This is a genomic window from Pseudomonas sp. P97.38, assembly GCF_001269745.1.
Lineage (GTDB): Bacteria > Pseudomonadota > Gammaproteobacteria > Pseudomonadales > Pseudomonadaceae > Aquipseudomonas > Aquipseudomonas chlororaphis_E.
Map to the genome: position 1 here is coordinate 226,837 of NZ_LHVJ01000028.1, position 115,343 is coordinate 342,179.

Genomic DNA, 115,343 nt, shown 5'->3' on the forward strand with positions numbered 1-115,343 from the left:
CGGCAACCTCGCCGTCATCGGCCCGGACGGTAAGCAACGCGGGTTCATCCGCGCGCCGTTGAATAATCAGAAGCTGGTGGCGCAGTTGCCGGAGATGCTCAAGCGTAAATAGCCCCACCAATCCCCTGTGGGAGCGAGCTTGCTCGCGATGAATTCAACACAATTCCCGTGGCGAGGGAGCTTGCTCCCGCTCGACTGCGCAGCAGTCGCAAAACCAGAGAACTCGGTTTACCTGAAGAAACACCGGGGCCTGCTACGCAGGCCAGCGAGAGCAAGCTCCCTCGCCACAAAGGTTTCATCCGACTGAAGTGAACGGCATCAGGCGTTCGACGCCAGGCCTTTCATCAAATATCGCCTTGCACGAAACATATGGAAATACGTATATTCGATTTTCCATATGTTACGAGTGCGCGACATGATCACGCCCCTCGATGTCTTCAAGAGCCTGGCCGACGAGACTCGCGTCCGCGCCATCCTGCTGATTGCCGAACAAGGCGAGCTCTGCGTTTGCGAGTTGATGTGCGCACTCGACGACAGCCAGCCAAAGATCAGCCGACACCTTGCCCTACTGCGCAGCAACGGCTTGCTGCTTGATCGCCGTCAGGGCCAATGGGTCTATTACCGTCTTAATCCGGCGCTTCCCGATTGGGTGCGTGACATCCTGCAACGGACTTCGAAGGCCAATATCGACTGGCTCAAGGACAACACCTCCCGCCTACAGCATATGAACGGACGTCCCGTGCGCGAAACAGCCTGCTGCCCAGCCCTTATCGAGTGATTCACCCTTTCTGCTCTGGCGTTGCGCCTTAGCCTCTGACGACCGCCGAAAGCGGCAGGAGTACCCCATGCGAATCCTGTTCATGTGCACCGCCAATAGCTGCCGGAGCGTGCTGAGCGAAGGGTTGTTCAACCACATGGCACCCGAGGGAATAAGCGCGATCAGTTCGGGAAGCGTCCCTAGTGGGCGCCTCAATCCACGCGCAGTCAGCACCTTGCAGAACCTCGGCATCGACACCTCAAGGCTCTACAGCAAGGGCTCTGAAAGCTTCGCCGATAACCCGCCAGACATAGTGATCACGGTATGTGATAAGGCCAGGGGCGAGCCTTGCCCTGTCTACTTCGGACCGGCGATCAAGAGTCACTGGGGCCTGGCTGATCCATCGGATGTGCAAGGCAGTGATGAGGAGGTGCAAGCGGCATTCGACGCGACGGTCGCGAAAATCCGCCAGCGCTTTGCGGCGTTCTTTGCTCTCGACCTCAGCACCCTTGGCAAGACAGAACTGAAACAGGCGTTGGACGCCGTGGGAGCGCTGTGATGACCGAATTCACCCGCGACACCGCTAATGAGTTCCCGAATCTCGATCTGTCACTGCTTGACGTCCCGACCCCGGAGAAACTGTCGGAACGAGCAGTGCCACCCCATAAACCGCGCATCCTTTTACTGTATGGGTCGACCCGTGAACGTTCCTTCAGCCAGTTACTGACACGAGAGGCTGCGCGCCTTCTGGAACTCATGGGCGCTGAGACGGTTGTCTTCGATCCTTCCGGGTTGCCGTTGCCAGACGACGCACCGGTTGACCACCCCAAGGTGCAGGAGCTCCGTGACCTGGTGATGTGGTCGGAGGGGCAGGTTTGGTGCTCGCCAGAACGTCACGGCTCCATGTCTGCCGTATTCAAGGCACAGATCGACTGGATCCCCCTCGCACTCGGGGCGGTTCGTCCCTCGCAGGGCAAGACCCTGGCAGTGATGCAGGTCTGTGGCGGATCTCAATCGTTCAACACGGTGAACCAGCTTCGCGTGCTGGGTCGTTGGATGCGCATGGTCACGATCCCCAATCAATCATCGGTGCCGAAAGCCTTTCTCGAGTTCGATGAAGCAGGGCGCATGAAACCCTCGCCCTACTACGACCGCGTTGTGGATGTGATGGAGGAGCTGATGAAGTTCACGCTGCTCGTGCGAGGCCGCGAACATTACTTGGTGGATCGTTACTCCGAGCGCAAAGAAAGCGCCGAAGCGCTCTCCAAGCGCGTGAACCAACGGTCTATTTAGGCGATTCGGTTTGCCATGTAATTGGCACTAGCGGGACACAGACTGCGGAAAATCTGAAGAAACACAGGGGCCTGCTAAGCAGGCCAGCGGGAGCAAGCTCCCTCGCCACAATTCGTATTTCAGTAAATAAATTTGTCCCTATTTCTCCTGACCAGGGCGACGATTTGCTCGGCTGGCACGCGTTCAAGCAGGGACTGGATAATGAGACGGCCCACCAAACCCTATGGCTAATTTGCCAGATGCGATGAAATCTGGAAGTCGCATTTCGGGTCATCGAAGTTTGTACTTATCATTTTTTCGATTTGGATGATTTGGTCCTGGGTGAGGTTGTATACGAACAGCTCGTCCTCGGGCCTGCTCCAATGCATGATCGCTCTCAGCTCTTCAGTGTGACCAAGTGGAATCGGGAGTACAAACTTCAAATCTTCAGTGATTTTGTCATAGGCGCAAATCTCAAAAATCATGGTTCTATCTTCCGTTTCGGATTGGCTGGTTTGGTTTGAGCTCCTGTGACCGGATCGTATTCGCCAAGGTGGTTTCCTCTTTTATCGTAGGTTTCCAATGCGCCATGTTGGTAGTCCCACTCCAAAATTTTTCCGTCCGACAATTTCCAGCGTTTTCGCAACGCACCACCTTTCATTCGGGTTTTACCCTTCGCATAGGTTGCATCGGGATATGCCGAGAGTGACTTCGGCGCCGGATGGTAATCATGGTGGGAAGTGCTCACCACTACATAAACCGGTCGAACCCCCGACTCCACCGGAAACACCAAAATAAAATCCCGATACTCCGGCGGATAAATCGGATCAACAATGATGCTGTCGGCCATCGGCGTCGGCGGATAGATCCAGACCGCAGGCGCCTGAGGCGCCGCTTCCAAAGCTGGGATACCCAACGTGTCAGCCGGATCAATAGCCGGCGTCCAGATCAACTCGACACCGTCGCCCAGATCAGCAACATACTGATCGGCCCGAGGAGCGAGGTGAACCACATCCACCATTTCCCAATCACGATTCTGCCCGGTGTAATAACCGTACCCTTTGAGGCTACCGTCTGCCTGCTGCTCGATTTGCAAGCGCATACGGCTGCGGGCCTGCTTGAGGTTGCGCAGTTGCTCTTCGGAATAAAGCGAGCTATCGCCCAGGCTGGAAGGCCAGAGCAGGGCGACCAGGCCGGTCAACAGGCCGGCTATGACGGTGCTGCCGGCCGCTGCCTTGGCCGTTCCAAGCGCTGTGCCGCCGAGGGCGAACCCGCCCACCGAGACGGGCATTGCACCAGCGGCAATCCGCTTGAGGGGAACAGCCCCCGATGCGTCAGCCTGCCGGCCACCGAGCCAAACCAACTCGCCGTACTGCTTGACCAGGTCTGCCGGCACGTAGCCGTTGGGGTTGCTGTAATCAGTGATGCCGTCAGGCAGCTTGCAGCTCTTGGCGAACACGCTTCCAACCACGGGTCGTAGCTTTTTCTCTACCGTGGCCCAGCGTTCCTTCTCATAGGCAGCCTGCCGGGCAAGCATGGCTTCATGAGCCAATTGCCCGGCTTCGCGCTCGGCCAGTTCGCTGGGAGTCATGTCCCGATAGGTGACGTGATGGCCGTCGCCGCCGGGCGGGTTTTGAACCTGGGGGATATTTTTTTTGCGTGTCACGGAGGGGGAAGTCTCGTCCAGTCAAGGCAAGACGGACGCTAACGCAGGGGCGGAGGGTTGGGCTGTAGGCCCCTTCTACATCGGTTGCGCCGTTTTCCTAGGGCTTCGTGGGAAAAACACTGAGTGCGTGACGTTGTTGGCGAGCGGCTTTGGATTTATTGCCCCCTTCAATAACATTCACGTGGATGCTTGCTCCTGCTTCTCCACCTTCTGAGAGTCAAGCCAGGCTGACCACCGCACCTCCAAGCCACATATCCTTGCGCCTTTGCCTACAACCGCACCAGAATCCGCCGGCTTTTCAGCCCTGCCCTCGAGCTCTATCGTTTCCATAACACTGGCCGAGCCGGTATCGATGACACTCGGGCATGCTAGCTCCCCGGGAAAGTCATAGGCCCGACCGCATCAAGCTTTCGGCAGCTAGCTTTGGTGGCTCATGTTCACCGGTACACACCGTCTACATACTCAAATCATGGAACGTATCCAATCAATCTCGCGCGGATAGACTGGTGTTGTACCGATCACGGTATGACTCGGGACGAGCTCGCCCGTGAGATCGATATAGCACCTGCCAGCTTTGAAAAAGTGATGGCCGGCGAGGCGGGGCTGACCTTCAACCAGTTGCGTAAGCTGGCGGCCTTTTTCGGGCGAGGCACCTTATTTTTCATGGAGCCAGGGCCGGTCAACGAAGCAAAGGTGCACTCGCCGCAGTTCCGCACCTTGAGCAATCAGAAACCGGAGCTTTCGCATCGCCTCGTCTCCCTCAGAATATCGGTTGACTAGTCAGCCAGATAGATCGTGTTGAGTTTTGGGGCTGCTTCGCACCCCAACGGGGATAAATCCCCTCGCCACAGAGAGAATGCCCACCTCTCCTTGCCCCCCACAAAGAGCCATTTACGGTCAAACCTTTTGGCCATTTCGATCCCCTTTTGGCCGCTCCTGCCGTTCTCTCCAACAGCGCATCCCGCAAGACTGTCAGTTACCGGAACAGCCTTGCGGAGAACAATAAATGCTGACGATCTATTCCGACGATCACCACCTGCATCACGGCCGCTGTGAGTTGATGGATGGGCAGCTGATGCCCTGTTTCGAGATGCCTTCGCGGGCCGATCATGTGCTGGAGCGGGTCAAGGCGCGGGCGTTGGGCCCGGTCGAGGCGCCACGGGATTTTGGTCTCGGGCCGATCCAGCGTATCCACAGCGCGGCGTACCTGGCGTTTTTCAAAGGAGCCTGGGAGCGCTGGGCCGCGTTCAATCGCGAGGGAGATCTGTTGCCCTATACCTGGCCGGCGCGGACGTTGCGCACGGTCATGCCAACCAGCCTGCACGGCCAGCTCGGCTATTACAGTTTCGATGGCGGCGCGCCGATCACTGCCGGCACCTGGCAGGCGGCCTACAGCGCCGCCCAGGTGGCCCTGACCGCCCAGGCCGACATCCAGGCCGGCGCCCGCAGTGCGTTTGCGTTGTGCCGCCCGCCGGGGCATCACGCCGCCGGTGACTTGATGGGCGGTTATTGCTACCTCAACAACGCCGCCATCGCCGCCCAGGCTTTTCTCGACCAGGGTCATCGCAAGGTCGCCATCCTCGATGTGGATTACCACCACGGCAATGGCACCCAGTCGATTTTCTACGGGCGCAGCGACGTGTTGTTCGCCTCGATCCACGGCCATCCAGAGGCGGAGTTTCCGTTTTTCCTGGGTTACGCCGACGAGCACGGCGAGGGCGACGGTGAAGGTTTTAACTTCAACTATCCTTTGCCGGCCGGCTCGGGCTGGGACACCTGGAGCGCGGCGCTGGAGCAGGCCTGTGGCGAAATCCGTGGCTACGACGCCGATGTGATTGTCGTGTCCCTGGGTGTGGACACGTTCAAGGACGACCCGATCTCCCAATTCAAGCTCGACAGCCCGGATTACCTGGCGATGGGCAAACGCATCGCCGCACTCGGCAAGCCGACCCTGTTCGTGATGGAAGGCGGGTACGCGGTGGCAGAAATCGGCATCAACGCCGTGAACGTCCTTGAAGGTTTCCAAAGCGCCCAATGAGGAAGAAAAGCATGAGCAGACTCAAGCGTTTGATGGTTCCAGCCCTGTGTGCTGCGCTGTTCGGCGGCGCGGTACATGCCGAAGAGCGGACCCTGCGGGTCTACAACTGGTTCGACTACATCACGCCCAAGGCGCTGGAGGATTTCAAGGCGCAGAACAGCCAGGTCAAGCTGGTCTATGACATCTTCGACACCAACGAGGCCCTGGAAGCCAAGCTGCTGACCGGTAACTCGGGCTACGACGTGGTGGTGCCGTCCAATGTGTTCCTGGCCAAGCAGATCGAAGCCGGGGTGTTCCAGCCCCTGGACCGCAGCAAGCTGCCGAACTGGAATCACCTCGATCCCAAGCTGATGAAGCTGATCGAAGCCAACGACCCGGGCAACCAATTCGCCGTGCCCTACATGTACGGCACCATTCTGATCGGCTTCAACCCGGACAAGGTCAAGGCCGCCCTGGGTGACAGCGCGCCGGTGAACAGTTGGGACCTGATCTTCAAGGAAGAGAACATCAGCAAGCTCAAGCAGTGTGGCGTGGCGCTGCTCGATTCGCCATCGGAAATCCTGCCCCTGGCCTTGCAGCACCTGGGACTGGACCCCAACAGCAAGAAGCCGGCGGACTACGCCAAGGCCGAAGCGCTGTTGATGAAGATCCGTCCGTACATCACCTATTTCCACTCGTCCAAGTACATGGCCGACATCGCCAACGGCGACATCTGCGTGGCGGTCGGTTACTCCGGCAGCTTCTCCCAGGCGGCCAACCGGGCCAAGGATGCCAAGAACGGCGTTGTCGTGGACATGCGCTTGCCCAAGGAAGGCGCGCCGATCTGGTTCGACATGCTCGCCATCCCCAAGGGAGCGAAGAACCCGGAAGATGCCTACACCTTCATCAACTATCTGCTGCAACCGCAGGTGATCGCCCCGATCAGCGACTTTGTCGGCTACCCGAACCCGAACAAGGACGCCACGGAAAAGGTCGACCCGGCGATCCGCCAGAACCCCAACCTGTACCCGACCGAAGCGGCCATGGCCACGCTGTACACCTTGCAACCCTTGCCACGGGACGCCGAACGGGCGCGCACGCGGGCTTGGACGAGGATCAAGTCGGGTCAATAGCGCAGTGAGGTCGTCCCTGACCTGAGGGTGTGAAAGCCTTGGCATACCCGCAATTGCAGTGTGGGAGCGGGCTTGCTCGCGATGGCGGTGAGTCAGGCACCGCCGTGCTGAATGAGCTGGCGTCTTCGCGGGCAAGCCCGCTCCCACAGGGTCGGTGGGGTTTGTAGTCCTGGATACACCCGCTCCCACAGGGTCGGTGGGGTTTGTAGTCTTGGGTACACCCGTGACTCCAGTGTGGGAGCGAGCTTGCTCGCGATGGCGATCCCCCAGCCACCTCCCCCAAAAGCCCCATACATAGTTACCGCCGCCCCTGTTTTTCGCGCCGCTAGCATGGCAATCCCGAAGCGCTCGGCTTCGCCATTCCATACGTCGCGAGACAGGGAGACTCAGATGACACCCACAGCCACCCCCACGATACCCAAGGCCGATGCCAATCCCAAGGATGCGATCCTGAATCAGTTGCTCGCCGGGCCCACGTATCCGGAGGTCGCGTCGATTCTTCTGCGCGATGGCCTCAGGAAGCTCTACCCCACGCTGAACCTCGATCCGCACAATACCGTGGTGGGCGAGCCGGCCTGGGACATTGTCGATGACCAAATCGTGCGACAGTCCACGCGCTACGAAACCCTCAGCGAAATACTCGCCGGCCTGGTGAATGAAAAAGACGATTCGATACTGCTGATCGAAGGCCTGCACTTCCTGACCCAGCTGCCACTCACCTCCCCCGATGTGCATTTACCGGTGCGAATCGACCAGATCGGGCGCCTGCTCAATGAGCTGATGCCGGCCATGCTGACAGCCTGCCAGGAACAGCAACTGGCGTATTGGAACGACTCTCTCGGTGGGTCCGGTCCCCGCTGGCACCTACTCTCCAGTGCGCTGCGCCAGGCCTGGAACGTCGGGCGCATCAAGGGCTGGACCGCGACCGAGTGCGACATGGCTCGACGATTGTTCGCCTACCCCGACCGCAAGAACCGCAAAGAGCACGACCCTTACGATTGCCACGCCTATTTGATCGACATCGATAATGTCGACGGCCCCAGCACGAAGCGCCTGAGTGACAGTTCGATCGTGCTGATCGGCACCCTCGACAAGAAGGAGGTCATCCTCAAGTACTCGATCGCCGGCGGTTACCAGAAATTCGATTCACAGCAGGCCCTGGGGCAATCCCTCGCCGCCCATTTCGATCCGGCCACCTATCGCAAGATCAAATGGCGTCTGTATGAGCCTGAGGGCAATATTTTCGATCACAAGGCCTGCGGGATGATTGCCGAACAGATCGAGATCATCGGGTCTTTCCCACAGACATGGGAAACCTACGAGCCTCCTGCCAGTGTTGAAGAAGGCGAAGAAGATCTGCTCGTGGCCTGGTTCCAGAAACAGATGCCTCATTGGTTAATGGATGCCTCGCCGTCCGATCAGATCCTGTTTGCCCAGCACATGAAAAACCTGTCGATCCTGAACCAGGTGCATGCTGGCAAGACCTACCTGGACGGCATCGCGCCGCTCAAGGACTTCACGCTGAACCTGCTGAAAAAGCAGATGGTCGCGGACCATGCCGACGCCTCGAAGCTTGATTTGGAGGACATCGAGATCGAGGTGCGCAGCCCGGTGATCTGGGGGAGCTTCGCGGTACCCGGCCAGATCGAGACCACGCGCTTGAGCCTCGTCGAGCTGGCCCTGCAAAACCTGATCTCCCTCCCCGTCGGCGACAAGACCGTCAAGCTGCGGGACGACACGCCAACGCCCGGATGGCTGACCGTCGAGTACGTCGAGAACCTCATCACCCAGGTCGATATCGGTCGCGTCTACCCCGAGTTGATCAAGCGGATGCTGCTCGACGACCCGGCTGAATCGAGCCGCCGCGAACAGTTGTACACCGCTCAGTTGCGCATCCAGCTGCCGATGCTGGCGCTCGAATGCAAGATCCGCGGCCAGGGTCACCTCGACGACACCGGCTACCGCTACGTCGCCGCGCTGATGGAGCCTGCGCCAGCTGATCGCAAGGTGGACGGCAAAACCATCGTCCTGCGCCCACTGGCTTTCGTGCCAGAACTGCAACTGGGCGACGCGCAAGACGTGGTGAGCAACATGTTCATCATCGGCCCCGAGAACTCCAGCGCCGGGCCCTGCCTGCTGTATCGGCCCATGCTGGAACCGCAACTGAGCCAGTATCCGTCTTTCAGCAACCTGCTGTACGCCATCCGACAAGACCCAACGTTACGCCAATCGATACTGGCCTGGTTGCCCGATGGCGTGCGCGACGATTACGGCCGATTCGTTTTTCCGGATGTCTTGCCCTCCCCTTGGGGTATCGTGGCATTCGTCGCCGACCCGTTGAGCGCCTTGGCCAACAGCGGTCCCGTCAGCTTGACCGACAAGACCCTGGGGACGAATTTCCTGCCGCTGTTGTTCAAGGCCAATGCCATGGCCCTGGTTGACCTGGCCGATCGTCAATCGGTGTCCAACCGGGAAAACCGTTGGGAGACCTTCAAGCGCGCGGGCTGGTTGTTGTTCAACCTCGCCCTGCCCTACCTGGGCACCGCCGTCGGCACCGCCGGCTGGCTCTGGCAGATCCTGGACGACATCGACAAGCTCACCCAGGGCAAGGATGCGGCCGACCGGCCGGCCAAGTGGGAGGCGTTCACCGACCTGCTGTTGAACATCGCGCTGGCGATCATCACCCATGCCGTCGACCGCGCCAGGGCGGCCAGAAACACTCACCGCGAGTCAATCTCGCAAGAAGTGCGCGAACTGGAAAGTCTGCCTAAGCCGCCTCATAAGCTGGTGATCGAACAACTCGCGCCGCTTGCCAGCGCTTCGCTGCCCACCGAGCACTTCGAGGCCATCCGCTCCAGCGGCGCGTTGATGGGCATCTCGAAGGACAGCACACGGCAGCTCGACAGCTTCAGCATCGACGAACCGGCAAACCCCGGCTCATTCCAAAGCGACGGTGCCCTCAAGGGTCTCTACGAACAGGATGGGATCTGGCGTGCGAAAATGGCCGGCAAATGGTTCAAGGTGCAGGTCGAAGGCGAGCTGGTGTCTATCGTCGACGCCCAGGACCCTGCGCGCGAAGGCCCCCCGCTGATCAGCGATGCCCACGGCAAATGGCACATCGATACACGCTTGCGCGTGCGTGGCAGCGGCTCCAGGGGCATCCGGCAGAAAGTCATCGCCGATGCGCAGCGGCGCCGGATCGACCTGCTGGCTTCGCTGAACCAATTCGAAGCCAAGAAACCGCAGAACCAGAAACTGTTGACCATGTACGCCGTGGAAATGGACGCGGCGTCGGGCACCGCCAGGGAGGTCAAGCGCGACACCTACATCGCAACGTTGAAGGCCCAGCGGGAAAACTACGAACAAGCGCTGAAAACCCTGATGGAATGGCCGCTGTTCCAGTCCCGGCCCGACTACCCCCGCACACGGCTCGGCTACCTGAATGCGCAGATCAACTTCACCTTCGCCGAGATGGAGGCGCTGGGGGAACGGTTCGTCCCGGCCCTGGGCAAGGCCAAAAGCATGGTCACCTCCGGGGTCAGGGTGTTGGAGCAACAACACATCGACGCGGCCGAAAGCATGATCAGCGTCGGCGACGATATGATCGAGCGCCTGGACTACATGGAGACGCGGTTCATCGAACTGAAGAGCGTCGGCTATGAAGGCTTCGAGTTCATCCGCCGGCACCGCAAGAAAATGCCGCTCTATACCAGCGCCGACCTGCGCCTGATCAAGCTGGATATGTTCCGCCACCTGTGCCTGACACTCGACAGCGTCGGATCGATGCCCGAAGGCTGGGAAGCGATCAACCATATCGTTGATAACGCCACGGTCGCGTTCCAGAGCCTGCGCGATGCCATCGACGAACGCAGCGTGATTCGCCTCGATGAACGCATCGACGCGTTCGGCAGCCTGGCCGAGCAGTTCGTCGCCATCGACGAACACCTGCACTACCTGGGCAACGAGTACAGGGGCAACGTGCGGCCGCTCCAACTGGCCCGTCTGCGCAAGGGGATTGCCACGCTGGAACAAACCACGATGCAGCACTTGGCGGCGGCCCTCGATGAGCGCCGGGATAGGCGCAACGCCGGTTCTCCGTACGAGCAACGCCCCCGACCGAGGAAAAAATTCATCCGGGCGCGCTTCTGGGGTCTGGTCAGCGGTGAGCCGCGCTTGTCCCGGTTGATGGAGGAAACCGATTGGGTCGATGTGAAGAACCCGTTCTCGGGGGAGATCATCGTCACGTTCCACCGCAAGGAAACCGGCGAGTGGATCCCCCATGTCAAACCCGACGCGACGCCGCCCGCGGTTCCGTCCCTGGACGTCAGCGTCACCAAGGGCCAGGACCTGATCAACGGCCTGGCGGCGTTCAAGGCGCAGATGCAAGACGCGGTCACGCAGCCCGACAAGACGCCCGCCGGGATCGGGATGATCCTCAATGCCCACGCCAGCAGGATGGAGAAAGTCAGCGCGGCCATCCAGAAGGCCCTCGACCAGGCCCAAGGCGTGGCTTCGAACGAAACGTTCGAGCTGCCAGAAGCACAACGGCGCTCGGCGCAAGCCTTGCGCACGCAGCTTGAGCGCGAAGCCAGCGCGTTGTACGTCCTGGGTTTCGACACTGTGTTGAATGTCATCAAGCAGCGCCCGCCGACCATGAGCAGCATCGTGTGGCTTAAAAGCCGGAACCAGATCTCCATCACCAAACAGAAGAGCCGACAACGCATCAAGAACCCGCCCTACGGCTACCTCGACCGGTACGAGATCAAGGACGTGAAAAGCGGCAAGACGCTCTGGTTCGCCGACTTCCGCTATTCGACCAACTGGGTGCCTGCCTATGCGTTCCTTTCGGCGCGCTTGAAAACCATTGAGCAAGCCAGCCAGCAGGCCGTTGCCACCGACGCCGGCCAAGCCCTCAGCCAGCGCCAGTTGATCGACCGTTACCGCAGCGAAATTGCCGTGGACCAGGCCAAGGAGGTGTTCTTCCAAAAAACCCGGTCATGAGCCGTAGTGCCGTTCACTTCAGGTTTATCAGGGCTCGTGGCGAGGGAGCTTGCTCCCGCTGGAGCGCGCAGCGGTCCCAAGCTTTGGGGCTGCTACGCAGCCCAGCGGGAGCAAGCTCCCTCGCCACGGGGCGGTGGTGTTTTTGAGTTAACGGTATTACGAACATGAACCGAGGCCTCAGGGCTTCCAGGCTTGCGCCAGGCTCGCCAATGCGGTCGCGATGGCCGCCGGCGGGACCGCGGCGAAGCCCAGCACCAGCCCGCCGTGGATGGGCGCGGTGGTGCTGGGCAGCCAATAGCTGCTCAGGCCATTGACTTCGACCCCCGCCGCCGTCGCCTGGGCGATCAGCTCGCGCTCACGGGCCAGGCTCTCCACCGGCACCGTGACATGCAGCCCGGCGACGACGGTTGGCAGGGTGCCGACCCCCGGGATGCCTTTGGGCCAACCGGCCAGCAGCGCGTCACGCCGGGCCAGCGCGGCCCGGCGCATCCGCCTGATGTGACGCTGGAAATGCCCGGCCGCCATGAACTCGGCCATCACCGCCTGGGTGCTGACTTCGGAGTGACGCACATCCACGGCCCGACGCCGGGCGAAGGCATCGACCAAACCCGCAGGTAGCACCAGATAACCGAGGCGCAGGGCCGGGAACGCCACTTTGCCGAACGTCCCGACATAGAGCACGCGCCCCTGGCGATCCAGGGCCGCCAACGGCGCCAGCGGCGCGCCGCTGTAGCGGTACTCGCCGTCATAGTCGTCCTCGACGATCCAGCCGTCGTTGCGTTCGGCCCAAGCCAACAGCTCCAGGCGCCGTGCAAGGCTCATGACGACCCCGGTCGGGTATTGATGGGACGGCGTCACATAGGCCAGCCGGCAATGGCTCAACGCACTGAGCGCGGTGCAATCCAGGCCATCGCCATCCACCGCTACGCCCCTTACATCGGCACCGGCCACGGAGAACGCATGCCCAGCCGCGCGATAGCCCGGATTTTCCACCGCCACGACGTCGCCAGGGTCAACCAGCAACTGTGCACAAAGGCTGATGCCCTGCTGTGCACCGCTGGTGATCACAATTTGTTCAGCGGTGCACGACAAGCCGCGAGAGCTGCGCAGGTAAGCCGCGATCAGGCCACGCAAGCGCGCATCGCCCTGGGAGTCGCCGTAGCACAGCTGTTGCAGGTCGGGCTTGCGCCAGAAAGCCGCATTCAGCTTGGCCCAGACGTCGAACGGGAACAGGTCGAACGCCGGAACACCCACCCGAAACGCCCGAGGCGGACCGCTGGGAGGTTGGGCCAAATAGTGCTTTTCGACCCGTCCCAAGGCACCGCTGTGGATAACTTTACTGGATGAAAGCACAGGTAAATCCAACCAATCTGTGGATAACTCCTTGGATAAGCCTGTTGACAACCCTGTGGATATTTTTGTGGATATGTTTTTCGGCGCGGGCTCCTTCGCGAGCAAGCTCGCTCCTGCGCAGGCACGCGTTCCATTGTGGGAGCGAGCTTGCTCGCGAAGCGGCCACCCCGATCCTGGCGAGGACAACTGCGCCACATAGGTACCGTCCCCCACCCGCCCCTCGATGAAGCCCTCGGCGTACAACTGATCGTAGGCCCGTACCACGCTGTTGCGGGAAATCGACAAGGCCGCCGCCAGGTCGCGGCTGGCCGGCAGGCGCGTGCCGCTGGCCAGGCGTCCGTCCAGCACCCGCGCCCGCAACGCCTGGTAGAGCTGGCGGCTGAGCCCCTGGCGGCGATCCAGCTCAATGCCGGCCGGATTGAACGACAGCGGCGGTACGGCGTGGCTCATGACAACCCTCGCAATGGACCTATCGAATTGGTCTCAAGTGGCTCTTACAACAGACCATTAGCCTGCCTACGATGCACGTATTCGCCAAGGAAAAACATCATGTACAACCCCAAAGCCTTTGCCGTCGATGACCTGCCCCAATTGCACAGGATGATGAGCGAGTGTCGCCTGGCCTTGCTGGTCACCCATGGCGAACAGGGCTTGCAGGCCAGCCACCTGCCGTTGCTGCTGGACCCGCAGGAAGGGCCCAACGGCAGCCTCTACGGGCACATGGCCCGGGCCAACCCGCAATGGCGCGACCTCGAAGCCGGCGCCGAAGCGCTGGTGATATTCGCCGGGGCCGATGCCTACGTCAGCCCGGCGTTCTACCCAGGCAAACACGAGCACGGCAAGGTCGTGCCCACCTGGAACTACCAGGCCGTGCACGCTTATGGCCGTGCCGAGGTGTTCAGCGACGCACCGCGACTGCGCAAGCTGGTCAGCGACCTCACCGACCACCATGAATCGGGGCGCGCGCAACCGTGGCGCCTCGACGACGCACCGGCCGAGTACATCGACAGCATGCTCAAGGCCATCGTCGGCTTCGCCCTGCCCCTCCAGCGCCTGGAAGGCAAGCGCAAGCTCAGCCAGAACCGCAGCCCAGCGGATGCCGCCGGGGTACGCCAGGGGCTCGCCGCCAGCCCTGATCCACAGGACCAGAATGTCGCCCGCCTGATGTCCGTCTTTTCGCCCAAGGAGTGAACATGAGCCTCATCCAGATCCGCCCCGTGACCGCTGACGACCACGCCGCCTGGCTGCCGCTGTGGCAGGCCTACCTGACGTTCTACAACACACAGCTGCCGGAAGCGGTCAGCCACAGCACCTGGCAACGCCTGCTCGATGAGCGCGAGCCAACCCACGGGGCCCTGGCCTGGCGCGGCGACACCGCCATCGGCCTGGTGCACTTCATTTATCACCGCTCGAACTGGAGCATCGAAAATTCCTGCTACCTGCAAGACCTGCTGGTAACCCAACAGAGCCGTGGCACCGGCGTCGGTCGGCAGTTGATCGAGTTCGTCTACACCACCGCCAAGGCCGATGGCTGCTGCAAGGTGCACTGGCTGACCCATGAAACCAACGCCACTGCGATCCAGCTCTACGAGCGCATCGCCGAACGCCCCGGTTTCATCCAATTTCGCAAAGCCTTGTAAGGAGCGCCGCATGTTGACTTCACTGGCCGACTGGAAAGGCGCCCCGACGCCGTCCACCCAACGCATCGAAGGGCGTTTCATCCGCCTGGAAAAACTCGACCCGGCGCGCCATGCCGACGGTTTGTGGCAAGCGCTCGAAGGCCCGGGCGCCGACCCCAAGCTCTGGGACTACCTGCCCTACGGTCCCTTTTCCGAGCGCCAAGCGTTCGATGCCTGGCTGAACAATCATGCCGCCCACCTCGACCCGTACTTCTTCACGGTGATCGACCGCGCCAACGACCAGGTGCAAGGCATCCTCAGCCTGATGTCCATCGTTGCGGCCCAGGGCCGCATCGAGATCGGCCATGTAACGTTCGGCGCCTCGATGCAGCGATCGCCTAAGAGCACCGAAGCGGTCTACCTGCTGGCCAGGGAAGCCTTCGCCCTGGGTTATCGGCGTCTGGAATGGAAATGCAACAACGCCAACGCTCGCTCCCGGTATGCGGCCGAACGGCTGGGGTTCACGTTTGAAGGGGTGTTCCGTCAGCACATGGTGGTCAAGGGACAGAACCGCGACACCGCGTGGTACTCCATGCTGGATTCGGAATGGCCGGCGATCGGTGCGGCGTTCGAGCAATGGCTCAGCGACGAGAATCAGCGCGAAGGCGGCCAGGTGCGCAGCCTGGCGCAATGTCGCTCGGCGTGATGAGTGAACGAGGATCGCCACCGCGCCTCGGTTCGCGGTGGCGATCGATCAAGGACGATCAGGACTCAGGCGGCTTCCTCGTGGCCAGGAACGGCTTGAGCACCTCGGGCGTCACCCCGCTTCGGGCGTACGGCCAGGCCCATTGCGGTATGGTCCCGTGGGCACTCACATAACTGGCGAAATCCAGCCGGTTGTGCCCCACGCCCCCTCCTGAAAAATCGAAATTGTAGAGGAAGTACTGGGCTTGCCGTTCGGTCATGGCGTAGGCCCCCAGGATCAATCGGTGCGCCCGGCCCTCATCATTGACCAGACTGTCGATCAAGGCACCGGTGAGCGCCGACTCGCTGTCGAGCGAACCTGGCCGTCCCAGCGCGAAACGGATGTTGTCGTCGCTGAACTGCGGCCCGATCAAGTCATGCCAGATAGCCCTGGCGCCATCACGGGTAATCCCGCGCATCGAGCGAATGGAGACCCACAGGTTCGGCCGGTTGAACAGGATCGACACCCGGCTGTTGGACAGCGGCTGCCCTGGCATCGCGAACAACCTGGCGACCGCCGACAGGTCACTGTCCTTGAAGTACCGCACCTCCTGGAGAAAGCCGAAAAAGTCCAGCAAGGCCTGCCGATGCGTGAACAGGCTGTGCAGGTTCCAATCATCGAACGGCCGCATCCAGTTGATATCGATGGCACCGTACCTCGTCAGCTCGTCATAGTGACCACTGGCGTAATCGCCGATCAGCTGAAGGCGCGTGTTGGAAATGCTCGGGGTGCGTATCCATTGTGAAAGCAGGCTCACGGGGAACAGACCGCCCAGGTTGGAGGCGATCACCGGGGACTTGAGAAGAATATTTGCCCGCGCCTGCAACACAGGAAATCGCTCGAGCGCCACGGTGAGCAGGTCGACCAGATCGTCGGCGCGGTCGTAGTAAATGTGTTGCTCCAGCAGGTCCGCGTCGTCATCCATGAGGTGGCCGGTCTCTTGCTCGTAGCGCCGCTTGGCCCTCTTCAAGTCTTCGCTATCCACCAGGTAGGCACCGTTGAGCGCCTCTTCGAGTTGCGTCTCGTTGAGGTGACCATGCAGCGCCTCGTCATAGCGCACATAGGCCAGGCTGTTACGAGGGTGATGATCGGTCAGTTCGCGAGCCTTGATCCCGTATTCGAGCATGATGTGCACCACGTCCTGGGAGAACATCAGGTACTCATTGTTGAGCAGTTCGACAATCGCCGCGCGCTCGATGGGCGGCAGTAGTGTGTCCTCGAAGAAGGTCCGCAGGGCCTGATCGGTTTGCGTGTAGTACGGAACGCTGCTCAGTATCGGGCGACCCGGCGCCCGCGGGGACAGGTAGCTGCCGATGTGTCGCAGCACCTCCGGCGGCAGGTCGGCGTTCCAGGCGTTGTTCAATGTTCGACGCGCCACGTCGTCGGCATACAGCTTGAGAAACTTCACCAGCGGTTGAAACAGGTTATGCGGGTTAACCGTGCCGTAGACAATCTGGCTCACATCGAAGACCGCGGCCTTGCCCATCAGATGTTCCAGTGAACGGGCATTGTCAGCGAGCGCTTGCTGCAGGCCGGTGGGCGGCGCTACCAGGTACTGGCCCATTTCCGGGTGGCGTTCGATGTAGGCGGCGGTTTCATTGCGCAGGCGCTGCATCGAGAAGGTTTGTGGCGACTGGCCCTCGTTCAACCCCCGGGCAACGGCATTGAAGAAGCAGTTGCCGTCCGGATCGAAGGTGACGTCGGTGTCGCCCGCCAATCGTAGCGAGTAGTGGTTTTCACCGGTGCGGATCAGCACGACGTCCGTGTCGGACCGCAGCGGATGCGTGCCGGTCGGATAGCCGCTTTCAACCTGGCCTGGGGTAAAGCGAATCGACCAATCCCGTTGCCCTGGTCGTTGATCGATGATCAACAGGCTGCGATTTTGTGGCCAGCTTGGAAGGCGGGTGATGAGTGACGGGACCAGGTCCATGATCTCCACGTCCCAGGCGTTGGGCGTGCGGATCAGGTCGGCCACGGCGCGAAGCGTTGACGAGGAGGGGTTGGGGTTCGACGGGCCCGGTTGGGGCGTGCCTGCCGGCGACCGTTTGCCTCCGCCCAGGCCAAAGCCGACGGCGTGCCACTCGCCATTGGGCGCGCGGGCCACTGTGCTTCTCATCACGCCACTGGCGCGGATGTTCGACCCTGATACCGGGTCGACGATGGTCGCCTCGATGGCCCCGAGCGGCGTATGGTCGTGCACCCGGAACACCACGCCGTCGGGCTGCTGCACATACACCCGGCGCGCGACGCTCCCCGTGGCGCTGTCGGTGATCGCCGGGCGATAGAAGCCCCGGGCATCGGCGGAAACCCCGCGCAGCACCGTGGTGTCCGCCACCGCATAGCGACGATAAAGCGCTGTTTCGAGGGGCAGGCCAAACGGCGCGCCAGCCTGGTTCTGACGGGCCGTAACTGCCAGGAACGAGGAGCCCCCTCGCACATTGAAGCTCACGCCACCCAAGCCCACTGTCTTACGGGTGTTGGCCACCGCATGGACAAACGCCAGCGTCGTAGTGTTGGTGGGCACGGCACCGGTCTTGAGCACCAGCAAGCCGGTCCTGACGGCACGGGTCAGCATCTGAAAACCGGGGATCAACAGCAGGCCGGCCAGGTCCATGACGATTTCAACCGCCATCATCACCACCCGCGCAGTGGTTTGCAGCCCGATGTCCCGGTTGCTGTTGGAGCGGTGGTCCGCATAGGCGCTTTGAAAATTGACGTGGGCGCGGTGAAAGTTCTCAAGCCAGTCACCGCTGATCAGCCAGCCACGGATCAGGGGGCGACCACGAAACTGCCCCAGGGCGCGCTTTATTTCCTCTTTATTGAGGGTGGAAATGCGCGAGCGGAAGTACGTGCGCCATACTTCTTGTTGCAGCAGCCCGGTAATGCCATCGCTCAGATCGGCAAACTCATGCAGGTCATTGCCCTCGGGGCTGTCTGGCAAATACACGCCCACGGTGCCCTTGATGTCAGGTCCGGCCTGGTCTGAAAAGATCAGCGCGCCGTCGATGCTCAGGGCATTGCGCGGCGTGTTGCCCTGCCCATCAACGCTGCCACCCAGGAGCAGCCCATGGACATGAACCCTGCGTCCACCCACCCAGGCCCGCTCGGCAACCGTGGGTGATTGCAGGACCGCCTCCAGCCAACTGGCCAGCAACTTTCGCGGATGGGCGGGCTTGGCGACCGGGTCGATCACCTTGGCCTTGAACACGGCGTCGCCCTGAAGCGATGCCTCATAGCCCTTGAACGCCAGGCTGGCCCGGTACGCCGCCTGCCAGGCCGCCTTGTAGCGTGGTTCATTCATGCGCTGGCGCAACAGGATTTCATAGTTGCCACCGGCGTCGATGCTCGTCGCCATGCTGGCCAGCTCGGGCCCGGTCACGGTGATCGAGAAGCCGCTGTCCGGGTGTCGGATGCGCTGGCCATGGCGGTCGATCAGGTAGACCGCCAGCACTTCGCGCATGGCGTTCGGGTATTGCGGCGCTCGCAGATTGTCGAGCATCAACTGAGTCAGACTGCTGGTGCGCGACTGCCTCGGGTTGGCCTTGTCGCCATAAGACAGCCTGACCTGCGTCCGGTCCGGGTCCACGTCGATGCGCGGGTGGAGGGTTTGCCGCAGGTACTGCTTGATCTTCTGCCGCGTGAATTGCACCAGCGTCGGCACATCGCTGCCCAAGGCGTAGACGGCGTCGAACACCTGGGTTTCGAGACAACGATAGTGGGCCTGCTCGGCCGGTGTCGCGCGCTTGTAGAAAGCGGGACGCTGCCTCTCTATCAAGGCTTCCTGGCGGGCCGCCAGTGGCCCGGCCAGCGACAACGATGGCAGGCCAAGGGCATCTTCGGTGAGCCGGGCAAAGTCACTCACCGCCACCGTGGCGTTCGCCGGCGCGTCCAAAACCTTTTCCAGCGCTGCGCCTTGCATCTGCAACAGGTCCGCGGCCGCCACCTCGAAAACGTGCCCGGTCAGTTCGGTGGAAATGTCCTGGATCCTGCGTTCCTGGCCGTCAAGAAAGGGACGTACGCGGCTGACCAGGTCCTGGAATGCCTCGAAGCGCTGAAGCCCTCGCTCCATGGAATACAGGAACAGCGATGGTCGGTCGGTAAACCTGATCACCATCGCCGCCGGCCACTTCTGCGGCTGCGCCGCGCCGTGGTCGAGCATGACCGCGTAGACATGAGGCACGGGGGCTCGCGACAAGCGGCTTCTGTCGGCCTGGGACGGGTGGGTGATGATGAGGTCCAGCAAACGGTCGTCATCGCTTTGCTGGATTCGCGCACTGTGGCTGGGCTGGGCGACAGGATCCCGATCGGCCTTGTACAGGTCGAACAGGTGCAGGAAACGTCGGCACAACAATTGCGCCAGGGCGGCTTGCGTGGTGGACGAGGCCGTCACGCCCAGGGACGCTTCCCAATTCTGGCGCTGGCGAAAGCGCGCCAGTTCGTCACGGAACTCACGTTTCACCTGCTCGTTCGTGGGCGGATGGGCGATATGGAACACCGTCTCCAGGGCCCGCAGCGTAGGCCCGTCCAGTGCGCCGGCAAAGAGGCTGTCGGCGTCCTTGAGGGAATCGGGGCGGGTGAAAAAACCGACGCCACCTTTGGCGAAGGCAGGTGCCGTGTCGGTCAGCAGGCTGTTGCGCAGTACCTGGGTGAAACGCTCTGATGACGTGAGGGTGCGCTCACCGCTCAGGCTCGTGGTGAAGCGGTTCACATAACAGTGATCCGGCTCCAGGTTCGCCAGCAACGAGGGGCGAAAGGTCTGTGGGGCAATCCTGGCCTTGAGCAAGCTGACCAGCAGGTTAGTGATGACCGTGTCGAAGGTGGGAACGGCGGCGAACAAACGGGCCAGCTGTATTTGGTGGGTGTCCAGCAGGTCCAACTGCCTGAGTTGCTCCCTTGCCTGGGCGTCGGTCGCGTCCGACCGGGGGCCAGGCGACGCACTGCCCGGCTCATCGTTGGGAAAAATCGACATCTGAAGGATCCGGTTCTGATTGAAGAGTCCGGACCCTATCGCGCTGTTCGAGCCGCCATGGCGTACATATGTATGGGGGGCGGCTGAACCGGGAGGCAAGCGTAAGCTGATATGACCTTTGCAAGGCCCCCTGTGGGTGCGGGCTTGCTCGCGAAGCGGCCGGCGCGGCCTGACAAAGGCTGCGCGTTATCGTTCTTCGCGAGCAAGCTCGCTCCCACAGAGAATGGGGGGCAAAAGCTCAGGCCAGCTCTTGCGCCAGCACCGCAATGTGCTCCGGGCCGATCCCGCAGCAGCCGCCCAGATGACTGGCCCCACGTTTCTGCCAGTCCGCCGCCCATTGCAGGTAGCCCGGCGGATCGAGGTCGTCGCGCAGCGGGTCCAGACCGTCATTGGCGGTGGCTTCTTTCGGTTGCGGCGGGAAGGCGTTGGCGTAGGCGCCGATGTGGATCGCCACCCCGAGGCGTTCGAAGGTCTCACGGGCGGCATCGATCGCCGCCCCGATCACTTCCGGCTGGCTGCAGTTGAACAGCAGCGCCTGGACACCCAGTTCGGCCGCGACCGCCGCGGCCTGCGCCACCGGCTCACCGGAACGCAGGCGCGGCACGTCGTCGGTGTCTTCGTCTTTCAAGGTAAACGACAGCCAGAACGGCTTGCCGTCCTTCGGCAGCCCGGCGTGGATCGCCCGCGCCTCGACCGTGGAACTCTGGGTCTCGGCCAGCCACAGGTCGACATGGGGCGCCAGGCCGGTGACCAGGGGCGTCAGCAGCTCGCTGGCGCGGGAGGCGTCGAACAGGTCGGGCCGATAGGAACCGAACAACGGTGGCAGCGAGCCGGCCACCCGCACCGCTTTGCCGGATGCCTGCACGGCCCGTTGCGCCAACGCCCCCGCCAACGCGGCCAACGCCTGGCCTTCGGCGGCAAAACGCGCCTCGCCGATGTGAAACGGCACCACCGCGTAGCTGTTGCTGGTGATCACGTTGGCGCCGCTGGCGATGTAGGCTGCGTGCACGGCCTCCACGGCCTCGGGTGCTTCGCTCAAGGCCAGCGCCGACCACTCCGGTTGGCGGAACGGCGCGCCCCGGCGTTGCAGTTCGCGGCCCATGCCGCCATCGAGAATGACTGTCGTTGCTGCGCCCATATGCGATTCACTCATAAGCTTATGAAAAATACTCACTACCGGAGTTGTTCTTATAACTATTTAATACGCAGCCATCGGCTGACGACAACTTATTTTTTACCCGGGACTGCACATGAAACTTCAACCTTTGTTGGCCCTGGGCCTGACCTTACTGGCTGCTTCGTCGCAGGTGTTCGCCGGCGCCACCCTGGACCGCATCGAACAGAAAAAAGAGCTGGTCGGCGTGTTGATGGAAAGCTATCCACCCTTCTCGTTCCTCAACGAACAGAACCAGCTCGACGGTTTCGACGTGGACGTCGCCAAGGCCGTGGCCGAGAAACTGGGCGTGAAGCTGCGCCTGGAGACACCGTCCTGGGACGTGATCGCGGCGGGGCACTGGAGCGGCCGGTATGACATCTGCATCTGCTCCATGACCCCGAGCAAGGCGCGCGCCGAAGTGTTCGACTTCCCGGTGCAGTACTACGCCTCGCCGGCGGTGATCGTGGTCAACGCCAAGGACGACAGCATCCATGGCGCCAAGGACCTGAGCGGCAAGAAAGTCGGCCTCACCAGCGCCTCCAGCTACGAAAGCTACCTGAACAAGAACCTGGTGATCGAAGGCGCCGAAGACACCCAGTTGAGCTATCCCTTCGACAACGTCCAGATCGCCCCGTACGACACCGACAACGTCGCGTTCCAGGACCTGGGCCTGGGTGCCGGCGTGCGCCTGGACGCGGTGCTGACCAACCTGGTGACCGCGCAGCCGCGCCTGACGCAGGACAAGCGCTTCAAACTGGCCGGCGAAGCGCTGTACGCCGAGCCGAACTCGGTGGCCATCGAAAAAGGCGATGCCCAGTGGGACGCCAAAGTGCGTGAAGTCTTCGCCCAGTTGAAACAGGACGGCACCTTGAGCAAACTCTCGCAGAAATGGATCGGCGCCGACATCACCCAATGACCTCTTTCCCGTCCCCTTCTCGGCCACCGCAACCGGTGGCCGAGTCGCGTCTGCAGAAAATCCTGGGTTTCCGCACCCGGTTGTACCTGACCTGGGCCACGATGCTGGTGCTGTTCGCAAGCTTCTTCCTGAGCTTCGACCTGAAGTTTTCCATCATCCTCGACAAGCTGCCAAACCTGCTGGGGCTGCACCTGGCCCCCAACGGTTTCCTGCAAGGGGCGGTGCTGACGCTGTTCCTGTGCCTGTGTTCGATCGTCGCCTCGTCGTTGCTCGGCTTCATCACCGCCCTGGCGCGCCTGTCCAGCAGTGCGGTGGCGTTCGGCATCGCCAGTTTCTATGCGTCGTTCTTTCGCGGCACGCCGTTGCTGATCCAGATCCTGCTGATTTACCTGGGCCTGCCACAACTGGGCGTGGTGCCCGGCGCCGTCACCGCCGGGATCATCGCCCTGTCGCTGAACTACGGCGCCTACCTGAGCGAAATCTTCCGCGCCGGCATCGTGGGCGTTCCCCACGGCCAGCGCGAAGCGTCCCTGGCGCTGGGCTTGAGCGAAACCGTGATGTTCTGGCGCGTCACCCTGCCCCAGGCCATGCGCACCATCATCCCGCCTACCACCAACCAGTTCATCTCCATGCTCAAGGACTCGTCGCTGATCTCGGTGATGGGTGTCTGGGAAGTGATGTTCCTGGCACAGTCCTACGGGCGCTCCAGCTACCGCTACATCGAAATGCTCACCACGGCGGCGATCATCTACTGGCTGATGTCCATCGCGCTGGAACTGATCCAGGCGCGAATGGAACGGCATTATGGGAAGGCGTATCTCAAGCGCGGTTGACGTTGCGCGGCGGGTCAAACCGATGGATCCGAGGATGTTGTAGGGCAAAGCTGCGGATGCTGGAGGCCAATGCGCAGATGCGTAGATGGCTTTGTGAGTGGCCTACAGATTTCATCCAAAGTGTCTTGCTCCTGACTCAGAGTTGGCTGGCATCACGCTTCGAGGCGCGTTTTTACAGTGTGGACTCTGTTCATGAGGGTTCACACCGATGCCTATCCAACCTTTGTACGCTCCCCACTGCCTTGCGCTGGCGATTGCCCTGGCGCTCGGCCACGCCGACGTTTCAATGGCTCAATCAACCGCCGAAGGCGTTGCGTCGCCAGCCTCCGAAACCGCCGCCCAGATGCAGGCCCGCCTCAAGGCCTTCGCCAATACGCCGCTCACCCAGCGCGACAAGATCACCCAAGATGTCACGCTGGAAAAAGGCGACGACAACGATCTGGTCATCGTGAGCGACGGCGGCAAACTCATCGGCCCGAGCGACGGTGGAGGCGGCATGAACGTCTTGCAACTGGATACCGGCGCGGGTGGCCTGCTGGACGAAGTCCGAAACTTCCAGGACTTGCATGCCAGACAGGGGCAGTGGACGAACACCGTGAGGTTCGACGGCAAAAGCCTGGTCGAGCCGAAAGCCAGCCTGATCAACACCGGGCATATGGGCGGCGAGGTACAGGTGCTGGGCAAGTTTGATAACTCAGGCACTGTGGAGGGGCCTGTGTTCGTGAAGGCCAAAGGCAGGTTCAGCGGCGCCGGAACGGTCGAATCGCTGAACGTAGCGGGTGAGCTGGTGGTCAGCCCGCAGAACGGCGCCCCAACGGTTACCAGGAACCTGGCGCTGTCGAAGAGCGCAACCCTGGTCTATGGCGTCAACCCCGAGGGTGGCAGCGCCACGATCAAGGTCGGTGGTGTCGCGACACTGGGCAACGCGACCCTGAAAGTCGTCACCGCACCGGGCGAATACGTGGGCAGCAGCCAGCATGTGGTGATCGATGCGAAGCAGGTCGTGGGGCAATTCGCAAAGGTAGACAGCGACCTGGCATTCATGACGGTGACGCCTGACTACTCTGCCGAAACCCAAGTCAGCCTGACCTATGCCCGCAACGACGTACCGGTCACGCAGGTGGTGACGACTGAAAACGGGCAAGCGTTTGTGCAGGCTATCGAGGACCTACAGCAGGTCAAGCCGACAGCACTCGGGCCTGTCGAAGTACCCAGCATTGCCCAGCCGGCGGTCCAGCCGGAAACAGCAGCTACAACGGCAGCCCCACTCGTCGAACCCCTGCAACCCATCGCTCAAGCCTCCATCGCCCCAGCACAGACAGACACCCCGGAGTCAAAACCCAACACCGCCATCAACGCCCTGCTCGGTACCAATCTGACGATCGCCGCCGACGCCATCGATCAGTTGGCGGGCTATGACGCGGCAGACTTGGGCAGCGCCACCCTGAGCAGCATCGCCCCCATCAGCACCGGGATGCTCGCGGCCATGGGCCAGAACACTCTGCAAGGCACCGATGGCAACGGCCAGGTCTGGATCCAGGCCATTGGCAACAGCGGCCGCATCGGCAAGCACCTGGATGACTACGCCCTGAAGCATTCGACTACAGGCGTGCTGTTGGGGACCGATTGGGCGATCAGCCCGACTTGGCGGCTGGGGATCGCCGGCGGCAAGAGCGAGACGCGGCTGGACGGTTATCGATTCGATGGCCGGCTCGACAGCTGGCACGTGGGCGCCTACGCCCTGCGTCAGGACGGGCCGCTGGCGCTGCGCCTGGGCGCGGTGTATGGCAGCCACGACGGCGGCACCAAGCGCCATGTTGACTTCAACGGTTTCAGCGATCGCCTCAAGGGGCGTTACGATGCCACGACGCAGCAGGTCTTTGGGCAAGTCGGCTACAACCTGGATGTCGGCCATTTCGATGTCGAGCCCTATGTCCAAGTGGGCTACCAGCGCTACCAACGCGATGACTTCAGAGAGAAAGGCGGTGACGCCGCGCTGCATTACGGGAGCCAGGCCCAAGACCATTACAACAGTGACCTAGGCCTGCACCTGGCTCGCCCCTTCGTGCTTGATCAGGGAGCGCGACTGACGCCCCGCCTGAGCGTCGGCTGGAAGCACACCTATGGCGACCTGCGCGGCCACTCCCGTCAACGCCTGGTCGGTGGCGGCAAGACCTACACCGTCGACGGCATCGAGTTGGACCGCGATAGCCTGCTTCTGGAAGCAGGGCTGGACCTGACGGTTTCACCACGTCATACATTGGGGCTCAGCTATAAAGGTGAAACCGGCCAGGACAACCGCAACGGTGCGGTGCACGGGCAATGGCGAATGATGTTCTGACTAGCTTGTGACAGCGCCGCAATCTTTGTAGGAGCGGGCTTGCTCGCGAAAGCGCCGGTACATCCGACATTTGTGGTGGCTGTCACACCGCCTTCGCGAGCAAGCTCGCTCCCACAGGGGACCGCGAAAAATCCAGGCAAAAAAAAGGGGAGCCCATGCCCCCCCGAGGTTAAAACGCTGGATCGAGGCTGTTAACTCAGCCTTCGATCTCGATCAGGATCTCGCCCGGATTGACCCGGTCGCCCTTGGCCACATGAATGGCGGTGACCTTGCCGGCGATGGCCGCCTGCACTTCGGTTTCCATCTTCATGGCTTCGGTGATCAGTACGGCTTGACCGGCCTTGACGACATCGCCCTCCTTGACCAGCACATCGACGATGTTGCCCGGCATGGTGGTGCTGACGTGGCCCGGCGCGGTGGCTTGATTGCGCTTGCTGCCGCCACCGCCGACAAACTCGTTGAGCGGTTCGAACACCACTTCTTCCGGCATGCCGTCGATGGACAGGTAGAAGTGGCGCTTGCCTTCGGCCTTCACGCCGACACCGGTGATGTCGACGCGGTAGGTTTCGCCGTGGACGTCGATGACAAACTCGGTTGGTACGCCTTCACCGCCGACCGAGCCCACGCTGCCGGCTTCAGGAATGGGCAGCAGGACCTCCGGCGTCAGGCTGCCGGCTTCGCGCTCTTCGAGGAACTTGCGGCCGATGTCCGGGAACATGGCGTAGGTCAGCACGTCTTCTTCGGACTTGGCCAACGCGCCGATCTCGCCCCGCAGCTTGGTCATTTCCGGCTTGAGCAGGTCGGCCGGGCGCACATCGATTACGTCTTCGCTGCCGATGGCCTGGCGACGCAACTTCTCGTTCACCGCCCCCGGCGCCTTGCCGTAGCCGCCCTGCAGGTACAGCTTCACTTCGTTGGTGATGGTCTTGTAGCGTTCACCGGCCAACACGTTGAAGAACGCCTGGGTACCGACGATCTGCGAGGTCGGGGTCACCAGCGGCGGGAAGCCAAGGTCTTCACGCACCCGCGGGATCTCTGCCAGCACTTCGTTCATGCGGTTCAGCGCGCCCTGCTCTTTCAACTGGTTGGCCAGGTTGGAAATCATCCCGCCCGGCACCTGGTTGACCTGCACGCGAGTGTCCACGGCGGTGAACTCGCTTTCGAACTGGTGGTACTTCTTGCGCACGGCGTAGAAGTACAGACCGATCTCCTGCAACAGCTCCAGGTCCAGGCCGGTGTCGAATTCGCTGCCCTTAAGGGCAGCGACCATCGATTCGGTGCCCGGATGGCTGGTGCCCCAGGCGAAGCTGGAGATCGCGGTGTCGATATGGTCGGCGCCGTTTTCCACCGCCTTGAGCTGGCACATCGCGGCCAGGCCGGCGGTGTCGTGGGAGTGGATGAACACCGGCAACGACTGCTCGTTCTTGAGCGCCTTGACCAGCTCGCCGGTGGCGAACGGGGTCAGCAGACCGGCCATGTCCTTGATCGCCACCGAGTCGCAACCCATGGCTTCCATTTGCTTGGCCTGGGCCACGAAGGCCTCGATGGTGTGCACCGGGCTGGTGGTGTAGGCGATGGTGCCCTGGGCGTGCTTGCCAGCGGCTTTCACCGCCTCGATGGCCACTCGCAGGTTACGCACGTCGTTCATCGCGTCGAAAATGCGGAACACATCGATGCCGTTGACGGCGGCCTTGGCGACGAACGCCTTGACCACATCATCGCTGTAATGGCGGTAGCCCAGCAGGTTCTGGCCGCGCAGCAGCATTTGCAGGCGGGTGTTGGGCAAGGCCGCGCGCAATTGGCGCAGGCGCTCCCACGGGTCTTCCTTGAGAAAGCGTACGCAGGCATCGAAGGTGGCACCGCCCCAGACTTCCAGCGACCAATAGCCGACTTTGTCGAGCTTGTCGCAGATCGGCAGCATGTCTTCAGTGCGCATGCGGGTGGCAAGCAGCGATTGGTGAGCGTCGCGCAGGATTGTGTCGGTAACGTGGATCTTCTTGGACATTGTCATGATTCCTTACAGGCCTGCGTGGGCGGCAATGGCGGCGGCGATGGCCAGGGCCAGCTCTTCGGGTTTGCGCTTGATCGAGTAGTTGGTCAGTTCAGGATGGCTTTCGACGAAGCTGGTATTGAACTGGCCGCTGCGGAATTCCGGATTGCGCAGGATCTCCTGGTAGTACGCCGCGGTGGTCTTGACCCCCTGCAGACGCATGTCATCCAGGGCCCGCAGGCCTCGGTCCATCGCCTCTTCCCAGGTCAATGCCCAGACCACCAGTTTCAGGCACATCGAATCGTAGAACGGCGGAATGGTGTAGCCGGTGTAGATCGCTGTGTCGGTGCGCACGCCGGGGCCGCCGGGGGCGTAGTAACGGGTGATCTTGCCGAAGCTGGGCAGGAAGTTGTTCTTCGGGTCCTCGGCGTTGATGCGAAACTGCAGCGCAAAGCCGCGGTGCTGGATGTCTTCCTGCTTGACCGACAGCGGCAACCCGGACGCGATGCGGATCTGCTCGCGCACGATGTCGATGCCGGTGATCTCTTCGGTGATGGTGTGTTCGACCTGCACCCGGGTGTTCATCTCCATGAAGTACACCTCGCCCTCGGCGAGCAGGAACTCCACGGTGCCGGCATTCTCGTAGCCCACGGCCTTGGCGGCGCGTACCGACAGGTCGCCGATATAGGCACGCTGCTCGGGGGTCAGTTGCGGGCTCGGGGCGATTTCGATCAGCTTCTGGTTGCGGCGCTGGATCGAGCAGTCACGCTCGAACAGGTGCACCACGTTGCCGAAGCTGTCACCGAGGATCTGCGCCTCGATGTGCTTGGGGTTGACGATGCACTTTTCCAGGAACACTTCCGCCGATCCGAACGCCTTGGTGGCTTCGGAGATCACCCGCGGGAACGCCTGTTCGAGTTCTTCGCGGCTGTTGCAACGACGGATACCGCGCCCGCCGCCACCGGACGTGGCCTTGAGCATCACCGGGTAACCGATGCGGTCTCCTTCGCTGAGCGCTTCCTCGATGCCCGACACGTTGCCTTCGGTGCCTGGCGTGACCGGCACACCGGCCTTGATCATGCTGCGGCGTGCTTCGGTCTTGTCGCCCATGCGGCGAATAACTTCCGCCGCCGGACCGATGAATTTGATTCCGCGTTCGGCGCAGATGTCTGCCAGTTCAGCGTTTTCCGAGAGAAAACCGTAGCCGGGGTGCAGCGCATCGCAGCCGGTTTCAACCGCCAGGTTCACCAACTTGCGCGGGTTGAGGTAACCGGCCAGCGGATCGGCGCCGATGCTGTGGGCCTCGTCCGCACGCTTGACGTGCAACGCATGGCGGTCTGCGTCGGAGTAGACCGCGACCGAGCGAATGCCCATCTCGGCGCAAGCGCGCACGATTCGGACGGCAATCTCACCACGGTTGGCGATCAGGATCTTTGTTATCAATTGGAGGTTCCCTTGAGCCGGTGATACCACGGCCTGGGTCCCAGGCCGACGCGTGACCAGATGTAACAATTGGTCGCAGCCCCACACTAGTCCCGGGCGTTGATTAACAAAAATGAATATTTATTGGGTCACGCATAAGCAAAGACTTATAGTTGCGCTATCTGCCTTGGCCCCGAGTGTTTAGAAAATGCGTAAGTCATTGATGCGTATGACATTGCGTCAGTTGCAGATTTTCAATGAGGTGTGCGACCTGAGGTCCTACAGCCGGGCTGCCGACGAAATGTCTCTCACACAACCGGCCGTCAGCCTACAGATTCGATCCCTGGAAGAGCTGATCGGCCAGCCGTTGTTCGAGTACGTCGGCAAAAAACTCTACATGACCGAAGCCGCCGAAGCCTTGCAACGCGCCAGCCGGGACATCTTCGGGCGCCTGGAAAACCTCGACATGCAGCTGTCGGACATGCAGGGTTCGCTGCAGGGCCAGTTGAAGCTGGCGGTGGAGTCCAGCGCCAAATACTTCGTGCCGCACCTGTTCGCCGCGTTCAAGCGCCAGCACCCGGAGGTCAACCTGAGCCTCACGGTGGTCAATCGCGGCCAGGTCATCCGGCGGCTTTCGGACAACCGCGACGACGTGGTGATCATGTCCATGGTGCCCCAGGACATGGGCCTGGAGTTCCTGCCGTTCCTCAACAACCCGATTGTCGCCGTCGCGCCCCCGGACCATCCGCTGTGCCACATGGGCCCGCTGCGCCTTCAGGACCTGGAGCCCTATACGCTGCTGCTGCGCGAGCCGGGCTCAGGCACGCGGCTGGCGTGCGAGGAATATTTCAAGGAAAAACGGGTGCATTTCACCCAGACGCTGGAGGTCGCTTCGGCCGAGGCTCAGCGCGAATGCGTGGTGGCCGGGCTGGGCGTGGCGCTGTTGACGCGCCACGCCGTGAGCCGGGAACTGTCGTCCGGCGCACTCGTCGAGCTGCCGGTGGAGGAACTGCCGCTGTACCGCAGTTGGTGCCTGGTGCAGGCCCGGGCTAAACGCCTGTCACCCGTGGCGCACGCCTTCCTGGCGTTCGTGCGCGGCGAACGCGCTCAGATCAGCGCCCTGGTTGAGCGTTTCGACGGGAAGCCGCCGGCGTTGCCTGCCAGTAATTGAATTCTGCGGCGTCAGGGAATTCGCTGATTTCAGCCAGGAGCTGGCGCTGTTCGTAGCGGTCTTCGATCGCACGACGAAACGCCATGCGGCGCTGGTCTTCTTGCTGACGACGGGTTTTGACGGCGCTGCGTTCTTCGTAGGACTGGGTCATATCGAGACTCCCAAGACGTATACGGGAGCTTTACGATGCAGGCACGGGATGACCGTTTGGCGGCGCGTGGATGACAGAACAATGAATTCGGAGCGACCACCGCCCTGTGGTGAGCACGCCTGCGCCTGGCCACAGAAGCTTCGGCCCTCAGAACTCAGTCATCCAGCGCCTTCACCGACTTGGGCGACAAACGCAGGCTGCGCAAACTGCGCTTCACGCTCTTGAGATGGTTGACCAGGCTCGGCCCGCGGGCCATGGCAACGCCCATCGCCAGCACGTCGATCACCACCAAGTGGGCGATACGCGAGGTCAACGGGGTGTAGATTTCGGTGTCTTCGTGCACGTCGATTGCCAGGTTCACCGTGGAGAGTTCCGCCAGGGGCGTCTGGCTCGGGCACAAGGTGATCAGCGAAGCGCCGCTCTCGCGCACCAGGTTGGCGGTGATCAGCAGGTCCTTGGAGCGTCCCGACTGCGAGATGCAGATAGCAACGTCGGTGGGTTTCAAGGTCACGGCCGACATCGCCTGCATGTGCGGATCGGAATAGGCCGCCGCCGTCAGCAGCAGCCGGAAAAATTTGTGCTGGGCATCGGCGGCTACCGCGCCTGACGCACCGAAGCCATAAAACTCCACGCGCTGGGCCTGGGACATCGCCGTGACGGCTTTCTGCAAGGCCACAGGGTCGAGCTTCTCGCGCACCTCCATCAAGGTGTGGAGGGTGGTGTCGAAGATTTTCAGGCTGTAGTCGGCGACCGAATCGTCTTCGTGGATCGCAAACTGGCCGAAGCTGGCACCGGCCGCGAGGCTTTGCGCCAGCTTCAGTTTCAGGTCCTGGAACCCCGAGCAGCCGATGGCCCGGCAGAAGCGCACGATGGTCGGTTCGCTGATGCCTACGCTGTGGGCAAGGTCTGCCATGGAGCTGTGCATGACGGCCGCAGGGTCGAGCAGCACGTGATCGGCGACCTTCAGCTCCGATTTGCGCAGCAGGTGGCGTGACTGGGCGATGTGTTGCAACAGGTTCAAAGGGCTGGACTCTTGTTATTGGCAGGTGCCGGGATGTAGCAAGCTTGTAGTTATACTACAAGAATTGGCTTTTTGCCTGCCCTAAACGTAACTGAATCACCGCGCTGCGCCTTGGTTTTAGCCGAAGATCCCCGATGTAGCCACCTGCGCGTGGCGCCGCGCGAGCGCTTGGCGGCGGTTCTGCCCGCCTCTGCGCTGCCGACCGTCGCTCACGCGATTAACGATCAACTGTCTAGTTGCAAGTTACTGTATTGGCCTGGAAGTTTACTGCGTCGATTAAAGCCTGAATAAATCAACTTACAAATGAAACAGCCTGGGTGATTTCTCATTCCTGGTCGGATGGTTATATTGAGCCCGCAGGAAGCCAATACATTCTCAAAGGAGTGACACCATGAACATTAAAACCAAAGATTGGACCGCACACATCAACCGCATGCCCGGCGACGCTTTCTTCCGCACCAACGGCACTGTCACCGTGCCCAACGCCGGCGTTATACCGAAGCTGGAACGCAGCCTGGTACAAGACAAGTCCTTCGATCTGCGCCTGGAGTTGAAACTTGAAACTTCTGACGGCATGCACTTGCAAGCCATTACCGACAAACCCGTCGAATATAAAGTCAGTGGCAACTCCAATGTAACCGGCGTCAGTATTTTCCACGAAGGCGAATTACTGCACCATATCGACAACGTTCTGATTACCGATTAAAAAACAGCGCTTCCTGACTTTCCACCGACTCAATAAGAGTCGGTGGAAAGTTCCCCGTACAATCAGTGCTGAGCCCTCAATAAGTCTCCAAGCCCTTGCGCCTCGATCGGCTGGCTGATCAGGTAGCCCTGCACCTCATCGCACCGCTCGTTCCTGAGAAACGCCAACTGGTCTTCCCGCTCCACACCCTCGGCCACTACCTTCAACGACAAGCCATGTGCCATGGCGATGATTGCTCGGGTGATCGCCGCATCTTCACTGCCCTCCCCCAACCCGCGAATGAAGGCCTGATCGATCTTCACGTAGTCCACGGGAATCCGCTTGAGGTAGCTCAAGGACGAATAGCCCGTGCCAAAGTCGTCGATCGCCAGCGTCACGCCCAGGTCGCGCAGTTGCTGGAACGTAGCGATGATATGTTCGACGCTGTCGAGCAATTGGCTCTCGGTCAGTTCCAGTTCCAGATACCGAGGCTCCAGCCCGGTTTCCTCCAGCACCTGCCGTACCAGGCTGACCAACTTGCCCTGGCGCAACTGATGCACCGACAGGTTGACCGATACCCTGATCGGCGCGAGCCCCTGGCGCTGCCATTCACACGCCTGCCAGCACGCCTGGCGCAACACGAACTCGCCAATCGGCCCGATCAGCCCGGTTTCCTCGGCCAGCCCGATGAAGTCGCCCGGCGGGACCCGCCCCATGGCCGGATGGTCCCAGCGCACCAACGCCTCCGCGGCATTCAGGCGGCCGGTGGCCAGGCACAATTTGGGTTGATAGAAGACCTTCAGTTGCTGCTCTTCAAGGGCCTTGCGCAGCTGGTTCTCCAACTGCAGGCGCTCCAGGGTGCTGGCCTGGAGGCTGTCGGTGTAGAACTGGAAGTTGTTGCCGCCCAAGTGCTTGGCATGTTGCATGGCCATGTTCGCCTGGCTGACCAGTGCGGAGACTTCCCGCGCATTGTCGGGCAGCAGGCTGATGCCAATGGACGCGCTGACCACCAGCTCATGGCCTTCGATGGTCAGCGGCAAGCGCAACTTGGCCGACAGCCGCGTGGCGACCCGCGCCAGGCTGGAGAGATTGCCATAGGCATCGAACAGCACGCCGAACTCATCGCCGGACAAGCGGGCAATGGTGTCGGCCTCGGGCAGCGCATTGATCAGACGCCGGGCCATTTTCTGCAGCAGTTGGTCGGCGATGTCGTGACCCAGGCTGTCGTTGAGCAGTTTGAAACGGTCCAGATCGATGTGCAGCAGCGCCAGGCTGCGCCGTCCACCCTGGCGTACCCGCTGATGCGCTTCCTGCAAGCGTTCGCGAAACAGTGAACGGTTCGCCAGTCCGGTCAATTCGTCGTAGTGGGTCAGGTAGCGCATCCGCTCTTCGGATTCGCGCCGCGCTGAAAGATCGGCAAAGAAGCCGACGATATGGCTGACATTGCCCCGGGCATCACGCACGACGTTCAACTGCAGCCACTGCGGATACAGCTCACCGTTGGCCCGCGCTTCCACCAGTTCGCCCTGCCAGGTGCCATGTTGCTTGAGCGACTGGCGGATGACCGGGTAGTGCCGGCGCGCGTCGCGACTGCATGGCAGATCCACCACATTGCGACCGAGTATGTCGTCGATGCTGAAGCCGGTCACCCGGGTGAAGGCCTGGTTCGCGGCCAGCAGCACGAAGCCCGGATCGAAAATCACGATGCCTTCGCTGGCGGCCTCGAACACCGTGGCCGCCAGTTGCCGCTGTTGCTCCTGCTCCTTGGTAGCGCTGATGTTTCGCCGCGTGCCGACCATGCGCAACACCCGACCGCCAGCGCTGCGCTCCACGGCCCGGCCACGGTCTTCGATCCAGACCCAGTGACCGTCGCCGTGGCGCACGCGGTACTCGATCTGGTAATCCTCGCTGCGGCCCTTGAGGTGCTCGACGAGGGCCCGCTTGAGGACCGGCAGGTCCTGGGGATGCAAGCGCGGGGTGAGATGGCTGAGCATTGCCGTGACGTACTCGGGCTCCAGGCCGAACAATTCCTTGAGCTGGGTGTGGTGGACTTCATCGGTTTGCAGGTTCCAGTCCCACAACCCCAGCTCACTGGCCTTGAGCGCGAGGGCCAGGCGCGCCTCGCTCTTGCTCAGGGCCTGGCTGGCCAGCTCCAGCTCGTGGCTGCGTTGCGCGACCCGTGCCTCCAGGCCAACCTGGGCGGCCCGCAATTTGTCTTCCGCCGTGCGCCGTTGCTCGACCTCGCGGGCCAGTGCCTCGTTGAGCTGCCCGCCGCGGGCTTGCGCCTGTTGCAAGTGCTCGATCAGCGCCTGGTTCTGGAACCGCCGCAGCAGGCCGTTCTGGATCAGCCGATTGACCTGCCAGGCCACGACACTCAGCGAGACCAGCACCACCAGTCCAAGCCAACCCCAGCCGTGCTGTTGCTCATCACCGCCCCAGAAGAGATAACCGATGGCCGGCAACAGGCAGGGCAAGGTAAATGACAGGTAGGCCGGGAGGCTCACCGCGTAGGCGACGCTGGCCGAGAGGGTGGCCGCGCCGATCAGGCCGAATACCCAGGCCTGCTGCTGGAAGCTGTCAGCCGGCACCAGCGCGATGCCAGCACCGGCCAGGGTCAGGCCGGTCATCGCCGAGCCCAGCAGGAACATGCGCAACCAGATCGGGTGGGCCTGGCGGCTGGGTATCGCCGAGTCGAACGCGGCGACCTGGATCACCCGCAACGCGACCAGCGACAGCAACCAGACCAGCCAGACGCTGACCAGGAAATAGCGCCGGGGCTCCCACAGCAGCGCGGCGCAGACCAGGCCATTGATCAACATGAACAGCGTAGGCAGCAGCGAGCCCTGGTACAGCAACCGTGTACGTTCTACCGCCATCTCCGTGGCGTACTGCTTGCGAATGACCCGCGGCTCCACACAAGGGCCCGCCAGATCGGAATTAAGGGTCATAGGCACTGTTCTTGTTCTTATTCAGAGGGCACGGAGAACCCGAAAACGAGCACCGAGCATACACAAGCCCGAGGCCATCCCACACTGCTCCAGCTCATAAAAATACGCAAAATACTCGCCTGTTCCTCACCCCGCGGCCTCTGCAAGCGAGCACTGACAACGGCTGCAGCCCATGACCAACCGGTCATCCTCAAACGATCTTTCATCGGCTCAGGCGAAGCGGAGTTTGCCCGGGGTGGCGCCGCACCCTAGAATGCCCTGATGCGCGATGATCTCTCCCTTCTGCTGAATTCCCTCAACGATGCCCAACGCCAGGCCGTAGCCGCCTCCGTGGGTCGTCAGTTGGTCCTGGCCGGTGCTGGCTCCGGTAAAACCCGAGTGCTGGTGCACCGTATCGCCTGGTTGATCCAGGTCGAAAACGCCTCGCCCCATTCGATCCTGTCGGTGACATTCACCAACAAGGCCGCGGCCGAGATGCGGCATCGCATCGAGCAGTTGATGGGCATCAACCCCGCCGGCATGTGGGTCGGCACCTTCCACGGCCTGGCGCACCGCTTGCTGCGGGCCCATTGGCAGGAAGCCGGCCTGAGCCAGACCTTCCAGATCCTCGACAGTGACGACCAGCAACGCCTGGTCAAACGCGTGATCCGCGAACTGGGCCTGGACGAGCAGCGCTGGCCGGCCCGCCAGGCGCAGTGGTTCATCAACGGCCAGAAGGACGAAGGCCTGCGCCCGCAACACATCCAGGCCAGCGGCGACCTGTTCCTGGCGACCATGCGCAGCATCTACGAAGCCTACGAGGCGGCCTGCCAGCGCGCCGGGGTCATCGACTTCTCCGAGTTGCTGCTGCGAGCGCTGGACCTGTGGCGTGATCATCCCGGCCTGCTGGAGCACTACCAGAAGCGTTTCCGCCATGTGCTGGTGGACGAGTTCCAGGACACCAACGCCGTGCAATACGCGTGGTTGCGCCTGCTCGCCAAGGGTGGCGACAGCCTGATGGTGGTGGGCGACGACGACCAGTCCATCTACGGCTGGCGCGGTGCCAAGATCGAGAACATCCACCAGTACTCGGCGGACTTCCCGGACGCCGAAGTCATCCGCCTGGAACAGAACTACCGCTCCACCGCCGGCATCCTCAAGGCCGCCAACGCCCTGATCGCCAATAACACCGGGCGCCTGGGCAAGGAACTGTGGACCGACGGCGGCGAAGGCGAGGCCATCAACCTCTATGCCGCCTTCAACGAACACGATGAAGCCCGCTATGTGGTGGAAACCATCGAGAGCGCCTTGAAAACCGGATTGGCGCGCAGCGACATCGCCATCCTGTACCGTTCCAACGCCCAGTCGCGGGTGTTGGAAGAGGCCTTGCTGCGCGAGCGGATCCCGTACCGCATCTATGGCGGCCAACGCTTCTTCGAACGCGCCGAAATCAAGAACGCCATGGCCTACCTGCGCCTGATCGAAGGCCGCGGCAACGACGCGGCCCTGGAGCGGGTGATCAACGTGCCGACGCGAGGCATTGGCGAGAAGACCGTCGAAGCGATTCGCGATCACGCACGCCGCAGCCATGTGTCCATGTGGGAAGCCATGCGCCATCTGGTGGCCAACAAGGGCGTCACTGGCCGCGCGGCCGGCGCGCTGAAGGCGTTCATGGACCTGATCGAAGACTTGGCCGCCAAGTGCGTGGAGATGCCGCTGCACCTGATGACCCAGACGGTGATCGAACAGTCCGGCCTGATCGCCTACCACGAAGCGGAAAAAGGCGAGAAAGGCCAGGCTCGGGTGGAAAACCTCGAGGAACTGGTCAGCGCGGCACGCAACTTCGAGAACACCGAGGAAGACGCGGAGCTATCGCCCCTGGCGGCGTTCCTCGGGCATGCGTCCCTGGAAGCCGGCGACACCCAGGCCGACGAGCACGAAGACAGCATCCAGTTGATGACCCTGCACAGCGCCAAGGGCCTGGAATTCCCCTACGTGTTCCTGGTGGGCATGGAGGAAGGCTTGTTTCCCCACAAGATGAGCCTGGAAGAACCCGGACGCCTGGAAGAGGAACGGCGTCTTGCCTACGTCGGCATCACCCGGGCCATGCAGAACCTGGTCATGACCTATGCCGAGACCCGACGCTTGTACGGCAGCGAGACCTACAACAAGGTGTCGCGCTTCGTACGTGAAGTGCCCAAGGGCCTGATCCAGGAAGTGCGCCTGTCCAACAGCGTCAGCCGGCCGTTCGGCGGCCAGTCGCAAGGCACCAGCAGCCTGTTCGGTGGCAGCGACATCCCGGAAACCGGCTTCAGCCTCGGCCAGGCCGTACGGCATTCGGTGTTCGGCGATGGGGTGATCCTCAACTTCGAAGGCGCCGGCGCCCAGGCCCGGGTGCAGGTGAACTTCAGCGAAGGCAGCAAATGGCTGATGCTGGGGTATGCCAAGCTCGAAGCGATCTGAACCGGCCACGAAGCGGGTCTGTTCCTGTAGGAGCGAGCAGGCTCGCTCCTACAGGAAGATTGCCTTCAGTTCTCCGACAGAACTTATGCATCTTTCCTACAGCCAAAAGCGAACAAGCCCTCTTGCGCGATTGAAGCTGAACCTCACCTGTCGCGCAAAAGCCCGAAACACTCTGCCGCTAGCCAGCACCACTTCACCTGTGCAACATGGCGCGTGTGCTATTCACAAATGGGAATGCCTTTATATGAAACGTTTTCTTAGCATCGCCATGGCGCTGTGCATTGGCCTGACGATGGCCATCGATGCCAACGCCGCCAAGCGCTTTGGCGGTGGTAAAAGCTCGGGGGCCGCTCCGACTCACCAAACCAGCCAGATGGCGCCTTCTTCGGCAGCCGGTTCCACGGCGGCCACCGCCGGTGCGGCCGGTGCCGCTGGCGCTGCCACCAAGGCCAGCGGCGCTTCGCGCTGGCTCGGCCCATTGGCCGGCATCGCCGCCGGTGGCCTGCTCGCCTCCATGTTCATGGGCGACGGCTTCCAGGGCATGCAGTTCTTCGACATCCTAATCATGGCGGTCATCGCTTTCCTGGTGTTCCGCTTCATCGCCGCCCGTCGTCGCAAGCAGCAGGAGCAGTTCGCTCCGGCCGGCGCGCCGATGCAGCGTGAAGTGTTCAACCAGCAACCCGCTGGTGGTTCGATCTTCGGTGGTTCGGCAGCGCCCGTGGCGGCCCGTCCGGTCATCAACGCCCCCGCCTGGTTCAACGAACAGCGTTTCGTCGAAGCCGCTCGCAACCACTTCCAGGCCTTGCAGGAGCACTGGGACGCGAACGAGATGGACAAGATCGCCGAGTTCGTGACCCCACAACTGCTGGAGTTCCTCAAGCGCGAGCGTGCCGAGTTGGGTGACGGCTTCCAGTCCACTCACATCGACAACCTGCACGTGCAGTTGGACGGCGTCGATGATCGTGCCGACAAGACCATCGCCACCCTGACCTTCAGCGGCGTGTCGAAAAACTCCCGCTTCGACCAAGGCGAAGCGTTCAGCGAAAGCTGGAACATGGAACGTGCCCAGGGCGATGACCAGCCTTGGCTGGTAGCCGGTATCCGCCAGAACAGTTGAACCTTGGCGCGTTTTGCATGTTGAAATAAAAGAACCCCGGCCCCGGCCGGGGTTTTCTATTTCGCGGTTGCATCTATAGCGAGCTACTGTATAAACCGCTCCATACAAAACCGCGCCATCGAGAAAGAGGATCCCCGGACGTGGAAGAAATCATCGAACAATTGCGTGAAGCCAACGAACCCGTGCCGGTTCCGCTGGAGTTGCCCGACGAAGACCTGCTGGTAGAGATCGAAGAGCAGCTGTTCATCGATATCCCGTTCGTCTTCAGGGAGTTTTTGCTGACCGTCAGCGATGTCGTCTACGGCAGCCTGGAGCCGGTCACCGTTACCGACCCACAGTCACACACCTACCTGCCGGAAGTGGCTGCCAACGCCTGGGACGCCGGCGTCGACCGCAGCCTGATTCCGATCTGCCAGGATGGCGACGATTACTACTGCGTCGAAGAAGACGGCACCGTGGTGCTGTGGCAAGCCGAAGAAGAACTGATCGCCGAGGAAACCTGGGAATCGGTCTGGCACTGGGCCCGGGACGTCTGGCTGGAAAGCTGATCGACGCTCGCCGCGGCCAATCAATGCCCGGACGACTCCTTGTGATTGTCGAGGGTTTCGAGCAAGGCCACCTGCATCCGTGTGTGCAGGCGCACGAACCAGCGCCAGAGCAACGCGGCCACGGCGATGGCCACCACGGCGATCAGAACCAGTAGCTTGTTGGTCGGCAAAATGCTGGCCGACAAGGCTGCCAATAGCAGGAAAATCATCAGCAACGAAAGAATCGGGATCACTTCGGCGATCACCCGACGCACGCGCTGGGTGTGACGGCCGGCCATCTCCGGCTTCACGCCCAGCTCAGCCAGCAGCATCGACAGCGCCTTGAGCTTGCGGTACGCGGCAATCAGGAACGGCAGCGACAACAGCAACGCCCCTCCCCAGATCAACGCTTTTTGCCAGCTTGGGTCACTGATCCAGGCTTGCAGGTAAGCCGACATGCCTTCGGCAAAATAACCACCCGAGACAAAGATCGCGATCACCAGCGCCAGATTGACGCCCACCTGCAGCAGAATCCGTCGGATCATCGAGGCCACCATCGCCCCCTCGCCTTGGGGCTGGATGCTGCGCAACCACTCACCGTACATCCCCAATACCCGCGTCAGACGTTTCGGCATGACGGTCGCCAACCTTACGGACAGCGGGTCGGCGGCTCGGATCAGGTAAGGCGTCATCAACGTGGTCAGGACCGAAACGGCGACCGCGACCGGATAGAGGAAATCGCTGGTGACCTGCAGGGTCATCCCCAACGAAGCGATGATGAAAGAAAATTCGCCGATCTGTGAAAGCCCCATCCCAACTCGCAACGAGGTACGCCCGTCGTTCCCGGCGATAAAGGCGCCGAGCCCGCAGGACAGCATCTTGCCCAGCACCACTGCGGCGGTGATCACGGCAATCGGCCAGGCGTACTGCAGCAATATGGCCGGATCGAGCATCAAGCCAATGGCCACAAAGAAAATCGCACTGAAGAGATCGCGCACCGGCTCTACCAGCCGCTCGATCTTCAGCAACTGCCGCGACTCGGCCATGATCGCGCCGATCAGGAAGGCCCCGAGCACCATGCTGTATTCCAGCTTCACCACTAGCAGGCAAAAGCCGAAACACAGGCCCAGCACGGTAATCAACAGCATCTCGTTGCTGTCGAACTTTGCCACATAGGCCAACAGCCTCGGCACCAGCAGGATGCCGATCACCAGCGCGACAATCATGAACAACGACAACTTGCCGACCGTGGAAAACACCTCGCCGGAGCTCACCGTGCCACTGACGGCAATACTCGAGAGCAAGGCAATGATGCCGATGCCCAGGATGTCCTCGACGATCAGCACACCGAAGATCAGTTGGGCGAAACGTTCATTCTTCATCTTCAGGTCGTTGAGGGCCTTGACGATGATGGTCGTCGAGGAAATGGCCAGGATCGCGCCCAGGAACAGCGAGTCCATGGTGCCCCAGTCAAACCAGCGCCCTATTTCGTAGCCGATCCAGATCATCAGCACGATTTCGAGGAATGCCGCGATGAACGCGGTAGCCCCGACCTTGAACAGCTTGCGCAGGCTGAACTCCAGGCCCAGGCAAAACATGAGGAAGATCACCCCCAGCTCGGCCAGGGTCTTGATCGTGTCTTCGTCGTGGATGAAGCCGAATGGCGGCGTGTGCGGGCCGATGATGAAACCGGCGACGATGTAGCCCAGCACCACCGGTTGCTTGAAACGGTGAAAGAGGACGGTCACCACCCCCGCTACCATCATGATGATCGCCAGATCCTGGATAAAGCTGATGGCATGCATGCGGCGGCTCCCTGTTCCCAATGACCCAACGCAGGGCTGGATAAGTCCGTTTCAGTTGTAGGAAATGCCCTCACATGGGCTTTTTGAAGGGTAACACCGCGACTTCCGACAAAAAGACGGTGCAATATAAGGAAACAGATCCATCGGCGCGTGACGGCAAACACAGACCCAGCGTCCCGATATCGGTGGTATGCAAAGTGTGTCGCCTGCAGCCCCCCCATGAGCGCCCGTAGAGGTGCCTTCCTACATCGCTGCCTTGAACCGTGAGTACGTTATGGAACCCGGAAACGCCCAACTGTCGATGACGGTGTTGATGACCCCCGATATGGCCAACTTCTCTGGCAATGTCCATGGCGGTACCCTGCTCAAATACCTCGACGAAGTCGCCTACGCCTGTGCCAGCCGCTACGCCGGGCGCTACGTGGTGACACTGTCGGTTGACCAGGTGATTTTCCGTGAGCCGATTCATGTCGGCGAGCTGGTGACCTTCCTCGCGTCGGTGAACTACACCGGCAACACGTCGATGGAAGTCGGTATCAAGGTCGTGACCGAGAACATTCGTGAACGCTCGGTGCGCCATACCAACAGCTGCTTCTTCACCATGGTCGCAGTGGACGATCTGCGCAAACCCGCTGCCGTTCCGCCACTGCAACCGCAGAACAGCGAGGAGAAGCGCCGCTTCGAACAGGCCAAGCAACGTCGCCAGATCCGCCAGGAACTGGAAAAACGTTATCAGGAGATCAAGGCCGACGGGCCGTAACGGCGCCGCAGAGAAGATGGGAGCGGGCCTGTCCGCTCCCACAAAGCACGCTCCAGCCAGGGGCGATCAGAGGCTGATCGGCACCGCCTCGAACCGCACACGCGGATGGGCGATGCGGTCCTGGGCGCGAACCAGCTCCAGCTCGTAACTGGCGCATGCCTGGGTTTCCAGCAGCACCTCATGAACAGCGGCGGCGGTGAATTCGAAGGCCGCCACCAGGCTGTCTCCCAACAGTATCCGCGCCAGGAACAGCCCCGACGTCAGGTCACCCACACCCACCGGTTGGCGCGGGAAGGCCAGCAGTGGACGACGCAAGTGCCAACTGCCATCGGCGGTCACCAGCAGCATTTCAAAACTGTCTTCAGGCTTGCCAGGGTAGGCCAGGTGCTTGACCAGCACCGCCTTCGGCCCACGGATCAGCAACGCCCGGGCCATGGCCAGACAATCGAGTAATGACTGCGCCTTGCGTCCCGAGAAACTGTCCAGCTCCAGTTGGTTCGGGCACATGAGGTCCGCCACGGCAGCGGCTTCTTCCAGCATAAACGCGCTCACCTCGGGCGCCACGATGCAGCCCTTCTCAGGATGCCCCATGACCGGATCGCACAGGTACAACGCCTTCGGGTTGGCTGCCTTGATCCGCGCGACACCGGTCAGAATCGCTCGCCCCTGGGCGGCGCTGCCCAGGTAGCCAGACAGCACCGCGTCGCATTGACCCAACTCACCGATGGCCGCGATCCCCTCCACCAGGGCCGGGATCTGCTGTGGTGCCAGCACCTCTCCGGCCCATTGGCCGTACTGGGTGTGATTGGAAAACTGTACGGTGTTGAGCGGCCAGACATTGACCCCGACCCGCTGCATCGGAAACACGGCGGCACTGTTGCCGGCGTGACCGAATACCACATGAGACTGGATGGCAAGCAGATGAGGTGTACGTTTCATGCGGGAAGTTTCCGTAAAACGATTGAAATTCAAGCCGCGCAGTATGCGACTAAACGCAGCCTGTACGACAGACCGGCGACACAGTTAAGCTGACGGCAACTTGTTGGAGCACTTCGTTCATGCTGACCCTTGGAAACATCTTCGTGCTGATGCTGCTGGCCACCGGCGGCGCCTGGCTGTGGCACAACCATGGTTTGCGTGAACGGGCGCTGGCAAGGGTCATCCAGCATTGCGCCCAGCTCAAGATCGAATTGCTCGACGGTAACGTGGCACTGAAGAAGATCGGGTTCGTGAAAGACGCCAACGGCCGACGGCGCTTGGCGCGCATCTACAACTTCGAATTCACTGTCACGGGCGAAACCCGCCACTCGGGCACCATTACCCAGTTCGGCGCCCACAGTGCGCACATCGAGCTGGCGCCCTACCCTATGCCATTCGAAGAAACCCCACCCACACCGATCGAACCGGTCCAGACCCGACCCAGGGCTGAAGTCATCGAACTGAGCCAGTGGCGACAGGAACACAACAAGTGGAAGCCCTGAAACAGCGCAGATTCAGAGGCACCGGCATGTCGCCAGACCGGCCTGCAACATAGCCACGTCTTGCGGCCTGTCAAAGATCAGCTCGACCCGTGAATCCTGTCGCCATTCGCTGGGTTGCCAGTGCGGTGTCGCCCCTTCCACCGCGTTGGCCGACCACCAACCGTCGGTGCCGTGGATCACCATCTTCGCCCGCTTCCAGGCGCAGCCTTGCAGCCACTGGATCACCGCCGCCGTATCGAACCGTTGGCTGGGGTGCCAGCGCCACCCGATGCTCCAGGCAGTCTCTTGCTGTTGGAACAGGCAAATCGGCAGCGAGGGGTCGCTCCAGACTGCCGGCAGCGCACCCACGCCATGGGGCAGCTTCAGATGAGCCACGGCCTCGCGCCCTCGAGCGGCCAGCCCCGGCAGTCGATCAAGGGGCAACGCCGCCTGTTGGGTCCAGTGCAGCGCGCGCCCAGGCAATTGCCCGGCCACACGTTCGCGATCAGCCTGCGTAAGGGTCTCGGACTTGTTCAGTACCAGTAATCCCGCATCCGCCAGGGTTTCCAGCTGGACGTCGGGCACTGGCCTGCCGTCCGCCAGCGCCCGAGCATCGAGCACCAACACGCAGGGTTGCACCGCCAGCACGCCGAGCCATGGCGCCTCGTTCAACTGCTGCATCAACTGCACGGGATGGCCCAGGCCCGAGGGCTCGATGAACAACCGGTCCGGTCGCGCCTTGCGCAGCAGTCGACCCAGGCCGATCTGGAACGGCACGCCGTTGACGCAACACAGGCAACCCCCGGCCACCTCGCCCAGTGCGATACCATCGGCAGCTTGGGTCAGCAGCGCGGCGTCCAGGCCGATCTGGCCGAACTCGTTGATCAGCACCGCCCAGCACTCGTTGGCCGGACGCTGGGCCAGCAAGTGCTGGATCAGGCTGGTCTTGCCGGCGCCCAAGGGGCCGGCGATGACATGGGTGGGAATGTGCTGCAACATAATCGACGGCTTTCGATGGAGGTGAAGATGCGGATGATGGGCGGGTTGTTGCTGGCGCTGGCGTCAAGCCAGGTGCTGGCCCAGGCTTGCGTGGTCCACAGCCAGGCGGAACGGCTGGACGTGAAAGTCTGCCAGCAGAACCGCAACATCCCAGCGAAGCTGTTCGCCGACGGCTTCTGCCAACCCAGCCTCGCCGGCCAGAAAGTCGACGTGCAGTACGTCGATCAATGCCCTGGCGGCGCGTTCGGCATTTGCAGCAACGCCCAAGTCGCCAATATGCCTTATCGCCAGGATATTCACTATTACGGCGTGGCCACCGATGCCGCGTACCTCAAGCCATTTTGCCAGGGGCAGAACCAGGGCACCTGGCTCGCCCCTTAAGCCAGCCAATCCAGCGTGAGGATCAGCCGGCGCTGCCCCGGGGCAAGCGCCGGCGAGCGATGGATCAGGCCCCGGCCTTCGTTGCCATGCCATTTCTCGCCCTTCAGCAAGCCCACGTCGCCGCTGCGAAACTGCTGGATGACGCGCGGATCGCCAGGCTCCGCCGCGGGCTCGGCAAGCCGTCGCCGATCCATTGCGCCTTCCTCAAGCCACTGGCTGCCAACGCCCGCATACGTGGTCAGCAATCGCACCGGCACGTGATCCACGTGAAAGCGCGGGCACATGGCCTTGTCCAATGTCCGCAGGCGCAGGCCGACACGCCGCGCGCCCAGCAAGCACGCAAACGCGCTGACCAGCCAGGCGACGTCAGCGATGAATCCTTCGTAGCCTTGCAGATCCATGAAGCCTGTGGCCAGGCCGGCCAGGTTCGGCGCGGTCTCATCGTCCGGTAATTCAAGCACCCGTGATTCGGCGAGAGATTGGTCCATCGACAGCACCATCGCCGCAAAATCGCTGATGTGCGCGGGAAGCTGGCGCTGCCACACCGCCAGGTTGGTGTCGTCGGCCAGGACCTGGGCCAGCGTCTGCGGGGTTTCGCCCTGCACCTGGCGCGTCACGACGCTGCGCAGAAGTGGCGCCGCCATCATGCTGCGACCTCGTCATGCCAGGTGCCGAACGGATCCGGCAACCGACGCCACGCCTCGACACCGAGGGCCATTTCCGCATCGGTCAGCAGACAGGCGTCCAGTTCGGCGGTCAGTCGGGCAAAGTCGAGGCCCTGGCCGATGAAGACCAGTTCCTGGCGACAATCGCCCGTGGCGGCGAGCCAATGGTTCATGATGGCCGCGGTGCTCTCCGGGTCCTGCGGCCACTGGTCCTTGGGGACGAAGCGCCACCAGCGTCCGGCAAATCCATGGCGCATCAAACCGCCCGCCTGGGACCAGCTACCCGCCTCCTCAGGTTTGCTGGCCAACCAGAAGAAGCCCTTCGAACGCAGGAGTTTGCCCTGGGTCCATGGCCGGTCGATGAAGTCGAAAAAGCGCTGGGGATGAAACGGCCGGCGCGCCCGGTAGGCTGTCGAGGCAATGCCGTACGCCTCCGTTTCCGGCACATGTTCGCCACGCATCTCCCGGAGCCAGCCGGGGGCCTGGGCGGCGCGCTCAAAGTCGAACAGGCCGGTGTCGAGGATTCGCCCCAAAGGCACCTGCCCCATCGACATGGGAATGACCTGCGCCTGGGCATTGAGGCGTTGCAGGATCGCCATCAGCTCTTCCCGCTCGTCACGACTGATCAGGTCGATCTTGCTGATCAGAATCACATCGGCAAACTCGACCTGCTCGATCAGCAGGTCGGTGATGGAGCGTTCGTCTTCCTCCCCCAGGGTTTCTCCCCGGGATGCGAGACTCTCGGCGGCTTGATAATCGAGCAGGAAATTCACCCCATCCACCACCGTCACCAGGGTGTCGAGCCGAGCAACATCGGCCAGGCTCCGACCTTGGTCATCACGGAAGGTGAAGGTTTCAGCCACCGGCAGCGGCTCGGAGATACCGGTGGATTCGATCAGCAGATAATCGAAACGCCCTTCCCTGGCGAGGCGGCCAACCTCCTCCAGCAAGTCTTCGCGAAGGGTGCAGCAAATGCAGCCGTTGCTCATTTCCACGAGTTTTTCCTCGGCGCGGTTAAGTGTCACATCGCGCTGGACTTCGCTGCCATCGATGTTGATCTCGCTCATATCGTTGACGATCACCGCGACTCGCAGATTATCTCGATTGCGCAGGACATGGTTGAGCAAGGTGCTTTTTCCGGCGCCGAGAAATCCGGAGAGCACAGTGACGGGAAGGCGATTGGGCATGGGGTCTATCCTCATCGGGCGACCGCTTGGGTCACGACGGACGCGCGCAACGGCCCGTCCTCGGACCTCGGCGAGTTTTAGGTATATTTATGTTATAGTATAACAATATCTTTCTGCCAACCCCGTTTTCCGAGAACGCGCCATGGCTAAACTTCTACAATTGCTCGTAGCGAGCTCACTGCTGCTATGGTCGCTGGGCACAGCCTCGGCACAAAGTCCGCTGTTGGCGACCTGCACACGCAGCGCAAATTTACTGGCGTGCGTAGACGGGCAAGGCAATGCCTACAGCGTCATGACGGCTGGGAAGACGGTCTATTTGCGCGGATTTGAAATGGCCAGTCGGCGCTACTGGGCGCAAACCAATGATCGGTATGGCCAGCTCACCTTCTTCACAGGCGTAGCCTCCAACGGCGAAAGCTGGGTGGGTTACAGCCGGCGCGTGGGATGGACAACGATCAACCGTTTCGCCAGTTCAGGCGGCAGCGCTGGCGCATTTATCTGCGGTCGCCTCAACGGCTGCCAGAACTCAATGCCTTGATGTTTCACGTGGAACGCAGGCACATGAAACTCCGTTCATGAACAAAGAGTGTTCGAATTTTATGTAATACTATAACATCAACTTCGAACACATCACGGACTTCGACCATGAATGCGTTAACACTGCCAGACGTGGCTGCGCAGGTTTCACGCGAAACCCTTCCCCTCGATTGGGTGGGAATGTGCGGCATCGCGACCCCGGTTTTGATCAACGGACAACGCCTGGGCGCAACCGCCGATGCAGGTGTCAGCCTGGATGACGGCACCGCTCGGGGCATTCACATGTCTCGCTTGTACGTGGCGCTGGAAAAGCTCGAAGACGCACCATTGGCTCCATCACTGATGCGCGAAATCCTCCAGCAGTTCCTCGACAGCCATGAGGGCCTGTCGCGTGCAGCCTCTTTGGGCATTCACACCGATGTGTTACTCAAGCGACCGGCATTGGTCAGTCCGCTGGCCGGTTGGAAAAGCTACCCGATAAGCATCGAAGCGCACTTGAAAAATGCAATGTTCCACGTGGAACTGCGCATTCAAATCCCATACTCCTCAACCTGCCCCTGCTCGGCCGCGCTCGCCCGGCAGTTGATCCAACAACAATTCGTTGACGATTTCGCCAACAAGCGACTGGAGCACGCAGAAGTTCTCGCCTGGCTGGGCTCGTCAAATGGCATCGTTGCGACCCCTCACAGCCAACGCAGCACAGCCACCCTGACCCTGCGCTTGAACACCGATTGCAACGACGTGCCGCTGCTGGCCGTGATCGACAACGCTGAGGCCGCCCTCGGTACGGCGGTGCAAACGGCGGTCAAGCGCGCCGACGAGCAAGCGTTCGCCCTTGCCAACGGTCAGAACCTGATGTTCTGCGAAGACGCCGCCCGAAGATTGAACGCGGCGTTGAGTCCATTACCCAGCATCGTTGCCGGCCAGGTGCAAGTCGTTCATGCCGAAAGCCTCCACGCCCACGATGCTGTCGCCCACAGCCGTTGGCCTCGGGAGGCACCATGATTCGTTGCCAGAATCTGCGCTGGGGTGCTCCCGGACAACCCCTCACTCCGCCGCTGGACATGGAGCGACCGGCTGGCAGCCTGACCGCGATCATCGGTGCCAATGGTTCGGGCAAAAGCAGCCTGTTAAAAGTCCTGGCCGGGCTGCAAAAGCCGCTGTCCGGAAAAGTTGTGCTGGAGGCTCCACGTCGCGGCGGCGTTTCGTTCCTGCCCCAGCAGCAACACCTTGATCGTCAGTTTCCCATCAACGTGCAGGAGTTGGTGGCTGCCGGCGCGTGGGGGAACCGACACACCCCACTCATTCGCAAGCAGTTGTTGCAGGACGCACTGGACAACTGGGCACTGACCGGGCTCGAACGCCGCCCGTTGATGGCGCTGTCCGGAGGTGAGTTGCAGCGCGCCCTGCTCGCTCGCCTGAGCCTGGCCGAAGCGCCGCTGCTGTTGCTTGATGAACCTCATGCTGCCCTTGATGAACAAGGTCAGGCCCTGCTTTGGAAACACATCCACGGCTGGCATGCCGAAGGTCGAACCGTGGTGGTGGTTTGTCATGATCTGGCTGCGGTTCGCCAACATATCCCCCATACGCTGCTGATTAAAAACACGGGTTGCGCGCTGGGCCGAAGCGTTGAACTGATTGCCCAACAACCCTGCGCGTGGGTGGCTTGATGCTCGCGGCCACTCATTTCTGGCAACCGTTCCAGGAGTTCCTCTTCATGCGGCGGGCCTTGCTGGGCGGCCTGGTGCTGGCGTGCAGCACCGCGCCGCTGGGCGTGTTCCTGATCCTGCGTCGCATGAGCCTGATCGGCGACGCCGTGGCCCACGGCATCCTGCCGGGGGCGGCGTTGGGCTTCTGGTTCGCCGGTCTCAGCCTGCCTGCCTTGACGATCGGCGGCCTCGGCGCGGGCTTGAGCATGGCCGGCCTCGCCGCTTGGATCACCCGGCGCACCGGCCTGCGGGAAGACGCCAGCCTTGCGGCGATTTATCCCATCTCACTGGCGGCCGGTGTGTTGATTCTCGGCATCGCCGGCAAGCGTCTGGATCTGCTCCATCTGCTATTCGGCTCGGCATTGGCGGTGGACGGTCCGACGCTTAACGGCATGCTCTGGGTCTCGGGGCTCAGCCTCCTGGTGCTGGCATCGATCTACCGCCCCCTGCTGCTCGATACCCTGGACCCATTATTCCTGCAAACCGTCAGTCGTCTTGGCCCGCTGGCCCATGGCGTGTTCCTGACCCTGGTGGTGTTGAACCTGGTGATCGGCTTCCAAGCCATTGGCGCACTGATGGTGGTCGGGCTGATGATGCTGCCGGCCGCCGCATCGCGATTCTGGAGCCGCCGCCTGCCAGTGCTGATGGCCGTGGCCGCGATCCTGGGCTGTCTATCGGTTTGGCTGGGCCTGCTGTTGTCCTTCCATTTTTCCCTGCCCAGCGGGCCATCCATCGTATTGGTGGCCGGCGTGCTGTACCTGCTGTCCGTGGTATTCGGTCCGGTGCACGGCCTTTTCCGCCGCCCACCCTTGCTCACATCCCAATGAGGTGTTTCCCGATGCGCGCTCTACTCGTGCTGTTCAGCCTGATGCTGTCCATGTCTTTATCCGCTGCCGAGAAACTCCAGGTGGTGACCAGCTTCAGCATTCTCGCCGACATGACCCAACAGATCGGCGGCGAACACGTGCACATCACCAACATGGTCGGGCCGGACGTCGATGCGCACATCTACGAACCCACGCCAGACGACGCCAAGGCGCTGCTGCGGGCGAAACTGATCATCAAGAATGGCTTGGGCTTCGAGCCGTGGCTGGATCGCCTGGTCACCAGCACCGAAACCACGGCGCCAGTGATCAGCGCCAGCCGTGGCGTGATCCCGCGCTCGCTGGATGAGGACGGTGAAACCGTTCCCGACCCACACGCCTGGCATAACCTGGCGAATGCCGAGCTGTACGTGGGCAACATCACCAAAGCACTGGAAGCCGCTGACCCAGCCAACCAGGCCGATTACCAACGCAACAGTCAGGCGTACCTGAAAAAGATCTACGCCCTGTTGGCCGAGGCCAAGGCCAAGCTCGGCGCATTACCGCCGGGCAATCGCAAGATCGTGACGTCCCACGACGCCTTTGGTTACCTGGGCCAGGCCTACGGTATCGAGTTCATGGCACCCCAGGGATTGTCCACCGAGCTTGAACCCTCGGCGGCCGAAGTCGCGGCGCTGATTACCCAGATCCGTCAGGCGAACGTCAAAGCGGTGTTCATGGAAAACATCAAGGATGCGCGCCTGCTCAAGCAGATCGCCGACGAAAGCGGCGCCCACATCGGCGGTACGCTGTACTCCGATGCGCTCGCCGCCAGTGGCCCGGCCAGCACCTTCACCGGTCTGTTCGAATACAACCTCAACACCTTATATGAAGCGTTGAGCAAACCCTGATCACGTTGCGTGAGGTTTGTGGGAGCTCTCTGCTCCCACAAGGCCATTCATCTCTGGCCCGGCTTTCAAGCCCGCGGCTTGACCGTCCCGCAGTCTTGCCCTAACCACACCGCACGGGTGTCGAGGCTGCCATTCTGCTGGATACCGGTGGCGTTGAAAGTGCCGCTGACCTTGGTCGTGAATTCCCGATCACTCTGGAACGTCGCAATACCATTGCCCTGCGCTTTCGGGCAACTGAAGCGGAATTTCCACTGATTGCCGGTTCGCTCGGTGATCTGCTGCTTGCAGCCCGACTGCGGGTCTTGCAGGGGAATATCATTGGTTTGCACCTGTGCCGGGGTCAGGCAGACGCGGATGCCCTTGCCACCCATGGTAATGCCCTGTTTTTCCAGCATCGCCCGCTGCTCCGGGGTCATCTGATTTTGCACCTGGCCCAGGATCAACTGCAGGTCCGGCAGATTCTGGTTATCGACTTTCATGTTGCTGGAGGTCAATTCCCATAATCCCGGCTGAAGCATTTGTGCCTGGGCCGCCACAGATACCGACAACCCCATCGCCATAGCCATAGCCACACCCAGCAGACGAACATTCATTGCGAAAACTCCAGAGGACAAGTGGCCGTTAGACGCCGCCCACAGGTTTCGGTTCAGGCACACATGGCTGAATTAAATAGCGACAATCGCCCTGGAACATGGTCTGTTAAGCATTGAAACCTCAGGAGCAAGGCTGCCCCATGGATTATTTCGGCCCGCATATCTTCGGTTACCTGATCGCGTTGCTGCATACCCTGGGCTCCATCGCCGCCGTCCATGCGGTGCTGACCGTACGCACTGCCCAAGGCTCGATCGCCTGGGCTCTTTCCCTGGTGTTCATTCCCTACCTGACGCTGATTCCTTATCTGGTCTTCGGCCGCAGCACCTTCGATGGCTACATCAAGGCCCGGCGGCAGGCCAACGAAGAAATGCGCAAGGCTGTCTCCGAGCTCAACTGGCGCCCATGGGTCGAAGAAGCCCTCGCCGCCCGCGCTTCGCAGGCCTACGCTTCTTTGCGGGCAATGCCCAAACTGGGGCGCACGCCGTGCCTGGCGAATAATCAGCTGCGGCTGCTGGTCAACGGGCAGGCTACATTCGAAGCGATCTTCCAGGCCATCGAAAGCGCACGCGAGGCGGTGCTGGTCCAGTTCTTCATCATTCACGACGACCGTCTCGGCCGACGCCTGCACGCGCTGCTTTTGAAGAAAGCCGCCGAAGGCGTGGCGGTGTACCTGCTCTATGATCGTATCGGCAGCCACTCCCTGCCTCACCAGTATGTTCAAGCGTTGCGCGATGGCGGTGTCCAGGTAAAAGCGTTCGCCACCCGCGGTGGTTGGCTCAACCGGTTCCAGGTCAACTTTCGAAACCACCGCAAGATTGTCGCGGTGGACGGCGTGCTGGGGTTCGTCGGCGGGCACAACGTGGGCGATGAATACATGGGCGAGCTGCCGCCGCTGGCGCCGTGGCGCGATACCCATGTCGAAGTGCGCGGACCGGTGGTGGCGAGCATGCAGGAATCGTTTGCCGAGGACTGGTTCTGGGCCGCTCGCTCATTGCCGCCGCTGATTTTACCGGACGCCTACCCGGACGACGGTGTGCTCTGCCAATTGCTCGCCAGCGGTCCGGCCGATGCCTATGAGACCTGCTCGCTGTTCTTCGTCGAGGCGATCCACGCGGCCAGTGAACGGGTGTGGATCACCACGCCCTACTTCATCCCTGACGAAGCGGTATTCGCCGCGTTACGCCTGGCAGTACTGCGCGGCGTCGACGTGCGCATCCTCCTGCCGTCGCGGCCAGATCACAAGGTGGTCTATGCCGCCTCCAGCCTGTATGCGTTTGAAGCCGTGCGCGCGGGGGTACGGGTGTTCCGCTACAGCCCAGGCTTCTTGCATCAGAAGGTGGTACTGATCGACCGGGAAATCAGCGCCATCGGCAGCGCGAACCTGGACAACCGTTCGTTCCGATTGAATTTCGAAGTCATGCTGCTGACCGTGGACATCCCGTTCGCCAGTGAAGTCGAGCAGATGCTTGAACGGGATTTCGCCCACGCCCAGGAAGTCGACAAACAGGAAAGCCGGGAGACCCACCGCCTCCAGAAAGTCGGCATGCGGATCGCCCGGCTTATTTCCCCGATCCTTTAAGGGGTGTAGAGGTCGTCGCGAGTCCAGGGCAGATCGTGGCTACCGTCTGCATGCGTTTTCACCGCAAGGATCTGGTGCAGGTTGATCCAGCCCTTGGCGAACGCGTAGGCGCAGCCGGCCAGGTACAGGCGCCAGATTCGCAACGCCTGCTCCGGCACTTCCTTTGCGGCCGCCGCCAGGTTGTCTTCCAGACGCTCGCTCCAGTGATCGAGGGTGCGCGCGTAATGCAGGCGCAGGCTCTCCACGTCGACGATCTCAAGCCCGGCTTCGCTGATGTGGGCAGCGATCATCGACAGGTGCGGCAACTCGCCATTGGGGAACACATACTTCTCGATGAATTCCCCGGCACCGCGTCCCACCGGACGCCCGTCGGTGTGCTTGGCCGTGATGCCATGGTTCATCACCAGCCCGCCCTCTCGCACAGCCCCAAACAATGTCTTGCAGTACTGCTCGAGGTTCGCGTGGCCGACATGCTCGAACATACCCACGCTGACCACTTTGTCGAAGCGGCCATCCTGGGGCAGGTCCCGGTAGTCCAGCAATTGCAGTTCTACCTGGTCTGAAAGGCCCTGCGCCTTGACCCGCTCTCGCGCCAGGTCCAGCTGCGCCTGACTGAGGGTAATGCCGAAGACCTTGGCCCCGAACTCCCGCGCCGCGTAACGCGCCAACCCACCCCAGCCGCAACCGACGTCCAGCAGGTAGTCGCCGGGTTGCAGCCGCAGCTTGCGGCACAAATGACGAAACTTGGCTTGCTGGGCCTGTTCGAGGGTTTCACTGCCGGTCTCGAAATAGGCGCAGGAATACGCCATGTCGCTGTCGAGCCATAACTGATAGAACGCGTTGGAAAGGTCATAGTGATAGGAAATCGCCTTGGCGTCGGTTTCCTTGTCGTGGGCCGAACGCACGGGATGGCTGTCGGCGTCCTCCTCCACCAGTGCCTGGCTCCACTCATCGCAGACCCGCACGACTTCGTGGATCGAGCCCTCAAGTTCCAGTTTGCCTTCGACGAACGCCGCACCCAGCGCATCCAGGCTGGGATGGGTTAACTGCCCGACCATCTGTGGGTCCTTGACCACGATCGTGACACTGGGGTCGGCGCCCAGTGTGAATTCATGGCCATCCCAGAGCCGCAGCCGAAGCGGCAAATGAAGATTCTGGAGGGCCGGTGGAAGTTGCGCGAGCATGAGATATCCCCCTGGTTTCAGAACATCTGAACTGAGGGTAGACCATGGTAGAAAAATAGCAGGCTATCGAATTTATAGCCTTTTTCTATTACTGCCCCATATTCACTCCCTGTAACGGGTACTCCCAGCGGTGGCGCGCCCTCTCAATACTAGACTGCAACGGCGCCGGACAGTTCGCCGAGGTCAGCCTTCGCTGATTTTCAGCAATGGCTCCTGGAACCGCAGCAGACGCCCGGCATTGCCCAGCACCAGCAGCGTGCTCAGGTTATGCAACAACGCAGCGATCATCGCCCCCGCCGCGCCGAGCCAACCGAATGCGGCAAAGGCGACGATGGCCAGGGTCCAGCCCAGGCCGATGATCACGTTGACCTGCAAGGTACGTCGACATTGGCGGCTGAGCCGCACGCACGTGCCGAGGCGGCGCAGGTCGCTGCCGATCAGCACGATGTCCGATGACGCGAGGGCAATGTCCGCGCCACCGGCCCCCATCGCTACGCCGACCACACCGGCCTTGAGCGCCAGGGAATCGTTGATACCATCGCCCACCACCATCGGGCGGAAGCCATGGTCGATTTCGGTCATGACCCGGTTGAGCTTGTCTTCCGGCAACGCCTGGGCTTGCACCTCGCGGATGCCGACATCCTGTGCCAAGGCGTTGGCCACGCTGTGCCGATCACCGGTCAGCAGCAACTGACGGCCCAAGCCCAGCTCGCGCAACTCCGCCAGGGCCATCCGGGCTTCCGGTTTGACGCTGTCGGCCAACAACAGCCAGGCGAGAAACTTGCCGTCCAGGGCCAAGCCGGCGATCGGACCGTCGTGGACAGGAACCGCGCAGGTCTCGATCCCCAGCTGGGCGAACAACTCCGGCCGACCCAGCGCCGCTTCGCCCTGCCCGGTCATCGCGACCACACCGAGCCCCTGGCGCTCATGGACCTGCGTCAGGGGCAGGCAGTGTTCCGGTTCGACCAACCCGGCCAATGCGCGGCTGACCGGGTGGCTGCTGGCCGAACCCAAACTCGCCGCCAGCGGCAGCAACACATCGGCTGGGTCATCCTGGGTGCCTTCGATGGATTGCAAACGCAGGGCGCCGTACGTCAGGGTGCCGGTCTTGTCGACCACCAGCGAAGTGAGGTCGGCCAACTCTTCCAGAAAGGCCGAGCTGCGAATCAGGATCCCGTGACGCGCCGCCACGGCGATTCCTGCGATGGCCGTCGCCGGCGCCGACAGCACCAACGCGCAAGGGCAAGCCGCTACCAGCACCGCGAGCATGGCCTGGGCGTCATGGGTCACGAACCAGGTCACCGCCGCCAGCAGCAACACCAACACCAGATAGCGAGCGGCGTAGCGCTCCAGCAAACGGGTGATGGGCGGTTTCGAACGCTCGGCGTTCTGCATCAGGGCGATGACCTTGCCGAGCGTTGACTCATCACCGGTGCGGGTCACTTCCAGGCGCAGCAAACCATCCAAATTGATTGCGCCACCAAAAACCTCGGTGCCCACCCCCGCCTCCAGCGGCACCGATTCGCCGGTGATCGGCGCCGTGTCGAGGCTCGCCTGGCCGGACAGCACACGACCGTCCGCAGGCACCCGGTCACCGGCACGCACCTCCACCACATCACCGGGGCGCAACGTGCCGTTGTCGACTTCGACGATCGAGCCGTCGGCCAGCACTCTGCGGCCCAGACTGCGGGTGAGCTGGCCGAGGGCATGGATCGCCTCCTGGGAGCCGATGACGCTGCGCTCTTCCAGCACGTGGCCGAAGATCATGATGATGGGCAACAACGCCGCCGTCAGCAGATCGCCTGTAGCCCAGGCCCCGAGCATCGCCAAGGCGATCAACTGGTCGGTGATCCCGTGCAAGCTCGGATAGCGCAAGCTGTACCAGGCCGAACGCATGACCGGAACCGCCACCAGCAGCGAGGCGGCACCCAACAGCAATTGGCTGACCCCTGTTTGCTCTGGCAACCAGCCGCGCCATACCAAACCCAAGGCGAGCAGCCCGAGCGCAAGCATCGCCAGGGTCAGTTGGCGTGCGGCGGTGCGCTGTTCCGCCGAAGACAACATCGGCAGCGCGTTGACTTGAGCAGTCATTGTTCAGCTCCCTGGATGATCAGGCGGGAATCGTCTTTCGGATCGACCGTGGTCACGGAACCGGCCTGGCGAAGGATCGCCGGCACACGCTCACGATAAAGGCGCAGTAGGATCTGCGGATCAGTGCCCTGAGTTTTTGCCAGGCCCAGTACCGTGGCCGTATCGGCCGACGCCTTGGCGAGCCGTTCGCTGGCTTGGGCGTGGGCGACCTGGAGTGCGCGATCAGCGTCCTGGCGGGCCGTCTGGGTAAGCTTTTCCGCGTCGGTGCGGGCGTTGGCCACGGCTTTGTCAGCCTGCTGGCTGGCAGTCAATACCGCGTTGAAGGCACTCACCGCCGGGCCCGGCAGGCTCGATTGCACATCCACCCGTGCCACTTCGATACCCAGGCCCTGCCCTGTCGCCGCCAAGTCGGCCAGGCGCCGGTTGATGCCCTGGACCAGATCGCCACGCAGCCGTTCACGACGCTCGGCGGCCTGGCTGTCATTGCCCATCAGTTCCGGCCTCGCCACCAGAATCGTGTCCAGGTCCCGCGCTGCCGTCAGGGCCACGGCACTGCGGGTCGCCAGTCGATCGAGCGCCGGCAGCACGTGTTCGCCTTGAAGCACAAAGGCGTAGGGGTCGGTGACTTTGTAGAACACCCGCACATCCAGTTGCACCACCCCGGCATCTCCGGTTAACAAATAACCAGAACCGGCCAGCGCATCACTGATCGGCGTGGCGAAGCTGGCCACCCGGTCGGCCTGCAAAGCAGCGTCCGATCGCAGCAGGTTTTCTACCCGTCGCTCCAGTACCCGATCCGCCGCGGGCAACAGAATCACTTGTTCCACGGGACTGGGCCACGCCAATAGCAGCCCGGCATTCTGGATTCGATCCAAGGCCCCGAAGTGCAACACCACGGCGCGGTTCTGTGGATCGATCTGCCGCACATTGGAGCAAGCCCAGGCCAGCGCGGCCAGTACCGTCACCGCGTAAAGCCCGAGAAACGCCAGGCGACCGGCCTGCGCCCATGGGCTGGCCAGCGGATTTGTTCCACGTGGAACCACACTCATGGTTGTGTTCCACCCTTGGCGTCCAGCGCCGGCGGACCGTCAACCAGCACCCGAAACGGCGCCGCATCGGTGCGCAAAATCAACTTGGTAGCGGGGCTGACCACGGTGCCCAGGGTGTCCAATGAGCGCAGCAGGTTGTAGAGCTGCGGTGAGCCGGCGTAAGCCTTGCCATAGATTTCGGCGGCTTCCACTCGGGATTGCGCCTCGATCTCGGCCGCTTTCACCGTGGCATCGGCCTGCATGACCCGCGCATCCCGCTCGGCGGCAGAACGGATTTGCGCCGCTTCGCGCTTGCCGATGGCGGTGCGTTCGGTGGCAATGGTTTCGCGCTCGGCACGCATGCGATCCACCGTCGCGGTCAGTGTCACCGAAGGCAAGGTCAGGCGCTCGACACCGACCTGCAACACGCGCACGCCGTAGGTGGTGAGCAACTGTTGATCAATTTGCTGGCGCAGCTGCGCCTCGAAATCGGCGATGTGCACTTGGCTGGCATCGGTGTTGACCAGGTTCGCCAGGTCGAAGCTGGCGGCGGTGGTTTCGAGGGCCGAACCGACAAACGTGCGGATCTGCCGCGCGGCTTCGTCCGGCTGGTTCTGCACTGCCCGCATGAAACGTTGCACGTTGTCCGGGTCACCCTGGACCTGCCACGCCACGTACGCCTGGACAATGATCCGCAGGCCATCGCGCGTACCGACATCCTGCAAGCCGCTGGACGTGGTGCGCAGACGCAAGTCCACCGGAATAGCCGCTTCGAACGGCGCCGGCCACCGCCACCCCAACCCTGGCTGCAGCAGGACTCGCGCCGGGTTGCCGAAACGAGTGATTACGGTGGCTTCTCCCGAACGAACTTGCACCAGGCTCGCGGCGGCGACCGCGAACGCGACCAGCAGCGCCGCCCAGCCCATGCGCCGCCAAGGAAACGGCCCAGCTTCCTGGGGCTCACCGTGATGGTGGTGATGATGCCCATGGTGGTGGCCGGCATGAGCGTGAGCGTGGCCGGCGTGGTCGTGGCGACCGTGTGAAGAGGACTGGCTCAATGGGCAGCTCCTGGCAGGACAGGGTTACGCGGCGACGCGGGGTCTGCCGGCAGCGTGAAAGTACGCAGGTCGAGGGTGGGCGCGTTGCCGCCGCCCCCCAGGCGATGATCGAGAATCAGCAGCTTGGCGTTGCCCAGGCCTTGGCTGAGTTGGCTCAGGTAGCGCTCCAGCACAAAGGCGCGCCCGGCGGAGGCATAGGCTTGGCGGTCAGCGTTAAAGCGCAGATCGGCGGCCTGGGCAGCCGCGTGGGTTTCCCGGGCTCCGGCCTGGGCCTGGTCGCGGGCAACACTGGCTTGCAGTTGTGCCTGGTTGGTCTGCTCCGCCGCCGCCCCTCGTTCGCGCGAAATCAGCGCCTGGGCACCTATCTGCGCCGCTTGCACACCGTGGTAGGCGTTGGCCGCTCCGGCCGGTGGATGAATTGCTTCTACCACCGTCGCCAGGATTTCCACCCCGCTGTCCAGCGCCTGCAAATCCGCCTGGACCGCGCGACCAATCTCGTCGGCCAGGCTGACGCGATCAGCGCCCAACAAGCCATCCAGCGTGCGCGAGGCGAACTCATGCACCAGAACACGGCTGGCGGTGCTGCGGATCAGCGTGGGAGTGTCGGCGCTGTTGTAGGTGGCCGCCAACGCGGCGGCGTCGCTCAGGCCAATGCGGTAGACGAAGCGCACGTCCATGTTGACGATCTGGAAGCTCTCCTGATCCGCCCGCCGACTGGCGATGACCTGGGACTTGTCGTTGACATGGCTGGCGTCCCACAACCGGTTGGCAACCGCCGACGCCGGCCCCTCGGCCGGTTCGACGTCCGCGGCCGCCGCAGTGTCGGCGGCACTGCTCGCCAACTCGTGCACGACCCCATTCTCGACAGCCAGCACCCTGCCCCACGGCCAGGGCAGCCCTGCGTGCAAGCCCGGGCCGAAGACCTCCACAGGCTTACCGAAGCGCTCATAGATTCCGCGCGCTTGCAGCGGCACTTCATGCACGCCCGTCAGCAACCAGCCCACCAAGGCCACCAAGGCCAACACCGGCAGGAAAGCGCGACGCATGTAGCTGAACGCCCAGATCTGACGCAGGTCGATGCCGAAGCGGTTGTGCAGTTCGTGCTGCAACGCCTGCAAGGGTTGCGGCGGCCAGCGCAGCAGATCGGCAATGACACTACGGCCCAACAGGGTCGGCTCCACCGCATCCCGACGGGGGCTGAACAGCGACAACACGGCACGCAGCAGCAACTCCAGCGCCACAAGCCCCGGCAGCACACCCATCAACACCGCCAGGCGCGCAGGCCAGACCGATGTTTCGCCGGCGAACAACAGGCACAACGCGCCAAGGACCAGCACGATGATCGGCACCCGCACCAGTTGCGCAAGCGGCTGCGCTTCCGGCCACTCCACGGCAGGTTGCTGGGCCAATTGGCGCTCGAACACCAGCAACCCGAATGCCAGCAGCAACGACAGCGCCGCGCCAACACTGGCCGACGTCCCAAGGGCGGCAGCGGGCAACGTCAGGTTCCAGACGTGCGCCAGGCTCGACAGCACCAGCGTTGCCCAGCCGGCCAGCCACAACGCCGGTGCGCCGATGTGCGCGAGCAGGCCGGCCCAGCGCGCGCCGAGCCGTTCGAGCAATCGCTCATACCACCCACCCGGCTCATCCACCGGCGGTTGCGGCGAAGCCGGGTTATCCCGCGGCGGCGCTAACGCCTTGCCGCGCCATTGCGCGATCCACCCGGCCGATTGCACACCGGCCAGCAGCACCAGCACGCTTGCGCCCTGGCTCACCAGCAGGGCCGGCCACAGCGACAGCGGCGAGAACAACCCGATAAAAAACGCCAGCACCCCGGCCAGGCCTGCCGCCCCACCCAGCATCAGGACCATTCGCCTCATGCGACGCCCATGCACTGTCGCACGCTGAAAGCGCGGCCATTCGGCCACCTGGCCTCCCTCGACATCAAGATCGACTTGCATACCACCCCAGCGCTTGTGGCGATCAAAACCCGGGCTTGTGGACAGAAGCCACCGCCGCTTCGTTATATCTCGTTACCTTATAACGATTACTGTGAAATTTCCGTTTTGAATTCTTCATGCCGCAAGCCATGCCAGCCCCTTGACTTAAGCCTTGACCGTAATCCGTGGAAACGCTCATATTACGAGCATAATTTTTTATCAGGCCAAGTGGGAGAAGCGCGATGAGCAATTACGACGTAGTCATTCTGGGCGGCGGCCCTGGCGGGTACAACGCGGCGATCCGGGCTGGACAGTTGGGCTTGCGGGCCGCCTGCGTCGAAGGCCGCGCGACCCTGGGCGGCACCTGCCTGAACGTCGGTTGCATGCCTTCCAAAGCCTTGCTTCACGCCTCCGAATTGTACGAGGCGGCGACGGGATCGGCGTTCGCCAACCTGGGGATCGAGGTGCGCCCTACCCTCAATCTGGCGCAAATGATGAAACAAAAAGACGAAAGCGTGGCGGGCCTGACCAAAGGCATCGAGTTCCTGTTTCGCAAGAACAAGGTCGACTGGATCAAGGGCTGGGGCCACATCGACGGACCCGGCAAGGTCACCGTCACCGCCGAAGACGGCAGCAAGACCGAACTCAGCGCCAAGGACATCGTCATCGCCACGGGCTCCGAACCGATGCCGCTGCCCGGCGTGACCATTGATAATCAACGTATCCTCGACTCCACCGGCGCGCTGTCGCTGGATGAAGTGCCGCGCCACCTGGTGGTGATCGGCGCGGGCGTCATCGGCCTCGAACTGGGGTCGGTCTGGCGGCGGTTGGGCGCCCAAGTGACCGTGGTCGAATACCTCGATCGCATCTGCCCGGGCGTGGACGCAGAAGCCGGCAAGACCTTGCAACGGGCCCTGGCCAAGCAGGGCATTGCATTCATGTTGAGCAGCAAAGTCACCGGCGCCATCCCCTCGGCCAGCGGCGTGCAAGTGCAGGTTGAGCCCGCCGCCGGCGGCGAGGCCCAGAACCTGGACGCCGATTACGTGCTGGTTGCCATCGGTCGTCGGCCGTATACCCAGGGGTTAGGGCTGGCCAACGTCGGGCTGGAACCTGACTCGCGCGGCATGCTTGCCAACCGGCATCACCGTACCGAAGCACCCGGGGTCTGGGTGATCGGCGATGTGACGTCCGGACCGATGCTGGCCCACAAGGCCGAAGACGAAGCCATGGCCTGCATCGAACAGATCGCCGGCAAGGCCGCCGAGGTCAACTACGCGCTGATCCCCAGCGTCATCTACACCCGTCCGGAACTGGCCAGCGTCGGCCAGACCGAGGAGCAGCTCAAGGCCGAAGGCCGCGCCTACAAGGTCGGGAAGTTTCCGTTCACGGCCAATAGCCGGGCGAAAATCAATCACGAAACCGAAGGGTTCGCCAAGGTCCTGGCCGACGAGCGCACCGATGAGATCCTCGGCGTACACCTGGTGGGCCCAAGTGTCAGTGAAATGATCGGCGAATACTGCGTGGCGATGGAGTTCAGTGCCTCGGCCGAGGACATCGCCCTCACCTGCCATCCACACCCCACGCGCTCCGAGGCATTGCGCCAGGCGGCCATGAATGTCGAGGGGATGGCGACCCAGATGTAACCCCTCCCCTGCCGCATTGCTTTTTTGTGGGAACGAGCTTGCTCGCGAAGAACGGTAACGCGACCTGTCCATAGACCGCGATGTCCGCTTCGCGAGCAAGCTCGTCCCACAAGGGAGGGGATGACTCAGGCTGGCCGGGCTTTGCGCCGACGCCGACTGACCAGCCCCAGCACCGCTGCCGCCACCAGCACCAGAGCGCCCACCAGCAGCCAATGTTTATACGGTCGCAGTACCGAGCGGATCGGGTCCAGCGCCTGGGTAACATAGCGCTTGTTGGCGTTGTGGAATTCCGGCTCCGGGCATTGGTAGCCGAAATTTGCGGCCCACTCCACGTACGGTCCTTCCTTCACGTACCGCTGGTACAACGCGCTCTGCTCTTCGAGGCTGGAGTTGTAGCCGACCGCCTTGCACAACACGGCCGCAAATGCCTGGCTGGTGTGGGGCAGGTGATCCGCCGCCTGGCTCGCCAACGCCGTGGCGACAAAGCGATAGTGGTAACGCACGTCCGGTTGCGCGGCGCTGGCCTGTTGGCGTTGCACCTCACCTTCGGCCACCAGGGGTCCGACCTTCAACTCCACCGGCTCCAGGGCATAGCTGCCACCGAGGCTGGCGTAGTCCGGCGCCATCTCATACCCCAGCAGTTCCATGCCCCATTGGCGCGCGATCCGGGACGCATGGTAGTAAGCCTCGGCCTGCCGGGTGGGCCACCATCTGGATTCCGCGTCCTGGCGCGCCTGCCCGTAGGCCCGTGCCTTGTCCTGCAGATCGGCATTGTCGAAATAGGCCGGCGCTTCGTCGTAGCGCCCTTCGCGCAACAAACGTCGTCCCAGCAGGTTGCGCAGGCTCGCGGCGACCGGCAACGGCACGTAGTTGTCGCGATCCTGTTGGCTCAATGCCGGCGGCGCCGGCACTTGCGTGTCGACGTACTGCTTGAGTTCCTCCACCGTCAGTACCCGCTCGGCGACTGCGGCGGCGTCGTACCAGTAATTGCTCTGGCCCCGGTAGAGCTGATCGAAAGCTTGCAGGTAATCCCCGCGCTGCAAGGCGAGGATCGCGCTTTCACCGTCGACCCGGCACTTGGGCTGCACCGTCTCGTAGTCCCAATCCGGCGTACGCCGGTTGCCCCACGACTCGTCTTTCGGGAACGCTTGGGCCGCTTTGGCATAGGCCGCCGCCGCGGCGACTTTATCGCCATCGCGCAACGCCAGCTTAGCCCGCACCCACCAGGCCAATCCGGTGTCGGCGGCTTTATCCACAAAGGCCTTGGCGCTGGCGTAATCGCCGTGCTGGTAACTCACCGCCGCCAAGCGATCGGCATCCTCAAGATTGTCCCGGGCGTTGGCTTGCAACAGTTTGACCAGCCGTTTCTCGCCCGAGGGCTCTTCGCCGTCCCACCAACCAATGCGGCTGAGCAAGTAGGCGGCCGCCAGGCGCTGCACCGCGCGGGATTTAAGCAACCCCGTCAATGGCTCATCCGGCTGCACGTAGAGATCGCCGGCCAACTGCAACAAGGAGCTGTAGCCGACCGGAGATCCTTGCGCGGACTGGCTCGCATACAGCCCGATGGCACTGTCCCAGTCGCCCGCGGTGTAGGCCACCCTGGCCTCTTCGCCCAGGCTGGCGATGCCCAATTCCAACGGGTCGCTGAAGCCGGCCACGCTCATCTCCCGGGCCTGGCGGAACGCCGCGCGGGCCTGCTCCTGCAACGCCGTCGGCTCGCCACTGCCCGCCTCGGTGCTCATGGCGAACAAGGCGCGTCCCAGGGAATACGCCGCCCAGGTGCTGCGCAACGGGCGCTGATCGGCCGGCAACGCCAGTAACTGCTGGAAGGCTTCGGCAGCGCGCTGGTGCTCGCCAGCGCTGAAGGCCGCCGCGCCAATGGCGTACAACCGCAACTCGGGCGGCAGGTTCGCGGCCTCGGTGGCAATCTGCTCGACATCGTTGAGGGCCCGCAGACGCTCGACCACCGCTTGTTGCGGGGGCGTCAGGCCCATCCGTTCGGCCTGATTGCGCTGTTCAACATAGGACGACACGTCGTCATAGCTGTAATCGGGGTTGCGAGTGGCCTCGGTGGCCGGCTTGAGCCCGGCAATCGCCTGGCCGAGGCGACTGACCTCGAAGCGAAAGCTGCCTTCAGGCAACTCAGCCAATGACTGGGCGCGGTTATCCAACAGGCGCATCGGGAACTCCGGCCCGCAAGCCAGCGCTTGGCCCAGCGGCAGGCTGAGGCTCAGGCACAGCAGGCGACGGGGCCACTTACGGGTCAACATTGAAGCCTCCTTGATCAATTTTCGTACAGCGCGCCCAGCCGATCGCGCGCTGGGCACCGGCGGCCAAGCGGCCTTCCCGAATGCGGGTGAAGGTAAGCAGTCCGGGAGTTTGTTGCAACGTGTAACCGGCCAAGGCATCGACGCCGTCACACCCGCCCACCGCCAACGTCAGGTGCTGGGGCCAGGGGCTGTCGAGATTGCCCTGGTTGACCAGCGCGATATCGTACAAACCGCCCCGCTCCGCCAGTTGCACGACCAGTCGGCTGGTCAGGGCATCGCCCCGGGCGACGGCCGCGAGCGTGGTCAGGCTCCAGGCCCGGCGATCGCCGGCCAGCGGCAGGCGGAACCAGATCAACCCGGCCAGGTGTTTCGGTGGGTCGTTGCGCAGGCTCGCCGCCAGCCCGGCCACTTGTTGTGGATCGGCCAACAGCTCGCGCCGCTCGCCCCCCAGATCGATCGGCACCTCGCTTTCCACCACGGGCGCACCGCTTTCCTGGGTCAGCAACGCCACACCGTAGGCCGGCAGGGCCAGGTAGAACGGGCGCGTGGTGACCGCGCTCCAGCGTTCAGCCCAACGCCGGGCCTGGTCCGGGTCGAACAGCCCTTTTCGCGGATCGCTCACCGCATGAACCTGCAGCACGCTGCTCTGCACCGTCGCCAATACCTCCGGCAACGCGGGGCTGTCGAGCCAGGCCGGCAGCGCGGTGATGCTCAGCCGCAGGCTGTCCGGCAAACGCTGCCGCAACTGGCGAAGGAATTGCCCGTAGACCGGCAAGCGCGCATTGCCCGCGTCGTGGTCGATCTCCACCCCCACGGGCGCTAGGCCTTGAGTCTGCCAGTCGTTGAGCACCTGCTGGATCTGCGCGATCACCTCGTCCTGGTCCAGGGATTTGAGCTGCCCATCCAGGCGAATCACCGCGATCAGCGGGCGCCCGTCCGCCTTCAGCAAGAGCGGATCGATCCGTGTCCGGTTCCAGCCGGCGCCAGGGAACGCTTGCAGCGCCAGCACCCGCAGGCTGGAGAAATCGGCATGGCTTTGCCGCAGCGCCGGCGCGTGTGCCGGGGTCCATTGGCGTTGCCAGATGTAGAGTTGCTGATCCAGGGGCGGGGCTGGCGGTCGTTCACAGCCGCCCATGAGCAGCATGGCGAAGGCCAGCGACAGCCGGAAAAGAACACCCATGAAACCTCACCACCCCAGCAAAAGGTCGGCAGATTAACGCCACCCGGCCCCGCGGCAAACCCGTTTCGCCAGGACCTATGGCAGCACGCCAGGCTTGCGCGCAATGATCACCTGACTCTTGGCCACCACCGCGTCCAGCGCTTGCTTGATCTGCGCGCCCCGAGGGGAATTGAGCACGGCCTGCCAGGTGTCGGCCCAGTGGTTGAGCAAGGGGTGGTCGGCGTTACTGAAATCGACCTTGGCCTCCCAGAACAACAGCATCCACAACGACCAGTAGAACCCGTACTGACTGTGGCTCAACACCTCCAGCCCGGCCTCGCTGACCATGGCCTTGAACTGCTCTTCGCTGATGATGCGAATGTGGTTGGGCTTCTGGAAGTACTCCGGCGCGGCGATGTCTTTCTGCAATTCTTCGGAGCTGGGGTGCGGCACGCTCAACAGGTACAGCGCACCGGGCTGGCCAACCCGCACCAGTTCGGCGAGAAACTGCGCCGGGTCGTCGACATGCTCGATGACCTCGGTGGAAACCACCCGGGTGGCCGTGGCGTCGGCGATGGGCAAAGGGTTGCAGTCGGTCACGTGGCACTCGATACCGCGCGCGGGGGTGTCGCCCAGGCGCTGGCGGGTGGCCTCGACCTTGGCGGCGTCGATGTCGGCGATGATGATCTTCGCCCCGCGCATCGCGCAGAAATGCACGTTGCCGCCATCGCCGCAGCCGACATCCAGCAACGTGTCTTGGGCGGTCACCGGGAAGCCGCTGAACAGTTCCCCCGTCTGCTGGTTGAACCAGCCGCTGAGCATCGCATCGTGCAGCCCGAGCATGTACGGGTCGACCTTGTCGGCCACGGGCGTTGCGGGCGCGGGGGTGCCCGTGGTGAGTTTCTTCAAAAGGCTCAGCATGACGGGGCTCCAGGAACAGGAAGGACGGTTCGGGCGGTGGACAGGCGTTCAACCAGGCGGACGCCGCGCTTGCGCATCGGCATTTCCACCAACCGGTAGTTGAGTTCGCTCAGCAGTCCGATCATCAGCAAGGCGCACGCCAGGGCCAGCCACGGATGGCTGGCCGGGTCCGGCGAGCCCAACGGGGCCAAGCGAAACCACAGCTCGCGCAACAGGAAGAACACCGGGATATGGATCAGGTAGATCCCATAGGAGCGGCTGCCCACCCAGGTCAGCGCGGTTTTCAGCCGGCTGCGCGGTAGCAGGTAATCCCGGTCGTAGGAGGCCACCCAGACCAGCACCCCACTGCACAGCGCAATGACCCCCAGCCGGTAGAACGACAAATTGAAGTGCTCGGTCGCGACCCAGGCCATCACGCCGCCCAGGCCCACGATCAGCAACACACCCAGGCCGGGCCAGCGCAACCCTTTGGGCTCCCAGCGCCAATAGCTCGGTTGCAGGCTCCAGATCGACAACAGCACGCCAAGGGCCAAGGCATCGGTACGGATCACCGACAGCCACAGCGCACGCCAGGTGAAGAACTGCACCACCACCACCGCCAGCAACACCCAGACCAGGTAACGGCGCGAGACGAACACCAGCAGCGGCAGGACCAGATAGAACTGCTCTTCCAGCGATAGGGTCCAGTACACGAAACTCGCCCCGTATTCGTAACGCATGAACGCGTCGGCGAAGCGCAGGTTGGCAAACTGCAGAAAACCAGCCAGGGTCGCTTGCAGGTTGGCCTGCACGCTGCCAAAGGCACCGGAACGGTTCAGGAAAAACGTCGCGAACAGAATCAGCAGCAGCCAGAGCCAGGCTGACGGCAACAGGCGAAAGGCCCGGCGAAGCCAGAAATCGCGGGTGGTGGTCCAGAATTGCCGGGGCCCATCGCAGCGGCGCAATTGGGGGATCAGGCTGCGCCCGATGACAAATCCGGATATCGCAAAGAACAGGTCCACCCCCCACCACAGCTGGAAACTGTCGGCCAGGGCCGCCAGGCGTGGCCAACCGCCGGGGAACGGCATGCCTTGCAGATGATGGAACAGCACGCCCATCACCGCGACGGCGCGCAGCAACTCGATGTCCATGATTCGCTTGCTGTTCATGTGGCACTCCCGGGCAAAAGATCAGGCTTGCGGGCGATGATGACCTGGCTCTTGGGCATGAAGCGGTCCAGCACCTGCTTGATCGCCAGGCCATCGGGTTGCGTCAGCAAGTCTTGCCAGACGCCGGCCCAACGCTCCATCAGCGGCGGGTACGGGGCCTGGATTCGGTCGCGCACGGCCCCCTCGAGGTGACGACCGGCCGCCTGTTCGCTGGCCCAGAAGAAAATCATGCCCATGACCCAGAAAAAACCGCTGGCCTGGCGGTGCTCGATCACCAGGCCTGCGTCTTCCACCAAGGCGGCAAAACGCTCGGCAGTGAACACCTGGACATGGTTGGGCGCCTGGAAATAGCTCGCCGGCGCGATACCTCGCTGCAAATGCTCGCCCACCGGGGCCGGTACGCTGAGCAGGTACTGCGCGCCCGGCCGGCCCATGCGCACCAACTCCGCCATGAACGGCTCCGGCTCGTCGATGTGCTCGAGCACTTCCATGCAGACGACCTTGTTCGCACACCCGTCGGCCAGGGGCAACGGCAAGCTGTTGCTGACCAGCCCCAGGAAGGGCGCAGTCGCTTGCGCCTCGACCTGCCGCGCCAACTCACGCACCTTGTCCTGCTCGCTGTCGGTGAAGATCACCGAAGCGCCCTGGCGCATCGCGAACAGCGTTGCCACGCCTTCGCCGCAGCCCACATCCAGCAAGGTGTCGCCGGCCCCGATGGCGAAACCCTTGAGCAATTCGCCGGTTTCAGGGCGAAACCAGCCATCGAGCATCGCGTCATAGAGGCCGGCATCACGGGGCGAAACGGCGGCAGCGGATGGCGGCGCAGGTTCGATCGACGGCCTGAGCCAGGCAAGCAGGCGCTGGATCATGGCTGCGGCGCGCTCCGACGACGCTGCCCGACCTGTTGGAAGAAAGCCGTCAGGCGCTGTTCGGCGTTGGCCTGGCTGCAGAACGTCTCCAGGCTGCGCACCGCGTGGGCCGACATCCGGCGATAGCGCTCGGGATCATTGCGAGCCACGTCATAGCTGGCGCGAAAGGCCGAGCACAGCGAGTCCCAATCGGTGACATAGCGCAGGGTCCGATAGGCCGCACGTGGATCGTGGGGCCAGGCGGTGAGTTCTTCGGTCGACTTCACCACGAAGGCATTGTCGTGATCGATGTAATCGGCCATCGCCGTGTTCAGCGGCGCGATCGCTGGACGACCGCAAGACATGAACTCCATCAAGGGCAGGCATTGCCCTTCCCCGTAGGAACTGTTGACCACATACCGGGTGGCTTCCACCAGCCGCTCGTAGTCCGCGTCCGCCAGGTAGCCGTGGATCAGCACGATGCGGCAGCGGTACGACTGGTTCTTGTAGACATGGTGCAGCATGTCGACAAGTGCCGCGGTGACATCGTGATGGGTCAGTTTGAGCACCAGGGTCGCGTCGGGCTCGTCGCGGAACGTGGTGCAGAACGCGCTGATCATGTCCTTCCAGTTCTTGCGCCCGTCGTAGGGGTTGAACACCGAGGTGTAGATCACCCCGTCCAGCAACAGCTCGCAATCCTGGGGCGGCCCGTCCAGCACCAACGGTGTGCCGGCCTGATGAGCCGGCGGACCATAGGGGCGCAGGTCGGTGGTTCGGCTGTCGATCAGCAAGCCCCGCAGTTGCAGGCGCATGTGATCGACCGTCGGTCGCTGGGCCAGCACCGCACCGCGGGCGGCGAAGCGGTCCCATACCGGCGCCGCGACAGCGACGATCGGATAATCGGCACCCATCACCTCGCGCACCGCGTTGACGGTGAAACTGGAATGGGTGATCGCCATGCCGGTCGCCCCCAGCACCACGCGCCAGTCGTGCCGGGGTTCACCCTGCCAGCTCTCGGTGGGGATGGTGCTGAATTCCCAGGCAAACACCGGCACCGTCGGGCAGGCATAGTGGGCCGCGGTGCGGTGGGGCGGTGAAAACGACAGGAACACGCAGTCTTCGCCGCGCGCCAGGCAATCGGCATACAGCGAGTCGACTTCCTCGTCCGGGCGGGTCACCTCGATCACCCGTCCCAGCCGCTCCAGCACCGGGCGGAACTCCTTGAGCACGAAGTAGTAGCTGTACTCGGGCTTGCCGAGGTTCTCCAGGATGTTGCTCTGGTTGGTTTCCGAATAAATGATGATCAGCATGACGCACTCCCCGCCTGCACCGCGAGCGGCAGGCTGGCGTCGTCATCGACCACCAGGAAATCCGCCAGGCGTTGTCGCACCGGGGCGAAGCCGCAATAGCGGCGCATCCGTTCGTTGGCGGCAGCGGCCATGGCCTGGTAGGCCTGTGGTTGACTCCGCGCCATGGCATGGCTCTGCTGGTAGGCAAGTTTCAACGAGCCCCAGTCGGGCCGATGGCGCAAGGTGCGATACAAGATGCGCGAGTCTTCCGGCCAGATGGTGGGTTCGCGGCTGGACTCGACCACAAAGGCCACCTCGGTGTCGATGTAGTCGCGCATCGCCGTGTGGTCCGGCGCAATGGCCGGACGCCCACAGGACATGAACTCCATCAGCGGCAGGCACAAGCCTTCGCAGCGCGATGCGTTGACGTAGAAGCTGGCCGCGCCGTACAGGCGGGCGAACTGCTCGTCTTCCAGGTAACCGTGCATCACGACCACGCGGCACTTGAACGGCGACAACTGAGACAGCAGCGTCAGCAACTCGACGTAGTAGGTCGACAGGTCGTTCTGGGTCATCTTCAGCACCAGCGTGGCGTCCTCGGCGTCGCGCAAGGCCCAGCAGAAAGCGGTGATCAGGTGGTGCCAGTTCTTGCGCCCGTCATCGGGGTTGAACACGCTGACATACACCACGCCGCTGACGTGGGTCTCCACCGTCTGGCTGGTGTCTGGCAACAACGCCTGGGGGTGTTCAGATACGGGGGGCGGCTCAGGCAGCGGCTCGACCACCACCGGCATGGGTGGCCCCCTCAGGATCCGGCTGACCGAAACACGGACCGGCACCGGCACAAGGTCACGGGCTGCCTCGCGATACCAGCAAAGCAGGTTGTGCTTGAGCCGCCATACCGGCCCTTGATCGGACTTCGTGGTGAAGACACGGAACACTTCGCGCAGGTAATGCCGGGAGATGAACGCACGGCGGCGCCACGTCAGGGGCGGTGGTTCAATCGCAGGTTCCACCACCGGCACCTCCACGGGCTCGGGCAGCGGCGCTTGGTCTTCGGTGAGCGGCGCGATCAAGCCATCGGCCGACAGCCCGAGGACATGACTGTCGATGATGCAGCCCTTGATCTGCAAGGTGGCGCCCGGGTTCACCGGCGTACTGGGGTACTGCTCGCGCACCGCCGCGAAACGCTCCCACAGCGGCGTCGGCAGGACCAGCACCGGAAAGTCCTCGCCCAAGGTCCGACGAATCGCCGCGGCCGTGTGGCTGGACAGGGTGATCACCCGACCATGACGCGCCAGCGTGCGGCTCCAGTCATGCCGAAGATCGTCATCCCAGTGTTCGGCCGGGATCGAATCGAACTCCCAGGCAACCACGCAGACCATCGGACACAGCAGGTCGACGGGGGTCTTGTGAGGGGGTGAAAACGAAAGAAACAGGCACTCCTGCCCGGCTTCCTGCAAGGCCCGATAAAGCGGATCGACCTCGGCCACCGACGCCACCACATGCACCGTACCCAGGCTTTCAAGCACGGGACGATAGGCCTTGAGCACGAAGTAATAACTGTACTCAGGGCGGCCCAGGCTCTGGCTGATGGAGTGGTCGTTTACGTCCGAGTAAAGAATGAAGTTCATGGCACCCCAAAAGGGAGGTCGCCCTCCTGGCCACCTCTTGTCATGACGGTCGAGCCAAAGAGCGAAGCGGTGCATGCCGCATTCGTCGTGACCCTCGCTACCCGTCTCGTTCTTATTTTAGTGATCCTCGCCCTGCCGTTCGATCTGCGAATCAGCACCGAAGAGGGTGTCGAGGGGCATTCTAAACACATCCGCCAAGGGTTCGTGAACCGCCCGACGCGAATAAACCCGCTATAAATATGAGAACTGACCGGTCACGGTTTGCGTTATTGAAATTGCCGCGAAATTGGCACAGATTGGCAACCAAACAACTACAACAAACGCTTCTCTTGGCCGATTGTTGAGGGATGTTTCCCCGATCTTACGGAGATTTCCTACTCGACCCAGCCAGGCACGAAGCATTCTTCAAAGGGGGTTGGTGCTTGAAAAAACGTCTGTTCGTCACGGGCCTCAGTGGTTTCGTAGGACGTCATATCAAATCACGTCTGGATGCTCCCGATTCGGCCTGGCACGTCATGCCCGCCGCCCGCTACGACCTGACCGACAGCAAGACCCTGGAAGCCCTCTGGCCCGAAATACCCGACGCGGTGATCCACCTGGCGGGGCAGACATTCGTCCCCGAAGCCTTCCGTGACCCGGCACGTACCCTGCAGATCAACCTGCTGGGCACGTTGAATCTTCTCCAGGCCCTCAAGGCCCGGGGGTTCAACGGAACGTTCCTGTACGTCAGCTCCGGTGACGTCTATGGCCAGGTCAGCGAGAGCCAGTTGCCCATCACCGAGTCGCAACCCGCCGCCCCGCGCAACCCTTATGCCGTGAGCAAACTGTCAGCCGAGCTGTTGAGCCTGCAATGGGGCATGAGCGAGGGCTGGCCGGTGCTGGTGGCCCGCCCGTTCAACCACATTGGCCCCGGCCAGAAGGACAGCTTCGTCATTGCCAGCGCCGCCCGCCAGATCAGCCGGATCAAGCAGGGCCTGCAACCGGCCCGGTTGCAAGTGGGCGACATCGACGTGACCCGCGACTTCCTCGACGTCGGCGACGTGATCTCGGCCTACCTGGCCTTGCTCGACAGCGGCGTGCCAGGCCAGGTCTACAACATCTGCTCGGGCCGCGAGCAGAGCATTCGCAGCCTCATCGAGCAATTGGCCGACATCGCCCAAGTCGATGTGCAACTGATCCAGGACCCTGCGCGCCTGCGCCGTGCAGAGCAACGTCGTGTTTGCGGTAGCCCCGCCAGGCTGCAGCAGGCCACGGGATGGATGCCTGAAACAACAACACAACAATCCTTGCGGGCGATCCTGTCCGACTGGGAGAAACGGGTACGAGAAGAATGAAAAGTGCATTGATCACAGGGATCACCGGCCAGGATGGCGCGTATCTGGCCAAGCTGCTGCTCGACAAGGGTTACCGGGTCCATGGCCTGGTGGCGCGGCGAAGCAGCGATTCACGCTGGCGGCTGCGCGAGACCGGCATCGAGCAGGACATCGTCTACCTTGACGGCGACATGGCCGATGCCTGCTCGGTGCAGCGGGCCGTGATCAAGTCGGCGCCGGACGAGGTGTACAACCTCGCCGCGCAAAGTTTCGTCGCTGCCTCCTGGGACCAGCCGGTGACCACCGGGATCGTCGACGGGCTGGGGGTGACCCACCTGCTCGAAGCCATTCGCCAATTCAGCCCCCATACCCGTTTCTACCAGGCGTCCACCAGTGAAATGTTCGGCCTGATCCAGGCCGAGCAACAGGATGAACACACGCCGTTCTACCCGCGCAGCCCCTATGGCGTGGCGAAGCTGTACGGCCACTGGATCACCGTCAACTACCGTGAAAGCTTCGGCCTGCACGCCAGCAGCGGCATCCTCTTCAACCATGAATCCCCCCTGCGCGGAATCGAGTTCGTGACCCGCAAGGTCACCGATGCCGCGGCTCGCATCAAGCAGGGCAAGCAGCAGGAGTTGCGCCTGGGCAATATCGACGCCAAGCGTGACTGGGGCTTCGCCGGCGATTATGTCGAGGCCATGTGGCTGATGCTGCAACAGGACAAGCCCGACGATTACGTGGTGGCCACCGGCGTGACCACCACCGTGCGGGAAATGTGCAGGATCGCCTTCGAACACGTCGATCTGGACTACCGGGACTTTGTGAAGATCGACCCGGCGTTTTTCCGCCCGGCCGAGGTCGAGGTGTTGCTCGGCAACCCGGCCAAGGCCCAGAGAGTGCTGGGCTGGAAGCCCAGGACCGACCTCGACACCCTGATCCGCATGATGATGGATGCGGACATGAAACGCGTCGCCAAGGAGTAGGCCATGCTCATTCCCGTGATTCTCTCCGGCGGTGCCGGGACGAGATTGTGGCCGGTGTCCCGCGAGGGCCATCCGAAACCCTTCATGGTCTTGCCCGACGGCCAGTCGTTGCTGGGCAAGACCTACCGGCGCGCCGCAGGGTTGTTCGACGGCCGGGGCGATATCGTCACCGTCACCAATCGCGAGTATTACTTCCAGAGTCGCGACCACTATCAGAGCGCTCACCTGGAGCGTCATCGCGGGCACTTCGTCCTGGAACCGACGGGCCGCAACACCGCACCCGCGATCGCCGCCGCCACCCTCGCCGTGCAGGCCCTGCACGGTGACGATACGATCCTGGTGGTGATGCCCGCCGACCACCTGATCCAGGATGAAGCCGCCTTCAAGGCATCCGTGGACCACGCCGTGGAGCTGGCCAAGCGCGGCCACCTGGTGACCTTCGGCGTATTGCCGACGACGCCGGAAACCGGCTTCGGCTACATCGAACGGGGCAAGCCGCTGGACACCCGGGGTGCGGCCAAGGTCGTGCGCTTCGTCGAGAAGCCCGACTTGCAGACCGCCACCCACTACCTGGAGAGTGGCTGTTTCCTGTGGAACTCGGGCATGTTCTGCTTTTCAGCCAAGACCCTGCTGGCGGAGTTGCACACCCACGCCCCCGAACTGCTGGAGCAGGCCCGCGCCTGCATCGCCGCGAGCGAAGCCGTGGAGACGGCAGGTTGCGTGCAGCAGGAACTGTCCGCCGAACATTTCGCCGACATGCCGGACATCTCCATCGACTACGCCCTCATGGAACGCTCCGCCAACGTGGTGGTGATCCCGGCAGCCTTCGACTGGAGCGATATCGGCTCCTGGACCGCCGTCGCCGGCCTGGTGCCGGCCGATGCACAGGGCAACCGCACCACGGGCGAATCCCTGTTCATGGACAGCCAGCGCAACTTCGTCCAGAGCGACGGGCGCCTGGTGGCGGCCCTGGGCGTGGAAGACCTGATCATCATCGACACCGCCGACGCCGTGCTGGTGGCCCATGCCGACCGCGCCCAGGAGGTTCGTCGCGTGGCCCGGCAGCTCAAGGACAAGGCGCACGAAGCCTATCGCCTGCACCGTACGGTCAGCCGCCCCTGGGGCAGCTATACCGTGCTCGAAGAAGGCCCGCGCTTCAAGATCAAGCGCATCGTGGTCAAACCGGGCGCCTCGCTCTCGCTGCAGATGCACCACCATCGCAACGAACACTGGGTGGTGGTCGAAGGCATGGCCAAGGTCACCAACAACGGCTCGGGTTCGCACCTGGTGGCCAAGAACGAGTCGACCTTCATCCCCGCCGGCCACAAGCATCGCCTGGAAAACCCCGGCGTCATCGATCTGGTCATCATCGAAGTGCAGAGCGGCGAATACCTGGGGGAGGACGACATCGTTCGCTTCGAGGATCACTACGGCAGGGCCGGCTGATGTTATTGACCCTGCAACGCACCCTGTGGAGCTATCGCGGCTTCGTCCTGGGCAGCGTCAAGCGCGAGTTCCAGGCGCGCTATCGCAACTCGTTGTTCGGCGCCCTGTGGACGGTGCTCAATCCGCTGTCGATGATCCTGGTCTACACGGTGATTTTTTCCCACATCATGCGGGCTCGCCTGCCGGGTGTGGAAGATGGCATGGCCTACAGCGTCTACCTTTGCGCCGGGTTGCTGACCTGGGGGTTTTTCGCCGAAATCACCACCCGCAGCCAGGGCATGTTCCTGGAAAACGCCAACCTGCTGAAGAAAATCAGCTTCCCCAGGATCTGCCTGCCGGTGATCGTGCTGCTCAACGCCGGGATCAACTTCGCGATCATCCTCGGGCTGTTCCTCGGCTTCCTGCTGATCACCGGGCGCTGGCCAGGCCTGAGCTTGCTGGCGTTGATCCCGCTGCTGGCCCTGCAAATCATGTTCGCCGCGGGGCTGGGCATGCTCCTGGGGATTCTCAACGTGTTTTTCCGTGATGTCGGCCAGTTGTTCGGTATCTGCCTGCAATTCTGGTTCTGGCTCACGCCGATCGTTTACCCGATCACCATCCTCCCGCCTTCGGTCCAGCCATGGCTGGCCCTCAACCCCATGACCGCCCTGATGCAGAGCTACCAGAACCTGTTCCTCTACAACCAGTGGCCGGACTGGGGCTCGCTGTTGCCGTTGCTGGTCGTGGGCCTGCTGCTGTGCATCGCCGGCCTGCGCCTGTTTCGCACGCGTGGCGGTGAGATGGTGGACGAACTCTGATGGGACATCTACGTGTCAGTGGCCTGGGCAAGGCCTACAAGCAGTACCCGAATCGCTGGAGCCGGCTGTTCGAATGGTTGATCCCCTTTTCCCGCCAGCGCCATCAGTTGCACTGGATCCTGCAAGGGGTGGACTTCGAGATCCAGCCCGGTGAAGCCGTCGGTATCGTCGGGGTCAACGGGGCCGGTAAAAGCACGTTGCTGAAGATGATCACCGGCACCACCCAACCCACCTGCGGCCAGATCCAGCTGCGAGGCCGCGTCGCCGCGTTGCTGGAGCTGGGCATGGGTTTCCACCCGGATTTCACCGGCCGCCAGAACGCGTTCATGGCCGGCCAGTTGCTGGGCATGCAGGTCGAGGAGATCCAGGCACTGATGCCCGAGATCGAAGGGTTCGCCGAAATCGGCGAGGCCATCGACCAACCGGTACGTACCTATTCCAGCGGCATGCAGATGCGCCTGGCCTTCAGCGTCGCCACGGCCCGGCGCCCGGACATCCTGATCGTCGACGAGGCGCTGTCGGTGGGCGATGCCTACTTCCAGCACAAGAGCTTCGAGCGCATCCGCAACTTCCGCAAGGCCGGCACCACGCTGCTGATCGTGTCCCATGACCGCTCGGCGATCCAGTCGATCTGCGACACCGCCATCCTGCTCGAACACGGGCGCATGGCCATGCACGGCAAGCCCGAAGAAGTGATGGACTACTACAACGCCATGCTGGCCCAGCGCGAAGGCCAGGTGGTGCGCCAGGAAATGCTCGCCAACGGCCAGGTGCGGACCATTTCCGGCACCGGCGAGGCTGGCATCCTCGATGTGCAACTGCTCAACAGCCAGGGCCAGTCGGTGGAGGTGGCCGAGATCGGCCAGCCGATGGTGCTGCAGGTCCGGGTCGAGATCCGCCAGGACATCGAGCGCCTGGTGCTGGGTTTCCTGATCAAGGACCGCCTTGGCCAACCCATGTACGGCATCAACACCCACCGCCAGGACAAGGCGGTGACCGACCTCAGGGCCGGTGAACAGATCACCTTCCGCTTCAGCTTCGACATGCGCCTGGGCAAGGGCAACTACTCCGTTGCCCTGAGCCTGTCACGGCTGGATTCGCACCTGGACCGCAATTTCGAATGGCGCGACTACGGCTTGGTGTTCCACGTGATCAATAATCGCCAGGAGGACTTCGTCGGCTGTTCCTGGCTCCAGGCCCGGACCAGCATCCAGCGTTCGAGCCAGACGGCCGTCGAAGCACTGGCGCAAAAGGAGTTGCCATGACCCGACTGCTGGTCGATTGCACCTACGTATACGACCACCCGAATGACAACTCGGGCATCCAGCGAGTGGTGCGCAACGTTATTCGCCAATTGCCGGCCAAGGACCGGGGACGCGAATGCATTCCGGTAGTGATGCTGCAGGGCAAGCTGTACGAAGTGAAAAGCCTGGCGCCCTTGCCCACGAGTGGGCTGGACCTGGCCGGCCTGCGCGTACGGCTGCTGCAGTTCGCCAATCTGTTCTGGGTCAGGCACAGGTCTCTGGAACAGCAGCGGCCTTTCAGCCAGTCGATCTGGGCGCGCCGCTTCCTGTACGTTGCCTGCCGACTGTTTGCCCTGGGCTGCCTGAGCATCCCCATTCGAATCCTCGATCGCCTGCTCAAGCGCAAGCCAGGCCCGGAACGCAGCGTACCGCTGGCACATCGGGCCGGCGATCAACTGGTGTTGCTCGATTCTTCCTGGCACTCGGGCTTCTTTCCCCTGGCCGAACAACTCAAGCGTGACGGCGTCGGGATCATCTCGGTGATCTACGACCTGATTCCCCTGACCCATCCGCAATTTTGCGACGCCGGGCTGGTCAAGGTGTTCAACCACTGGTTCGACTGGATCGCCCGCACCGCCGACGGCTACATCGCCATCTCGCTCACCATCCGTGACCAGCTTCGCCAGGAAATGGTCCGACGCGTCGGCGAGCAACAGGTGCGCGAGCGCTGGTTCGACTATTTCCACCTGGGCAGCGAACTGGATCTGGCCGACACCTCGCAAGCCGTTGACCCGCACCTGTCGCGCCTGTTCCAGCAGCCCGAGCCGGTGTTCCTGATGGTCAGCACCATCGAACCGCGCAAAAACCATGCGTATCTGCTCGATGCTTTCGAACGGGCCTGGGCTGCCGGTTCACGGGCGCGCTTATGCATCGTCGGCAAGGTCGGCTGGAAATGCGAAGCCCTGATCGAACGTATCAAGCGTCATCCACAACTCGACAGCCGCCTGTTCATGTTCAACAACCTGGCCGATCGAAACCTGGAACACGCCTATCAACACTCCACCGCCCTGGTATTCCCATCCTACGTGGAAGGCTTCGGCCTGCCGTTGGTGGAAGCCATGCAACGCGGCTTGCCGGCAATGGGCAGCGATATCGAAGTGTTCCGGGAAATCGGCGGTGATTTCATGACCTACTTCGACCTCGACGACCCCCAGAGCCTGGCGAACCTGGTTCTCGACATGGAACACACCGGGGTATTCCCGGCCAAGCGCAACCTGGATCAATGGCAATGGCTGAATTGGCGCCAGGCCAGTGCACAACTGGTGGAGCGGATCGAACAACACGTAGGGCAAAGGGTCGTCGACCGGGAAACAGCATGCGGATAGCCCTCAACGCCCGGATTCTCCAGGCGCCGCGCACCGGCATCGGCCAATACGTGGCAGAGCTGGCCACCGCCCTGGCCCGGGAACCGGACGTGCAACTGTCGTTGTTCCACGGCTGGGGCTGGTGCCGGCAATTGCCGCAATCAGCCAAGCCTGGCTATTCAAAGCTGAGCCCATTGCTGCGACGGGTTCCGGGCGCCTATCAGGCGCGGCGCTGGCTGGAACAGAAACGCTTCGATCAAGGCCGTTCCAACGCTATCGACCTGTACCACGAACCTAGCCTCTGGCCGCTGGCGTTCGAAGGGCCGACGGTGATCACCCTTCATGACCTCACGCACCTGCACTACCCCGAGACGCAACCGGCGGCCCGCTTGAAGGAAATCGAGCGACGGCTCAGCCGGGCGGTGGAGCAGTCGCAGTTGATCATGACCGACTCGCAGTTCATCGCCGATGAGGCCCAGCAGCATTTCGGCCTGCCAGCCGAGCGCCTGAGGGTTGCGCCACTGGGCATGGCGGCCCGTTTCCACCCGCGCGAGCCGGAAGCGATCGACGCGGTACTCAAGGCCCATGGCGTGGAGGCGGGGCGTTATTTCCTGTGTGTCGGCACTCTGGAGCCACGCAAGAATCTGTCATTGGCCCTTCGCGCCCATGCCGGGCTGCCCGAGTCCATCCGTCAGGCCTTTCCTTTACTCATTGTAGGAATGGGCGGATGGCAACAAGGGCAGTTCAATGAAGAGTTGCGCAAGGCCCTGGCTGACGGGCATGTTTGTCTGACCGGGTACCTGCCGGACGAGCAGGTCGCCCAACTCTTGGCCGGCGCACGCGCACTGATCTTCCCTTCGCTCTACGAGGGCTTCGGCCTGCCGGTGCTCGAAGCGATGGCCAGTGGAACACCGGTGATTACCACCCGCCGCTCGGCGATGCCCGAGGTGGCCGGGCCGGCCGGCAACTACTGCGAGCCGCACGACCACCAGGGCCTGCGCGAAGCCATGCTACGGTTAATGGAAGATCGGCTGCACTGGCAGGCCTGTCGGGAAGCGGGATTGCAACAAGCGGCGCTGTTTTCCTGGGAGCGCTGCGCCAAGGTGACCGCGGGCGCGTATCGCCAGGTCTTGGGAGGTTGAATGCGAGTCCTGCACTTTTACAAAACCTATCTGCCCGACTCCATGGGCGGCATCGAACAGGTCATTTTCCAACTGTGCGACAGCACCGACCGGCTCGGCATCAATAACACCGTGCTGTCCCTGAGCAGGGAACCCGTCCCGCACCCCATCCGGATCCGCCAGCATGATGTGCACCAGGCCCGGATGGATTTCCAGCTGGCTTCCACCGGTTTTTCCTACAGTGTCTTCAAGAAGTTTCGCGAGCTCGCCGCTGAAGCGGACGTGATCAACTACCACTTCCCCTGGCCGTTCATGGACCTGGTGCATTTTTTCAGCGCCGTGAAAAAGCCCTATGTGGTCACCTATCACTCCGACATCGTTCGCCAGCGACACCTGCTCAAGCTCTACAAGCCGTTGATGCGACGCTTTTTGGACGGCGCCGATCGCATCGTCGCCGCATCGCCCAACTATGTGCACACCAGCGATGTGCTCAAGAATTACCCGGATAAAACCCGGGTCATCACCTACGGCCTGAACAAGAGCAGTTATCCACAGCCTGACGCCGAGCGCATGGCGAGCTGGAAGGCCAGACTGGGCGAGCGCTTCTTTCTGTTCGTGGGGGTGATGCGCTACTACAAGGGCCTGCACATCCTGCTCGACGCCCTCAAGGGCACGGATTACCCCGTGGTCATCGTGGGCGCGGGCCCGCTGGAACAAGCGCTGCACGCCCAAGCCGCGGCATTGGGCTTGCGCAACCTGCACTTTCTCGGGCGCCTGGGGGATGAGGATAAAGTCGCGTTGCTGGAACTGAGCTACGCCATCGTGTTTCCCTCGCACCTGCGCTCCGAAGCCTTCGGTATCTCCCTGCTCGAAGGCGCGATGTTCGGCAAGCCGATGATCTCCAGCGAAATCGGCACCGGCACCAGCTACATCAATATCCACAACGAAACCGGCCTGGTGGTGCCCCCGAGCGATCCCGACGCGTTCCGCGAAGCGATGCGCACCCTCTGGGACAACCCGGCGCAGGCGCACGCCATGGGCGCCAAGGCCGAAGCCCGCTACCGACTGCTGTTCACCGCCGAAGAGATGGGCCGCAAGTGGGTGGAGCTGTATGAAGAGTTGCTGGAGGAAAAGGCGCTTTCGTACGCATGACGACCATGGCCAGGGAGCCGGCTCCCTGGCCAATGAGGTCGTGGTCGATGAATCAAGCCGTTTTCTGCAGCCCGATCACCGTACGCGGCATGCCCACGAACCCCGGCAGCGCCTCGATTCGCGCCAGCCATGCCCGCACGTTGGCGTAGTCCTCCAACGACACGTTGCCTTCCGGCGCATGGGCGATATAGGTGTAGCCGGCGATGTCGGCGACGGTCGGGGTGTCTCCCGCCAGATAAGGGCTGTGGCTCAGTTCCTGATCCACGACCTTGAGCAGGGCGTGAGAACGGGCAATCACGTCCTCGGCGTCATAAGCCGCGCCGAACACCGTGATCAGCCGCGCCGTGGCAGGGCCGGCATGGATCGGCCCAGCCGCGGCCGACAGCCAGCGCTGCACCCGCGCGGCGCCAATCGGGTCGGTTGGCAACCAGCGCCCCTGGCCATACTTGCGCGCCAGGTACACCAGGATGGCATTGGAGTCTGCCAGCACCACACCGTCATCATCGATGACCGGTACCTGGCCAAAGGCGTTGATGGCGAGGAACTCGGGCTTTTTATGCGCACCCTTGGCCAAATCGACGAACACCACCTCGACGGGCAGCTCAAGCAACGACAACATCAGTTCAACGCGATGGGAATGGCCGGAAAGCGGGAAATGGTAGTGCTTGATGGGTTTCATGGTCGACTCCGCTGAAGTGGACGCCATCACCGGAACGGCGTCGATGGAGTCATCCTGCGCTTGAACCGAAAACTAGAGAATCACCCGCAAACGCAATCCATTATTTCAACTTTGGAAATAATGCTTCAGCCGCGCAAGGCCGGGACATGGCGCAATGCGTTGACGGTGAAGTCGACAAAACTGCGCACCCGCGCCGGTGCGTTGCGCCCGCCCTGATACACCACATGGATCGGCAGCGGCGGCAGTTCGTAATCAGCCAGGACAATCTCCAGCTCACCGGTGGCCACAGGATCGGCCACCTGGTAAGACAGCACCCGCGTCATCCCCAGGCCCTGGCGGGCTGCGTTGATGGCCGCCTGGTTGGCCGTCACCGCCAATCGCGGCGCGAGCCGGACGACCAGCGGCTGGTCGCCCTCGGCGAAGGTCCAGCTTCGGTTCTGGTTGATGGCCGATGACAACACCACCGGCATCTGCTCCAGCTCGCCCGGATGCCGGGGCCGGCCATGGCGGACGAAAAATTCCGGCGAACCGCACACCACCCGCCGCACCTCGCCCACGCGCACGGCATGCTGGCTGCTGTCCGGCAACTCGCCGATGCGTACCGCCACGTCGATGCCCTCCTCGACCATGTTGACGTTGCGATCGAGCAGCAAGGCGTTGATGCTGACCTCGGGAAACTGCAGCAGGTAGTCAACCAGCAACGGCGTGACGAAAGACTGGCCGAACAACACCGGCGCGGTAATCGCCAGTTGCCCACGAGGCTGGACATGGCTTCCCGCCGCCGAATCCTCGGCCTCCTGGAGATCGTTCAGGATCCGCCGACAATCTTCCAGAAAGCGCTGGCCCGCTTCGCTCAAGTAGACATTGCGAGTGGTGCGCACCAACAGGGGCGTACCGATGCGCTGCTCCAAGGCCGCCACCGCCCGCGTGACACTGGCCGCCGACAGGCCAAGACGCCGTGAGGCCGCCGAAAACCCCGACTCCAGCGCCACGGCGACAAACACCTGCATTTCCTGAAACCTGTCCATCCAGTCCCCCGATGAGAAATCCTGATACAAGTTTTCCAGACATCCTGAAACAGCGCTACGCAGCCAGTGTAGAGGCCTGGGCCAGTGAACCACAGCGTAGCGCCGCCGGACACTGGGACATTGAACCGGTCGTTGGCAGGCATGCTTGGTACCATCGCGCCGTGTGACAGTTTGATGACGAAGGAAAACCCTGTGGGAGCGAACCTGCTCTCGATGGCGGCGGATCAACATGAAAACCAGCGGCTGATTCACCGCCTTCGCGAGCACGCCCGTTGCACAGGGTTTGTGTGCTGTTTCATGGATTAGCTTCGACCGAAGGCCTGCTTGTGAAAATTTTTTACCCCCGTTCAAACCCTTCCTACACGCCCCTTCTTGCCTTGATCGGCTGCGTGCTGTTGACCCCGATGGGCCTGCGCCTGGCGCTGGGCTGGTCCGACCCGCTGGGCTATCTCTCGGACCTGGGCGTCGGCGGGTTGCTGGTCGCGCTGCTCTACCGTCGCCCCTGGTGGCTGGCATTGCCCGTGCTACTGGCCTGGAGCGCGTTGACCCTGGCCAGCATCGAACTGGTCAGCGCCGTCGGGCGGATGCCCAACCCTTCGGACGTGCATTACCTGATCGATCCGCAATTCGTTGAGAACTCCACCAGTGGCGGCTTCGCCCACCCCTGGCTGGCCACGTTCCAATACGCGGCACTGGGGTTCTGGCTGCTGGTGCAATGGCTCGGCCGGGCGCGACCGGCCCCACGCTTGCCGCGCCATGCCTGGGTAGCCCCGCTGCTGGTGCTGCTGATCCACGGTGCGGTGCAATCCTGGCGGCCCAGCGAGGCGGACCAGTGGAACCTGTTCAACCTGCCTCACCAATTGGCTACCGCCGCCCTCGCCGAGGGCCAGGAGCGCACCCAGCAATGGCTCGAAGGCAGCGCCCCGGACCCGGCGCCGCCCATGGAGGGGCTCACCCGCCTGGACCTGGACGGGCAACGCTTGCTGGCCGAACCGGGCCGCGCGCGCAACGTCCTGGTCATCGCCCTGGAAGGCATCCCCGGCGCCTACGTGCGTGCCAATCGCCAGGCGTTGAACAGCGCCTATCAAGAAGACCTGATGCCGCACCTGAGCGCCTGGGCCGAGCGCGGCATGAACACCCCCGATTACGTCCTGCATAGCCACCAGACCATCCGAGGCCTGTACGCCATGTTGTGCGGCGACTACGACAAACTCGACGACGGCACGCCCAAGGGCGTCGAAATGCTCAACCAGACCCAGCGCAACCAGGCCTGCCTGCCGGCCCAACTGCGCCAGAACGGTTTCTCCACCCACTTCCTGCAAGCCGCCGGGCTACGGTTCATGGCCAAAGACCGGATCATGCCGCATATCGGCTTCGACACGGCACTGGGCGTGGAGTGGTTCACCCAGCCCGCCTACCTGGAATTCCCCTGGGGCAAGGACGACAAGACCTTCTTCGAGGGCGCGCTGGACTACGTCGCGCAATTGCAACAGACGGACCGGCCATGGATGCTCACCTTGCTGACCGTCGGCACGCACCAGCCTTACTCCGCGCCGGATGACTATCTGCAACGCTACGACTCTGCCAAGCAGGCCGCGGTCGGTTACCTGGACGACGCCTTGGACAGCTTCCTGGCTGGCCTTGAGCGCCAGGGCATCCTGGACAACACCTTGGTGGTGATCACCTCGGACGAATCCCATGGCATCGACGATGTGCGCCTGGCGTCATCCTGGGGTTTCAACCTGATGCTGGCGCCGGAGCCATTGCCCAGGATCAAATCGGGGGTCTATGGCCACGTGGACCTGAGCGCCTCGATCCTCGACTACTTCGGCTTCGCGGTGCCCACGGCGTTGTCCGGACGCTCGATGCTCAGGGACTACACGACGGGCCGGGAGATCATGTCGTTCACCAACGGCAAGCTGCGCCATCACGACGGCAACGGCACATTCACCGAGTGCGATTTCCTGCAGCGTTGCCGGTCTTACGCCAGCCCCGGCTTTATCGCCGACCGGGCTGTCTACAGTGGGCAATACAGCGGCCAGCGCGCGCGGCTGATCAGTGCCCGGGCCACCGCCCTGGGCCAGACCCTGCTGCCCACGCCTCTCAACCAGCGTTATCAATTCGGCAGCGCAGAAAAGATCCCGCTGCCGGCCCAGGTGTCCAATGACTGGACCGACAACCTGATCGGGGCCCAGTACCTGGAGATGCCCAAGGGCTCGCAGACCCGCGTCAGCCTGACCATCCGCGCCCTGGAGGCCGACCATGCTGCCTATATTTCCCTGAAGGCCAAGGAGTTCGAACAGGACGTCGCCATGGACCTGCCGACCGACGTGGCGGTAACCCCCGAGCAGCCGCTGGTGATGGACATCAGTTTTGACAACCCGCAACAGCGCAAGGCCTTCTCCTTCCACCTGCTCGGACACGGGGTGGGCGCCATCGAGATCAGCGACTTCAGCGTCGTGACCGAACTGCCAGGCCAGCCGGAGCAACCGGAATATCTGGACGAGTACCTGGACGATGGCCAGGACGACAGCGAAGTCCAATCCAGCTGAACAAAAAACGCGTAGCCTTCGAAGCAGGCTGCGCGTGATCGAAATCGCCCAATGCCACCCGGTGTGAGAATACCCCGGGCTAATCCAGCAAGCGGTGCAGCTTCGCGTACTGCAGCAGCATGATGGTCTTGGCGTCGCAGATCTCCCCCGCCTCGACCATGCCCAGGGCCTGGTCGAGGGACATCTCCAGCACCTCGATCTCCTCGCCCTCCTCCTCCAGCCCACCGCCTTCGTGCTGCTTGTCTTCGTCGAAATACTCGCCGACGAAAAAGTGCAGCCGTTCCGTCACCGAGCCTGGGCTCATGAAGGCTTCGAAGACCTTGCGCACGTCCTGGATGACGTAGCCGGTTTCCTCCTGGGTTTCCTTGCGGATGCAAGTGTGCGGGTCGTCGTTGTCGAGCAGGCCGGCGCAGGTTTCGATCAGCAGGTCATCGTGCCCGTTGACGAAGGCCGGAAAGCGGAATTGCCGGGTCAGGACCACGGTCTGCTTGACCTTGCTGTACAACAGGATGGTGGCGCCGTTGCCACGGTCGTAGGTCTCGCGCGTCAGCTCCTGCCACCGACCGTCACGACCGAGGTAGTCGTAGGTGGTCTTGCGCAGTACGTACCAGTTGTCCGAGAGGACTTCGACGTGTTTGATCCGCACACGGTCCTTGATGCTGGTTGCCTGGGTCATTCATTCACTCCCGTCGAGATCCGTGTCCCATTAAACACTGTTCAGGCGGCCTCGCCGTCGCTCGGCAAAGCCGGGACCCGGGGCAGCGCTCGCTTGTGGGCTGTCCTGGCGTAGGCGCCCTCGATGATCCGTTGCGCCTCGGGCGAGACCTCTTCGCCCATCAGGTACGCATCGATTTCCTCGTAGCGGCAGCCATAGGCGTCTTCATCCAGCTTGCCAGGGGCCAGGTCCTCCAGGTCCGCGGTCGGCGCCTTGCGCACCAGGTGCGCCGGAGCGCCCAAGGCGTCGGCCAACCTGCGGACCTGGGTCTTCGTCAGCCCGGACAACGGCGCCAGGTCACATGCACCGTCGCCAAACTTGGTGAAAAAGCCCATCACCGCCTCCGCGCCATGATCGGTGCCCACCACCAATCCCTGGCTCAGGTTAGCGATGGCGTATTGCGCCAGCATCCGGGCCCGGGCCTTGACGTTGCCCTTGGCGAAGTCGGTGAGCGCTGCCGAAGGCTGCAAGCCGTCGAGGACGATATCGGCCATCAGCCCGTCCACGCATGCGGCGATGTTGCACGTGGTGATCACGTCCGGCTGGATGAAATCCAGGGCTGCCTGGGCGTCCTGTTCGTCGGCCTGGGCCTTGTAGGGCAACCGCACGGCAATGAAACGCGCCTCGTGGTTTTCATCCCGCAGTTGCTTGACCGCCCTCTGGCACAGCAACCCGGCCGTGAGCGAGTCGACGCCGCCGCTGATGCCCAGCACCAGGGACGTACAACCCGACTCGCGCAGAACCTGCTGGATGAACGCGACGCGACGGGCGATCTCGGCGGCTTCACCGCCTGGTTTGAGTTGGCGATCGATGCCCAGTTCCCGGGCAATGGTCTGTTGCACAAGCGAAGTCATATCAGGCTCCCAGTTGTGGATTGATCAGGGCAACGTTGAACACTTGAGCGGCGTACCGCAGGAACGAAACATCCTCACAGACGTTCTTGACCGGATCGTCGGAGAACTTCACGACCGGCTCGCCATGGACCCGCACCAGTTTCATGACGATGCTCAGCGGCTCGACACCGTCGACATCGCAAGCCAGGCTGGTGCCCATCCCGAAGCCGAACTTGGCCTTGCCACGCACATGCCGCAGGATCGGCAGGCATTTTTCGAAATTGAGGCCGTCGGAAAACATCAGGTCCTTGGTGCGTGGATCGACACCCAGCGCCTTGTAGCGGTCCAGCACCTTGTCAGCCCAGACGATAGGGTCACCGGAATCCTGGCGCAGGCCGTCATAGAGCTTGGCAAAATACAGGTCGAAATCCTTGAGGAAGAAGTCGGTGCTGATGCAGTCCGTGAGCGCGATGCCCAGGCGGCCGCGATACTCGCGTACCCAGTTTTCCAGCGCGGCGTTCTGGCTCTCGCGCAACCGGCCCAGTTGCTGGTGCACCATCAGCCACTGGTGAGCCATCGTACCGATCAACGGCAGGTCGAACTCGTAGGCCAGGTGAGCGTTGCTGGTGCCGACAAAGACCCCGGGGAAATCGCTGCGCATGACGTTCACCACTTCGCGCTGGGCCCGGAATGACAGCCGCCGACGGGTCGAGAAGTCCGAGACACGGAACTCGGCGAGCTCTTCACGGCTGGCGTTTTTCTCCAGCCATTCGAACTTCTGGTAAAGCTTGCGGGTGACGTCGGCCAACTCGACATCCGGGTACTTCTCGCGGTTGCGCAACTCACTGACCATGGCCAGTACCGGTTGCTCGAACATGATGCAGTGCAACATCGGGCCACGGACGCGGATATGCAGTTGGCCGTCGACTTCCGACACATGGATGTAGCGCAGATTGAAGCGGAACAGGCCGAGAAACTGTTCGAAATCCGCGGTCAGGTACTCGCGAAAACGCTTGTTGAACAGGAACCGCTGCTCACCTTCGCGCAGTTGCAAGCCGGCGAGTTTCTCCAGTTCGACTCGAATCTGCGGGATCAGGTGGCCAAGCCGTTCCTTGGAACGCACGATGAACTGGTATTCCACTTCCACGTTGGGGTGCTGGTGCAAGACCGCCTGCATCATGGTGAAGGTGTAGTAGTCGGTATCCAAAAGACTCTGGATGGTGCCGTTGCTCGAATCGAATGCGCTGTCCATGGGTCTTCCTTACACGCTTGCCAGTTGAACGGTTTCTTCGCGAGTCGCGGCCACCGCGATGCCCGCTTGCTGCATATCCCGGATGGCCTGGAGGGCGCCCTCCTCGCTGATGGCCCGGCAGGCCGGCAAGTGGATGATCACCTTGAACCCGGCGCTCGCCAGTTGCAGTGCGGTGGTCTTGACGCAGAAATCCAGCGCCAGCCCGCCGACGATGACCTGCTCGACACCTTGGCCCTTGAGGTACTCGATCACCCCGGTAGAGAGCTTGCCGTGCAAGTCGTGGTAGCACGCGCCGTACGGGTGCAGGTCCGGCTCGACGCCCTTCCAGATGAAATAGTCGTAGTCGTAAGGCGTCGGCAGTTCGTCCAGCAGGGTGAAACCTTCGGTGCCGGGCACACAGTGACTGACCCATGTGATGTCGGCGTGCGCGAGCCCGGTGGGTTTGAGCATCTGCGCATGGTCGGCGACCACCCAAGGCGCCTGGGGCGAGTGGGCGTCCTTGCTGCCGATGCGCAGGCTGGCCAGGGACGCGATGAAGTTCAACTCACCGCCGATCTGCTCGCCGCCAGGCACCGGCAGCTCATCAGGGCAGAGCGGGGTAAAGCTCTTTTGCGCATCGACATCGAAGGAAGCGGTTTTGCGAGTCAGGCTGTTCATGCTGGGTTTCTCCTGTTCATGGTCGCTACAGTACACAACATGTACTTTCACAACAAGCTTCGTCTGCAAAATTTTTTCATGCCCCTATCTATTCAATATGGGATCCCGAAGATGTCGTTTGAGATCTTTGGTGATAAAGTACACGTCACGTACCAATAGAGGATCAGCCATGTTCGAGATTGCGCTTTATGGCGGTGCCTTCAATCCGCCTCACGCCGGCCACGCCCAGGTGATGATCGAGGCGTCCCGCCAGGCCCGGCGAGTCCTGGTGGCCCCCAGTTTCAGGCACCCTTGCGGCAAACGAATGGTCGACTATGAGGTGCGTATGAAGTGGCTGGAGTCGATCGTCGAGCACATCCAACCGCTGTGCCGCACCGAAGTGCGCGCCAGCCGGGTGGAGCAGCTCGTGGCCCGTGGCGTCGAAGGCCCCATCTACAGTTACACCCTGCTCGCCCACCTCGCCGACAGCCTGGCCCTGGACGGCAAGCGGATCGCGCTGGTGGTGGGCCAGGATGTGGCCGAGCAGTTGCCAAGCTTCTATCGCGGCGAGGCCCTGCTGGAGCGTTTTTCCATCCTGTGCGTGGAGGAAAGGCTCCACGTGCGCAGCACACTGCTGCGCGAACGCCTGGCCCTGGGCGAACCGCTGCCCAGCCACTGGATGGCACCGGGCATGGACCCGTTAAACTATGACCTTTATGCGACCTACGGAAACCGACATGCGCAATAGCACCGCCCCCACGCGCGATTACCTGCACACCATCGACCTCTGCGTGCTGCGCTTCAACCGGCAAGCCCAGGCCATCGAAATCCTCTTGAACCGCAGGGAGGCCGAACCGTTCGCCGGCCACTGGGCGCTGCCCGGGATCGTAGTCAATGGGGGGGTTGAAGATCTGACGCTGAACGACGCCGTGGAGCGCCTGCGTCACTCCAACAAGGTAGGGATGCCACTGGCCTGGATCGAACAGGTCGGCACCGTTGGCGACGCCTTCCGCGACCCGCGTTGCTGGTCATCGTCGACGTTCTACCTGGCGATTGCCAGCGAGGCGGTCCAGCTCGCCGAGCACCAGGGTTTCTTCCCGCTCAAGGACGTCGCGCATGCCGCGATAAAACTGCCTTTCGATCACAACAACCTGGTGGCCGCCGTCCAGGAACGGCTGTTGTCCAAATCCCTCTACAGCAGCCTGCCGCTGATGTTTCTCGGCCCCGAATTCAGCGCGCCGCAAGCCGTGGGCATCTTCTCTGTGGTGCTCGAGCGGCCGGTACTCAAGACCAGCATGCGCCAGCGTCTGCTGAAGATGACCGAAGCAGGCTACCTGCAAGAGACCGGACGCAAGAAAAGCGGCGACGGCGGCCGCCCCCAGCGCACGCTGGAAAACCTGAAGCCGGGCAGCGTTTATCTTTTTGACCGGTGTTTCCTGGAGTAAGGCTCAGTCCCAGCGCGCATTCGCGTCACGGATGCCATAAAAATTCCTACGACGGTCCATCATCTTTTCTAGTTCGACAAAACCTGCCCACTCATCAAATCTTCGCCCAACCCAGGGAGGGGAATTCAGCAAACAACAATAAGACCAGATGAGTGTGCTGCATGGGCATCAGTATGAAATTCGGTCACAAGATCCTCCTGGGTGCCTGCGTCATCTCGGTGGCGGTGTTCTTGTCGTTCTCACTGCTCAATGACCATCGGCAACAGGCAAGCACCCGCGATGCATTGCACAGCAGTTTGCAGACCACCGGCAAATTGCTCGGTGCCAACCTCGACAATTGGCTGGCCGGCCGGATCCTGTTGCTCGAGGGCGCCGCCGAAACCATCGCCGCCGAACCCACACCGGCTACCGTCGGCCGGATCATCGCCCAAGACATCATCACCAGGACCTTCATTGCCGCCTACGTCGGGCTCGAAGACAGCCGTTTCTTTATCTATCCCGAGCGGGTAATGCCCGATGGCTACGATGTTCGTCAACGCCAGTGGTACAAAGAGGCGGCTGCCTCTCAAAATCCGGTCCTGACCGAACCCTACATCGGCGCGGGTATCGACTACCTGATCATGACCGAAGCGGTGCCGATCAAGGTCAACGGCAAGGCAGCCGGCGTACTCGGGGCGAGCCTGAGCCTGGAAAAACTCGCCAGGATCATCAATTCCGTCGATCTCAACGGCATTGGCTATGCGTTTCTGGTCAGTGACGACGGCAAGATCCTGGTGCATCCGGACAGCGCATTGGTCACCAAGACACTGGCCCAAGCGTTCCCGCAGGGCGCTCCGGTGATCAACGACACGTTGAATGAAGTGCAGGAAAACGGCACCACCCGGATCGTCACCTTTACGCCGATCAATGGCCTGCCGTCGTTGCACTGGTCCATCGGGCTGTCGGTGGACAAGGACAAAGCCTACGCCGCGCTCCATGAGTTTCGCACTTCGGCACTGATCGCCACGCTGATTGCGGTGCTGGTCACCATCGGTTTGCTCGGCCTGTTGATCAACGTCCTGATGCGGCCGCTACGCAATATGGGCATGGCCATGCAGTCCATCGCCGATGGCGAAGGCGACCTGACCCAACGCCTGCACAGCGTGTCCCGGGACGAATTTGGCGTCATGGCGGGAGGATTCAATCGCTTCGTCGAACGCATCCAGCATTCGATCCGCGAAGTGCTGGCGTCCAGTCTCCAACTCACCCAACTGGCAGCGCAGGTCAGCCAGGCATCGCACTCGTCCCTGAAAAGCTCCGACACCCAAGCGGCGTTGACCCACAACATTGCCACAGCCATCAATGAGTTGGGCGCTGCCGCCCAGGAGATCGCCCGCAACGCCGCTCATGCGTCAGGCCGGGCCTCGGAGACCAAGAACCAGACCCAGGAAGGCCAGCAGGTAGTGGAGCACAGCATCAGCGCCATGACGCAGCTCTCATCCCAGGTGATCAATACCCGCCAGGACATCGAAAGCCTGAATGAAAAAACCCTGAAAATCGGCCGGATCCTCGACGTGATCAAGGGCATTTCGGACCAGACCAACCTGCTCGCCCTGAATGCCGCCATCGAGGCCGCCCGTGCCGGTGACGCCGGGCGTGGTTTTGCGGTGGTCTCGGACGAAGTGCGCACCCTCGCCCACCGTACTCAACAATCGGCGCAGGAAATTCACAACATGATCGAGGAATTGCAAGCCGGTGCCGGCAACGCCGTCAACGCCATGCTTGAAAGCCAGCGTTACAGCGACGCCAATGTCAGCACCGCCAGGCTTGCCGGTGAACGACTCGATCGAGTCCTGCAGGGCATTGGCGAGATCGACGAAATAAACCTCTCCATGGCCACCGCCACCGAGGAACAGACCTCGGTGGTGGACAACCTGGATCGCGACATCAGCCACATCAACGACCTGAACCAGAAGACGGTCGGCAACCTGCAATCCACGTTGCAGGCGTGCAATGAACTGGAAAAACAGTCAATCCGCCTGCAACAGATGGTCAACACTTTCAAGATCTGAAGGCATTTGTAGGCAGATATGAAGCGACTATAGATCGGTTACAGTCGCTCCTCCTCCACGCTCCAACTGGCTCGAAACTCACTCCACCGTCACAGACTTCGCCAGATTGCGCGGCTGGTCCACGTCGGTACCCTTGAGCACGGCCACGTAGTACGACAGCAGTTGCAGCGGGAGGGTGTAGAGGATCGGCGACAGGATGTCGTGGATGTGTGGCATGTGCACCACGTGGGTGCCTTCGCCGTTGGTCATGCCGGCTTTTTCGTCGGCAAAGACGATCAACTGGCCGCCGCGGGCGCGCACTTCCTGCAGGTTGGACTTGAGTTTTTCCAGCAGCTCGTTGTTCGGTGCCACGGTGACCACCGGCATGTCGTTGTCCACCAGGGCCAACGGGCCATGCTTGAGCTCGCCGGCCGGGTAGGCTTCGGCGTGGATGTAGGAGATTTCCTTGAGCTTCAAGGCCCCTTCCATCGCCACCGGGAATTGCGCGCCACGGCCGAGGAACAGGGTGTGGTTTTTCTCGGCGAACAGCTCGGCGATTTTTTCTACGGTGCTGTCCATCGCCAGGGCCTCGCCCAGGCGCGTCGGCAGGCGGCGCAGTTCTTCCACCAGTTTTGCCTCGACACCCTCGGCCAACGTGCCGCGCACCTGGCCCAAGGACAAGGTCAACAGCAGCAGGCCGACCAGCTGGGTAGTGAACGCCTTGGTCGACGCCACGCCGATCTCGCGGCCAGCCTGGGTCAGCAGGGTCAGGTCGGACTCACGCACCAGTGAGCTGATGCCCACGTTGCAGATCGCCAGGCTGGCGAGGAAGCCCAGCTCCTTGGCGTTGCGCAGGGCCGCCAGGGTGTCGGCGGTTTCGCCGGACTGGGAAATGGTGACGAACAGCGAATCGGGTTGCACCACCACCTTGCGGTAACGGAACTCGCTGGCCACTTCGACCTGACACGGAATCCCGGCCAACTCTTCCAGCCAGTAACGGGCGACCATGCCGGCGTGATAGCTGGTGCCGCACGCGACGATCTGCACGTTGCGCACCTTGGCGAACAGCTCGGCCGCTTGCGGGCCGAAGGCCTGGACCAGCACCTGGGTCTGGCTCATGCGGCCTTCCAGGGTGCGTTGCACCACGGCTGGCTGCTCATGGATTTCCTTGAGCATGAAGTGACGGAACTCGCCCTTGTCGGCGGCTTCGGCGCCGTCGCGGTACTGAACGGTTTCACGTTCGACGGCTTTGCCCTCGATGTCCCAGATCTGCACGCTGTCGCGGCGGATCTCGGCGATATCGCCCTCTTCCAGGTACATGAAGCGGTCGGTGACCTGGCGCAGGGCCAACTGGTCGGACGCCAGGAAGTTTTCCCCAAGGCCGAGGCCGATCACCAACGGGCTGCCGCTACGGGCCGCCACCAGGCGATCCGGCTGTTTGGCGCTGATGACCGCCAGGCCATAGGCGCCGTGCAGTTCCTTGACGGTCGCCTTGAGGGCTGCGGTCAAGTCCGCCAGGTCCTTGAGCTTGTGGTTGAGCAGGTGGGCGATGACTTCGGTGTCGGTGTCCGAAGTGAACACATAGCCGAGCGCCTTGAGCTGTTCACGCAGGGCCTCATGGTTTTCGATGATGCCGTTGTGCACCACCGCCAGGTCGCCGCCGGAGAAATGCGGGTGGGCGTTACGCTCGCACGGCGCGCCGTGGGTGGCCCAGCGGGTATGTGCGATGCCAAGGCGACCGATCAGCGGCTCGGCGTCCAGCGCCTGTTCCAGCTCGCTGACCTTGCCCGGGCGGCGCATCCGCTCAAGCGTCTGGTCGTTGGTGAAAACCGCCACGCCGGCACTGTCGTAGCCGCGATATTCCAGGCGCTTGAGGCCTTCGATCAAGATTGCAGTGATATTACGTTCAGCAACGGCGCCGACAATTCCACACATGTTATTTCTCCTGGCTGACAGACGCGCAGATCACATTGATGCCGCGGGCCTGAATCTGATCGCGGGCCTCTACGGGCAGGCGATCATCGGTAATGAGGGTATGGACGCTGCTCCACGGCAGTTCCAGGTTGGGGATCTTGCGGCCGATCTTGTCGGCCTCCACCATCACGATCACTTCGCGGGCAACCTCAGCCATCACACGGCTCAGGCCCAGCAGTTCGTTGAAGGTGGTGGTGCCACGGACCAGATCGATGCCGTCGGCACCGATGAACAACTGGTCGAAGTCATAAGAACGCAGGACCTGTTCGGCGACCTGGCCCTGGAATGATTCGGAATGCGGGTCCCAAGTGCCACCGGTCATCAACAGCACCGGTTCGTGCTCCAGCTCGTTCAGGGCCCTGGCGACGTGCAGGGAGTTGGTCATGACTACCAGCCCGGGCTGCTGGCCCAGTTGAGGGATCATGGCCGCCGTGGTGCTGCCGCTGTCGATGATGATGCGCGCGTGTTCGCGGATCCGCTTCACAGCGGCCCGGGCAATCGCCTGCTTGTAGCTGGAGACAGCTTTCCCGTTGTCGGCCACCAGTTCCTGCGGCATCGGTACCGCGCCACCGTAGCGGCGCAGCAACAGGCCGTTGGTTTCCAGGGCGGCGAGATCCTTGCGAATCGTAACCTCCGAGGTTTCGAAGCGTTTGGCCAGCTCATCCACGCTGACCTCGCCCTGCTCCTGGAGCAAGGCAAGGATATTGTGGCGACGCTGTGGCGTATTGCGTTTCGACATGGCGAGATAATTTTCGATTCGAAAGATAACGTAAGCAATCAAAACCTATTGCCGTGCAATCGTCAAGGCGGGGGCAGAAAAATTCAGAAATCATTAGATCAATGTGGGAGCGGGCTTGCTCGCGAAGGGGTCGAATCAGACAGTACAGCATGACTGACACGACGCTTTCGCGAGCAAGCCCGCTCCCACAGAGGTTGTGGATAACTTAGGACTTTTTGATTTTCTCTGGACGCTTCCAGTTGTCGATGTTGCGCTGACGCGCGCGCCCCACGGCCAGCTGCGATTTATCCACATTCTGGTTGATGGTCGACCCGGCCGCTGTCGTCGCGCCGCTGGAGATATCCACAGGCGCCACCAGGGAGTTGTTGGAGCCGATGAACACGTCCTCCCCCAACACGGTCTTCCACTTGTTCGCGCCATCGTAGTTGCAGGTGATGGTGCCGGCGCCAATGTTGGTGCGGGCGCCAACCTCGGCGTCTCCCAGGTAGGTCAAGTGGCCGGCCTTGGCCCCTTCGCCCAGGTGCGCGTTCTTCAGCTCGACGAAGTTACCCACATGGGCGCGAGCGTCCAGCACGGAGCCGGGGCGCAAACGGGCGAACGGACCGGCGTCGCTGCCTTCGCCCATGACCGCGCCGTCCAGGTGACTGTTGGCCTTGATCACCGCGCCCTTGCGCAAAGTGCTGTCCTTGATCACGCAGTTCGGGCCGATGACCACGTCATCTTCGATCACCACGTTGCCTTCGAGGATGACGTTGATGTCGATGACCACATCGCGACCCACGCTGACCTCACCGCGCACATCGAAACGGGCCGGGTCGCGCAGGGTCACGCCCTGGGCCATCAGGCGGCGGGCGGCGCGCAGTTGATAGTGACGCTCCAGCTCGGCCAACTGCCGGCGGTCGTTGGCACCCTGCACTTCCATGGCATCCAGGGGTTGCTCGGTGGCCACCACCAGGCCGTCCGCGACTGCCATGGCAATCACATCGGTCAGGTAGTACTCGCCCTGGGCGTTGTTGTTCGAAAGGCGGCTCATCCAGTCACCCAGGCGCGCGGCCGGTACCGCGAGAATCCCGGTGTTGCCCTCGGTGATAGCACGCTGGGCCTGGTTGGCGTCCTTCTGCTCGACAATCTCGGTGACCTGGCCGTCGGCATTGCGCACGATGCGCCCGTAACCCGTAGGGTCATCCAGCTCGACGGTCAGCAGGCCCAGCTGTTGTGGCGCAACCTGCTTGAGCAGGCGTTGCAGGGTGTCGACCTCGATCAGCGGCACGTCGCCATACAGGATCAGCACCGTGTCGGCCGTGATGAACGGCACGGCCTGGGCGACGGCATGGCCGGTCCCCAGTTGCTTGTCCTGAAGGACGAAATTCAGGTCATCGGCGGCCAGGCGTTCACGAACGGCATCGGCGCCGTGGCCGATCACGACATGGATGCGCTGTGGATCAAGTTGCCGAGCGCTGTGGATAACATGGCCAAGCATGGAACGCCCCGCCACCGGATGCAGTACCTTGGGCAGCGCCGAGCGCATGCGGGTGCCTTGACCGGCCGCGAGGATAACGATTTCGAGAGACATGACTGGCTACCAATCCTGGGTGGTCAGCGGCTGCGACCAGATGATGAGTGTCGGAAAAAGAAAAAGGGTAGCCGAGGCTACCCTTTTTAATCAATCACGCAGAAAGCGGACGGCTTAGCCGCCGAACTTCTTGCGGATCTGCTGGACGGTGCGCAGCTGGGCTGCGGCCTCGGCCAGACGTGCAGCAGCAGAACCGTAGTCGAAGTCTGCGCCTTTTTCGTGCAGGGCCTTCTCGGCAGCCTTGACGGCTTCCTGAGCGGAGGCTTCGTCCAGGTCGGCAGCACGTTGCACGGTGTCGGCAAGGACCTTGACCATGTTCGGCTGAACCTCGAGGAAACCACCCGAGATGTAGAACACCTCTTTTTCCCCGCCCTGCTTGGTCAGACTAATCGGACCTGGCTTCAAGCTGGTGATCAGCGGTGCATGCCCCAGGGCGATACCAAGATCCCCCAGTTCACCGTGCGCAACCACAAACTCGACCAGACCGGAGAAAATTTCCCCTTCCGCACTGACGATATCGCAATGGACTGTCATAGCCATCTGATTGCCTCAACCTAAATTAGCGCCCGTTGCCGGGCGCCGGGATTACAGTTTCTTGGCTTTCTCGATCGCTTCTTCGATGCCGCCGACCATGTAGAACGCTTGTTCTGGCAGGTGGTCGTAGTCACCGTTGAGGATGCCTTTGAAGCCAGCAATGGTGTCTTTCAGGGAAACGTATTTACCCGAGGCACCGGTGAAGACTTCAGCCACGAAGAACGGCTGCGACAAGAAGCGCTGGATCTTACGAGCACGGGCTACCAACTGCTTGTCGGTTTCCGACAGCTCGTCCATACCCAGGATCGCGATGATGTCCTTCAGCTCTTTGTAGCGCTGCAGCACGTACTGAACGCCACGAGCGGTCTCGTAGTGCTCGGTGCCGATCACGTTCGGGTCCAACTGACGGGAAGTCGAGTCCAGTGGGTCTACCGCTGGGTAGATACCCAGGGAAGCGATGTCACGAGACAGAACGACGGTGGCGTCCAAGTGGGCGAAGGTGGTCGCTGGCGACGGGTCGGTCAAGTCGTCCGCTGGTACGTATACCGCCTGGATCGAGGTGATCGAGCCTTGCTTGGTCGAAGTGATGCGCTCTTGCAGCACGCCCATCTCTTCAGCCAGGGTCGGCTGGTAACCTACCGCCGAAGGCATACGGCCCAACAGTGCGGATACTTCGGTACCGGCCAGGGTGTAACGGTAGATGTTGTCGACGAACAGCAGAACGTCGTTACCTTCGTCACGGAACTTCTCGGCCATGGTCAGGCCGGTCAGTGCTACGCGCAGACGGTTTCCCGGCGGCTCGTTCATCTGGCCGTAGACCAGTGCCACTTTGTCCAGAACGTTGGAATCCTTCATCTCGTGGTAGAAGTCGTTACCCTCACGAGTACGCTCACCCACACCGGCGAACACGGAATAACCGCTGTGCTCGATGGCGATGTTACGGATCAGTTCCATCATGTTCACGGTCTTGCCTACACCGGCACCACCGAACAGACCGACTTTACCGCCCTTGGCGAACGGGCAAACCAGGTCGATAACCTTGATGCCGGTTTCCAGCAGGTCGTTGCCGCCCGCTTGTTCAGCGAAAGACGGCGCAGGACGGTGAATGCCCCAACGCTCTTCTTCGCCGATCGGGCCCGCTTCGTCGATCGGGTTACCCAGTACGTCCATGATCCGGCCCAGGGTCGCTTTACCGACCGGTACGGAGATGGCTGCGCCAGTGTTGTTGACGTCCAGACCGCGCTTCAAGCCTTCGGTGGAGCCCATCGCAATGGTACGAACCACGCCGTCGCCCAGCTGCTGCTGGACTTCCAGGGTGGTTTCGGCGCCTTGAACCTTCAAGGCGTCGTAGATGCTCGGTACGCTGTCGCGTGGGAATTCCACGTCGATAACGGCGCCGATGATTTGAACGATACGTCCGCTACTCATAGCTGGATCCTCTGAATATTTGAACCGTTAAACCGCGGCAGCGCCGCCGACGATTTCCGAGATCTCTTGGGTGATCGCAGCCTGACGCGCCTTGTTGTAGATCAGCTGCAAATCGCTGATCAAATCACCGGCGTTGTCGGTAGCGTTCTTCATCGCGATCATCCGCGCGGCTTGTTCAGCTGCGTTGTTCTCGACCACCGCCTGGTAGACCTGCGACTCCACGTAGCGGACCATCAAGCCGTCGAGCAGCTCCTTGGCATCCGGTTCGTAGAGATAGTCCCAGTGGTGCTTGAGTTCCTGTTCCGGGGTCGCCACCAGTGGAATCAACTGCTCCACGGTCGGCTGTTGCGTCATGGTGTTGATGAACTTGTTGGATACCACGGACAGGCGGTCGATCCGGCCTTCCAGGTAAGCATCCAGCATCACCTTGACGCTGCCGATCAGGTCATTGATCGACGGCTCTTCACCCAGGTGGCTGATAGCAGCGACGACGTTACCGCCGAAGTTGCGGAAGAAAGCCGCACCCTTGCTACCGACCACGCACAGATCGATCTCGACGCCTTGTTCGCGGTTTACCGCCATGTCCTTGACCAGGGCCTTGAACAGGTTGGTGTTCAAGCCACCGCACAGACCACGGTCACTGCTCACCACGACGTAACCGACGCGCTTGACGGCGCGGTCGATCATGAACGGGTGGCGGTATTCCGGGTTGGCGTTGGCCAGATGACCAATCACCTGGCGGATGCGCTCCGCATAAGGACGGCTAGCAGCCATGCGCATTTGTGCCTTGCGCATTTTGCTGACCGCCACTTTTTCCATGGCGCTGGTAATCTTTTGCGTGCTTTTGATGCTCGCAATCTTACTGCGAATCTCTTTTGCGCCTGCCATGTAACACCTATCAGGTTAGCAAGCGGGAGCCTTGCGGCTCCCGCTGCGGCTTACCAGGTTTGGGTGGCCTTGAACTTCTCGATACCAGCCTTCAGGCCAGCGTCGATTTCGTCATTGAAGTCACCCTTCACGTTGATCTTGGCCATCAAATCGGCGTGATCGCGGTTGAAGAAAGCAATCAGCGCTTGTTCGAAGCTGCCGATCTTGGCGATTTCAATGTCAGTCAGGAACCCACGCTCAGCGGCATACAGCGACAGCGCCATGTCAGCGATCGACATCGGTGCGTATTGCTTCTGCTTCATCAGCTCGGTAACGCGCTGACCATGCTCAAGTTGCTTACGGGTCGCTTCGTCCAGGTCAGAAGCGAACTGGGCGAATGCCGCCAGTTCACGGTACTGGGCCAGGGCGGTACGGATACCACCGGACAGCTTCTTGATGATCTTGGTCTGAGCGGCACCACCTACACGGGATACCGAAACACCGGCGTTCACAGCAGGACGGATGCCCGAGTTGAACATGGCCGATTCCAGGAAGATCTGACCGTCGGTGATGGAAATCACGTTGGTCGGAACGAACGCGGAAACGTCGCCCGCCTGGGTTTCGATGATCGGCAGGGCAGTCAGGGAACCGGTCTTGCCAGTCACTGCGCCGTTGGTGAACTTCTCGACATACTCTTCCGAAACGCGGGAAGCGCGCTCCAGCAGACGGGAGTGGAGATAGAACACGTCGCCTGGGTAGGCTTCACGGCCTGGTGGACGGCGCAGCAGCAGGGAGATCTGGCGGTAAGCCACTGCCTGCTTGGACAGATCGTCATAAACGATCAGCGCGTCTTCACCGCGGTCGCGGAAGTATTCGCCCATGGTGCAACCGGAGTACGGTGCCAGGAATTGCAGTGCGGCCGATTCCGAAGCACTGGCTGCCACGATGATGGTGTTGGCCAGGGCGCCGTTTTCTTCCAGCTTGCGAACCACGTTGGCGATGGTCGATTGTTTCTGACCGATGGCAACGTAGACGCAGAAGATGCCGCTGTTTTTCTGGTTGATGATCGCGTCGATCGCCAGAGCGGTCTTACCGATCTGACGGTCACCGATGATCAGCTCACGCTGGCCACGGCCGACAGGGATCATGGCATCGACAGCCTTGTAGCCAGTCTGTACAGGCTGGTCTACCGACTTACGCCAGATCACGCCAGGAGCAACTTTCTCGACCGCGTCGGTCTCGGTGTTGTTCAGTGGACCTTTGCCGTCAACAGGGTTACCCAGTGCGTCGACAACGCGACCCAGCAGTTCCTTACCTACCGGAACTTCGAGGATGCGGCCGGTGCACTTGGCGCTCATGCCTTCAGCCAGAGACGTGTATGCGCCCAGTACCACGGCACCTACAGAGTCTTGCTCCAGGTTGAGGGCCATACCGTAGACGCCGCCCGGAAACTCGATCATTTCGCCGTACATGACGTCGGCCAGACCGTGAATCCGCACGATGCCGTCAGATACGCTGACGACAGTGCCTTCGTTACGGGCTTGGGAGGTCACATCGAGCTTTTCGATGCGGCCCTTGATAATTTCACTTATTTCGGAAGGATTGAGTTGCTGCATTGCTCTGCTGCCCCTTCAAACTCAAGATTTCAATGCTTCGGCAAGTTTCGCGATTTTGCCGCGAATCGAGCCATCGATAACCAGGTCGCCGGCGCGGATGACAACGCCCCCAATCAGGGACTTGTCTTCCTCGACTTGCAGGCGCACTTCCCGGTTGAGTCGTGCACTGAGAACCTTGGCGAGTTTGTCTTGCTGTTCTTGGTTCAATGCAAAAGCACTGGTCACTTCCACGTCTACCGACTTCTCTTGCTCAGCCTTGTACAGGTCGAAAAGAGCGGCGATCTCCGGCAGAAGCGGGAGACGGTCGTTTTCGGCAACGACGTGAATGAAATTCTGTGCCTTGGCATCGAACTTGTCGCCGCACACGTCAATGAACGTGGCGGCCTTTTCTGCGCTCGTCAGTCGCGGGGCCTTGAGCACGCGCTGCATGGTGTCGTCTTGCGACACCGCTGCAGCCAGGCCGAGCATGGCTGACCAATTGGCCAGTTGCTGGTGGGCCTGAGCGTGCTCGAAGGCCGCCTTAGCGTAAGGTCGGGCCAACGTGGTCAGTTCTGCCATGATCGCCCTCGCTTAGATTTCAGCAGCCAGTTGGTTAACCAGCTCTGCGTGCGCGTTTTGATCGATTGTGGCACCCAGGATCTTCGAAGCACCGCCAACGGCCAGGCTGCCCACTTGGGCACGCAGCGCGTCTTTGACACTGTTGAGTTCCTGTTCGATCTCGGCTTGAGCCTGAGCCTTCACACGGTCAGCTTCGACGCGAGCCTGTTCACGGGCTTCGTCGACAATCTGGGTACCGCGTTTCTTGGCTTGCTCGATGATTTCAGCTGCCTGAGCTTTCGCTTCGCGCAGTTGCTGACCCACTTTCTCATGGGCCAACTCCAGGTCGCGAGCTGCTCGGCTGGCAGCGTCCAGACCATCAGCGATCTTCTTTTGACGTTCGTGCAATGCCGCAATGACCGGAGGCCATACGAACTTCATGCAGAACAGTACAAAAATCAGGAACGCAACGGACTGGCCAATCAGGGTCGCATTAATGTTCACGCCAACACCTCGCAGTTACGTTGTCCATCACATCAAACTACTCGAAGAATCCGAGTAATTAGCCAGCGATCTGACCAACGAACGGGTTCGCAAAGGTGAAGAACAGAGCGATACCAACACCGATCATGGTGACGGCGTCGAGCAGACCGGCAACGATGAACATTTTGACTTGCAGCATAGGAACCATTTCCGGTTGACGCGCAGCGCCTTCCAGGAATTTGCCGCCCAGCAGGCCGAAACCAATTGCGGTACCCAGTGCGCCCAGGCCGATCAACAGTGCAACAGCGATAGCGGTTAGACCAACTACAGTTTCCATCTTTCCTCCCGACTTTTACGTCGTATGGTTTAGGTTTTTTTAATTTAAAGCGGGTAAAACAAATCGTTTCATCAGCCCTGTTCGGGCTCCTTCCCGTTTGACCGGGAAGGACATCAGACTAGTCGAGACTGGCCTTAATGGTTTTCTTCGTGCGCCATCGACAGGTAGACGATGGTCAGCATCATGAAGATGAATGCCTGCAGGGTGATGATCAGGATGTGGAACACAGCCCACGCCCACTGCAGGACGACGCCCAGGCCGCTGAGCCACAACAGGCCGCTGCCGAACATCACGGCGATCAGGATGAACACCAGCTCGCCGGCATACATGTTGCCGAACAGACGCAGGGCCAGGGAAATCGGCTTGGCGATCAGGGTCACGAATTCCAGCAGGAAGTTCACCGGGATCAGCAGGGCTTGAACCAGGATGTTCTTGCTGCCGAACGGGTGCAGGGTCAGTTCGCCGATGAAGCCGCCGATGCCCTTGACCTTGATGCTATAGAAAATGATCAGTGCGAAAACCGAGAACGCCATGCCCAGGGTTGCGTTCGGGTCGGTGGTCGACACGGCGCGGAACGGGATGTGGTGGTCGCCGGAGATCAGGATGGCCAGTTGAGGAATCCAGTCGACCGGTACCAGGTCGACGGCGTTCATCAGGAACACCCAGACGAAAATGGTCAGCGCCAGCGGTGCGATCACCGGGCTACGGCCATGGAAGCTGTCTTTCACGCTGCCATCGACGAATTCGACCAGTACTTCAACGAAATTCTGCAGTGCACCAGGCTGGCCGGAGGTCGCCTTCTTTGCCGCCATGCGGAAAAGGAAAACGAAGATCAGGCCCAGTGCGACCGACCAGCCGAGGGTATCGACGTGGAAAGCCCAGAAGCCCATCTCCTTGGCTTCTGCTGCGGAGTGGGCAAAGCCCCAGCCGCCGTTGGGTAGCTGACCGAAGGTCAGGTTCTGCAAGTGGTGCTGGATATAGCCCGAAGCGGTTGTCTCTGCCATGGTTGCCTCAAACGCCCTAAGGTCTCGAAAGTCTTGTTCTCATCAGCAGGGGAGCGAACCAGCTGACCAGTTGGGTCAGCACGAAGACGCCGAATACAGCCAGCGGCGCCAATGGCTTCACACCTGCGAACGTCAGTGCAAACAGCACTGCCGTCAAAATCAGTTTCCCCGCTTCACCGGCATAGAAAGACCGGACGATAGCCTGGGCTGCTCGGGCGCCGGAAAACCGAAAGGCCCTGTGAGCAAAGTAAATATTGGGGAGCAAGGCTATCAGGCCTCCGCAAAGACCTGAGTATCCGGCGACGACACCTTTGCATTGCCAGAGCGCCAATGTGGCGATCAGTACAACGACAAGCTGTGTCATCAATACCGGGAAAACTGCCAGACGATGGAACGGCAAGCGGTTTGGCGTGCGGGTTTCCATCGCTTTTGCTCTCCAAGGGTCGGCCGCCATAATTCAATAACTTGGCATAATTTGTGCCGACAAAATGCGCGCAGAGTATAGGGGCGGTTCTGCCCCTATTCAACTGTCAGGTAGTGATTTCCGACTGCGCGCTACAAGGGCAATTGTTTCAGCGAATGTGTGCAAGGACACCTTGCAGCTCATCGAGGGAGTTGTAACCAATCACCAATTGCCCCTTGCCCTTCTTGCCGTGGCGAATCTGCACCGCAGAGCCCAGGCGCTCGGCCAGGCGCTGTTCGAGGCGGGCGATATCCGGGTCGGGTTTGGAGGGTTCGACAGGGGCTGGTTTGCCACTGAGCCACTGACGGACCAGTGCCTCGGTCTGGCGCACGGTGAGACCGCGTGCGACAACGTGTCGCGCCCCTTCAACCTGTTGATTTTCCGGCAATCCCAGCAATGCCCGGGCATGCCCCATCTCCAGATCGCCATGGGACAGCATGGTCTTGATGACTTCCGGCAATGCAATCAACCGCAGCAGGTTGGCCACGGTCACGCGGGACTTGCCCACGGCCTCGGCCACTTGTTGCTGGGTCAGTTGGAATTCCTGCTGCAAGCGCTGCAGGGCCAGGGCTTCTTCAACCGGGTTGAGGTCTTCGCGCTGGATGTTCTCGATCAGCGCCATGGCGATGGCGGCTTCATCGGGCACGTCACGCACCATCGCCGGAATGGTCTCCTGGCCGGCCTGCTGGCTGGCCCGCCAACGGCGTTCACCGGCAATGATTTCGAAACGGCCATTGGCGATCGGACGCACCACGATCGGCTGCATCACGCCCTGGTTCTTGATCGACTGGGCCAACTCTTCCAGCGCCTGGGGATCCATGTCCCGGCGCGGTTGGTACTTGCCGCGCTGGATCAGGTCCAGCGGCAGGTGTTGCAACTCGCGCTGATCCACCTGCACGGCCTGTTCTTCCAGCGAACTGACCGTAGGACCGCTAAGCAGTGCATCCAGTCCACGTCCGAGACCTCGTTTCTTGACGGCCATGGGGATTCCTTAAGTTGGCTGGGCTGCAGCGGTGCGTGGATTACGGCGCTGGCGGCGAACCATCTCGCCGGCCAGGGCCAGGTAGGCCAGCGCACCACGGGATTGTTTGTCGTAGGCCAGGGCCGGCATGCCGTAGCTCGGCGCTTCGGCCAGGCGGATATTGCGCGGGATGACCGTGTCGTAGAGCTGTTCGCCGAAATGTTCCTTGAGCTGGGCCGAGACGTCGTTCATCAGGCTCAGGCGCGGGTCGTACATGGTCCGCAGCAGACCTTCGACCTTCAGCTCCGGGTTCAGCAGCTCGGCGATGCGCTTGATGTTATCCACAAGGTCGCTCAACCCTTCCAGGGCGAAATACTCGCACTGCATGGGAATGATCACGCCATCGGCGGCCACCAGGGCATTGAGTGTGAGCATCGACAGCGACGGCGGGCAGTCGATCAGGATGTAGTCGTAATTCTCCCGGATCGGTGCCAACGCGCTGCGCAGGCGGCTTTCCTTCATCTGCATTTCCAGCAGGACCACTTCGGCCGCCGTCAGGTCGCGGTTGGCCGGCAGCAGTTGATAACCGCCGTGTTCGGAAAAATGCATGGCCTGGCCCAGATCGCACTCACCGATCAGGACGTCGTAGATGGAGTTTTCCAAGCCATGTTTATCCACACCGCTACCCATGGTGGCGTTGCCCTGTGGATCGAGATCGATCAGCAGCACCCGGCGCTTGGTCGCGACCAGGGATGCTGCGAGGTTGATGCAGGTGGTGGTCTTGCCCACACCACCCTTCTGGTTCGCTATCGCGAATACCTTAGCCATTCTTGCTTGTGTTCCCAATCATGCCGTGCGGCGCAGTATCAGCAGATGGCGTTGGCCTTGGCAACCGGGTACGGCCAGGGCGTGTTCGCTATCGAGGTGGAAGTCTGCCGGCAATGCTACCAGCTCATCGGCCGGATGAACGCCCTTCATTGCCAGCCAGCGCGTATTGGCGTCGCCCAGGTGGCGAGTCCAGTTGCTGAAGTTCTCCATGCTGCTGAACGCCCGGGAAATGATCCCGTTGAACGGCTCGACAGGCTGGAACGCTTCGACGCGACTGTGGATAACTTGCAGGTTATCCAGCTTGAGTTCGAGTTTGACCTGGGTCAGGAAGCGGGTTTTCTTGCCGTTGCTGTCCAGGCAGGTCACTTGCGAGTCGGGAAACAGGATCGCCAGCGGGATTCCCGGCATGCCGCCGCCGCTGCCCACGTCCAGCCAGCGACCGTCTTCGATGAAGGACATGACGCTGAGACTGTCGAGCAAATGGCGCGAGACCATTTCATCCGGATCACGCACGGCGGTCAGGTTGTAGGCCTTGTTCCACTTGATCAACAGCGCCAGGTAACCCAGCAACTGCGCGTGCTGGGCTTCGGTCAGGCTGACGCCAAGCTGCCGGGCACCTGTGGATAACTCTTCGGCGTGTTGCGAGGTGACCATCGAACTCAAGCGCTTTGCTCCAACTGGCGGCCCGCGCCGCGTTTTTTCAAATGAATCATCAACAGGGAAATGGCCGCCGGGGTCACACCCGGGATGCGCGAAGCCTGGCCCAGGGTCTCGGGACGCGTGGCGCCGAGCTTGCTCTGGATTTCCTTCGACAACCCGGAAATACCGGTGTAATCGATATCCACAGGCAGCTTGGTGTCTTCGCTGGCGCGCAGGCGGGCGATTTCATCCTGCTGGCGGTCGATGTAACCGGCGTACTTGGTCTTGATCTCGACCTGTTCGGCCACCTGCGGATCTTCCGCGCCCTGGCCGGTCACTTCCACCAGCCCGGCATAATCGATTTCCGGACGGCTCAAGAGGTTGAGCAGGTTGTATTCGTGGGTCAGCGGCGTACCGAATCTGGTGGCGATAGCATCGCCCTGCTCAGTGCCGGGACGAACCCAGGTGCTTTTCAGGCGTTGCTCTTCCAGCTCGATGCCTTCGCGCTTCTTGCAGAACGCGGCCCAGCGCACGTCATCCACCAGACCCAGCTCGCGACCTTTCTCGGTCAGGCGCAGGTCGGCGTTGTCTTCACGCAGGATCAGGCGATATTCGGCCCGGGAGGTGAACATCCGATACGGTTCCTGGGTGCCCAGGGTGATCAGGTCGTCCACCAGCACGCCGATGTACGCCTCGTCGCGACGCGGACACCAACTGTCCTTGCCCTGGGCGCGTAGCGCAGCGTTGGCGCCGGCCAGCAAACCTTGGGCACCGGCTTCTTCGTAACCGGTAGTGCCGTTGATCTGGCCAGCAAAGAACAGCCCGCCGATGACTTTGGTTTCCAGGCTGTACTTCAGGTCACGCGGATCGAAGTAGTCGTACTCGATGGCGTAGCCCGGACGAACGATGTGGGCGTTCTCCATGCCGCGGATCGATTGCACGATCTGCAGCTGCACATCAAATGGCAGGGAGGTGGAAATCCCGTTCGGGTACAACTCGTGGGTGGTCAGGCCCTCGGGCTCGATGAAGACCTGATGGCTTTCCTTGTCGGCAAAGCGATGGATCTTGTCTTCGATCGACGGGCAATAACGCGGGCCGATGCCTTCGATTTCACCGGCAGCGGAATACATCGGCGAACGATCGAGGTTCGCCGCAATGATTTCATGGGTGCGGGCATTGGTGTGGGTGATCCAGCAACTGACTTGCCGTGGATGCTGTTCCTTGTTGCCCATGAACGACATGACCGGGATCGGTGTATCGCCAGGCTGCTCGGTCATCACCGAGAAATCCACAGACCGACCGTCGATACGCGGTGGCGTACCGGTTTTCAAGCGCCCGACACGCAATGGCAGCTCACGCAAACGATGAGCCAGAGCGATCGACGGCGGATCACCAGCGCGCCCGCCGGAAAAGTTCTGCAAACCAATGTGGATAAGTCCGCCGAGGAAGGTCCCGGTGGTCAACACCACGGAATCGGCGAAGAAACGCAGGCCCATCTGCGTCACGACACCGCGTACCTGATCCTGCTCGACGATCAGGTCATCGGCCGCTTGTTGAAATATCCACAGGTTCGACTGGTTTTCCAGGATTTCGCGGACAGCGGCCTTGTACAGGATGCGGTCGGCCTGGGCGCGAGTAGCGCGCACGGCTGGGCCTTTGCGGCTGTTCAATACGCGAAACTGGATACCACCCTTATCGGTGGCCATGGCCATCGCGCCCCCAAGGGCATCGATCTCCTTGACCAAGTGGCTTTTGCCAATGCCACCAATGGCAGGGTTGCAGCTCATGGCGCCGAGGGTTTCCACGTTATGCGTCAGCAACAGGGTTTTTGCCCCCATGCGTGCTGATGCAAGTGCTGCCTCGGTACCGGCATGACCGCCGCCGATGACGATCACTTCAAAACGGGAAGGGAAATCCACCACGCACCTCGTGCCTGCTTAATTCAGGTAATTCGGAAAATAGGTTTTTGACTCTGGCCCATGGGCGTTTTTCGAGCCAGGTCGGCAAGTATAGGGACTTCGCCCTTTCTAAAGAACCCTTTGCACAAAATTTAACCAGCTGTGGAGAACTCGCGGTTAAAAAAATTAAAAAGAAAGAAATTTATAAAATCCTTGTTTTTATGTTTATTCTTAGACACCCATCTTTCTGTGGATAAACCTCTACAAGCCATAATTTACGTACTATACAGAGATTCAAAACCCTGTGGCCAGGTGGCCATGAGCGGCTTGGATAACCGGTGTAAGCCTGTGGATTAATCGGTAGGTTATCCACAGAGGCGGTTATCTTCAGTTTTGAGAGGGGTTTATCAACGGTTCTCAAGGGCAGTTATTCACAGGGCTTAGTCGTCCGTTTTGTGTCCTTGTGCACAACGGCCTGGGCAATGGCCGCTGGAAAAGCTTCGAGGAACGACGCCAGAAGCTATTGTGAGAAAACGTAACAGAGGCTAATAATAGCTATTATCATTAACGCCTCGTTCCCTATGCCCCCGTCTTCCCATACCGCCGCGATCGGGCGAATTTATGCGCAACACCACTCGTGGCTGCATGGATGGCTCAAGGGCAAGCTGAACAACGCCTGCGATGCCGCAGACGTGGCCCATGACACCTTTGTGCGGATCCTCGCAGCCCGTAATGCCGTTCAGATCCGCGAACCGCGGGATTACCTGGCCACGGTGGCCCGAGGCCTGGTGATTGATCGTTATAGAAGAAATGCTATAGAAGCGGCCTACCTGGAGTCTCTGGCCGCGCGACCCGAACCCACGGCCATCAGTGAAGAAGACAAGGCCCTGATCATCGAAACCCTGGTCACTGTGGATAAAGCCCTGGCGGCTTTGGGCCCACGTACCCAGCGGATCTTCATGTTGTCGCAGATCGACGGGCTGACTTATCAACAGATCGCCGTGCAATTGAAGGTGTCCCTCACCACCGTGAAAAAGCACATGGTGCGTGCCCTCACCGAATGCACACTGATCATGGCTGAACGCTGATGCCTGCCCTGCCTGATCGCAAGACGGTCGAAAGGGCTGCCACCTGGTACGTGCAGTTTCAGCACCAACCGCCTTCGCATGCCGAACGCCAGGCCTGGCAAGATTGGCTCGACAGCGATCCTGCGCACCAGGCGGCGTGGCACCAGATCGAACAGTTGCAGCGCCATCTTGGAGCACTGCCCCAGGACCTCTCACGCCGCGCACTTGGCACCGGGCAGCAGCGGCGCCAAGTGCTCAAACTGCTAATGTTGCTCGGCGGCGCCGGCTCTGTGGGCTGGAGTCTTCAGGACCACGGGACGCTCGCCTCGGCCTGGGCCGATTACAAGACGGCCGTGGGGCAGCGCCGCTCCGTCGACCTGGCGGACGGAAGTCGGATTCATCTGAACACCGAGACTGCCATCGACGTTTCGTTCGACGCCGATCGCCGCTTGATCCGGTTACTGAGCGGCGAAATCCTGGTCCAGACCGGCAAGCTCAAGGACACACGGCCCTTTCTTGTCGAGACTGGCGATGGTCGCATCGAGGCGCTGGGCACGCGATTCACCGTACGCCAACTGTCGAACCGCACCCGGGTAGGCGTGCTGGAAGATCGGGTGCGCGTATCGCCGGATGGCACGCTGGGCAGCGCGGGTATCCTGAAAGCCGGCGAACAGGCTGACTTCAACGGCCAGGGCATGGGGGTTATCCAGCCCTACGCTGCCTCACAAGCGGCCTGGGTAAATGGCCAGCTCATTGTCCTCGATGCGCCCCTGGGAGACGTCATCGAGGAACTGGGCCGCTATCGTCCCGGGGTCTTGCACTGTCAGGAAAAGGCGCGGCAGCTTCGGGTGTCCGGTACGTTACGCCTGGATGCCATGGATGCCGTGCTGGCCAATCTCCAGGCATCGTTGCCCATTCAGGTTCGCTATTACACCCGGTACTGGGCGTCGATTACACGGGCTGACTAGCGAAATACACGAAGCGGGAAAAAAAACAGAACGAGGGGGTTATCTTTTTTTGTGCTGATCCGGCCCTTCAGGTAATTGCGATCACCCAGGGCTTACCCACACATGCGCCTTCCTACGTTTCGTCAGCGATTTTCCCAGCATTGCATCGCCTACAGCCTGTTGATGACCAGCGCCGCGAGCGGCCTGGTGATGGCTTCCAACGCCTTCGCCAATACCGCCACGCAGCATTACGCCATTGCTGCCGGCCCGCTGGATAACGTGCTGAGCCAGTTCGCCGCGAAGGCCAACATCATCCTTTCGTTTTCTCCACAGCAAACCGGCCAGAAACGTAGCCCCGGGTTAACCGGTGACTATTCGGTTGAGCAGGGGTTCGTGCAGCTGTTGCAGGGCTCGGGGTTCCAGGCCGTGGCGCAGGCGCCAGGCAGCTACACCCTGTACTTCCTGCCGACAGATCAATCCATGGAGTTGGCCCCCACGAGCATCAACGCGCTGGCGGCCAACCCGATGGACCTGGATTACGCTGCCGACGTGGGCTACAAGGCACAAAACAGTCGGATCGGTACTAAAACCAGCACGCCGCTGTCGGAAACGCCGCGCTCGGTATCGGTGGTGACCGGCCAGCGCATGAAGGACCAGAAATCCCAGACCCTGACCGAAGTCCTGGGCTACGTGCCGGGCATCTTCGCCCCGCCCTTCGCCGCCGGTGACAGCCTGGCCGGCGACCTGTTCTACATCCGCGGCTTCAACGCCACCGACTACGGCTATGGCCTGCTCCGCGATGGCTTGAGGGTGCAGGGCAATCGCTATGACACCAGCTCAGAGCCCTATGGCCTGGAGCGTGTCGAGGTGTTCCGCGGGCCTTCGTCGCTGCTGTATGGCGAGAACGCGCCGGGCGGCCTGGTCAACCTGGTCAGCAAGCGTCCGACCGCGGCGCCCCAGGGTGAAGTCCAGTTGGGCTATGGGAGCCACAACCGACGCCAGATCGGTGTGGATGTTTCCGGGCCGCTGGCCGATAACGACAACATCCTGGGCCGGATCGTGATGTTGGGCCGCAACGCCGATACCCAGACTAACCACGTACCGGATGACCGTCTTTACATAGCGCCCTCCCTGACCCTGAATTTCGATGATTTCAACACATTGACCCTGCTGGCCAACTATCAGAAAGACCACACCAACATGGAGCTCGGGCTGCCGGCCGCCGGCACGCTGCTGAGTAACCCGAACGGCCAGTTGGACAAGGACACCATGCTCGGTGATCCGGACTGGAACACCTTCGAGCGGGAAACCTGGAGCACCGGCTACGAATACAGCCATCGCCTCAATGACGATTGGCAGTTCCGCCAGAATTCGCGTTACCTGCAATCACGCATCACCCGCCATGAAACCTGGCCCGGCAGCTTGAACAACGGTGGTTTTGGTCGCCGTGTGAACGTCACCGCTTATGACCGTTACAACAAGTCGATGGTGTATTCGCTGGATAACCAGCTGGAAGGCAAATTCAAGGTCGGCGGCCTGGAAAACACGCTGCTGTTCGGCGCCAGTTATGACCGGACCTCGTTCAACCAAGATTGGAATGCCGGATTCGTGGGGCCTGTGGATATCTATGATCCAGTGTACACAGGGGATCCGAAGACACCCATCGCGGTGCAGAACACCTTGCTCGAACAGCAGATGAAGGGGGTTTATACACAGCTGCAGAGCAAATACGACCGCTGGTTGTTCCTGCTGGGCGGGCGCCAGGATTGGGTAGACAGCGATTTTCGTGACAAGGTCGCCAGCGCCGGCGACATCAGCTCCAAAGACAAGAAGTTCACCTATCAGGGCGGCCTGATGTACCAGTTCGACAACGGCATGACGCCCTACGTCAGCTACTCGACCGCATTCGTCCCGGTGCAGCAGATCTCCAACGCCGGCACGCCGCTGGAACCGATTACCAGCAGCCAGTACGAAATCGGCCTCAAGTACGAGCCCATCGGCTGGGACACAGCCTTCACCGCGTCGGTCTACGACTTGCGCAAGAAGGACGACACCTACTTCGACGCCACCACGTCGACCTATCGACAGGTGGGGGAAAGTCGTGCCAAAGGCGTGGAGCTGGAGCTCAACAGCAACCTGAGCCCTGCCCTGAATGTCACCGCCTCGTATACCTACACGGATGCGCGGGTGACCGAGGACTCGGCGACGTCCCTGGTAAAAGGCCACCAGATGACTGGCGTGCCACGTAACCAGGCGTCTTTCTGGGCCAAATATCGTTTCCTGGAAAGCGACCTGAAAGGTTTGTACGTGGCCGGCGGCGTACGTTATTTCGACAGCGCATTCGCCTACACCGCGCCCACTCTGTACGGAAAGCTCGATGCTGGCGACGTCACCCTGGTGGACGCCGCCGTCGGCTACCAGATCGACACGCACTGGAGTGTCGACTTGAACGCGAAAAACCTGTTCGACAAGGAGTACGTGTCGGGCTGCAACGATGCGGGGCGTTGCTACTGGGGTGAAGACCGGACGCTGCTCGGCACCGTTTCCTACAACTGGTGAACCCCAAAAAGGGCTGTGGATAAATTGTCCACAGCCCTTTTTTTATTTGCCGATGCAGAAGCTGGAGAAGATCCGTCCCAGCAAATCGTCGGAACTGAAAGCCCCGGTGATTTCACCCAGTGACTGCTGGGCCTGGCGCAGATCTTCGGCGAGCAGTTCGCCGGCACCGGCCAAGGTCAGTTGGGAGCGACCGTGTTCCAGGGACGCGCTGGCCTGGCGCAAGGCTTCCAAATGCCGACGTCGGGCGCTGAAGCTGCTTTCCGAGGTTTGCTCGTAGCCCATGCAAGCCTTGAGGTGTTCGCGAAGCAGTTCCAGGCCTGCACCTGCCGACTTCGCGCTCAGGCTGATGGTCACGTGGCCATCGTCGCTGACCTCCAAGGCAATCGCTTCCCCCGTCAGGTCGGCCTTGTTGCGAATCAAGGTGACTTTCGCTGGGTCCGGTCGGACTTCCAGGAACTCCGGCCACAAGGCGAACGGATCGTCTGCTTCCGGTGCGGTGGCATCCACCACCAGCAGCACACGATCGGCTTCGCCGATCGCCTTCAACGCCCGCTCGACCCCGATCTTTTCCACCTGGTCGTCGGTGTCACGCAGTCCGGCGGTGTCCACCACGTGCAGCGGCATGCCGTCGATGTGGATATGTTCGCGCAGGATGTCCCGGGTGGTGCCGGCGATGTCCGTGACAATGGCAGCCTCGCGACCGGCCAATGCGTTCAGCAGGCTGGATTTACCGGCGTTTGGCCGTCCGGCGATCACCACGGTCATGCCATCGCGCAACAAGGCCCCCTGCCCGGCTTCGCGCAGCACTGTGGATAACTCGTCGCGGACCTTGTCCAGCATCGCCAGGACGTGACCATCGGCAAGGAAGTCGATTTCCTCTTCCGGGAAGTCGATCGCCGCCTCGACATAAATGCGCAGGCCGATCAGTTGCTCGGTGAGGTTATGCACACGCTGTGAAAACGCGCCTTGCAGGGAACGTAACGCGTTGCGTGCGGCCTGGGCCGAGCTGGCTTCGATGAGGTCGGCGATGGCTTCAGCCTGGGCCAGGTCGAGCTTGTCGTTGAGGAACGCGCGCTCGCTGAACTCGCCCGGCCGGGCCAGGCGGCAGCCCAGTTCCAGGCAGCGCTTGAGCAGCATGTCCAGCACGATGGGTCCGCCGTGGCCCTGCAGCTCCAGCACATCTTCGCCGGTGAACGAATTCGGGCCTGGAAAATAAAGGGCAAGTCCTTCGTCCAGTACCTGTTGGTCCTCACTCAAGAACGGGCCGTAGTGCGCAAACCGTGGCTTGAGCTCGCGCCCACTGATCGCCCTGGCCGCGACACTGGCCAGAGGTCCCGAAATACGGACGATGCCGACACCGCCACGACCTTGGGCAGTGGCAACGGCGGCAATGGTTTCACGCGGTGCGCTCATACCGGAATCCAGACAAAAGTGGCAGATAGCAAAACGCCCCACTAGGGGGCGTTTTGTGTGGTTATCCACAGAGCAAGTTACGCCTCGGCTTTTTTCGTCGCCGCTTCGATCTTACGCGTGATGTACCACTGCTGGGTGATCGACAATACGTTGTTCACAACCCAGTACAGCACAAGACCCGCCGGGAACCACAGGAAGAAGAAGGTGAAGATGATTGGCATCATTTTCATGACCTTCGCCTGCATCGGATCAGGAGGTGTCGGGTTCAATTGCTGCTGGATGAACATGGTTGCGCCCATGATGATCGGCAGGATGAAGAACGGATCCTTGATCGACAGGTCGGTAATCCACAGCATGAACGGTGCCTGGCGCATTTCCACGCTTTCGAGCAGTACCCAGTACAACGACAGGAACACTGGCATCTGCACAAGAATCGGCAAGCATCCACCCAACGGGTTGATCTTCTCTTTCTTGTACAGCTCCATCATGGCCTGGGACATTTTCTGCCGGTCATCGCCATGCTGTTCTTTCAGGGCGGCCAGTTTCGGTGCCACTGCACGCATGCGCGCCATGGATTTGTAGCTGGCGGCCGACAATGGGAAGAACAGCCCCTTGATCAGCATGGTCAGGAAAATGATCGACCAGCCCCAGTTACCGACAATGCTGTGGATATGTTGCAACAGCCAGAAGATTGGCTGGGCAATGAACCACAGGAAGCCGTAGTCCACGGTCAGTTCCAGGCCTGGGGACAACTGTTTCAGGACGGCCTGGCTTTTTGGACCGGCATACAGGATGGCGCTGGTTTCAGCCTTGGCACCTGGTGCGGCGGTCAACGCCGGGCCGGTGTAGCCAATGATGTAGTTGCCTTTGCTGTCCTTGCGGGTCTGGACGACGTTGCTTTCGCCCTTCTGCGGGATCCACGCAGTCACGAAGTAGTGCTGCAGCCAGGCCACCCAGCCACCTTGGACGGTTTCCTTGAGCTGCGCCTTGTCCATGTCCTTCATGGACACTTTCTTGTACGGCTCCGAACTTGTCCACAGGGCAGCGCCCAGGTAAGTCGCGGTACCGGTGGCGGTGCTGGAGGAAGGATCGGAGCTGGCGTCACGCTTGAGCTGCGCGAACATCGCACCGGACCAGGGTTGAGCGCTCTGGTTGTCGATCAGGTAGGAGACCGTCACGTCGTACAGGCCACGTTTCAGGGTGAAACGCTTGATGTAGTTGACGCCATCCTTGCTGAACTTCAGGTCCACGACCAATTGGTCCTGACCGTCAGCCAGTTGATAAGTCTTCTTCTCGGCAGCGTAGACCGGGCGGCCAGCCGGGTTGGCGTCCGGGCCGTTGGTGCCGATCAGGCCGCTCTGGGCCAGGTAGGTGCGCTCGTTGCCGTTATCGAACAACTGGAACGGAATTTCCGGGTGATCCTGGCGACGGGGATACAGCGGCAGCTTCAACTGGGCGATGTCACCACCCTGTGGATCGATTGCCAGCTCGAGCACGTCCGTCTTGACCTGGATGAGATCCTTGCTGGCAGCCACAGGGGCTTCGGCGGGTGCGCTGGCATCGCTTGCCGGGCGTGGGATGTCGTCATTGTTGGCAGCCGTGTTGCCAACAGGGGCATCCGGCAGGCTCGGTGCGGTATTGCTGGCTGCAACATTCTGAGTCGGCAGGGCAGCCTGGCCATAGTCCTGGTTCCATTTAAGGACCATGACATAGGACACGATTGCCAGGGCGACGATCAGGATCGTGCGTTTGATATCCATGATTACTCGGCCATCGAAGAAGAACGGGAGGTAGGGATAGGCGGAACCGGGTCATAACCGCCGGGATTCCACGGATGACAGCGACCTAAACGACGAAAGGTCAGCCAGCCACCGCGCAGAAGGCCATGATTTTCTATGGCTTCATACGCGTAGCAGGAACAACTGGGGTAGAAACGACAGTGGTTGGCCATCAAGGGACTAATGGCGTAGCGGTAAAACTGGATCGGAACGAGTGCCAGTTTACGCATCTGGACTGTCTACCCCTACA

Annotated in this window: 98 protein-coding genes (2 of these 98 only partly in view); 44 read left to right on the forward strand and 54 right to left on the reverse strand. The window is 61.9% G+C overall.

Annotation, left to right across the window (positions count from 1 at the left end; genetic code table 11):
• The 4 genes from AD664_RS23955 to arsH form a co-directional block, all read left to right on the forward strand.
• A protein-coding gene (locus AD664_RS23955; protein WP_053150434.1) for an SCO family protein crosses the window boundary here: on the forward strand, window positions 1-112 show its end. The gene continues 524 nt to the left of window position 1, outside the view; the window shows 112 of its 636 coding nt (coding positions 525-636); its start codon lies beyond the left edge, outside the window; its stop codon occupies window positions 110-112.
• Between the two features lie 303 nt (window positions 113-415).
• A complete protein-coding gene (locus AD664_RS23960) occupies window positions 416-778 on the forward strand; it encodes a metalloregulator ArsR/SmtB family transcription factor (RefSeq protein ID WP_053150689.1) in 363 nt (120 codons plus the stop codon).
• A 67-nt stretch (window positions 779-845) separates the two neighbouring features.
• Entirely contained in the window at window positions 846-1,316 is a 471-nt protein-coding gene (locus AD664_RS23965) for an arsenate reductase ArsC (protein WP_053150437.1), read from the forward strand.
• A complete protein-coding gene (gene arsH, locus AD664_RS23970; RefSeq protein WP_053150441.1) occupies window positions 1,316-2,050 on the forward strand; it encodes an arsenical resistance protein ArsH in 735 nt (244 codons plus the stop codon). The genes AD664_RS23965 and arsH overlap by 1 nt, the downstream gene beginning before the upstream one ends.
• A gap of 227 nt (window positions 2,051-2,277) precedes the next feature.
• On the opposite strand, the gene AD664_RS23975 is transcribed toward arsH, so the two are convergent.
• On the reverse strand, window positions 2,278-2,514 hold the full coding sequence (locus tag AD664_RS23975; RefSeq protein ID WP_053150444.1) for a hypothetical protein: 237 nt from the start codon (window positions 2,512-2,514) through the stop codon (window positions 2,278-2,280).
• The gene (locus AD664_RS23980; RefSeq protein WP_053150447.1) at window positions 2,511-3,695 is read right to left on the reverse strand and encodes an S-type pyocin domain-containing protein; all 1,185 of its coding nucleotides are present in this window, start codon (window positions 3,693-3,695) and stop codon (window positions 2,511-2,513) included. The genes AD664_RS23975 and AD664_RS23980 overlap by 4 nt, the downstream gene beginning before the upstream one ends.
• A gap of 426 nt (window positions 3,696-4,121) precedes the next feature.
• Between AD664_RS23980 and AD664_RS23985 the strand changes: the two genes are divergently transcribed.
• The 4 genes from AD664_RS23985 (at window position 4,122) to AD664_RS24000 (ending at window position 11,846) form a co-directional block, all read left to right on the forward strand.
• Window positions 4,122-4,475, forward strand: a complete 354-nt coding sequence (locus AD664_RS23985) for a helix-turn-helix domain-containing protein (RefSeq protein ID WP_371260986.1) — start codon at window positions 4,122-4,124, stop codon at window positions 4,473-4,475.
• A gap of 226 nt (window positions 4,476-4,701) precedes the next feature.
• The gene (locus AD664_RS23990; RefSeq protein WP_047735700.1) at window positions 4,702-5,733 is read left to right on the forward strand and encodes a histone deacetylase family protein; all 1,032 of its coding nucleotides are present in this window, start codon (window positions 4,702-4,704) and stop codon (window positions 5,731-5,733) included.
• An 11-nt stretch (window positions 5,734-5,744) separates the two neighbouring features.
• Window positions 5,745-6,845 (forward strand): polyamine ABC transporter substrate-binding protein, encoded by a 1,101-nt coding sequence (locus AD664_RS23995; RefSeq protein WP_053150453.1) that lies wholly within the window; start codon window positions 5,745-5,747, stop codon window positions 6,843-6,845.
• Window positions 6,846-7,235: 390 nt separating this feature from the next.
• On the forward strand, window positions 7,236-11,846 hold the full coding sequence (locus AD664_RS24000; RefSeq protein ID WP_053150459.1) for a dermonecrotic toxin domain-containing protein: 4,611 nt from the start codon (window positions 7,236-7,238) through the stop codon (window positions 11,844-11,846).
• A gap of 177 nt (window positions 11,847-12,023) precedes the next feature.
• Here AD664_RS24000 and AD664_RS24005 read toward each other — a convergent pair whose 3' ends face one another.
• Complete coding sequence (locus tag AD664_RS24005; protein WP_053150461.1) at window positions 12,024-13,649, reverse strand: PLP-dependent aminotransferase family protein; 1,626 nt, start codon at window positions 13,647-13,649, stop codon at window positions 12,024-12,026.
• A gap of 99 nt (window positions 13,650-13,748) precedes the next feature.
• Here AD664_RS24005 and AD664_RS24010 point away from each other — a divergent pair, with 99 nt between their 5' ends.
• Genes AD664_RS24010 through AD664_RS24020 form a run of 3 tightly spaced genes read left to right on the forward strand, consistent with a single transcriptional unit; the run spans window position 13,749 to window position 15,524 of the window.
• Window positions 13,749-14,390, forward strand: a complete 642-nt coding sequence (locus AD664_RS24010; protein WP_053150464.1) for an FMN-binding negative transcriptional regulator — start codon at window positions 13,749-13,751, stop codon at window positions 14,388-14,390.
• Window positions 14,391-14,392: 2 nt separating this feature from the next.
• Window positions 14,393-14,839: a GNAT family N-acetyltransferase gene (locus AD664_RS24015; protein ID WP_053150468.1), complete on the forward strand. Its 447-nt coding sequence runs from the start codon at window positions 14,393-14,395 to the stop codon at window positions 14,837-14,839.
• A gap of 10 nt (window positions 14,840-14,849) precedes the next feature.
• Window positions 14,850-15,524, forward strand: a complete 675-nt coding sequence (locus AD664_RS24020) for a GNAT family N-acetyltransferase (protein ID WP_053150471.1) — start codon at window positions 14,850-14,852, stop codon at window positions 15,522-15,524.
• 58 nt (window positions 15,525-15,582) lie between these two features.
• Here AD664_RS24020 and AD664_RS27970 read toward each other — a convergent pair whose 3' ends face one another.
• Both AD664_RS27970 and AD664_RS24030 read right to left on the reverse strand, forming a co-directional pair.
• Complete coding sequence (locus AD664_RS27970) at window positions 15,583-20,532, reverse strand: dermonecrotic toxin domain-containing protein (RefSeq protein ID WP_256207140.1); 4,950 nt, start codon at window positions 20,530-20,532, stop codon at window positions 15,583-15,585.
• A gap of 238 nt (window positions 20,533-20,770) precedes the next feature.
• The gene (locus tag AD664_RS24030) at window positions 20,771-21,670 is read right to left on the reverse strand and encodes a homocysteine S-methyltransferase family protein (protein WP_053150473.1); all 900 of its coding nucleotides are present in this window, start codon (window positions 21,668-21,670) and stop codon (window positions 20,771-20,773) included.
• A gap of 112 nt (window positions 21,671-21,782) precedes the next feature.
• On the opposite strand from AD664_RS24030, the gene AD664_RS24035 reads away from it, so the two are divergent.
• The 3 genes from AD664_RS24035 (at window position 21,783) to AD664_RS24045 (ending at window position 25,778) form a co-directional block, all read left to right on the forward strand.
• The gene (locus AD664_RS24035) at window positions 21,783-22,604 is read left to right on the forward strand and encodes an ABC transporter substrate-binding protein (RefSeq protein WP_053150476.1); all 822 of its coding nucleotides are present in this window, start codon (window positions 21,783-21,785) and stop codon (window positions 22,602-22,604) included.
• Window positions 22,601-23,437 carry an amino acid ABC transporter permease gene (locus AD664_RS24040; protein ID WP_053150479.1) on the forward strand — a complete coding sequence of 279 codons (837 nt, stop codon included), beginning with the start codon at window positions 22,601-22,603 and terminating at the stop codon, window positions 23,435-23,437. Before AD664_RS24035 ends, AD664_RS24040 begins: the two co-directional genes overlap by 4 nt.
• Before the next feature lie 208 nt (window positions 23,438-23,645).
• Entirely contained in the window at window positions 23,646-25,778 is a 2,133-nt protein-coding gene (locus tag AD664_RS24045; protein WP_053150481.1) for an autotransporter domain-containing protein, read from the forward strand.
• 196 nt (window positions 25,779-25,974) lie between these two features.
• On the opposite strand, the gene oadA is transcribed toward AD664_RS24045, so the two are convergent.
• Together oadA and AD664_RS24055 are read right to left on the reverse strand one after the other, a co-directional pair.
• Window positions 25,975-27,783, reverse strand: a complete 1,809-nt coding sequence (oadA, locus tag AD664_RS24050; RefSeq protein ID WP_053150482.1) for a sodium-extruding oxaloacetate decarboxylase subunit alpha — start codon at window positions 27,781-27,783, stop codon at window positions 25,975-25,977.
• Window positions 27,784-27,795: 12 nt separating this feature from the next.
• Complete coding sequence (locus tag AD664_RS24055) at window positions 27,796-29,211, reverse strand: acetyl-CoA carboxylase biotin carboxylase subunit (RefSeq protein WP_042730028.1); 1,416 nt, start codon at window positions 29,209-29,211, stop codon at window positions 27,796-27,798.
• A gap of 187 nt (window positions 29,212-29,398) precedes the next feature.
• On the opposite strand from AD664_RS24055, the gene AD664_RS24060 reads away from it, so the two are divergent.
• Window positions 29,399-30,361: a LysR family transcriptional regulator gene (locus AD664_RS24060; RefSeq protein WP_047735410.1), complete on the forward strand. Its 963-nt coding sequence runs from the start codon at window positions 29,399-29,401 to the stop codon at window positions 30,359-30,361.
• On the opposite strand, the gene AD664_RS27300 is transcribed toward AD664_RS24060, so the two are convergent.
• Together AD664_RS27300 and hexR are read right to left on the reverse strand one after the other, a co-directional pair.
• The gene (locus tag AD664_RS27300) at window positions 30,303-30,512 is read right to left on the reverse strand and encodes a PA3496 family putative envelope integrity protein (RefSeq protein ID WP_018613928.1); all 210 of its coding nucleotides are present in this window, start codon (window positions 30,510-30,512) and stop codon (window positions 30,303-30,305) included. The genes AD664_RS24060 and AD664_RS27300 overlap by 59 nt on opposite strands.
• Before the next feature lie 154 nt (window positions 30,513-30,666).
• Window positions 30,667-31,533: a transcriptional regulator HexR gene (gene hexR, locus AD664_RS24065; protein ID WP_003187110.1), complete on the reverse strand. Its 867-nt coding sequence runs from the start codon at window positions 31,531-31,533 to the stop codon at window positions 30,667-30,669.
• Window positions 31,534-31,924: 391 nt separating this feature from the next.
• Between hexR and AD664_RS24070 the strand changes: the two genes are divergently transcribed.
• Window positions 31,925-32,239: a hypothetical protein gene (locus AD664_RS24070; RefSeq protein WP_053150484.1), complete on the forward strand. Its 315-nt coding sequence runs from the start codon at window positions 31,925-31,927 to the stop codon at window positions 32,237-32,239.
• A gap of 62 nt (window positions 32,240-32,301) precedes the next feature.
• Here the strand turns inward: AD664_RS24070 and AD664_RS24075 are convergent, their stop codons facing one another.
• On the reverse strand, window positions 32,302-35,166 hold the full coding sequence (locus AD664_RS24075; protein ID WP_053150488.1) for a bifunctional diguanylate cyclase/phosphodiesterase: 2,865 nt from the start codon (window positions 35,164-35,166) through the stop codon (window positions 32,302-32,304).
• Window positions 35,167-35,427: 261 nt separating this feature from the next.
• On the opposite strand from AD664_RS24075, the gene uvrD reads away from it, so the two are divergent.
• The 3 genes from uvrD to AD664_RS24090 all read left to right on the forward strand — a co-directional run bounded on the left by uvrD (window position 35,428) and on the right by AD664_RS24090 (window position 39,273).
• Complete coding sequence (gene uvrD / locus AD664_RS24080; RefSeq protein WP_053150493.1) at window positions 35,428-37,608, forward strand: DNA helicase II; 2,181 nt, start codon at window positions 35,428-35,430, stop codon at window positions 37,606-37,608.
• A 244-nt stretch (window positions 37,609-37,852) separates the two neighbouring features.
• On the forward strand, window positions 37,853-38,725 hold the full coding sequence (locus AD664_RS24085) for a Tim44 domain-containing protein (RefSeq protein ID WP_053150497.1): 873 nt from the start codon (window positions 37,853-37,855) through the stop codon (window positions 38,723-38,725).
• Between the two features lie 140 nt (window positions 38,726-38,865).
• Complete coding sequence (locus AD664_RS24090) at window positions 38,866-39,273, forward strand: SMI1/KNR4 family protein (RefSeq protein WP_042731763.1); 408 nt, start codon at window positions 38,866-38,868, stop codon at window positions 39,271-39,273.
• Window positions 39,274-39,293: 20 nt separating this feature from the next.
• Here AD664_RS24090 and AD664_RS24095 read toward each other — a convergent pair whose 3' ends face one another.
• Window positions 39,294-41,057 (reverse strand): cation:proton antiporter, encoded by a 1,764-nt coding sequence (locus AD664_RS24095; RefSeq protein ID WP_053150500.1) that lies wholly within the window; start codon window positions 41,055-41,057, stop codon window positions 39,294-39,296.
• 274 nt (window positions 41,058-41,331) lie between these two features.
• On the opposite strand from AD664_RS24095, the gene AD664_RS24100 reads away from it, so the two are divergent.
• Window positions 41,332-41,817: an acyl-CoA thioesterase gene (locus AD664_RS24100; RefSeq protein WP_053150503.1), complete on the forward strand. Its 486-nt coding sequence runs from the start codon at window positions 41,332-41,334 to the stop codon at window positions 41,815-41,817.
• Between the two features lie 66 nt (window positions 41,818-41,883).
• Here AD664_RS24100 and pdxY read toward each other — a convergent pair whose 3' ends face one another.
• Window positions 41,884-42,756 (reverse strand): pyridoxal kinase PdxY, encoded by an 873-nt coding sequence (gene pdxY / locus AD664_RS24105; RefSeq protein WP_053150506.1) that lies wholly within the window; start codon window positions 42,754-42,756, stop codon window positions 41,884-41,886.
• 119 nt (window positions 42,757-42,875) lie between these two features.
• On the opposite strand from pdxY, the gene AD664_RS24110 reads away from it, so the two are divergent.
• Complete coding sequence (locus tag AD664_RS24110) at window positions 42,876-43,298, forward strand: DUF3301 domain-containing protein (protein WP_053150509.1); 423 nt, start codon at window positions 42,876-42,878, stop codon at window positions 43,296-43,298.
• Between the two features lie 12 nt (window positions 43,299-43,310).
• On the opposite strand, the gene AD664_RS24115 is transcribed toward AD664_RS24110, so the two are convergent.
• Window positions 43,311-44,276 (reverse strand): GTP-binding protein, encoded by a 966-nt coding sequence (locus AD664_RS24115; RefSeq protein WP_053150511.1) that lies wholly within the window; start codon window positions 44,274-44,276, stop codon window positions 43,311-43,313.
• 27 nt (window positions 44,277-44,303) lie between these two features.
• On the opposite strand from AD664_RS24115, the gene AD664_RS24120 reads away from it, so the two are divergent.
• Window positions 44,304-44,657: a hypothetical protein gene (locus AD664_RS24120; protein WP_053150513.1), complete on the forward strand. Its 354-nt coding sequence runs from the start codon at window positions 44,304-44,306 to the stop codon at window positions 44,655-44,657.
• Here the strand turns inward: AD664_RS24120 and AD664_RS24125 are convergent.
• The gene (locus AD664_RS24125; protein WP_053150516.1) at window positions 44,654-45,304 is read right to left on the reverse strand and encodes a DUF1826 domain-containing protein; all 651 of its coding nucleotides are present in this window, start codon (window positions 45,302-45,304) and stop codon (window positions 44,654-44,656) included. The two genes, AD664_RS24120 and AD664_RS24125, sit on opposite strands and share 4 nt — an antisense overlap.
• A complete protein-coding gene (gene zigA / locus AD664_RS24130; RefSeq protein WP_053150518.1) occupies window positions 45,301-46,509 on the reverse strand; it encodes a zinc metallochaperone GTPase ZigA in 1,209 nt (402 codons plus the stop codon). The genes AD664_RS24125 and zigA overlap by 4 nt, the downstream gene beginning before the upstream one ends.
• A gap of 142 nt (window positions 46,510-46,651) precedes the next feature.
• Between zigA and AD664_RS27305 the strand changes: the two genes are divergently transcribed.
• The 5 genes from AD664_RS27305 to AD664_RS24150 all read left to right on the forward strand — a co-directional run bounded on the left by AD664_RS27305 (window position 46,652) and on the right by AD664_RS24150 (window position 50,469).
• A complete protein-coding gene (locus AD664_RS27305) occupies window positions 46,652-47,047 on the forward strand; it encodes a glutamine synthetase (RefSeq protein WP_083454248.1) in 396 nt (131 codons plus the stop codon).
• 107 nt (window positions 47,048-47,154) lie between these two features.
• The gene (gene folE2, locus AD664_RS24135) at window positions 47,155-48,051 is read left to right on the forward strand and encodes a GTP cyclohydrolase FolE2 (protein ID WP_053150521.1); all 897 of its coding nucleotides are present in this window, start codon (window positions 47,155-47,157) and stop codon (window positions 48,049-48,051) included.
• Window positions 48,048-48,716, forward strand: a complete 669-nt coding sequence (locus tag AD664_RS24140; protein ID WP_053150524.1) for a metal ABC transporter ATP-binding protein — start codon at window positions 48,048-48,050, stop codon at window positions 48,714-48,716. The genes folE2 and AD664_RS24140 overlap by 4 nt, the downstream gene beginning before the upstream one ends.
• Window positions 48,716-49,582, forward strand: coding sequence for a metal ABC transporter permease (locus AD664_RS24145; protein ID WP_053150527.1), 867 nt, complete (start codon window positions 48,716-48,718; stop codon window positions 49,580-49,582). The genes AD664_RS24140 and AD664_RS24145 overlap by 1 nt, the downstream gene beginning before the upstream one ends.
• A gap of 11 nt (window positions 49,583-49,593) precedes the next feature.
• Window positions 49,594-50,469, forward strand: coding sequence for a metal ABC transporter substrate-binding protein (locus AD664_RS24150; protein ID WP_053150531.1), 876 nt, complete (start codon window positions 49,594-49,596; stop codon window positions 50,467-50,469).
• 65 nt (window positions 50,470-50,534) lie between these two features.
• Here the strand turns inward: AD664_RS24150 and AD664_RS24155 are convergent, their stop codons facing one another.
• Entirely contained in the window at window positions 50,535-51,062 is a 528-nt protein-coding gene (locus tag AD664_RS24155; RefSeq protein ID WP_053150534.1) for a DUF3617 domain-containing protein, read from the reverse strand.
• 140 nt (window positions 51,063-51,202) lie between these two features.
• Here AD664_RS24155 and cls point away from each other — a divergent pair, with 140 nt between their 5' ends.
• On the forward strand, window positions 51,203-52,642 hold the full coding sequence (cls, locus tag AD664_RS24160; protein WP_053150536.1) for a cardiolipin synthase: 1,440 nt from the start codon (window positions 51,203-51,205) through the stop codon (window positions 52,640-52,642).
• Here the strand turns inward: cls and cfaB are convergent.
• The 5 genes from cfaB to hflK (AD664_RS24185) all read right to left on the reverse strand — a co-directional run bounded on the left by cfaB (window position 52,639) and on the right by hflK (AD664_RS24185) (window position 59,964).
• On the reverse strand, window positions 52,639-53,826 hold the full coding sequence (cfaB, locus tag AD664_RS24165) for a C17 cyclopropane fatty acid synthase CfaB (protein ID WP_042729919.1): 1,188 nt from the start codon (window positions 53,824-53,826) through the stop codon (window positions 52,639-52,641). The two genes, cls and cfaB, sit on opposite strands and share 4 nt — an antisense overlap.
• Window positions 53,827-54,009: 183 nt before the next feature.
• The gene (locus tag AD664_RS24170) at window positions 54,010-55,917 is read right to left on the reverse strand and encodes a cation-translocating P-type ATPase (protein ID WP_053150539.1); all 1,908 of its coding nucleotides are present in this window, start codon (window positions 55,915-55,917) and stop codon (window positions 54,010-54,012) included.
• Entirely contained in the window at window positions 55,914-56,966 is a 1,053-nt protein-coding gene (gene hflK, locus AD664_RS24175) for a protease modulator HflK (RefSeq protein WP_053150542.1), read from the reverse strand. The genes AD664_RS24170 and hflK (AD664_RS24175) overlap by 4 nt, the downstream gene beginning before the upstream one ends.
• Window positions 56,963-58,003, reverse strand: coding sequence for a protease modulator HflC (gene hflC, locus AD664_RS24180; protein WP_053150545.1), 1,041 nt, complete (start codon window positions 58,001-58,003; stop codon window positions 56,963-56,965). The genes hflK (AD664_RS24175) and hflC overlap by 4 nt, the downstream gene beginning before the upstream one ends.
• Window positions 58,000-59,964: a protease modulator HflK gene (gene hflK, locus AD664_RS24185; protein ID WP_053150548.1), complete on the reverse strand. Its 1,965-nt coding sequence runs from the start codon at window positions 59,962-59,964 to the stop codon at window positions 58,000-58,002. The genes hflC and hflK (AD664_RS24185) overlap by 4 nt, the downstream gene beginning before the upstream one ends.
• Window positions 59,965-60,185: 221 nt before the next feature.
• Here hflK (AD664_RS24185) and lpdA point away from each other — a divergent pair, with 221 nt between their 5' ends.
• The gene (lpdA, locus tag AD664_RS24190; protein ID WP_053150552.1) at window positions 60,186-61,586 is read left to right on the forward strand and encodes a dihydrolipoyl dehydrogenase; all 1,401 of its coding nucleotides are present in this window, start codon (window positions 60,186-60,188) and stop codon (window positions 61,584-61,586) included.
• A 125-nt stretch (window positions 61,587-61,711) separates the two neighbouring features.
• On the opposite strand, the gene AD664_RS24195 is transcribed toward lpdA, so the two are convergent.
• From AD664_RS24195 to AD664_RS24225, 7 genes are all read right to left on the reverse strand, one after another.
• Window positions 61,712-63,856 carry a hypothetical protein gene (locus tag AD664_RS24195; RefSeq protein WP_053150556.1) on the reverse strand — a complete coding sequence of 715 codons (2,145 nt, stop codon included), beginning with the start codon at window positions 63,854-63,856 and terminating at the stop codon, window positions 61,712-61,714.
• Window positions 63,843-65,036, reverse strand: coding sequence for a DUF3142 domain-containing protein (locus AD664_RS24200; RefSeq protein ID WP_053150557.1), 1,194 nt, complete (start codon window positions 65,034-65,036; stop codon window positions 63,843-63,845). Before AD664_RS24200 ends, AD664_RS24195 begins: the two co-directional genes overlap by 14 nt.
• A gap of 75 nt (window positions 65,037-65,111) precedes the next feature.
• Window positions 65,112-65,936 (reverse strand): class I SAM-dependent methyltransferase, encoded by an 825-nt coding sequence (locus AD664_RS24205; protein ID WP_053150561.1) that lies wholly within the window; start codon window positions 65,934-65,936, stop codon window positions 65,112-65,114.
• Window positions 65,930-67,084 (reverse strand): acyltransferase, encoded by a 1,155-nt coding sequence (locus tag AD664_RS24210; RefSeq protein ID WP_053150564.1) that lies wholly within the window; start codon window positions 67,082-67,084, stop codon window positions 65,930-65,932. The genes AD664_RS24205 and AD664_RS24210 overlap by 7 nt, the downstream gene beginning before the upstream one ends.
• Window positions 67,081-67,953, reverse strand: a complete 873-nt coding sequence (locus AD664_RS24215) for a bifunctional 2-polyprenyl-6-hydroxyphenol methylase/3-demethylubiquinol 3-O-methyltransferase UbiG (RefSeq protein WP_053150567.1) — start codon at window positions 67,951-67,953, stop codon at window positions 67,081-67,083. Before AD664_RS24215 ends, AD664_RS24210 begins: the two co-directional genes overlap by 4 nt.
• A complete protein-coding gene (locus AD664_RS24220) occupies window positions 67,950-69,242 on the reverse strand; it encodes a glycosyltransferase (protein WP_053150570.1) in 1,293 nt (430 codons plus the stop codon). Before AD664_RS24220 ends, AD664_RS24215 begins: the two co-directional genes overlap by 4 nt.
• A complete protein-coding gene (locus AD664_RS24225; protein ID WP_053150572.1) occupies window positions 69,236-70,855 on the reverse strand; it encodes a glycosyltransferase in 1,620 nt (539 codons plus the stop codon). Before AD664_RS24225 ends, AD664_RS24220 begins: the two co-directional genes overlap by 7 nt.
• Window positions 70,856-71,277: 422 nt before the next feature.
• Here AD664_RS24225 and AD664_RS24235 point away from each other — a divergent pair, with 422 nt between their 5' ends.
• From AD664_RS24235 to AD664_RS24270, 8 genes are read left to right on the forward strand one after another with little or no spacing between them, the layout of a single operon-like run.
• Window positions 71,278-72,189 carry a GDP-mannose 4,6-dehydratase gene (locus tag AD664_RS24235; protein WP_053150578.1) on the forward strand — a complete coding sequence of 304 codons (912 nt, stop codon included), beginning with the start codon at window positions 71,278-71,280 and terminating at the stop codon, window positions 72,187-72,189.
• A complete protein-coding gene (gmd, locus tag AD664_RS24240; protein ID WP_042731396.1) occupies window positions 72,186-73,154 on the forward strand; it encodes a GDP-mannose 4,6-dehydratase in 969 nt (322 codons plus the stop codon). Before AD664_RS24235 ends, gmd begins: the two co-directional genes overlap by 4 nt.
• Before the next feature lie 3 nt (window positions 73,155-73,157).
• Entirely contained in the window at window positions 73,158-74,600 is a 1,443-nt protein-coding gene (locus AD664_RS24245) for a mannose-1-phosphate guanylyltransferase/mannose-6-phosphate isomerase (RefSeq protein WP_053150581.1), read from the forward strand.
• On the forward strand, window positions 74,600-75,397 hold the full coding sequence (locus AD664_RS24250; RefSeq protein WP_053150584.1) for an ABC transporter permease: 798 nt from the start codon (window positions 74,600-74,602) through the stop codon (window positions 75,395-75,397). Before AD664_RS24245 ends, AD664_RS24250 begins: the two co-directional genes overlap by 1 nt.
• On the forward strand, window positions 75,397-76,662 hold the full coding sequence (locus AD664_RS24255) for an ABC transporter ATP-binding protein (RefSeq protein ID WP_053150587.1): 1,266 nt from the start codon (window positions 75,397-75,399) through the stop codon (window positions 76,660-76,662). The genes AD664_RS24250 and AD664_RS24255 overlap by 1 nt, the downstream gene beginning before the upstream one ends.
• Window positions 76,659-78,026, forward strand: coding sequence for a glycosyltransferase family 1 protein (locus AD664_RS24260; protein ID WP_053150590.1), 1,368 nt, complete (start codon window positions 76,659-76,661; stop codon window positions 78,024-78,026). Before AD664_RS24255 ends, AD664_RS24260 begins: the two co-directional genes overlap by 4 nt.
• Entirely contained in the window at window positions 78,017-79,147 is a 1,131-nt protein-coding gene (locus AD664_RS24265; protein ID WP_053150593.1) for a glycosyltransferase family 1 protein, read from the forward strand. Before AD664_RS24260 ends, AD664_RS24265 begins: the two co-directional genes overlap by 10 nt.
• On the forward strand, window positions 79,148-80,278 hold the full coding sequence (locus AD664_RS24270; RefSeq protein ID WP_053150596.1) for a glycosyltransferase family 4 protein: 1,131 nt from the start codon (window positions 79,148-79,150) through the stop codon (window positions 80,276-80,278). It abuts the gene before it with no gap.
• A 52-nt stretch (window positions 80,279-80,330) separates the two neighbouring features.
• On the opposite strand, the gene AD664_RS24275 is transcribed toward AD664_RS24270, so the two are convergent.
• Both AD664_RS24275 and AD664_RS24280 read right to left on the reverse strand, forming a co-directional pair.
• Entirely contained in the window at window positions 80,331-80,957 is a 627-nt protein-coding gene (locus AD664_RS24275) for a glutathione S-transferase family protein (protein WP_053150599.1), read from the reverse strand.
• Between the two features lie 125 nt (window positions 80,958-81,082).
• Complete coding sequence (locus AD664_RS24280; protein ID WP_053150602.1) at window positions 81,083-81,985, reverse strand: LysR family transcriptional regulator; 903 nt, start codon at window positions 81,983-81,985, stop codon at window positions 81,083-81,085.
• A gap of 404 nt (window positions 81,986-82,389) precedes the next feature.
• Between AD664_RS24280 and AD664_RS24285 the strand changes: the two genes are divergently transcribed.
• A complete protein-coding gene (locus AD664_RS24285; protein ID WP_053150694.1) occupies window positions 82,390-84,537 on the forward strand; it encodes an LTA synthase family protein in 2,148 nt (715 codons plus the stop codon).
• A 79-nt stretch (window positions 84,538-84,616) separates the two neighbouring features.
• On the opposite strand, the gene nudK is transcribed toward AD664_RS24285, so the two are convergent.
• The 4 genes from nudK to AD664_RS24305 are packed head-to-tail and all read right to left on the reverse strand — an operon-like array spanning window position 84,617 to window position 87,994.
• Window positions 84,617-85,213, reverse strand: coding sequence for a GDP-mannose pyrophosphatase NudK (gene nudK / locus AD664_RS24290; protein ID WP_053150605.1), 597 nt, complete (start codon window positions 85,211-85,213; stop codon window positions 84,617-84,619).
• A gap of 41 nt (window positions 85,214-85,254) precedes the next feature.
• Window positions 85,255-86,106, reverse strand: a complete 852-nt coding sequence (nadE, locus tag AD664_RS24295; protein ID WP_053150608.1) for an ammonia-dependent NAD(+) synthetase — start codon at window positions 86,104-86,106, stop codon at window positions 85,255-85,257.
• 1 nt (window position 86,107) lies between these two features.
• Window positions 86,108-87,337 carry a nicotinate phosphoribosyltransferase gene (gene pncB / locus AD664_RS24300; protein ID WP_053150611.1) on the reverse strand — a complete coding sequence of 410 codons (1,230 nt, stop codon included), beginning with the start codon at window positions 87,335-87,337 and terminating at the stop codon, window positions 86,108-86,110.
• 9 nt (window positions 87,338-87,346) lie between these two features.
• Window positions 87,347-87,994, reverse strand: a complete 648-nt coding sequence (locus AD664_RS24305) for a nicotinamidase (RefSeq protein ID WP_042727797.1) — start codon at window positions 87,992-87,994, stop codon at window positions 87,347-87,349.
• 169 nt (window positions 87,995-88,163) lie between these two features.
• On the opposite strand from AD664_RS24305, the gene AD664_RS24310 reads away from it, so the two are divergent.
• The 3 genes from AD664_RS24310 (at window position 88,164) to AD664_RS24320 (ending at window position 91,469) form a co-directional block, all read left to right on the forward strand.
• Complete coding sequence (locus AD664_RS24310; RefSeq protein ID WP_053150615.1) at window positions 88,164-88,721, forward strand: adenylyltransferase/cytidyltransferase family protein; 558 nt, start codon at window positions 88,164-88,166, stop codon at window positions 88,719-88,721.
• Complete coding sequence (locus AD664_RS24315) at window positions 88,711-89,418, forward strand: NUDIX hydrolase (RefSeq protein WP_053150618.1); 708 nt, start codon at window positions 88,711-88,713, stop codon at window positions 89,416-89,418. The genes AD664_RS24310 and AD664_RS24315 overlap by 11 nt, the downstream gene beginning before the upstream one ends.
• A gap of 161 nt (window positions 89,419-89,579) precedes the next feature.
• Window positions 89,580-91,469 (forward strand): methyl-accepting chemotaxis protein, encoded by a 1,890-nt coding sequence (locus AD664_RS24320; protein ID WP_053150621.1) that lies wholly within the window; start codon window positions 89,580-89,582, stop codon window positions 91,467-91,469.
• 78 nt (window positions 91,470-91,547) lie between these two features.
• Here AD664_RS24320 and glmS read toward each other — a convergent pair whose 3' ends face one another.
• The 16 genes from glmS to mnmG form a co-directional block, all read right to left on the reverse strand.
• The gene (gene glmS / locus AD664_RS24325; protein WP_053150624.1) at window positions 91,548-93,383 is read right to left on the reverse strand and encodes a glutamine--fructose-6-phosphate transaminase (isomerizing); all 1,836 of its coding nucleotides are present in this window, start codon (window positions 93,381-93,383) and stop codon (window positions 91,548-91,550) included.
• Between the two features lies 1 nt (window position 93,384).
• On the reverse strand, window positions 93,385-94,161 hold the full coding sequence (locus tag AD664_RS24330) for a DeoR/GlpR family DNA-binding transcription regulator (RefSeq protein WP_042727803.1): 777 nt from the start codon (window positions 94,159-94,161) through the stop codon (window positions 93,385-93,387).
• Between the two features lie 205 nt (window positions 94,162-94,366).
• The gene (glmU, locus tag AD664_RS24335; RefSeq protein WP_053150628.1) at window positions 94,367-95,734 is read right to left on the reverse strand and encodes a bifunctional UDP-N-acetylglucosamine diphosphorylase/glucosamine-1-phosphate N-acetyltransferase GlmU; all 1,368 of its coding nucleotides are present in this window, start codon (window positions 95,732-95,734) and stop codon (window positions 94,367-94,369) included.
• A 114-nt stretch (window positions 95,735-95,848) separates the two neighbouring features.
• A complete protein-coding gene (locus AD664_RS24340; RefSeq protein ID WP_024777790.1) occupies window positions 95,849-96,274 on the reverse strand; it encodes a F0F1 ATP synthase subunit epsilon in 426 nt (141 codons plus the stop codon).
• Between the two features lie 45 nt (window positions 96,275-96,319).
• Window positions 96,320-97,696, reverse strand: coding sequence for a F0F1 ATP synthase subunit beta (atpD, locus tag AD664_RS24345; protein ID WP_042727805.1), 1,377 nt, complete (start codon window positions 97,694-97,696; stop codon window positions 96,320-96,322).
• A 27-nt stretch (window positions 97,697-97,723) separates the two neighbouring features.
• Window positions 97,724-98,584 (reverse strand): F0F1 ATP synthase subunit gamma, encoded by an 861-nt coding sequence (gene atpG, locus AD664_RS24350; RefSeq protein WP_030139034.1) that lies wholly within the window; start codon window positions 98,582-98,584, stop codon window positions 97,724-97,726.
• A 50-nt stretch (window positions 98,585-98,634) separates the two neighbouring features.
• Window positions 98,635-100,179, reverse strand: a complete 1,545-nt coding sequence (gene atpA, locus AD664_RS24355) for a F0F1 ATP synthase subunit alpha (RefSeq protein ID WP_053150631.1) — start codon at window positions 100,177-100,179, stop codon at window positions 98,635-98,637.
• Window positions 100,180-100,200: 21 nt separating this feature from the next.
• Window positions 100,201-100,737 (reverse strand): F0F1 ATP synthase subunit delta, encoded by a 537-nt coding sequence (locus AD664_RS24360; RefSeq protein WP_003187192.1) that lies wholly within the window; start codon window positions 100,735-100,737, stop codon window positions 100,201-100,203.
• A gap of 12 nt (window positions 100,738-100,749) precedes the next feature.
• Window positions 100,750-101,220 carry a F0F1 ATP synthase subunit B gene (locus tag AD664_RS24365; protein ID WP_030139033.1) on the reverse strand — a complete coding sequence of 157 codons (471 nt, stop codon included), beginning with the start codon at window positions 101,218-101,220 and terminating at the stop codon, window positions 100,750-100,752.
• A gap of 58 nt (window positions 101,221-101,278) precedes the next feature.
• Entirely contained in the window at window positions 101,279-101,536 is a 258-nt protein-coding gene (gene atpE, locus AD664_RS24370; protein ID WP_003097235.1) for a F0F1 ATP synthase subunit C, read from the reverse strand.
• Between the two features lie 134 nt (window positions 101,537-101,670).
• The gene (gene atpB, locus AD664_RS24375; protein ID WP_024777786.1) at window positions 101,671-102,540 is read right to left on the reverse strand and encodes a F0F1 ATP synthase subunit A; all 870 of its coding nucleotides are present in this window, start codon (window positions 102,538-102,540) and stop codon (window positions 101,671-101,673) included.
• A 16-nt stretch (window positions 102,541-102,556) separates the two neighbouring features.
• Entirely contained in the window at window positions 102,557-102,964 is a 408-nt protein-coding gene (locus tag AD664_RS24380) for a F0F1 ATP synthase subunit I (protein WP_053150633.1), read from the reverse strand.
• A 148-nt stretch (window positions 102,965-103,112) separates the two neighbouring features.
• Window positions 103,113-103,985, reverse strand: coding sequence for a ParB/RepB/Spo0J family partition protein (locus AD664_RS24385; RefSeq protein WP_053150636.1), 873 nt, complete (start codon window positions 103,983-103,985; stop codon window positions 103,113-103,115).
• 9 nt (window positions 103,986-103,994) lie between these two features.
• The gene (locus AD664_RS24390) at window positions 103,995-104,792 is read right to left on the reverse strand and encodes a ParA family protein (protein ID WP_003187199.1); all 798 of its coding nucleotides are present in this window, start codon (window positions 104,790-104,792) and stop codon (window positions 103,995-103,997) included.
• A gap of 18 nt (window positions 104,793-104,810) precedes the next feature.
• Window positions 104,811-105,446: a 16S rRNA (guanine(527)-N(7))-methyltransferase RsmG gene (gene rsmG, locus AD664_RS24395; protein ID WP_172679766.1), complete on the reverse strand. Its 636-nt coding sequence runs from the start codon at window positions 105,444-105,446 to the stop codon at window positions 104,811-104,813.
• Between the two features lie 5 nt (window positions 105,447-105,451).
• A complete protein-coding gene (gene mnmG / locus AD664_RS24400; RefSeq protein ID WP_053150697.1) occupies window positions 105,452-107,350 on the reverse strand; it encodes a tRNA uridine-5-carboxymethylaminomethyl(34) synthesis enzyme MnmG in 1,899 nt (632 codons plus the stop codon).
• Window positions 107,351-107,910: 560 nt separating this feature from the next.
• Between mnmG and AD664_RS24405 the strand changes: the two genes are divergently transcribed.
• The 3 genes from AD664_RS24405 to AD664_RS24415 all read left to right on the forward strand — a co-directional run bounded on the left by AD664_RS24405 (window position 107,911) and on the right by AD664_RS24415 (window position 111,902).
• Window positions 107,911-108,417 carry a sigma-70 family RNA polymerase sigma factor gene (locus AD664_RS24405; protein WP_053150642.1) on the forward strand — a complete coding sequence of 169 codons (507 nt, stop codon included), beginning with the start codon at window positions 107,911-107,913 and terminating at the stop codon, window positions 108,415-108,417.
• Window positions 108,417-109,364, forward strand: coding sequence for a FecR domain-containing protein (locus AD664_RS24410; protein ID WP_053150646.1), 948 nt, complete (start codon window positions 108,417-108,419; stop codon window positions 109,362-109,364). Before AD664_RS24405 ends, AD664_RS24410 begins: the two co-directional genes overlap by 1 nt.
• 102 nt (window positions 109,365-109,466) lie before the next feature.
• Window positions 109,467-111,902, forward strand: a complete 2,436-nt coding sequence (locus tag AD664_RS24415) for a TonB-dependent siderophore receptor (RefSeq protein ID WP_053150649.1) — start codon at window positions 109,467-109,469, stop codon at window positions 111,900-111,902.
• 42 nt (window positions 111,903-111,944) lie between these two features.
• On the opposite strand, the gene mnmE is transcribed toward AD664_RS24415, so the two are convergent.
• From mnmE to rnpA, 4 genes are all read right to left on the reverse strand, one after another.
• Window positions 111,945-113,315: a tRNA uridine-5-carboxymethylaminomethyl(34) synthesis GTPase MnmE gene (gene mnmE / locus AD664_RS24420; RefSeq protein WP_053150651.1), complete on the reverse strand. Its 1,371-nt coding sequence runs from the start codon at window positions 113,313-113,315 to the stop codon at window positions 111,945-111,947.
• A 77-nt stretch (window positions 113,316-113,392) separates the two neighbouring features.
• A complete protein-coding gene (yidC, locus tag AD664_RS24425; protein ID WP_042727815.1) occupies window positions 113,393-115,075 on the reverse strand; it encodes a membrane protein insertase YidC in 1,683 nt (560 codons plus the stop codon).
• 2 nt (window positions 115,076-115,077) lie between these two features.
• Window positions 115,078-115,323: a membrane protein insertion efficiency factor YidD gene (gene yidD, locus AD664_RS27310; RefSeq protein WP_080921994.1), complete on the reverse strand. Its 246-nt coding sequence runs from the start codon at window positions 115,321-115,323 to the stop codon at window positions 115,078-115,080.
• Window positions 115,316-115,343 carry the final stretch of a ribonuclease P protein component gene (rnpA, locus tag AD664_RS24430; RefSeq protein WP_053150700.1) on the reverse strand. It continues 374 nt past the right edge of the window, so the window shows 28 of its 402 coding nt (coding positions 375-402); its start codon lies off the right edge, out of view; the stop codon is at window positions 115,316-115,318. The genes yidD and rnpA overlap by 8 nt, the downstream gene beginning before the upstream one ends.

What these genes read in the sequence shown, in the direction of transcription:
- AD664_RS23960 (WP_053150689.1), top strand. Translation starts at nt 416, where the DNA reads ATGATCACGCCCCTCGATGTCTTCAAGAGCCTGGCCGACGAGACTCGC.
- AD664_RS23965 (WP_053150437.1), top strand. Translation starts at nt 846, where the DNA reads ATGCGAATCCTGTTCATGTGCACCGCCAATAGCTGCCGGAGCGTGCTG.
- arsH (WP_053150441.1), top strand. Translation starts at nt 1,316, where the DNA reads ATGACCGAATTCACCCGCGACACCGCTAATGAGTTCCCGAATCTCGAT.
- AD664_RS23975 (WP_053150444.1), bottom strand. Translation starts at nt 2,514, where the DNA reads ATGATTTTTGAGATTTGCGCCTATGACAAAATCACTGAAGATTTGAAG.
- AD664_RS23990 (WP_047735700.1), top strand. Translation starts at nt 4,702, where the DNA reads ATGCTGACGATCTATTCCGACGATCACCACCTGCATCACGGCCGCTGT.
- AD664_RS23995 (WP_053150453.1), top strand. Translation starts at nt 5,745, where the DNA reads ATGAGCAGACTCAAGCGTTTGATGGTTCCAGCCCTGTGTGCTGCGCTG.
- AD664_RS24000 (WP_053150459.1), top strand. Translation starts at nt 7,236, where the DNA reads ATGACACCCACAGCCACCCCCACGATACCCAAGGCCGATGCCAATCCC.
- AD664_RS24005 (WP_053150461.1), bottom strand. Translation starts at nt 13,649, where the DNA reads ATGAGCCACGCCGTACCGCCGCTGTCGTTCAATCCGGCCGGCATTGAG.
- AD664_RS24010 (WP_053150464.1), top strand. Translation starts at nt 13,749, where the DNA reads ATGTACAACCCCAAAGCCTTTGCCGTCGATGACCTGCCCCAATTGCAC.
- AD664_RS24015 (WP_053150468.1), top strand. Translation starts at nt 14,393, where the DNA reads ATGAGCCTCATCCAGATCCGCCCCGTGACCGCTGACGACCACGCCGCC.
- AD664_RS24020 (WP_053150471.1), top strand. Translation starts at nt 14,850, where the DNA reads ATGTTGACTTCACTGGCCGACTGGAAAGGCGCCCCGACGCCGTCCACC.
- AD664_RS27970 (WP_256207140.1), bottom strand. Translation starts at nt 20,532, where the DNA reads ATGTCGATTTTTCCCAACGATGAGCCGGGCAGTGCGTCGCCTGGCCCC.
- AD664_RS24030 (WP_053150473.1), bottom strand. Translation starts at nt 21,670, where the DNA reads ATGGGCGCAGCAACGACAGTCATTCTCGATGGCGGCATGGGCCGCGAA.
- AD664_RS24035 (WP_053150476.1), top strand. Translation starts at nt 21,783, where the DNA reads ATGAAACTTCAACCTTTGTTGGCCCTGGGCCTGACCTTACTGGCTGCT.
- AD664_RS24040 (WP_053150479.1), top strand. Translation starts at nt 22,601, where the DNA reads ATGACCTCTTTCCCGTCCCCTTCTCGGCCACCGCAACCGGTGGCCGAG.
- AD664_RS24045 (WP_053150481.1), top strand. Translation starts at nt 23,646, where the DNA reads ATGCCTATCCAACCTTTGTACGCTCCCCACTGCCTTGCGCTGGCGATT.
- oadA (WP_053150482.1), bottom strand. Translation starts at nt 27,783, where the DNA reads ATGTCCAAGAAGATCCACGTTACCGACACAATCCTGCGCGACGCTCAC.
- AD664_RS24060 (WP_047735410.1), top strand. Translation starts at nt 29,399, where the DNA reads ATGCGTAAGTCATTGATGCGTATGACATTGCGTCAGTTGCAGATTTTC.
- AD664_RS27300 (WP_018613928.1), bottom strand. Translation starts at nt 30,512, where the DNA reads ATGACCCAGTCCTACGAAGAACGCAGCGCCGTCAAAACCCGTCGTCAG.
- AD664_RS24070 (WP_053150484.1), top strand. Translation starts at nt 31,925, where the DNA reads ATGAACATTAAAACCAAAGATTGGACCGCACACATCAACCGCATGCCC.
- AD664_RS24075 (WP_053150488.1), bottom strand. Translation starts at nt 35,166, where the DNA reads ATGACCCTTAATTCCGATCTGGCGGGCCCTTGTGTGGAGCCGCGGGTC.
- uvrD (WP_053150493.1), top strand. Translation starts at nt 35,428, where the DNA reads ATGCGCGATGATCTCTCCCTTCTGCTGAATTCCCTCAACGATGCCCAA.
- AD664_RS24085 (WP_053150497.1), top strand. Translation starts at nt 37,853, where the DNA reads ATGAAACGTTTTCTTAGCATCGCCATGGCGCTGTGCATTGGCCTGACG.
- AD664_RS24095 (WP_053150500.1), bottom strand. Translation starts at nt 41,057, where the DNA reads ATGCATGCCATCAGCTTTATCCAGGATCTGGCGATCATCATGATGGTA.
- AD664_RS24100 (WP_053150503.1), top strand. Translation starts at nt 41,332, where the DNA reads ATGGAACCCGGAAACGCCCAACTGTCGATGACGGTGTTGATGACCCCC.
- pdxY (WP_053150506.1), bottom strand. Translation starts at nt 42,756, where the DNA reads ATGAAACGTACACCTCATCTGCTTGCCATCCAGTCTCATGTGGTATTC.
- AD664_RS24110 (WP_053150509.1), top strand. Translation starts at nt 42,876, where the DNA reads ATGCTGACCCTTGGAAACATCTTCGTGCTGATGCTGCTGGCCACCGGC.
- AD664_RS24115 (WP_053150511.1), bottom strand. Translation starts at nt 44,276, where the DNA reads ATGTTGCAGCACATTCCCACCCATGTCATCGCCGGCCCCTTGGGCGCC.
- AD664_RS24120 (WP_053150513.1), top strand. Translation starts at nt 44,304, where the DNA reads ATGCGGATGATGGGCGGGTTGTTGCTGGCGCTGGCGTCAAGCCAGGTG.
- AD664_RS24125 (WP_053150516.1), bottom strand. Translation starts at nt 45,304, where the DNA reads ATGATGGCGGCGCCACTTCTGCGCAGCGTCGTGACGCGCCAGGTGCAG.
- zigA (WP_053150518.1), bottom strand. Translation starts at nt 46,509, where the DNA reads ATGCCCAATCGCCTTCCCGTCACTGTGCTCTCCGGATTTCTCGGCGCC.
- AD664_RS27305 (WP_083454248.1), top strand. Translation starts at nt 46,652, where the DNA reads ATGGCTAAACTTCTACAATTGCTCGTAGCGAGCTCACTGCTGCTATGG.
- folE2 (WP_053150521.1), top strand. Translation starts at nt 47,155, where the DNA reads ATGAATGCGTTAACACTGCCAGACGTGGCTGCGCAGGTTTCACGCGAA.
- AD664_RS24140 (WP_053150524.1), top strand. Translation starts at nt 48,048, where the DNA reads ATGATTCGTTGCCAGAATCTGCGCTGGGGTGCTCCCGGACAACCCCTC.
- AD664_RS24145 (WP_053150527.1), top strand. Translation starts at nt 48,716, where the DNA reads ATGCTCGCGGCCACTCATTTCTGGCAACCGTTCCAGGAGTTCCTCTTC.
- AD664_RS24150 (WP_053150531.1), top strand. Translation starts at nt 49,594, where the DNA reads ATGCGCGCTCTACTCGTGCTGTTCAGCCTGATGCTGTCCATGTCTTTA.
- AD664_RS24155 (WP_053150534.1), bottom strand. Translation starts at nt 51,062, where the DNA reads ATGAATGTTCGTCTGCTGGGTGTGGCTATGGCTATGGCGATGGGGTTG.
- cls (WP_053150536.1), top strand. Translation starts at nt 51,203, where the DNA reads ATGGATTATTTCGGCCCGCATATCTTCGGTTACCTGATCGCGTTGCTG.
- cfaB (WP_042729919.1), bottom strand. Translation starts at nt 53,826, where the DNA reads ATGCTCGCGCAACTTCCACCGGCCCTCCAGAATCTTCATTTGCCGCTT.
- AD664_RS24170 (WP_053150539.1), bottom strand. Translation starts at nt 55,917, where the DNA reads ATGACTGCTCAAGTCAACGCGCTGCCGATGTTGTCTTCGGCGGAACAG.
- hflK (WP_053150542.1), bottom strand. Translation starts at nt 56,966, where the DNA reads ATGAGTGTGGTTCCACGTGGAACAAATCCGCTGGCCAGCCCATGGGCG.
- hflK (WP_053150548.1), bottom strand. Translation starts at nt 59,964, where the DNA reads ATGCAAGTCGATCTTGATGTCGAGGGAGGCCAGGTGGCCGAATGGCCG.
- lpdA (WP_053150552.1), top strand. Translation starts at nt 60,186, where the DNA reads ATGAGCAATTACGACGTAGTCATTCTGGGCGGCGGCCCTGGCGGGTAC.
- AD664_RS24195 (WP_053150556.1), bottom strand. Translation starts at nt 63,856, where the DNA reads ATGTTGACCCGTAAGTGGCCCCGTCGCCTGCTGTGCCTGAGCCTCAGC.
- AD664_RS24200 (WP_053150557.1), bottom strand. Translation starts at nt 65,036, where the DNA reads ATGGGTGTTCTTTTCCGGCTGTCGCTGGCCTTCGCCATGCTGCTCATG.
- AD664_RS24205 (WP_053150561.1), bottom strand. Translation starts at nt 65,936, where the DNA reads ATGCTGAGCCTTTTGAAGAAACTCACCACGGGCACCCCCGCGCCCGCA.
- AD664_RS24210 (WP_053150564.1), bottom strand. Translation starts at nt 67,084, where the DNA reads ATGAACAGCAAGCGAATCATGGACATCGAGTTGCTGCGCGCCGTCGCG.
- AD664_RS24215 (WP_053150567.1), bottom strand. Translation starts at nt 67,953, where the DNA reads ATGATCCAGCGCCTGCTTGCCTGGCTCAGGCCGTCGATCGAACCTGCG.
- AD664_RS24220 (WP_053150570.1), bottom strand. Translation starts at nt 69,242, where the DNA reads ATGCTGATCATCATTTATTCGGAAACCAACCAGAGCAACATCCTGGAG.
- AD664_RS24225 (WP_053150572.1), bottom strand. Translation starts at nt 70,855, where the DNA reads ATGAACTTCATTCTTTACTCGGACGTAAACGACCACTCCATCAGCCAG.
- gmd (WP_042731396.1), top strand. Translation starts at nt 72,186, where the DNA reads ATGAAAAGTGCATTGATCACAGGGATCACCGGCCAGGATGGCGCGTAT.
- AD664_RS24245 (WP_053150581.1), top strand. Translation starts at nt 73,158, where the DNA reads ATGCTCATTCCCGTGATTCTCTCCGGCGGTGCCGGGACGAGATTGTGG.
- AD664_RS24250 (WP_053150584.1), top strand. Translation starts at nt 74,600, where the DNA reads ATGTTATTGACCCTGCAACGCACCCTGTGGAGCTATCGCGGCTTCGTC.
- AD664_RS24255 (WP_053150587.1), top strand. Translation starts at nt 75,397, where the DNA reads ATGGGACATCTACGTGTCAGTGGCCTGGGCAAGGCCTACAAGCAGTAC.
- AD664_RS24260 (WP_053150590.1), top strand. Translation starts at nt 76,659, where the DNA reads ATGACCCGACTGCTGGTCGATTGCACCTACGTATACGACCACCCGAAT.
- AD664_RS24265 (WP_053150593.1), top strand. Translation starts at nt 78,017, where the DNA reads ATGCGGATAGCCCTCAACGCCCGGATTCTCCAGGCGCCGCGCACCGGC.
- AD664_RS24270 (WP_053150596.1), top strand. Translation starts at nt 79,148, where the DNA reads ATGCGAGTCCTGCACTTTTACAAAACCTATCTGCCCGACTCCATGGGC.
- AD664_RS24275 (WP_053150599.1), bottom strand. Translation starts at nt 80,957, where the DNA reads ATGAAACCCATCAAGCACTACCATTTCCCGCTTTCCGGCCATTCCCAT.
- AD664_RS24280 (WP_053150602.1), bottom strand. Translation starts at nt 81,985, where the DNA reads ATGGACAGGTTTCAGGAAATGCAGGTGTTTGTCGCCGTGGCGCTGGAG.
- AD664_RS24285 (WP_053150694.1), top strand. Translation starts at nt 82,390, where the DNA reads ATGGGCCTGCGCCTGGCGCTGGGCTGGTCCGACCCGCTGGGCTATCTC.
- nudK (WP_053150605.1), bottom strand. Translation starts at nt 85,213, where the DNA reads ATGACCCAGGCAACCAGCATCAAGGACCGTGTGCGGATCAAACACGTC.
- nadE (WP_053150608.1), bottom strand. Translation starts at nt 86,106, where the DNA reads ATGACTTCGCTTGTGCAACAGACCATTGCCCGGGAACTGGGCATCGAT.
- pncB (WP_053150611.1), bottom strand. Translation starts at nt 87,337, where the DNA reads ATGGACAGCGCATTCGATTCGAGCAACGGCACCATCCAGAGTCTTTTG.
- AD664_RS24305 (WP_042727797.1), bottom strand. Translation starts at nt 87,994, where the DNA reads ATGAACAGCCTGACTCGCAAAACCGCTTCCTTCGATGTCGATGCGCAA.
- AD664_RS24310 (WP_053150615.1), top strand. Translation starts at nt 88,164, where the DNA reads ATGTTCGAGATTGCGCTTTATGGCGGTGCCTTCAATCCGCCTCACGCC.
- AD664_RS24315 (WP_053150618.1), top strand. Translation starts at nt 88,711, where the DNA reads ATGCGCAATAGCACCGCCCCCACGCGCGATTACCTGCACACCATCGAC.
- AD664_RS24320 (WP_053150621.1), top strand. Translation starts at nt 89,580, where the DNA reads ATGGGCATCAGTATGAAATTCGGTCACAAGATCCTCCTGGGTGCCTGC.
- glmS (WP_053150624.1), bottom strand. Translation starts at nt 93,383, where the DNA reads ATGTGTGGAATTGTCGGCGCCGTTGCTGAACGTAATATCACTGCAATC.
- AD664_RS24330 (WP_042727803.1), bottom strand. Translation starts at nt 94,161, where the DNA reads ATGTCGAAACGCAATACGCCACAGCGTCGCCACAATATCCTTGCCTTG.
- glmU (WP_053150628.1), bottom strand. Translation starts at nt 95,734, where the DNA reads ATGTCTCTCGAAATCGTTATCCTCGCGGCCGGTCAAGGCACCCGCATG.
- AD664_RS24340 (WP_024777790.1), bottom strand. Translation starts at nt 96,274, where the DNA reads ATGGCTATGACAGTCCATTGCGATATCGTCAGTGCGGAAGGGGAAATT.
- atpD (WP_042727805.1), bottom strand. Translation starts at nt 97,696, where the DNA reads ATGAGTAGCGGACGTATCGTTCAAATCATCGGCGCCGTTATCGACGTG.
- atpG (WP_030139034.1), bottom strand. Translation starts at nt 98,584, where the DNA reads ATGGCAGGCGCAAAAGAGATTCGCAGTAAGATTGCGAGCATCAAAAGC.
- atpA (WP_053150631.1), bottom strand. Translation starts at nt 100,179, where the DNA reads ATGCAGCAACTCAATCCTTCCGAAATAAGTGAAATTATCAAGGGCCGC.
- AD664_RS24360 (WP_003187192.1), bottom strand. Translation starts at nt 100,737, where the DNA reads ATGGCAGAACTGACCACGTTGGCCCGACCTTACGCTAAGGCGGCCTTC.
- atpE (WP_003097235.1), bottom strand. Translation starts at nt 101,536, where the DNA reads ATGGAAACTGTAGTTGGTCTAACCGCTATCGCTGTTGCACTGTTGATC.
- atpB (WP_024777786.1), bottom strand. Translation starts at nt 102,540, where the DNA reads ATGGCAGAGACAACCGCTTCGGGCTATATCCAGCACCACTTGCAGAAC.
- AD664_RS24380 (WP_053150633.1), bottom strand. Translation starts at nt 102,964, where the DNA reads ATGGAAACCCGCACGCCAAACCGCTTGCCGTTCCATCGTCTGGCAGTT.
- AD664_RS24385 (WP_053150636.1), bottom strand. Translation starts at nt 103,985, where the DNA reads ATGGCCGTCAAGAAACGAGGTCTCGGACGTGGACTGGATGCACTGCTT.
- AD664_RS24390 (WP_003187199.1), bottom strand. Translation starts at nt 104,792, where the DNA reads ATGGCTAAGGTATTCGCGATAGCGAACCAGAAGGGTGGTGTGGGCAAG.
- rsmG (WP_172679766.1), bottom strand. Translation starts at nt 105,446, where the DNA reads ATGGTCACCTCGCAACACGCCGAAGAGTTATCCACAGGTGCCCGGCAG.
- AD664_RS24405 (WP_053150642.1), top strand. Translation starts at nt 107,911, where the DNA reads ATGCCCCCGTCTTCCCATACCGCCGCGATCGGGCGAATTTATGCGCAA.
- AD664_RS24410 (WP_053150646.1), top strand. Translation starts at nt 108,417, where the DNA reads ATGCCTGCCCTGCCTGATCGCAAGACGGTCGAAAGGGCTGCCACCTGG.
- AD664_RS24415 (WP_053150649.1), top strand. Translation starts at nt 109,467, where the DNA reads ATGCGCCTTCCTACGTTTCGTCAGCGATTTTCCCAGCATTGCATCGCC.
- mnmE (WP_053150651.1), bottom strand. Translation starts at nt 113,315, where the DNA reads ATGAGCGCACCGCGTGAAACCATTGCCGCCGTTGCCACTGCCCAAGGT.
- yidC (WP_042727815.1), bottom strand. Translation starts at nt 115,075, where the DNA reads ATGGATATCAAACGCACGATCCTGATCGTCGCCCTGGCAATCGTGTCC.
- yidD (WP_080921994.1), bottom strand. Translation starts at nt 115,323, where the DNA reads ATGCGTAAACTGGCACTCGTTCCGATCCAGTTTTACCGCTACGCCATT.